Source organism: Haloimpatiens massiliensis (assembly GCF_900184255.1).
Classification (GTDB): Bacteria; Bacillota; Clostridia; order Clostridiales; family Clostridiaceae; genus Haloimpatiens; species Haloimpatiens massiliensis.
On record NZ_LT854638.1, the window covers coordinates 1 to 115,343 of the forward strand.

The 115,343-nt window shown below is 31.0% G+C and carries 106 protein-coding genes, 17 tRNA genes, 4 rRNA genes, 1 other RNA gene, 3 pseudogenes and 2 other annotated features; of the genes and pseudogenes, 107 read left to right on the forward strand and 24 right to left on the reverse strand.

Going from position 1 to position 115,343, the window contains the following annotated elements; all coding sequences use genetic code 11:
* The 16 genes and pseudogenes from C1715_RS04790 to C1715_RS04865 all read left to right on the forward strand — a co-directional run.
* Window positions 1-332, forward strand: a 23S ribosomal RNA gene (locus C1715_RS04790); the annotation flags it as partial.
* 225 nt (window positions 333-557) lie between these two features.
* Window positions 558-674, forward strand: a 5S ribosomal RNA gene (gene rrf, locus C1715_RS04795).
* 4 nt (window positions 675-678) lie between these two features.
* Window positions 679-755, forward strand: a tRNA-Ile gene (locus C1715_RS04800).
* A 3-nt stretch (window positions 756-758) separates the two neighbouring features.
* Window positions 759-834: transfer RNA gene (locus tag C1715_RS04805), tRNA-Ala, on the forward strand.
* 164 nt (window positions 835-998) lie between these two features.
* On the forward strand, window positions 999-1,493 hold the full coding sequence (locus C1715_RS04810) for an HD domain-containing protein (RefSeq protein WP_102399499.1): 495 nt from the start codon (window positions 999-1,001) through the stop codon (window positions 1,491-1,493).
* Window positions 1,494-1,687: 194 nt separating this feature from the next.
* Window positions 1,688-2,854: a DUF362 domain-containing protein gene (locus tag C1715_RS04815; protein ID WP_102399500.1), complete on the forward strand. Its 1,167-nt coding sequence runs from the start codon at window positions 1,688-1,690 to the stop codon at window positions 2,852-2,854.
* A 2-nt stretch (window positions 2,855-2,856) separates the two neighbouring features.
* Window positions 2,857-5,580, forward strand: coding sequence for a UPF0182 family protein (locus C1715_RS04820; protein WP_102399501.1), 2,724 nt, complete (start codon window positions 2,857-2,859; stop codon window positions 5,578-5,580).
* Between the two features lie 97 nt (window positions 5,581-5,677).
* Window positions 5,678-7,075, forward strand: a complete 1,398-nt coding sequence (locus C1715_RS04825) for an NAD(P)/FAD-dependent oxidoreductase (protein ID WP_102399502.1) — start codon at window positions 5,678-5,680, stop codon at window positions 7,073-7,075.
* A 31-nt stretch (window positions 7,076-7,106) separates the two neighbouring features.
* Window positions 7,107-7,334, forward strand: a pseudogene (locus tag C1715_RS04830) (DUF1667 domain-containing protein); the annotation flags it as partial.
* Between the two features lie 105 nt (window positions 7,335-7,439).
* Window positions 7,440-7,645 (forward strand) — a binding site (T-box leader).
* A gap of 108 nt (window positions 7,646-7,753) precedes the next feature.
* The gene (serS, locus tag C1715_RS04835; RefSeq protein ID WP_102399504.1) at window positions 7,754-9,034 is read left to right on the forward strand and encodes a serine--tRNA ligase; all 1,281 of its coding nucleotides are present in this window, start codon (window positions 7,754-7,756) and stop codon (window positions 9,032-9,034) included.
* 480 nt (window positions 9,035-9,514) lie between these two features.
* Window positions 9,515-9,781: pseudogene (locus C1715_RS20275) on the forward strand (IS982 family transposase); the annotation flags it as partial.
* A 232-nt stretch (window positions 9,782-10,013) separates the two neighbouring features.
* Window positions 10,014-10,104 (forward strand) — tRNA-Ser (locus tag C1715_RS04845).
* 73 nt (window positions 10,105-10,177) lie between these two features.
* Window positions 10,178-10,268: transfer RNA gene (locus tag C1715_RS04850), tRNA-Ser, on the forward strand.
* Window positions 10,269-10,295: 27 nt separating this feature from the next.
* A tRNA-Ser gene (locus C1715_RS04855) sits at window positions 10,296-10,386 on the forward strand.
* Between the two features lie 250 nt (window positions 10,387-10,636).
* Window positions 10,637-11,155, forward strand: a complete 519-nt coding sequence (locus C1715_RS04860; protein WP_102399505.1) for a GNAT family N-acetyltransferase — start codon at window positions 10,637-10,639, stop codon at window positions 11,153-11,155.
* Between the two features lie 72 nt (window positions 11,156-11,227).
* A tRNA-Arg gene (locus C1715_RS04865) sits at window positions 11,228-11,304 on the forward strand.
* Between the two features lie 137 nt (window positions 11,305-11,441).
* On the opposite strand, the gene C1715_RS04870 is transcribed toward C1715_RS04865, so the two are convergent.
* The 3 genes from C1715_RS04870 to C1715_RS04880 all read right to left on the reverse strand — a co-directional run bounded on the left by C1715_RS04870 (window position 11,442) and on the right by C1715_RS04880 (window position 13,705).
* Entirely contained in the window at window positions 11,442-12,572 is a 1,131-nt protein-coding gene (locus C1715_RS04870) for a site-specific integrase (RefSeq protein ID WP_180963993.1), read from the reverse strand.
* Between the two features lie 46 nt (window positions 12,573-12,618).
* Window positions 12,619-13,200, reverse strand: a complete 582-nt coding sequence (locus tag C1715_RS04875; protein ID WP_180963994.1) for a Uma2 family endonuclease — start codon at window positions 13,198-13,200, stop codon at window positions 12,619-12,621.
* 79 nt (window positions 13,201-13,279) lie between these two features.
* Window positions 13,280-13,705: a helix-turn-helix domain-containing protein gene (locus C1715_RS04880; protein ID WP_102399507.1), complete on the reverse strand. Its 426-nt coding sequence runs from the start codon at window positions 13,703-13,705 to the stop codon at window positions 13,280-13,282.
* A gap of 138 nt (window positions 13,706-13,843) precedes the next feature.
* Here C1715_RS04880 and C1715_RS04885 point away from each other — a divergent pair, with 138 nt between their 5' ends.
* The 18 genes from C1715_RS04885 to C1715_RS04950 all read left to right on the forward strand — a co-directional run bounded on the left by C1715_RS04885 (window position 13,844) and on the right by C1715_RS04950 (window position 26,535).
* On the forward strand, window positions 13,844-14,038 hold the full coding sequence (locus C1715_RS04885; RefSeq protein ID WP_102399508.1) for a helix-turn-helix transcriptional regulator: 195 nt from the start codon (window positions 13,844-13,846) through the stop codon (window positions 14,036-14,038).
* Between the two features lie 324 nt (window positions 14,039-14,362).
* Window positions 14,363-14,662 carry a hypothetical protein gene (locus C1715_RS04890; protein ID WP_102399509.1) on the forward strand — a complete coding sequence of 100 codons (300 nt, stop codon included), beginning with the start codon at window positions 14,363-14,365 and terminating at the stop codon, window positions 14,660-14,662.
* Window positions 14,663-14,682: 20 nt separating this feature from the next.
* Window positions 14,683-14,877: a helix-turn-helix domain-containing protein gene (locus tag C1715_RS04895; RefSeq protein WP_102399510.1), complete on the forward strand. Its 195-nt coding sequence runs from the start codon at window positions 14,683-14,685 to the stop codon at window positions 14,875-14,877.
* An 8-nt stretch (window positions 14,878-14,885) separates the two neighbouring features.
* Window positions 14,886-15,689, forward strand: a complete 804-nt coding sequence (locus tag C1715_RS19275) for a transcriptional regulator (RefSeq protein WP_180963995.1) — start codon at window positions 14,886-14,888, stop codon at window positions 15,687-15,689.
* A complete protein-coding gene (locus tag C1715_RS04905) occupies window positions 15,682-17,022 on the forward strand; it encodes a replicative DNA helicase (protein ID WP_102399511.1) in 1,341 nt (446 codons plus the stop codon). Before C1715_RS19275 ends, C1715_RS04905 begins: the two co-directional genes overlap by 8 nt.
* 20 nt (window positions 17,023-17,042) lie before the next feature.
* Window positions 17,043-17,237, forward strand: coding sequence for a hypothetical protein (locus tag C1715_RS04910; protein WP_102399512.1), 195 nt, complete (start codon window positions 17,043-17,045; stop codon window positions 17,235-17,237).
* Between the two features lie 18 nt (window positions 17,238-17,255).
* Window positions 17,256-17,402 carry a hypothetical protein gene (locus C1715_RS19280; RefSeq protein WP_180963996.1) on the forward strand — a complete coding sequence of 49 codons (147 nt, stop codon included), beginning with the start codon at window positions 17,256-17,258 and terminating at the stop codon, window positions 17,400-17,402.
* A 56-nt stretch (window positions 17,403-17,458) separates the two neighbouring features.
* Window positions 17,459-17,785, forward strand: a complete 327-nt coding sequence (locus C1715_RS04915) for a hypothetical protein (protein ID WP_102399513.1) — start codon at window positions 17,459-17,461, stop codon at window positions 17,783-17,785.
* A gap of 14 nt (window positions 17,786-17,799) precedes the next feature.
* Window positions 17,800-17,925: a hypothetical protein gene (locus C1715_RS19995; protein ID WP_278320090.1), complete on the forward strand. Its 126-nt coding sequence runs from the start codon at window positions 17,800-17,802 to the stop codon at window positions 17,923-17,925.
* Window positions 17,885-18,037 carry a hypothetical protein gene (locus tag C1715_RS19285; protein WP_180963997.1) on the forward strand — a complete coding sequence of 51 codons (153 nt, stop codon included), beginning with the start codon at window positions 17,885-17,887 and terminating at the stop codon, window positions 18,035-18,037. The genes C1715_RS19995 and C1715_RS19285 overlap by 41 nt, the downstream gene beginning before the upstream one ends.
* A 324-nt stretch (window positions 18,038-18,361) precedes the next feature.
* A complete protein-coding gene (locus C1715_RS04920; protein ID WP_102399514.1) occupies window positions 18,362-19,165 on the forward strand; it encodes a hypothetical protein in 804 nt (267 codons plus the stop codon).
* Between the two features lie 220 nt (window positions 19,166-19,385).
* Window positions 19,386-19,517: a hypothetical protein gene (locus C1715_RS20000; RefSeq protein ID WP_278320091.1), complete on the forward strand. Its 132-nt coding sequence runs from the start codon at window positions 19,386-19,388 to the stop codon at window positions 19,515-19,517.
* Between the two features lie 2 nt (window positions 19,518-19,519).
* Complete coding sequence (locus C1715_RS04925) at window positions 19,520-20,053, forward strand: hypothetical protein (protein ID WP_102399515.1); 534 nt, start codon at window positions 19,520-19,522, stop codon at window positions 20,051-20,053.
* Window positions 20,054-20,664: 611 nt separating this feature from the next.
* Complete coding sequence (locus C1715_RS04930) at window positions 20,665-21,372, forward strand: sigma-70 family RNA polymerase sigma factor (protein ID WP_102399516.1); 708 nt, start codon at window positions 20,665-20,667, stop codon at window positions 21,370-21,372.
* Between the two features lie 501 nt (window positions 21,373-21,873).
* Entirely contained in the window at window positions 21,874-22,290 is a 417-nt protein-coding gene (locus tag C1715_RS04935; RefSeq protein ID WP_102399517.1) for a helix-turn-helix domain-containing protein, read from the forward strand.
* A gap of 8 nt (window positions 22,291-22,298) precedes the next feature.
* The gene (locus tag C1715_RS04940) at window positions 22,299-23,060 is read left to right on the forward strand and encodes an ImmA/IrrE family metallo-endopeptidase (protein WP_102399518.1); all 762 of its coding nucleotides are present in this window, start codon (window positions 22,299-22,301) and stop codon (window positions 23,058-23,060) included.
* Window positions 23,044-23,637 carry a hypothetical protein gene (locus C1715_RS04945; RefSeq protein WP_102399519.1) on the forward strand — a complete coding sequence of 198 codons (594 nt, stop codon included), beginning with the start codon at window positions 23,044-23,046 and terminating at the stop codon, window positions 23,635-23,637. Before C1715_RS04940 ends, C1715_RS04945 begins: the two co-directional genes overlap by 17 nt.
* 639 nt (window positions 23,638-24,276) lie before the next feature.
* Window positions 24,277-26,535, forward strand: a complete 2,259-nt coding sequence (locus C1715_RS04950) for a methyl-accepting chemotaxis protein (protein WP_102399520.1) — start codon at window positions 24,277-24,279, stop codon at window positions 26,533-26,535.
* 99 nt (window positions 26,536-26,634) lie between these two features.
* Here C1715_RS04950 and C1715_RS04955 read toward each other — a convergent pair whose 3' ends face one another.
* Complete coding sequence (locus C1715_RS04955) at window positions 26,635-27,540, reverse strand: phosphatidylserine decarboxylase (RefSeq protein WP_102399521.1); 906 nt, start codon at window positions 27,538-27,540, stop codon at window positions 26,635-26,637.
* A gap of 412 nt (window positions 27,541-27,952) precedes the next feature.
* Between C1715_RS04955 and C1715_RS04960 the strand changes: the two genes are divergently transcribed.
* Complete coding sequence (locus tag C1715_RS04960) at window positions 27,953-28,522, forward strand: TetR/AcrR family transcriptional regulator (protein ID WP_102399522.1); 570 nt, start codon at window positions 27,953-27,955, stop codon at window positions 28,520-28,522.
* A gap of 94 nt (window positions 28,523-28,616) precedes the next feature.
* Here the strand turns inward: C1715_RS04960 and C1715_RS04965 are convergent, their stop codons facing one another.
* The 3 genes from C1715_RS04965 to C1715_RS04975 form a co-directional block, all read right to left on the reverse strand.
* On the reverse strand, window positions 28,617-30,218 hold the full coding sequence (locus tag C1715_RS04965; protein ID WP_102399523.1) for an ABC1 kinase family protein: 1,602 nt from the start codon (window positions 30,216-30,218) through the stop codon (window positions 28,617-28,619).
* Window positions 30,219-30,363: 145 nt separating this feature from the next.
* Window positions 30,364-30,693 carry a phasin family protein gene (locus C1715_RS04970; protein WP_102399524.1) on the reverse strand — a complete coding sequence of 110 codons (330 nt, stop codon included), beginning with the start codon at window positions 30,691-30,693 and terminating at the stop codon, window positions 30,364-30,366.
* Window positions 30,694-30,798: 105 nt separating this feature from the next.
* Entirely contained in the window at window positions 30,799-32,187 is a 1,389-nt protein-coding gene (locus tag C1715_RS04975; protein ID WP_102399525.1) for a pyruvate carboxylase subunit B, read from the reverse strand.
* Window positions 32,188-32,728: 541 nt separating this feature from the next.
* On the opposite strand from C1715_RS04975, the gene glmS reads away from it, so the two are divergent.
* From glmS to C1715_RS05045, 14 genes are all read left to right on the forward strand, one after another.
* A complete protein-coding gene (gene glmS / locus C1715_RS04980) occupies window positions 32,729-34,558 on the forward strand; it encodes a glutamine--fructose-6-phosphate transaminase (isomerizing) (RefSeq protein ID WP_102399526.1) in 1,830 nt (609 codons plus the stop codon).
* Window positions 34,559-35,148: 590 nt separating this feature from the next.
* Entirely contained in the window at window positions 35,149-35,304 is a 156-nt protein-coding gene (locus tag C1715_RS19290) for a hypothetical protein (RefSeq protein ID WP_180963998.1), read from the forward strand.
* Between the two features lie 202 nt (window positions 35,305-35,506).
* On the forward strand, window positions 35,507-35,779 hold the full coding sequence (locus C1715_RS04990) for a hypothetical protein (RefSeq protein ID WP_146005365.1): 273 nt from the start codon (window positions 35,507-35,509) through the stop codon (window positions 35,777-35,779).
* Between the two features lie 160 nt (window positions 35,780-35,939).
* The gene (locus C1715_RS04995) at window positions 35,940-36,416 is read left to right on the forward strand and encodes an NUDIX hydrolase (RefSeq protein ID WP_102399529.1); all 477 of its coding nucleotides are present in this window, start codon (window positions 35,940-35,942) and stop codon (window positions 36,414-36,416) included.
* 32 nt (window positions 36,417-36,448) lie between these two features.
* The gene (locus tag C1715_RS05000) at window positions 36,449-36,844 is read left to right on the forward strand and encodes an NUDIX hydrolase (RefSeq protein ID WP_102399530.1); all 396 of its coding nucleotides are present in this window, start codon (window positions 36,449-36,451) and stop codon (window positions 36,842-36,844) included.
* Between the two features lie 63 nt (window positions 36,845-36,907).
* Window positions 36,908-37,306 carry an NUDIX hydrolase gene (locus tag C1715_RS05005; RefSeq protein WP_102399531.1) on the forward strand — a complete coding sequence of 133 codons (399 nt, stop codon included), beginning with the start codon at window positions 36,908-36,910 and terminating at the stop codon, window positions 37,304-37,306.
* Between the two features lie 34 nt (window positions 37,307-37,340).
* Window positions 37,341-37,754 (forward strand): NUDIX hydrolase, encoded by a 414-nt coding sequence (locus C1715_RS05010; RefSeq protein WP_102399532.1) that lies wholly within the window; start codon window positions 37,341-37,343, stop codon window positions 37,752-37,754.
* 155 nt (window positions 37,755-37,909) lie between these two features.
* Complete coding sequence (locus tag C1715_RS05015) at window positions 37,910-38,515, forward strand: transposase (RefSeq protein ID WP_102399533.1); 606 nt, start codon at window positions 37,910-37,912, stop codon at window positions 38,513-38,515.
* A 59-nt stretch (window positions 38,516-38,574) separates the two neighbouring features.
* Complete coding sequence (locus C1715_RS05020; protein WP_146005366.1) at window positions 38,575-39,135, forward strand: transposase; 561 nt, start codon at window positions 38,575-38,577, stop codon at window positions 39,133-39,135.
* A 520-nt stretch (window positions 39,136-39,655) separates the two neighbouring features.
* Entirely contained in the window at window positions 39,656-39,823 is a 168-nt protein-coding gene (locus C1715_RS19295) for a hypothetical protein (RefSeq protein ID WP_207654962.1), read from the forward strand.
* Between the two features lie 252 nt (window positions 39,824-40,075).
* Window positions 40,076-40,603 carry a hypothetical protein gene (locus tag C1715_RS05030; protein ID WP_102399536.1) on the forward strand — a complete coding sequence of 176 codons (528 nt, stop codon included), beginning with the start codon at window positions 40,076-40,078 and terminating at the stop codon, window positions 40,601-40,603.
* A gap of 125 nt (window positions 40,604-40,728) precedes the next feature.
* Window positions 40,729-42,531, forward strand: coding sequence for an ABC transporter ATP-binding protein (locus C1715_RS05035; RefSeq protein WP_102399537.1), 1,803 nt, complete (start codon window positions 40,729-40,731; stop codon window positions 42,529-42,531).
* Between the two features lie 23 nt (window positions 42,532-42,554).
* Window positions 42,555-44,369, forward strand: coding sequence for an ABC transporter ATP-binding protein (locus C1715_RS05040; RefSeq protein WP_102399538.1), 1,815 nt, complete (start codon window positions 42,555-42,557; stop codon window positions 44,367-44,369).
* Window positions 44,308-44,808, forward strand: coding sequence for a class I SAM-dependent methyltransferase (locus tag C1715_RS05045; protein ID WP_102399539.1), 501 nt, complete (start codon window positions 44,308-44,310; stop codon window positions 44,806-44,808). The genes C1715_RS05040 and C1715_RS05045 overlap by 62 nt, the downstream gene beginning before the upstream one ends.
* Window positions 44,809-44,822: 14 nt before the next feature.
* On the opposite strand, the gene C1715_RS19300 is transcribed toward C1715_RS05045, so the two are convergent.
* Complete coding sequence (locus C1715_RS19300) at window positions 44,823-44,999, reverse strand: hypothetical protein (protein ID WP_180964000.1); 177 nt, start codon at window positions 44,997-44,999, stop codon at window positions 44,823-44,825.
* 197 nt (window positions 45,000-45,196) lie between these two features.
* Window positions 45,197-45,661: a COG2426 family protein gene (locus C1715_RS05050; RefSeq protein ID WP_102399540.1), complete on the reverse strand. Its 465-nt coding sequence runs from the start codon at window positions 45,659-45,661 to the stop codon at window positions 45,197-45,199.
* A 312-nt stretch (window positions 45,662-45,973) separates the two neighbouring features.
* Here C1715_RS05050 and C1715_RS05055 point away from each other — a divergent pair, with 312 nt between their 5' ends.
* From C1715_RS05055 to C1715_RS05080, 6 genes are all read left to right on the forward strand, one after another.
* Window positions 45,974-47,563 carry a PTS transporter subunit EIIC gene (locus tag C1715_RS05055; protein WP_102399541.1) on the forward strand — a complete coding sequence of 530 codons (1,590 nt, stop codon included), beginning with the start codon at window positions 45,974-45,976 and terminating at the stop codon, window positions 47,561-47,563.
* Window positions 47,564-47,682: 119 nt separating this feature from the next.
* The gene (locus C1715_RS05060) at window positions 47,683-49,122 is read left to right on the forward strand and encodes a Sapep family Mn(2+)-dependent dipeptidase (RefSeq protein WP_102399542.1); all 1,440 of its coding nucleotides are present in this window, start codon (window positions 47,683-47,685) and stop codon (window positions 49,120-49,122) included.
* 28 nt (window positions 49,123-49,150) lie between these two features.
* Complete coding sequence (locus C1715_RS05065) at window positions 49,151-50,713, forward strand: BglG family transcription antiterminator (protein WP_102399543.1); 1,563 nt, start codon at window positions 49,151-49,153, stop codon at window positions 50,711-50,713.
* A gap of 93 nt (window positions 50,714-50,806) precedes the next feature.
* Window positions 50,807-51,523, forward strand: a complete 717-nt coding sequence (locus C1715_RS05070; protein ID WP_102399544.1) for a ribulose-phosphate 3-epimerase — start codon at window positions 50,807-50,809, stop codon at window positions 51,521-51,523.
* Window positions 51,524-51,809: 286 nt separating this feature from the next.
* Window positions 51,810-52,640: a Cof-type HAD-IIB family hydrolase gene (locus C1715_RS05075; protein ID WP_102399545.1), complete on the forward strand. Its 831-nt coding sequence runs from the start codon at window positions 51,810-51,812 to the stop codon at window positions 52,638-52,640.
* Window positions 52,641-52,703: 63 nt separating this feature from the next.
* Window positions 52,704-53,189 carry a PTS sugar transporter subunit IIA gene (locus C1715_RS05080; RefSeq protein WP_242971893.1) on the forward strand — a complete coding sequence of 162 codons (486 nt, stop codon included), beginning with the start codon at window positions 52,704-52,706 and terminating at the stop codon, window positions 53,187-53,189.
* Between the two features lie 73 nt (window positions 53,190-53,262).
* Here C1715_RS05080 and C1715_RS05085 read toward each other — a convergent pair whose 3' ends face one another.
* Window positions 53,263-54,417 (reverse strand): iron-containing alcohol dehydrogenase, encoded by a 1,155-nt coding sequence (locus tag C1715_RS05085; RefSeq protein ID WP_102399546.1) that lies wholly within the window; start codon window positions 54,415-54,417, stop codon window positions 53,263-53,265.
* A 234-nt stretch (window positions 54,418-54,651) separates the two neighbouring features.
* Here C1715_RS05085 and C1715_RS05090 point away from each other — a divergent pair, with 234 nt between their 5' ends.
* On the forward strand, window positions 54,652-55,293 hold the full coding sequence (locus C1715_RS05090) for a transaldolase family protein (protein WP_102399547.1): 642 nt from the start codon (window positions 54,652-54,654) through the stop codon (window positions 55,291-55,293).
* A gap of 242 nt (window positions 55,294-55,535) precedes the next feature.
* Here C1715_RS05090 and C1715_RS05095 read toward each other — a convergent pair whose 3' ends face one another.
* Window positions 55,536-57,047 carry a phosphohexomutase domain-containing protein gene (locus C1715_RS05095; RefSeq protein ID WP_102399548.1) on the reverse strand — a complete coding sequence of 504 codons (1,512 nt, stop codon included), beginning with the start codon at window positions 57,045-57,047 and terminating at the stop codon, window positions 55,536-55,538.
* 259 nt (window positions 57,048-57,306) lie between these two features.
* Here C1715_RS05095 and C1715_RS05100 point away from each other — a divergent pair, with 259 nt between their 5' ends.
* Window positions 57,307-57,915, forward strand: a complete 609-nt coding sequence (locus C1715_RS05100; RefSeq protein ID WP_102399549.1) for a YitT family protein — start codon at window positions 57,307-57,309, stop codon at window positions 57,913-57,915.
* A gap of 358 nt (window positions 57,916-58,273) precedes the next feature.
* Here C1715_RS05100 and C1715_RS05105 read toward each other — a convergent pair whose 3' ends face one another.
* Window positions 58,274-58,447 carry a hypothetical protein gene (locus C1715_RS05105; RefSeq protein WP_242971894.1) on the reverse strand — a complete coding sequence of 58 codons (174 nt, stop codon included), beginning with the start codon at window positions 58,445-58,447 and terminating at the stop codon, window positions 58,274-58,276.
* A gap of 297 nt (window positions 58,448-58,744) precedes the next feature.
* Between C1715_RS05105 and C1715_RS05110 the strand changes: the two are divergent.
* The 15 genes and pseudogenes from C1715_RS05110 to C1715_RS05180 all read left to right on the forward strand — a co-directional run bounded on the left by C1715_RS05110 (window position 58,745) and on the right by C1715_RS05180 (window position 76,094).
* Window positions 58,745-59,162 (forward strand): annotated as a pseudogene (locus C1715_RS05110) (arsenate reductase ArsC).
* A 225-nt stretch (window positions 59,163-59,387) separates the two neighbouring features.
* A complete protein-coding gene (locus C1715_RS05115; protein WP_102399550.1) occupies window positions 59,388-60,404 on the forward strand; it encodes a permease in 1,017 nt (338 codons plus the stop codon).
* 27 nt (window positions 60,405-60,431) lie between these two features.
* Complete coding sequence (locus tag C1715_RS05120) at window positions 60,432-60,659, forward strand: thioredoxin family protein (RefSeq protein WP_102399551.1); 228 nt, start codon at window positions 60,432-60,434, stop codon at window positions 60,657-60,659.
* A 150-nt stretch (window positions 60,660-60,809) separates the two neighbouring features.
* Window positions 60,810-61,106, forward strand: coding sequence for an ArsR/SmtB family transcription factor (locus tag C1715_RS05125; RefSeq protein WP_102399552.1), 297 nt, complete (start codon window positions 60,810-60,812; stop codon window positions 61,104-61,106).
* 149 nt (window positions 61,107-61,255) lie between these two features.
* Window positions 61,256-62,653: a 3-phosphoshikimate 1-carboxyvinyltransferase gene (gene aroA / locus C1715_RS05130; RefSeq protein WP_102399553.1), complete on the forward strand. Its 1,398-nt coding sequence runs from the start codon at window positions 61,256-61,258 to the stop codon at window positions 62,651-62,653.
* Window positions 62,631-63,722, forward strand: a complete 1,092-nt coding sequence (gene aroC / locus C1715_RS05135) for a chorismate synthase (RefSeq protein WP_102399554.1) — start codon at window positions 62,631-62,633, stop codon at window positions 63,720-63,722. Before aroA ends, aroC begins: the two co-directional genes overlap by 23 nt.
* A complete protein-coding gene (locus C1715_RS05140) occupies window positions 63,715-64,188 on the forward strand; it encodes an HAD family hydrolase (protein ID WP_102399555.1) in 474 nt (157 codons plus the stop codon). Before aroC ends, C1715_RS05140 begins: the two co-directional genes overlap by 8 nt.
* Window positions 64,189-64,628: 440 nt before the next feature.
* Window positions 64,629-66,161, forward strand: a complete 1,533-nt coding sequence (locus C1715_RS05145; protein WP_102399556.1) for a relA/spoT family protein — start codon at window positions 64,629-64,631, stop codon at window positions 66,159-66,161.
* A 271-nt stretch (window positions 66,162-66,432) separates the two neighbouring features.
* Window positions 66,433-68,319: an anaerobic carbon-monoxide dehydrogenase catalytic subunit gene (cooS, locus tag C1715_RS05150; protein ID WP_102399557.1), complete on the forward strand. Its 1,887-nt coding sequence runs from the start codon at window positions 66,433-66,435 to the stop codon at window positions 68,317-68,319.
* Between the two features lie 35 nt (window positions 68,320-68,354).
* Window positions 68,355-68,801: a 4Fe-4S dicluster domain-containing protein gene (locus C1715_RS05155; RefSeq protein ID WP_102399558.1), complete on the forward strand. Its 447-nt coding sequence runs from the start codon at window positions 68,355-68,357 to the stop codon at window positions 68,799-68,801.
* 1 nt (window position 68,802) lies between these two features.
* Entirely contained in the window at window positions 68,803-70,026 is a 1,224-nt protein-coding gene (locus C1715_RS05160) for an NAD(P)/FAD-dependent oxidoreductase (RefSeq protein WP_102399559.1), read from the forward strand.
* Between the two features lie 240 nt (window positions 70,027-70,266).
* Complete coding sequence (locus C1715_RS05165) at window positions 70,267-72,324, forward strand: methyl-accepting chemotaxis protein (protein WP_102399560.1); 2,058 nt, start codon at window positions 70,267-70,269, stop codon at window positions 72,322-72,324.
* A 351-nt stretch (window positions 72,325-72,675) separates the two neighbouring features.
* On the forward strand, window positions 72,676-73,143 hold the full coding sequence (locus C1715_RS05170; RefSeq protein ID WP_102399561.1) for a C-GCAxxG-C-C family protein: 468 nt from the start codon (window positions 72,676-72,678) through the stop codon (window positions 73,141-73,143).
* A gap of 9 nt (window positions 73,144-73,152) precedes the next feature.
* Window positions 73,153-74,280: a sodium/glutamate symporter gene (locus C1715_RS05175; protein WP_242971897.1), complete on the forward strand. Its 1,128-nt coding sequence runs from the start codon at window positions 73,153-73,155 to the stop codon at window positions 74,278-74,280.
* A 449-nt stretch (window positions 74,281-74,729) separates the two neighbouring features.
* Entirely contained in the window at window positions 74,730-76,094 is a 1,365-nt protein-coding gene (locus tag C1715_RS05180) for a transglutaminase-like domain-containing protein (protein ID WP_102399563.1), read from the forward strand.
* A gap of 1,019 nt (window positions 76,095-77,113) precedes the next feature.
* Here the strand turns inward: C1715_RS05180 and feoB are convergent.
* Together feoB and C1715_RS05190 are read right to left on the reverse strand one after the other, a co-directional pair.
* Window positions 77,114-79,225: a ferrous iron transport protein B gene (feoB, locus tag C1715_RS05185; RefSeq protein WP_102399564.1), complete on the reverse strand. Its 2,112-nt coding sequence runs from the start codon at window positions 79,223-79,225 to the stop codon at window positions 77,114-77,116.
* Window positions 79,226-79,408: 183 nt separating this feature from the next.
* Window positions 79,409-79,630, reverse strand: a complete 222-nt coding sequence (locus C1715_RS05190) for a FeoA family protein (protein ID WP_102399565.1) — start codon at window positions 79,628-79,630, stop codon at window positions 79,409-79,411.
* 441 nt (window positions 79,631-80,071) lie between these two features.
* Here C1715_RS05190 and C1715_RS05195 point away from each other — a divergent pair, with 441 nt between their 5' ends.
* From C1715_RS05195 to C1715_RS05255, 13 genes are all read left to right on the forward strand, one after another.
* Complete coding sequence (locus tag C1715_RS05195; protein ID WP_102399566.1) at window positions 80,072-80,524, forward strand: metal-dependent transcriptional regulator; 453 nt, start codon at window positions 80,072-80,074, stop codon at window positions 80,522-80,524.
* A 524-nt stretch (window positions 80,525-81,048) separates the two neighbouring features.
* Entirely contained in the window at window positions 81,049-83,622 is a 2,574-nt protein-coding gene (locus tag C1715_RS05200; protein WP_102399567.1) for a cation-translocating P-type ATPase, read from the forward strand.
* Window positions 83,623-83,852: 230 nt separating this feature from the next.
* Window positions 83,853-83,929, forward strand: a tRNA-Arg gene (locus C1715_RS05205).
* 184 nt (window positions 83,930-84,113) lie between these two features.
* Entirely contained in the window at window positions 84,114-84,329 is a 216-nt protein-coding gene (locus C1715_RS05210) for a DUF3791 domain-containing protein (protein WP_102399568.1), read from the forward strand.
* A complete protein-coding gene (locus C1715_RS05215) occupies window positions 84,326-84,805 on the forward strand; it encodes a DUF3990 domain-containing protein (protein WP_102399569.1) in 480 nt (159 codons plus the stop codon). Before C1715_RS05210 ends, C1715_RS05215 begins: the two co-directional genes overlap by 4 nt.
* Window positions 84,806-84,808: 3 nt before the next feature.
* Window positions 84,809-85,051, forward strand: a complete 243-nt coding sequence (locus C1715_RS05220) for a hypothetical protein (RefSeq protein ID WP_035293332.1) — start codon at window positions 84,809-84,811, stop codon at window positions 85,049-85,051.
* Window positions 85,052-85,406: 355 nt separating this feature from the next.
* A complete protein-coding gene (locus tag C1715_RS05225) occupies window positions 85,407-86,675 on the forward strand; it encodes an MFS transporter (protein ID WP_102399570.1) in 1,269 nt (422 codons plus the stop codon).
* 63 nt (window positions 86,676-86,738) lie between these two features.
* Window positions 86,739-87,314 (forward strand): ArsR/SmtB family transcription factor, encoded by a 576-nt coding sequence (locus tag C1715_RS05230; RefSeq protein ID WP_102399571.1) that lies wholly within the window; start codon window positions 86,739-86,741, stop codon window positions 87,312-87,314.
* 312 nt (window positions 87,315-87,626) lie between these two features.
* Window positions 87,627-87,785, forward strand: a complete 159-nt coding sequence (locus tag C1715_RS05235) for a Spo0E family sporulation regulatory protein-aspartic acid phosphatase (RefSeq protein ID WP_081897064.1) — start codon at window positions 87,627-87,629, stop codon at window positions 87,783-87,785.
* Between the two features lie 381 nt (window positions 87,786-88,166).
* Complete coding sequence (locus C1715_RS05240) at window positions 88,167-88,616, forward strand: nucleoside deaminase (protein WP_035293336.1); 450 nt, start codon at window positions 88,167-88,169, stop codon at window positions 88,614-88,616.
* Window positions 88,617-88,846: 230 nt separating this feature from the next.
* Window positions 88,847-89,191, forward strand: coding sequence for a cupin domain-containing protein (locus C1715_RS05245; RefSeq protein ID WP_035293337.1), 345 nt, complete (start codon window positions 88,847-88,849; stop codon window positions 89,189-89,191).
* A gap of 234 nt (window positions 89,192-89,425) precedes the next feature.
* The gene (locus tag C1715_RS05250; RefSeq protein WP_102399572.1) at window positions 89,426-90,667 is read left to right on the forward strand and encodes an IS701 family transposase; all 1,242 of its coding nucleotides are present in this window, start codon (window positions 89,426-89,428) and stop codon (window positions 90,665-90,667) included.
* Between the two features lie 272 nt (window positions 90,668-90,939).
* Window positions 90,940-91,030 (forward strand) — tRNA-Ser (locus C1715_RS05255).
* Between the two features lie 259 nt (window positions 91,031-91,289).
* Here C1715_RS05255 and C1715_RS05260 read toward each other — a convergent pair.
* Genes C1715_RS05260 through C1715_RS05280 form a run of 5 tightly spaced genes read right to left on the reverse strand, consistent with a single transcriptional unit; the run spans window position 91,290 to window position 95,546 of the window.
* Window positions 91,290-92,099 (reverse strand): acyl-CoA dehydratase activase, encoded by an 810-nt coding sequence (locus tag C1715_RS05260; protein ID WP_035293338.1) that lies wholly within the window; start codon window positions 92,097-92,099, stop codon window positions 91,290-91,292.
* 4 nt (window positions 92,100-92,103) lie between these two features.
* Entirely contained in the window at window positions 92,104-93,333 is a 1,230-nt protein-coding gene (locus C1715_RS05265; protein WP_102399573.1) for a 2-hydroxyacyl-CoA dehydratase subunit D, read from the reverse strand.
* A gap of 11 nt (window positions 93,334-93,344) precedes the next feature.
* Complete coding sequence (locus C1715_RS05270) at window positions 93,345-94,049, reverse strand: 4Fe-4S binding protein (RefSeq protein ID WP_035293340.1); 705 nt, start codon at window positions 94,047-94,049, stop codon at window positions 93,345-93,347.
* On the reverse strand, window positions 94,046-94,363 hold the full coding sequence (locus C1715_RS05275) for a hypothetical protein (protein WP_035293341.1): 318 nt from the start codon (window positions 94,361-94,363) through the stop codon (window positions 94,046-94,048). The genes C1715_RS05270 and C1715_RS05275 overlap by 4 nt, the downstream gene beginning before the upstream one ends.
* A 25-nt stretch (window positions 94,364-94,388) precedes the next feature.
* Window positions 94,389-95,546, reverse strand: coding sequence for a 2-hydroxyacyl-CoA dehydratase (locus C1715_RS05280; protein WP_035293342.1), 1,158 nt, complete (start codon window positions 95,544-95,546; stop codon window positions 94,389-94,391).
* A gap of 108 nt (window positions 95,547-95,654) precedes the next feature.
* Between C1715_RS05280 and C1715_RS05285 the strand changes: the two genes are divergently transcribed.
* Window positions 95,655-96,344, forward strand: coding sequence for a Crp/Fnr family transcriptional regulator (locus C1715_RS05285; protein WP_035293343.1), 690 nt, complete (start codon window positions 95,655-95,657; stop codon window positions 96,342-96,344).
* A gap of 99 nt (window positions 96,345-96,443) precedes the next feature.
* On the opposite strand, the gene C1715_RS05290 is transcribed toward C1715_RS05285, so the two are convergent.
* Complete coding sequence (locus C1715_RS05290) at window positions 96,444-97,208, reverse strand: ABC transporter permease (RefSeq protein WP_035293344.1); 765 nt, start codon at window positions 97,206-97,208, stop codon at window positions 96,444-96,446.
* Window positions 97,205-97,861, reverse strand: a complete 657-nt coding sequence (locus tag C1715_RS05295; protein WP_035293345.1) for an ABC transporter ATP-binding protein — start codon at window positions 97,859-97,861, stop codon at window positions 97,205-97,207. Before C1715_RS05295 ends, C1715_RS05290 begins: the two co-directional genes overlap by 4 nt.
* Before the next feature lie 366 nt (window positions 97,862-98,227).
* Here C1715_RS05295 and C1715_RS19305 point away from each other — a divergent pair, with 366 nt between their 5' ends.
* Together C1715_RS19305 and C1715_RS05300 are read left to right on the forward strand one after the other, a co-directional pair.
* The gene (locus C1715_RS19305) at window positions 98,228-98,371 is read left to right on the forward strand and encodes a hypothetical protein (protein WP_180964001.1); all 144 of its coding nucleotides are present in this window, start codon (window positions 98,228-98,230) and stop codon (window positions 98,369-98,371) included.
* A gap of 344 nt (window positions 98,372-98,715) precedes the next feature.
* Window positions 98,716-99,402, forward strand: coding sequence for a TIGR00266 family protein (locus tag C1715_RS05300; protein ID WP_035293346.1), 687 nt, complete (start codon window positions 98,716-98,718; stop codon window positions 99,400-99,402).
* Between the two features lie 233 nt (window positions 99,403-99,635).
* Here C1715_RS05300 and C1715_RS05305 read toward each other — a convergent pair whose 3' ends face one another.
* A complete protein-coding gene (locus C1715_RS05305; protein WP_035293347.1) occupies window positions 99,636-100,361 on the reverse strand; it encodes an ATP-binding protein in 726 nt (241 codons plus the stop codon).
* Window positions 100,362-100,670: 309 nt separating this feature from the next.
* Between C1715_RS05305 and C1715_RS05310 the strand changes: the two genes are divergently transcribed.
* The 3 genes from C1715_RS05310 (at window position 100,671) to ffs (ending at window position 101,938) form a co-directional block, all read left to right on the forward strand.
* On the forward strand, window positions 100,671-101,351 hold the full coding sequence (locus C1715_RS05310; protein WP_035293348.1) for a Crp/Fnr family transcriptional regulator: 681 nt from the start codon (window positions 100,671-100,673) through the stop codon (window positions 101,349-101,351).
* Window positions 101,352-101,582: 231 nt separating this feature from the next.
* Window positions 101,583-101,672, forward strand: a tRNA-Ser gene (locus C1715_RS05315).
* A 3-nt stretch (window positions 101,673-101,675) separates the two neighbouring features.
* An RNA gene (ffs, locus tag C1715_RS05320) (signal recognition particle sRNA large type) lies at window positions 101,676-101,938 on the forward strand.
* A gap of 271 nt (window positions 101,939-102,209) precedes the next feature.
* On the opposite strand, the gene C1715_RS05325 is transcribed toward ffs, so the two are convergent.
* Both C1715_RS05325 and C1715_RS05330 read right to left on the reverse strand, forming a co-directional pair.
* Complete coding sequence (locus C1715_RS05325; protein WP_102399574.1) at window positions 102,210-104,648, reverse strand: heavy metal translocating P-type ATPase; 2,439 nt, start codon at window positions 104,646-104,648, stop codon at window positions 102,210-102,212.
* 174 nt (window positions 104,649-104,822) lie between these two features.
* Entirely contained in the window at window positions 104,823-105,086 is a 264-nt protein-coding gene (locus C1715_RS05330; protein WP_035293674.1) for a metal-sensing transcriptional repressor, read from the reverse strand.
* Window positions 105,087-105,315: 229 nt separating this feature from the next.
* Here C1715_RS05330 and dnaX point away from each other — a divergent pair, with 229 nt between their 5' ends.
* The 16 genes from dnaX to C1715_RS05405 all read left to right on the forward strand — a co-directional run bounded on the left by dnaX (window position 105,316) and on the right by C1715_RS05405 (window position 115,057).
* Window positions 105,316-106,959: a DNA polymerase III subunit gamma/tau gene (dnaX, locus tag C1715_RS05335; RefSeq protein ID WP_102399602.1), complete on the forward strand. Its 1,644-nt coding sequence runs from the start codon at window positions 105,316-105,318 to the stop codon at window positions 106,957-106,959.
* Window positions 106,960-107,150: 191 nt separating this feature from the next.
* Complete coding sequence (locus tag C1715_RS05340; protein ID WP_102399575.1) at window positions 107,151-107,492, forward strand: YbaB/EbfC family nucleoid-associated protein; 342 nt, start codon at window positions 107,151-107,153, stop codon at window positions 107,490-107,492.
* A 314-nt stretch (window positions 107,493-107,806) separates the two neighbouring features.
* Complete coding sequence (recR, locus tag C1715_RS05345) at window positions 107,807-108,403, forward strand: recombination mediator RecR (protein ID WP_102399603.1); 597 nt, start codon at window positions 107,807-107,809, stop codon at window positions 108,401-108,403.
* A gap of 185 nt (window positions 108,404-108,588) precedes the next feature.
* Complete coding sequence (locus C1715_RS05350; RefSeq protein ID WP_102399576.1) at window positions 108,589-108,861, forward strand: DUF2508 family protein; 273 nt, start codon at window positions 108,589-108,591, stop codon at window positions 108,859-108,861.
* Window positions 108,862-109,078: 217 nt separating this feature from the next.
* Entirely contained in the window at window positions 109,079-109,339 is a 261-nt protein-coding gene (locus tag C1715_RS05355) for a pro-sigmaK processing inhibitor BofA family protein (protein WP_102399577.1), read from the forward strand.
* 656 nt (window positions 109,340-109,995) lie between these two features.
* Window positions 109,996-111,384 (forward strand): 16S ribosomal RNA (locus C1715_RS05360).
* A 398-nt stretch (window positions 111,385-111,782) separates the two neighbouring features.
* Window positions 111,783-111,905, forward strand: coding sequence for a hypothetical protein (locus tag C1715_RS20005; RefSeq protein ID WP_278320092.1), 123 nt, complete (start codon window positions 111,783-111,785; stop codon window positions 111,903-111,905).
* 79 nt (window positions 111,906-111,984) lie between these two features.
* Window positions 111,985-113,912: a sequence feature (23S ribosomal RNA rRNA prediction is too short), on the forward strand.
* Between the two features lie 94 nt (window positions 113,913-114,006).
* A 5S ribosomal RNA gene (gene rrf / locus C1715_RS05365) occupies window positions 114,007-114,123 on the forward strand.
* Window positions 114,124-114,128: 5 nt separating this feature from the next.
* A tRNA-Glu gene (locus C1715_RS05370) sits at window positions 114,129-114,203 on the forward strand.
* A gap of 12 nt (window positions 114,204-114,215) precedes the next feature.
* Window positions 114,216-114,299, forward strand: a tRNA-Leu gene (locus tag C1715_RS05375).
* A 10-nt stretch (window positions 114,300-114,309) separates the two neighbouring features.
* A tRNA-Gly gene (locus C1715_RS05380) sits at window positions 114,310-114,383 on the forward strand.
* Between the two features lie 15 nt (window positions 114,384-114,398).
* Window positions 114,399-114,475 (forward strand) — tRNA-Arg (locus C1715_RS05385).
* A 5-nt stretch (window positions 114,476-114,480) separates the two neighbouring features.
* A tRNA-Gln gene (locus tag C1715_RS05390) sits at window positions 114,481-114,555 on the forward strand.
* Window positions 114,556-114,607: 52 nt separating this feature from the next.
* Window positions 114,608-114,683: transfer RNA gene (locus C1715_RS05395), tRNA-Gly, on the forward strand.
* Between the two features lie 199 nt (window positions 114,684-114,882).
* Window positions 114,883-114,954: transfer RNA gene (locus tag C1715_RS05400), tRNA-Glu, on the forward strand.
* A gap of 27 nt (window positions 114,955-114,981) precedes the next feature.
* Window positions 114,982-115,057: transfer RNA gene (locus tag C1715_RS05405), tRNA-Gln, on the forward strand.
* Window positions 115,058-115,343 lie beyond the last annotated feature (286 nt).

Below are 115,343 nucleotides of genomic sequence, written 5' to 3' on the forward strand. Positions count from 1 at the left end.
CGGCACGCGAGCTGGGTTCAGAACGTCGTGAGACAGTTCGGTCCCTTTCCGTCGCGGGCGTAGGAAATTTGAGAGGAGCTGTCCTTAGTACGAGAGGACCGGGATGGACCAACCTCTGGTGCACCAGTTGTCACGCCAGTGGCATAGCTGGGTAGCTATGTTGGGAGGGAATAAACGCTGAAAGCATCTAAGCGTGAAGTCCACCTCAAGATTAGATTTCCCATAGCGTAAGCTAGTAAGACTCCTGGAAGACTACCAGGTTGATAGGTCGGAGGTGTAAGCGTGGTAACATGTTCAGCTGACCGATACTAATAAGTCGAGGGCTTGATCAAATTAATTAACTAAAGATTTTCCACACTGTGCAATTTTGAAAGAACAATCTTTCATCTAATTCAATAAATTTTTTAAAAAAAGTTTAAAAAACTTATTGACAAGTAAATAAAAAAAAGATATAATCCTAAATGTACTCAGTTGATGAACTTTTAAGAGGAAATTCATTCAGTAAATCTGATGAGTAATCGACCATTACAAAATCAAAGATATTGAATGTTTGGTTATCTGGTGATTATGGCTTGAAGGTAACACCCCTTCCCATTCCGAACAGGACGGTTAAGCTTCAAAGCGCCGATGGTACTGCAGGGGAAGCCCTGTGGGAGAGTAGGTCGTCGCCAGGTTATTGGATCTTTAGCTCAGTTGGTTAGAGCAACCGGCTCATAACCGGTAGGTCCGGGGTTCGAGTCCCTGAAGGTCCACCATATGGGGGATTAGCTCAGCTGGGAGAGCACCTGCCTTGCACGCAGGGGGTCAAGGGTTCGAATCCCTTATTCTCCACCAAAAGCAACCTAAGAAGGTTGCTTTTTTTATTTTGTATAAAAACATATAACTTTTAATAGAATTTGAAATAAACATGTTATTATTGGTATAATTAAAAATAGAAGATAGATTAAGATTTTATATTAATATTTTCCTATGAATACTCTAATTAAAAGGAGAAAAACATGGCAAATAGAGTAAAGCAGTTTTTTTTATATTTTAATTATAAAGTGGATAAAAATGATAAAGATTTTGTATATAAATATTTAAATAGAGAGCAAATAGAGCTATTTGAAAAACTAAAAGTATATGAACAAAAGCACTGTATAAATGTAGCAAGGGATTTAGTTAAACAATGCAAAGAACTTAATATAAGTTATAGTGAACAATTAATAATTGCAGCTCTATTGCATGATATAGGTAAGATAGAATGTGGTCTTAATTTAATAGACAAATCTGCTTTAGTAATTTTAGATAAGATATCAAGAGGAAAGATAAAGAAATATGAAAAAAATAAAAAAATAGATATATATTATAATCATCCAGAGAAGGGATATAATATTTTAAAAAAATTAGGAGAAAAGAATAGAGTTTTATTTTTAGTAAAAAATCATCATAACAATGATATATCTAATGATTTAGAATTAAATATATTAAAGGAATGTGATGAAAAAAATTAAACTAAAATTAAGGCACATTCAAATAAATAACAAGTCAGTATGTTAGTCTATTTTGCGTCATACTGCGTCAGCAGAACCCGTTGATAGTCCTACCAAAGGCGGAATCTGCTTCCTTGTCTGACACAAAATATACCAGCATCTTTGACTTGTTATTTCTTTTCATGTACCTAAAAGTGTGAATATGGAGGAATCTTATGGAGAAGGTGGCACTTTTAAGATGTGAAGAATACAATGTAGAAATAATAGAAAAAAAACTTAGAGAGGGTTTTGAACTATTAGGTGGAGATAGCTTTTTAAGAGAGCTTATACCCTATAATAGCAAGGTTTTATTTAAGCCTAACCTGTTAAGTGTAGAAAGAAAAGAATCGCCTGTAGTAACTAATTATAAGGTTTTTGAAGCAGCTATAAAAATAATTAGGGATTATTCTTCAAATATAACTTTTGGTGATTCTCCGGGAGTTGGAGATTCCAGAAGAGCAGCAGAACTTTGCGGACTTATGGAAGTAGCTAAAAAGTATGGTGTTGAATTTAATAGCTTTAGAGAAGAAGTACATGTTAGATTGGATAATTCTATATTATGCAAGTCATGGAATGTAGCTAAGAAGGCCTATGAGTCTGATGTATTAATAACCTTACCTAAATTGAAGACTCATGCTATGGCATACTATACAGGGGCTATAAAGAACCAATTTGGATGCATATCAGGCGCTAAGAAGGCACAATGGCATACAAGAATGCCTGATGCACAAAATTTTTGTAAAATGCTTTTGGATTTAAATACATTAGTAGGTACCAACTTTGCTATATTAGATGGAATTATAGCTATGGAAGGAAATGGACCTAAAAATGGAAGTCCTAAAAAAATGAATACATTAATAATGGGAAAAAGCTTAAGTGCTGTAGATTCTGTAGCTGTTAGATTAATAGGATATGAAAATCCTTTAGACACTCCGGTTTTAAAAGAGGTTTATGATAGTAAATGGGGAGCGGTTTTGCCGGAAGAAATAGAAGTTTTAGGTGAGAAAATTCACCATATGAAACAAGAAGATTTTAAGTTATGTAGAAAGGGTGGAGACTTTTATTTTAAGAATCCTATAGTAAATAATTTTTTGAAGAGTTTAATAGCACCTGAGCCTTCTTTAGTTTATGATAAATGTGTGTCATGTTTTAGATGTGCAGAGGTGTGCCCAGAAAAGCCTAAGGTTATAAATTTTATAGAAAAAAAAGGAAAAAAGATTCCTGTGTGGAATATGAATAAGTGTATAAGATGTTTTTGTTGCCAAGAACTATGTCCAGTAGGAGCAATAGTAACTAAAGATAAGTTCTTAGGTAAACTTTTAAAAGGGGAAAGGGGAAAATAAAGTTGAAAAAGAAGTGGAGAGTTATAGTCCCATTATTTATAGTAGTAATAATTCTAGCCTGCTTAAACAGTATAGTTAAGCTTGTAGTAGATATAAAATGGTTTAGAGAAGTAGGATATTTAAGCGTATATTTTACAAAATTATTTGCAGTATTAAAGATAATGCTTCCAGTATTCCTCCTAGTTTATTTTGCCCTTTGGATATATTATAAGAGTTTAAAAAAATCTATATATAAATTAAGAGAAGATAGGGAACTTTTAAATACTAAAAAGTACAATAAAATATTCATAATTATAGATTTAATAGTTTCATTTATAGTATCATTAAATCTATCTAGAAGCTATTGGTATACAATACTTCAATATAAAAACAGTGTTAATTTTAATATAAAAGATCCTATGTTTAATAAAGACTTGTCTTTTTTCGTATTTAAACTTCCATTGATACAATCTATTTATAATTTACTAATGACATTATGTTTTGTACTAGTTATAGTTACTTTTATTGCTTATTTAATCTTAAATACTAAGGATAAGGTTATGAATGGGGGTCATTTAAGAAATGTTAAAACATTTACCTCTGGTTTCAAAAGTGGCATAACAAAATTTGCAGGAAGGCAACTAGCGATAGTATCAGCTTTAATACTTTTATTACTTTCACTTGGATATATGATAAAGGCATGGAATTTAGTATATTCTCCAAGGGGAGTAGTTTTTGGGGCAAGCTATACAGATGTTAAGGTTAGTTTGTATTTTTATAGAGTAATAACTGTTTTATCCATAATAACTGCTGTAGTGGTTTTAGTAAGTTTGCTTGCATCTAAAATAAAACCTATAGTTATATCTATAGTGCTTATATTTGTTTTAATAGTAGGAGAAAATTTAGCAGCTGTATTTGTACAAAATTTTGTGGTTAAATCTAATGAAAAGACATTGGAAAAGAAATATGTAGAATATAATATAGATTATACAAGAAAAGGCTTTAATATAGATAAAATAGATTCAAAAGATTTTCCAATAGAGAATAATTTAGCTGCAAAGGATTTGAAGGATAACAAGGAAACTATAGAAAACATAAAGGTCAATTCAGTTAATCAAGTATTAGAATATTACAACCAAATACAAGTTTTAAAATACTATTATACTTTTAAGGATATGGATGTAGATAGATACAATATTAATGGTAAGAATACTCAAGTATTCATGGCCGCTAGAGAAATAGATGTGGATTCCCTAAAGGATAAAGCTAGCACTTGGCAAAATAGACATCTTACTTATACTCATGGGTATGGAGTAGCTATGAATAAAGTTAATGCAGTTACCAGCTCAGGAAAGCCTGAATTTTTAGTAAAGGATATTCCCGTTGAAAATAATATGAATATAGATTTAAAAGATCCTAGAATATATTTTGGTGAAGAAACCAGCGAGTATGCCGTTGTTAATACTAAAATAGGAGAATTAGATTATCCAGATGGTAATACAAATAAAACCACTAAATATAGTGGAACTGCAGGAATTAAAATGAATGGATTAAATAAAGTTTTATTTTCTATATACGAGAAGAATCCTAAATTTCTACTTTCAAGAGATATAACTAAGGAGAGTAAAATAGTTATAAATAGAAATATAATGGAGAGAGTGAAGAAAATAGCACCATTTATTTTATACGATAAAGACCCATATATAGTTATGAATGAAGGAAAACTATATTGGATAATGGATGGATATAGTGTGTCAGATAGATATCCTTTTTCACAGCCATATAATGGTATAAATTATATAAGAAATTCTGTAAAAGTAGTTATAGATGCAGTAAATGGAGATACAGATTTTTATGTAATAGATGATAAAGATCCAGTTGTACAGAATTTTTCTAAAATATTCCCTAAACTATTTAAAGAATACTCAAAGATGCCAGAAGGTTTAAAGGGACATATTAAATATCCAGAGGATTTATTTAATATACAATGTAATGTCCTTGGTAAATATCATGTAACAGATCCTATGGTATTTTACAGTGGAGATGATTTATGGGATGTATCAAAAAATGAGAAGCAAGTAGAAAATGAAAAGAAGGAAGAAAAAAATCCACCATCATATATAATCATGAAATTACCTGGGGAAAGTAAAGAAGAGATGGTAGTTACCCAATATTTTAATGTAAATAGAAAAAATAATATGGAAGCTTTGCTTTGCGGCAGAATGGATGGAGAAAACTATGGTAAATTAATTTTGTATAATTTTAATAATGAGTCAGTAGAGAGCCCCTACTTATTTAAGCAAAGTATAAAACAAGATGCCAATATATCAAAAGAAATATCACTTTGGAATCAAAAAGGTTCTGGTTCAGGAGTTATTTTTGGTGATACTCAAATAATACCTATAAAAAATTCACTATTATATGTAGAACCTCTTTATATAAGGGCCAGTGGTAAGGAAAGTATCCCTCAGATGAAAAGAGTAATTATATCCTATGGAGATAAGATGGTCATAGAAGAGAATATAGAAAAAGCATTAAATGAAATATTTAATATAAAAAATAAAGAAGAGGAAAAAGCTTCAAAGGATGAACAAAAGGAAAAAACTGAGCAGTTAGATAATAGTGAATTTAAAAAGGCCAAAGAGTTATATGATAAAGCTATGGAAGCACAGAAAAAAGGTGATTGGGCTAATTATGGTGAATATATAAATCAGTTAGGAAAGTTATTAGAAAATGTTATTAAATAAAGTAACTAAGTAGAAGAATAAATAAAGTAATTATTAGAATATACAGTAATAATTTTACAAAACTTAAAATGGTTCTTCTTGTAGGGGGAAAATGAAAATGGATTATGATGTTTTAATATTAGGGGGAGGCTTATCAGGATGCGCTATAGCTTATGAACTATCAAAATATAGTTTAAATATAGCTTTAATAGAAAAAGATTATGATATAGCTGATGACATTTCTTTAGTAAATACTGCTATGATTTATGACGGTATTGAAAATGAATATGATTTAATGGCTAAATTAGAAAAAGCGGGAAATAAAGAGTTTGATAGTTTAACTTCTAAATTTAAAGTTCCATTTAAAAGGATAGGAACTTTAATGCTTGCAAGGGATATAGAGCATCAAGAAATCCTCAAGAATATGTATGAAAGAGCTATAAAAAGAAAAATAGAGGATATAGCCTTTTTAAGCAGTAAGTATATAAAGCAAATTGAGCCAAACTTGAACATAGGTTTTATTGGAGGTATTTATACTAAAAATACAGGAGTGGTATGTCCATATGATTTAGCTATTGCTTATGGAGAAGTGGCTTTTGATAATGGAGTTAAATTTAAATTAGAAGAGGAAGTTATAGATATAGAAAAAATATCTAAAGGTTATAGGGTTATCACAAATAAAAACAAATTTAAATGTAAAATAGTTATAAACACTACTCCAGGAGAAAATTACAGTATAAATGTTCATAAAAAAGTATGCCCTAAAAAATCCATAGTAAATGTTAAGTATCTTCTTTTGGATAAGAACTTTAAAAGAAATCTAGAGCATATTTTATTTTTAATAAATAAAAAAAATGAAAAAATAATGGTAATACCTACTTTACAAGATGGGACAATTATATCTATGTACAGCAAAGAAAATATAAGTTATGAGTATTTTATAAATAGTATAACTGAAGTATTTCCAGACATAGATAATAAAAATATTAGAAATTTTTATCAAGGAGAGTCGTATCAAAGTAGTATAGTTATAGATGATAGTAGTATAGATGAGGGGTATATAAAAGTTAATGGAAAAAATTATAGTGAAGTAACTATGACTCCATTTATAGCTAGAATGATATGTGAAACTGTGGTGAATAATTTAAATTGTAAATTAAATAAAGATTTTAATGATAAGAGAAGAGAGTTTTACAAATTTAGAGATTTATCTGATGAAGAGATAGAGCAAGTTGTAAGTATAAATGAAAAGTATGGTAAGATAATATGCCATTGCCAAAAGGTTACAGAAGGGGAAATAATAGATGCTATAAGAAGACCTTTAGGAGCACGTACATTAGAAGGAATAAAAAGAAGGACTGGAGCAGCATATGGCGGCTGTCAAGGAGCTAATTGTATAAATAAAATAATATCTATATTGGCAAGGGAAACTAATAAAAATTTTACAGATATAGTTAAAGATTCTAAAGACTCAAAAGTGGTTTTAAGTAGAATTAAAGAGTTTGACGAGGTTTAAATACTTAATTAATGGGGGGGTATTTGTGGAAAATTCTATATTTACTAGTTTAGTTAGAATAAAGGGTGCGGATTATAATGTAGTTCCAGTTAAAAGCAGTTCCCCTATAGATAAAAAATTATGGGTGGAATGTTCAAAAGCAATAAGCAGGCTATATGTAGGTGCACCTATAAAACAAGGGGACATAATATGTAGTAATATATTAAATACAGGAGTAGATATAGTGTGTACTAAAAATGTCAATAGAAAAAATGTATAAAAATATGCTTTAGTGAAATATTATAATAATATACAAATAGAGGTTGACAATGCCATATTGAGAATGTAAAATGGTTCTTAACTAAATAGATAATTTAAAATTTATATAAAACCGTTGATGAGAATAGTAGCTTTATGAAAGATTTAAGAGAGTCAGTGGATGGTGCAAACTGATATCTTTTATTTAGTGAATCCGCCTCGGAGGGACTGTGATGAGCAGTACGGTTCAAACCGTTATTAATTTGAGAGAACTAATTTAGAGCTTTAATATTAGTTAAATAGGGTGGCAACGCGGAGCTATTCGTCCCTAAGTGGGATGAAGGCTCTTTTTTTATTATAAAAATATTTTAAAAGTATAGATATTTTATGAGAGTGTTTATGTAAAATTACAAAATCTTAAATATATAGGAGGAATATACTATGTTAGATATTAAAAAGATAAGAAATAATACAGAAGAAATTAAAAATGCTATGAACAATAGAGGTGAGGCTTTTAGCGTTAACTTAATTGATGAAATAGTTAATTTAGATAAGAGAAGAAGAGAAATATTAGTTGAAGTAGAAGAATTAAAGAAAAAAAGAAATGAAGAATCAGCTTCAATAGGAAAAATGATAAAAGAAGGAAAAGATGTAGCTGAACTTAAAGAGCATATGAAAGGTTTATCTGAAAAAATAAAGAATTTAGATGTAGAATTAGGCCAAGTTGATGAAAAAATAAATTACAATATGCTTAGAATACCTAATATTCCGAACCCAGAAGTACCAGAAGGGGATACAGATGATGACAATGTTGAAATAAGAAAATGGGGAGAGCCAAGAAATTTCGATTTTGAAGCTAAAGCCCATTGGGATATAGGAACAGATTTAGATATGCTAGATTTTGAAAGAGCAGGAAAGGTAACTGGTTCAAGATTTACTGTTTATAAAGGTATGGGTGCAAGACTTGAAAGGTCAATAATTAATTATTTCTTAGATTCTCATACTGAAAAAAATGGGTACAAAGAAATACTTCCTCCTTACATGGTAAATAGAGAAAGTATGACAGGAACTGGACAATTACCTAAGTTTGAGGAAGATGCTTTTAAAATTACAAATGATGACTATTTCTTAATACCAACAGCAGAAGTTCCAGTTACAAATCTTCATAGGAATGAGATATTAAAAGGTGAAGATTTACCTGTTAAATATGCTGCATACAGCGCATGCTTTAGATCTGAAGCAGGTTCTGCCGGAAGAGATACAAGAGGCCTTATAAGACAGCATCAATTTAATAAAGTAGAGCTTGTTAAATTTACAAAACCAGAGGACTCTTATGAAGAATTAGAAAAGTTAACTAGAGATGCAGAAAGTGTTTTACAGGGACTAGGACTTCCTTATAGAGTGGTTAAGATATGTAAGGGAGACTTAGGATTTACAGCAGCTTTTAAATATGATATAGAAGTTTGGATGCCAAGCTATGGAAGATATGTTGAAATATCAAGCTGCAGTAATTTTGAAGATTTCCAAGCTAGACGTGCTAATATAAAATATAAAGAAAATGCAAAAGCTAAGCCAGAATTTGTACACACTTTAAATGGATCTGGAGTAGCGGTAGGAAGAACAGTAGCAGCTATACTTGAAAATTACCAAAATGAAGATGGTAGTGTAACTATTCCAGAAGCCCTAAAATGCTACATGGGAGGCAAAGAAATCATAAAATAAGAATATTGTGAAGTAATACATTGAAGAAAAATCTGATTTTAATTCCGTAATAAATGTGTAATTTGGGACTGTTCACAATACGCCAAGAACTTCTAAATGTCTCACAGTTTAATCCCCTAAAGCTTTCAAACTCACTCGTTCCTCGTTCAAACATGAAAGCTTCTTAACGGTTCTTTAACTGTGAGACATAAGAAGTTCTAAGGCTAGTTCAATAGTCCCCAATTCCACATTTATTACTACATTAAAATCAGATTTTTAGTTTAATATGTTTATGTTTGGATAGGAGAAGCCTACTAAAGGATGATTTTCCTCCGCTTCGCTATGGAAAATTTTTAATTTAACTCGTTGTGCTAGTTAAATTACTAGCATTATTTACAAATAGAAAAACTCTAGCATAATATGCTAACCTATCATTAAAAAGCACGACCAATTTAATGAAGGAGGTACACATATATGCTATAGCTTTACAAACAAGATTCTATCACAGTTATAGAAAATTTAAAAGATTTTATAACTGTCGTTTTTGTTATAATTGATGATGTTTACTAAGATATAACTCCAGCACATATTAAAAATCGTAGAAACGGTAAGACCGCTATTATGAGTGATAGTGAAATAATTTCCATATCACTAGTTGGTGAACTTATGTCCATTGATTCTGAAAAATCTTGGGTTAGTTATTGCAAGAATAATTTTAAAGATTTATTCCCTAGATTTTGCAATAGAAGTCGTTTTAACCGATTAAGAAGCTTTCATGTTTGAGCGCTGTTAGAAGCGAGTTTGAAAGCTTTAGGGGATTAAAATTTGAAAACATAAGAATTTCTTGGCGTATTGCGAACAGTCTAAAAAAATATATTTATTGTGGACTTAAAGACAGATTTTTCTTATGGCACTTGCGCCACAAATATATTCTTATTAATGAAAAAATGTGTTGACAATATGGAGAATATTTATTATAATAGTCATTGTCGTGAGACTCGGAGAGATGGTCGAGTTGGTTTAAGGCACCGGTCTTGAAAACCGGCGTGCGTGGAAGCGCACCTAGGGTTCGAATCCCTATCTCTCCGCCATATTTAATAATATAATTAAAAAAATCATTGACAATTCAATGTATATTTATTATAATATTCATTGTCACAACTTGGAGAGATGGTCGAGTTGGTTTAAGGCACCGGTCTTGAAAACCGGCGTGCGTGGAAGCGCACCTAGGGTTCGAATCCCTATCTCTCCGCCATAATTTAATAATAAATTTTGAGGGCATGGAGAAATACTCAAGTGGCTGAAGAGGCGCCCCTGCTAAGGGCGTAGGTCGGGTAACTGGCGCCCGGGTTCAAATCCCGGTTTCTCCGCCAAAACATCTAACTAAAAGTTAGATGTTTTTTATTTTTTTGTTCCTTTACACATAAAGTTCTTTTAAAAACTTATAAGCTTACATAATTCAAGGTATTTTTAACCTTATTATACGTTGAACAATTTTTCTTAAAGAGGTATAATTAACTTAGAAAATGATAAACTTAAAAGATAATAAACAAATTTCTTAGTTTCAGGTGGAGTATTACAGTATATATCCATCAGATAAATATAATATAAGAAGGGGATAGTGTGTTAAAGGGTAAAAAGGTGATTTTAAAGTCAATGGAAAGAAAAGAAGTATCTAATATATACAATATATTATGTGATAAAGAAGTTAGGGAATTCGATGGTGCATATATTATATTGCCAAGCAAAGAGTACATATTAGAAAAATTCCATGAAATTACGTCAGGAAATACCAAATATTTAACAATAGTAAATGAAAAGGGACTTACTATAGGATACATAACCTATAAAGAATGTAAAGATGGCGTAAATGTATATTCTTTGGGCATAACAATAGGTAAAAATTTTTGGGGAAAAGGATATGGTCAAGATTCAATAAATACTTTGTTAAGCTATTTATTTCTAGATAAAGGAGCTACTAGAGTAGAGCTAGAAGTGGTAGACTTAAATTTAAAAGCTATAAATTGTTATAAAAAGTGTGGATTTAAAGAAGAGGGCCAGAAGCGAAATAGATATTTTGTTAAAGGTAAATACACTAATATAGTTATTATGGGTATATTAAAGGAAGAATTTGTATTATAAAGTTTTTAATTAAAATATTTGATTTTTTCTTCGTAATGTGATAATATTATAATGTTTCAAATTGCATATTTTGCGTCAGTAGCTCAGTTGGATAGAGTAGCTGGCTACGAACCAGTTGGCCGGGGGTTCGAATCCTCTCTGACGCACCATATAAAACCCTGTAATATCAATAGTTACAGGGTTTTATTATTTTTTTAAGTTGTCGTTACAATGCGTTTTGTCGTTAATTTGTCGTTAATTTATTTTTTTGAATATAAAAGGCCCTTCCAAAAGGAATGGCCTAAAGCTATTTACATATAATATTATTTAATTTATTAACCGCTTCTTTTTGCATATCTGGGAGTACATGAGAATAAGTATTTAATGTTAGGTTTACAGAGCTATGCCCTAGGCGTTCAGCTACTATCTTAGGGTTAATATTAGCCTTTAACATTAAGGTGGCGTGTGTGTGTCTTAAGTCGTGAAATCTTATATATGGGATAGTTAGCTCTTCACATATACCATATTCTTTCATAACCCTATTATAATTTCTTGATATATACTGTGGTTCATAAGGCAAACCAGTTTTCTTTTGACATACGACGAAATTCGTTTCTTGATAATATTCACCGTATTTTAATTTATTTTCTTTTTGTTCTTTATTTAATTGCTTCAGTTCTTTTATGGTATAATCTAATAAGATAATTTTACGTTTTGAACTTTCAGTTTTTAATGGGAGCAGCTCCAGGAAATCGTCAACCTTTTGGAGTTGCTTTTCTACGTATATGATACCTTCATCTAAATTAACTTTATCCCATGTAAGGCCAGCAATTTCTCCTAATCGCATCCCTGTAGTTGCTGCTAACATTACAGGAATATAACATGTCATATTCTTTAAGCGTTCTAATAACTTATTTAATTGAACTTCATCATATACATTTAATTCAGCTTTTGCCCTTTTAGGTTTATCAACTGCTATACAAGGGTTTATATTAACTATTTGCCATTTAATAGCCTGGTTAAAGGCTTTATTTAATAAATTATGAAAGTGCCTAACAGTGGTACTGGACACCTCTTTTAAGCTTTCAGTATAGAACTCCTGGACATGAATAGCTTTTATTTTAGATAGTTCCATTTTACCAAAGTAAGGTATCAAGTGCTTAGTGGCAATATATTTATAGGTATTAAATGTTTTATTAGTTAGTTGTGGTTTTATTGAGGTTAGAAATTTTTCCATGTAAATATCAAAAGTTGTTTTTTCAACTTTAAAATAAGTTCCCTTCTCAATTTCAGTTATTAACAAAGCGGCAGCATTTTCAGCTGCTTTTTTAGTTTTAAAGCCGCCCTTATAGATCCGTTCTCTTTTTCCGTTGGCATCTCTATCACCAGTATACATTGTAAATTCCCATTTATTATTACGTTTTCTGAATGTGGCCATGGTATCACCTCGCTTTGTGGGGTTCGTCATTATAACGATACCTTAATTATAAATTAAATGAATTAAAATCTATGTCTAAGTTATTAAATGTATTTACCTTAATCTTATGGGTGAAATTATACATTTCCGGAGAGCCATATTCCTTATTTTCATCAAGGTTATACACAAGTATTGTTTTATTTATAGGGTTTACTATCCAGTATTCACTAACACCATACTTTTCATATAAGTAAGCCTTTTTTATATAGTCGTTACTAGGGTTATAAGGTGATACTATTTCAATTATCATATTAGGTGCACCAGTGCAGCCTTTATCAGTTAATTTATTTTTATCACATATAACTGATATGTCTGGTTGCACAACATTCTTACAACTGTCTAAGGGTTCATTATTATTCTTTAGTAGTACATCAAATGGAGCCGTATATAATTCACATGGACCATTATTAGATTTTATATAGTGGTTTATAACATAAGATAGTTCATTAATTAGTTTTTGATGTATCCTTGAAGGTGCTGGAGCCATGTTGTAAATTTCCCCCTCTATAATTTCTATTGGTTCATTCTCCGGAAAGGTTTTGTAATCAGCATAGGTGTAAATTTTATTTTGAATAGTATTGTTAATCATTAATTTTACCTCCTATCGATTTATTTGTGGTTACTTTGAATTGTGGGGTAGTAACTACATTTTGTTAGATGTTGCGAAACTATTTGTTGTCTTTATTTTTTAATTTGTAGCAATAAAATTCAATAAATTCAATAGTTGCATTATATAAGTTTTCTAATTCTTGGTCATATTCTTCTTTAGATTTATACTTCTTTATATCTAATAAATATCTTTTATCAGATATAAATTGTGAAAAAGAATCTTTAAAAGTTTTATTAATTCCAACTTCTATTGTATTATCTATTTCTTTAAAACCTTTGCTTATATTGCCATCAATATCAATTAAATTGATTATAGATACACCAAGAGCCTCAGAAATTTTTTTTAATATCTCAGTACTGGGATTTTCTTTTTTCCCATATTCTAATTGTTGAATATATGATATTGAAATTCCAGAGTCATCAGATAATTGCTTTTGAGTAAGACCTTTTTTCTCTCTGATTTGTTTAATTGCTTTTCCTAGCATAACACACCTCCAGTATGTATTTATATTAATTATACCACAAATTTTTTAAAAAATACACAAAATAGTGTTGACATTATATAGTGTGTGGTATATATTAAATATAACGATTAAACACACTATAATAAGTGAGGAGGAAATATGGGCTTAAAATTAAAACTTAAAAGAATAGAAAAAGGCTTTAAACAAGGTGAGTTAGCTGAAAAAGTAGGTATTTCAAGATATTATTTATCAGCTTTAGAGAATGGCAGAGCTAAGAATCCAAGTATTCTAGTAATGAAAAAAATATCTGAAATACTTGAAACATCAGTGGAAGAATTATTCTTCAATGAATAGGACGCAAAAATTTTGGTGACACCGCAATGGCGAACGTAGGATAAGCTAACCCGTAAAATTGACGGGGCAGATCAAAAATGAGTAATTTGGAAAATCCCAAAATACTTAAAAAACAGTAGAATAATTATTTTTCTAAAAATTTTTAAATTACAGTTATATTTTTTAAAAATAATGTGTAATTAGGTATATCATTAACAATTTATTAGCTAAGTTCTAGCAGAAAATCATACTTCGCTAGTCCTAAGAAGATGTATAGGTTAAGCTCCAGGTAAAACCCACTGGAGGCTAAGGGGTTCAACATAATGTTGAAGGGGGGTGTTAGCAATGAAAACTAAGCAGTTATTGAAATATGCTGATATAAAGTCAGACGTGTTGGAAAGTTATAATGTTGGATCAACAGCAAGTATAACACTTAACGGAGTTATGTTTGATGAGGGGTTAATTTCCAAAATAGACTTTATAAAACATACTTTTAAAGATGGCACTGATAATTTATTTATAAAGCTTTACATGGGTCATATCAATGTAGCTACGGTAGTTACAACTGATGATTATGTAATAGAGCAAGATGATGATAAATATCCGTCATATTGGATAAGAGAAGCGGAAGAATATGATTATTGATTGAGGAGGGGAGAACAGGCATGCAAGTTAAAGCAAAATTAGATAATGTGTATACACCCAAGGAAGTTGCTCCAATGCTTAGATTACACATAAACAGTGTTTATGAATTAGTTGCAACAGGAGAATTGAGAGCTATAAGAGTAGGTAGAAAAATATTAATAAGTGAAACTGCTATAGGTGAATTTATAAATGGTGATAGTGGTTGTAATAAGTAGGTGGTGGCGTGCAAGGATGGATAAAACTTTACAGAGAATTACTTCAAAGCGACGTGTTCTATAATGAAAAGCTATTAAAAGTGTTTATTTGGTGTTTATGCAAAGCAAGTCATACTAATCATATGCAAATGGTAGGTAGACAATCTGTACCATTAGAACCTGGGCAATTTGTTACAGGTAGACTAAAAGCCGGAATAGAATTAAATATGCCACCATCTACTGCATGGGATTATTTAAAACTTTTAGAACGTAGTGGCACTATGAATATAAAGTCCAACAACAAATTTTCTATTGTAACCATTGAAAACTGGGGAAAATATCAAAATGATATTAAAAATCCGACAACAAATGAACAACAAATGGACAACAAGCCGACAACAAATGAACAACAAATGAACACAAACAAGAATGGTAAGAATGATAAGAATGTAAAGAAAAATATATATAGTGATATTTTTAATCTGTATTTAGAACAGGAAATAATTAAACATAAAGAATTAACTGACACTATGAAAAAAGCAATAGATAAAGCAACTAAGAAATTTTCTATAGATGAAATTAAATTAGCGATAACTAGATATGGGGTTATGTACAGAGATAAAGAAAATACCTATGCTAAAGACTATTGTAAATATAAATGGACATTACAGGAACTATTAACAAGAGAAAAGGGAATATCAGAGTTTTTAAATGAAGGGGGTAAATGGATTAGATACACAGATAAGCAGCAAGGCAATAATTTTGAAGATAAGAAAACACAAGAAGCATATGCAGCACTAGAGCACTTAAAAGGAGGGATAGAGTTTGATTAACTTAATAGACACCAGGGCAAATGAGGTTGAAATACTTAGCCTCATGCTTAAGGATAAAGATTCTAGAATTGAGGTAATCAATAAATTAAAGGCTGATTATTTTAGCACAGATTTATATAAAAGGTTATTCAAAACTATAGAAAATATGGAGCGTAATCAAGAAAATATTGATTTAACTCTAGTAATTCAAAAGATGGATATGTTGAGCTTGAGAAAAGATGGGGACATAGTAGAAGTATCAGAGATTTACAACAACTTTTCAACTCCTATCACATTAAATCAGCACATTGAAAAATTAATTGAAGGCTATAGATCCAATGAGTTTAAAAAGAAAATGTATAACCTTAGTTTAACAGATAAACCTCTAGATACTGATGGGGTTATAAATGAACTTAGTAAAATAATAGAAGATAGGCAAATAGAAGAATCAAGCACTATAACACTACAAGAATGGTTATTAAATGAAGTTAGTGAGCGTATAGAACTTGATAAGCCTAAGCCAATGGGTTTATTAACTGGATATAGGGATTTAGATAAAATATTAAAGGGAATAGTACCAGGCAGTTTAGTTACTTTACTGGCCAGAAGTGGTATTGGAAAGACTACTTTTTCAACAGAATTAACTAAAAAGATAGCTTGCAAAGGTGAAGCAGTGACGTATTTTTCTTTAGAAATGCCACCGGAACAAATGTATTTAAAAATGGTTTTATCCCAGGCTAAATTAAGAGTAGATGATTATATATCCATTACTAGAAATAGCGGAAAGATAGTTGAGAGCTTATCAATAGCAAGTAATAAGATATCCGCCTTAAATATTAATTTTTTACAAGAGAGAAACATTGATAAAATAATAAACTTAATAAATTACTATGTAAGAAAAAAGAATACTAAAGTGTTTTTTATAGACTACTTAAACATACTAGGCAGCAACATGAACACAAGCAATACAGATATTTTATATAACGAAATTACCGCAGAACTTAAGCAAGTGGCATTAAAGACAGGATCCATTATATTCTTAATAGCACAATCTAATAGAGCAGTGGATAAACAACAGGATAAAAGGCCTAATGTTAAGGATATAAAGGATTCATCTTCAATAGAACAAAACAGTGACTATATAATAGCACTTTATAGAAATTTGGATTTTAATAATCCTACTAAAAGACAGGAACTTAATGACCAGGGAAAGATAAATTATAGAAAGCCTAACGCAGATGTGAATCCGGAATGCTTTGAATTGATAGTTTTGAAAAATAGGCATACCGGAGAATGTGGAACGGTATATTTCAAGTATTTATCTAACTTAGGATATTTGGATTGGCCATATTAAAAAAGAGGAGGAGTTATATCATGTATTGGGATTATTTATATTCAATTTTAAAAATGACTAGAGAAGGCAAAGACACAATGCCTATACAAGATGAAAGGTACAGAAAAGCTATTGTAAATAGTATAAGTATAAAAGACATTGAAGAAATGGAAGCGAAAGAAATCAAAGAGGCAGTAATTAATTATCTTCAAGTAGTAGCTCCGGAATTTAAATAGAATTAAAGAGAGGTATATATGAAAGAGGATTTACAAGCCACAATCAAAAAAGTGGGAGATAAATATAAAACCGCCCCTAAGCAATTAAAAATAACTATAGGAGAAATACTGGCAGGTAAAATAAAACTCAAAATACAGGAGGAAAGCAATGGAAGAAATAATTAGATTAGAAGAAGAGGCATTGAAAAAGCTGCAGGAATTGATTAATAGGGAGGTAAATCATGAATAAAACAGTAAAAAAATTAATTAACAAGACTATCGAACTTGAATGTAATCATGTAGATGACAAGGGAATTGAATCTATTATAAAAAATACTGATTATGAAGAATGGAGCCAAAAGTATGATGTAACGAGAGAAAGATTGTTTGATATTGTACCAAAGGAACTTCATGAACAATTTGATGAAGTGCTAAATGAATTAGAAACGGCATCGAATGTTATGTTATCCATTGAAAAAGGTTATATGTTTAAGCAGGGAGTAATTAAGGGGTTAACTGACTTAAAGTATCTAAACGAGGACATAGGTATTGAGATTGGATTAATTTAAAGGAGCTGATTTAATTGACCATAAAAGAGCTAGTTGAAAGACAAAATGAATTAATAAAAGCAATAGATAAATTAGCAAGCAAAATAGGGGTGCATTTAAATGATAAAGATAAAAGCTATGTATTCAACGGAAGACGATAAGAATAAACTATTGCAAACTCTTAGAGAGAGTTTTAAGGTAATTAAGGTTAGTAAGGAATATATAAAAGAAGGCCCATGTAAAAGGATTTACATAAACCTTCAAGAAGAATAAAAAAATATCCATTCCAAAAGGAATAGACTAAAACCCGCAATTTTAGTTTAACCTTTGGAGATGGAGAAATCAAGGGGGATATTATGTCAGTACCAATATTTTTAGCTTATATGGATTATTGCAAGGAGAATAACACAGAGCCTAATACAAAAGATTTAAGGCTATGGAAAAAGCTTTATAACAATAGATAAAACTCTGTAGTACGAAATTCGTACATCTAAAAGTAATATTAGTGGTTACTATGTAAATTTATGTAGTAACCACATTATTTTAATTAAGGGTGTAACAAAACGGAACCCCCTTACTGCAAAAGGAAGTGAATAAATGTATTGTGTAATTCAAGAAATAGAAAATAAAAGGTTTAATGAATTTGGAGCATATAAGCAGTTAGAAGTCGATTGTATGTCATTCTGTATAGATGGTCAAGCTAGGACAAAATACTTATATAAATACACAGGAGAAAGGTTTAAAAGGCCTATAAGGAAAGCTTATAAGATAAGTATTCATAAAAGTTACAGGAAAGATGGTAAAGTTAAAAAGAAACAATGGGTTATTTGCACAATAGGTTATTATAATATTATTGATTATGGGACATGGATAGGGGATTATACTATAGGGTTAAATAACAAGCTCCAGGATATTGGGATTACAGAAGAAAAATTATGTGAGTTGGTTTATAAGAAGTTAGATCCTATAATTGAAAAAGTAAAAATTGAATTTCAAAAAACAGAAGAATATAAAACTCATAAGAAACACAGAGAAATTATTGATAAATACCTTAAGGCTAAGAATGAATTTGAAAGTCTGTACGGTAGTGATACCTATGACTATTGTTATGATATATTTGGTGTTTTAAGAAATGAGGAATATTTAAAAGATTTAAAAGCAACATATGAGGCACAAAAGACTTACAGGGATAATTATAGTAGTTACCACAGTAATGATTATAGTAACTATGATTTTAGCGGTTACTTTAAAACTAATACAAGTAATTACACAAAAGAAGAAAAGACATATTTAAAAACAATATATAAAGCTGCAGCTATGAAACTTCACCCAGATATTAAAAAAGATAATGGGGAAGGTATGAAATTTTTAAATAAATTAAAAGAAGAATGGGGAATATAAATTAATGTAGTTACCGCATAATAATATGAAGTAACTACATTAATATACAAGAGTTTTATGGTATAATAAATATAAAGATAAAAATAAATATTTTAGTACCCCACAAGCCCAAAATTGGAATGTGGAAGCCTATGAATATATGGCACGGGAAATTAACTGATTCTGAAATTCGGAATTGGTTATTCTCGTGCTTTTTATTTTGTTTAAAAGGAGGTACAACATGAATGCTAAAGCAAAAGAGCAGAGAAACGCCTACATGAGAGAGTGGCGTGCTAAAAATAAGGACAAGGTTAAAGCAGCACAGGAGCGGTATTGGGAAAAGAAATCTAAAAATAATAGGAAAGAGGGATAAAAGTGTTAAGAGATAAAATAAGAAAAATAATTGATGATGGAAATACAAGAATTTCAGAACTACAAAAGAAAATAGTAAAAATAAAAGAAAGTGCTATGTATTCAAATAATTACAAGCTACAGGCAAACGCAGATTATAGACAGGAATGTGTAAAAATAAGAAATGAAGTCCATGACAAAGTTATTAAATTGTTTGATGAAGAGATCCAAAAGGTAAATGAAGAAAATTATTATAAGGACAATAATAGTCTAGAAACTTCTAATTTACTAAAGATGATAGAGCTAACTAAAGATACTATGACAGAGCAGGAAATAACCTATTTATTGGAGATAAACAAAGAAAATAACATAATAAAAAGAGTATTAGCTGCAGTTGCTGATAGCAGAGGAATTTATATTGACAATATTAAGTATTTACCTAATTCTATAGAGCTGCAGGGATGGAAAGAAAAATTAAGTGGAGCAATATTACAATCGACAGATGAAGGTATTGAAGGCTTGAAAATAGAGTTGTTATTAAGAAATATGAATATTTAGTGTAGGGAGCTAAGGAGCATTAAGCTCCAAGGCTCTTATTTATTAAATGCTAACATTTGCTAACATGCTGAGAAATGTCAAGGTGTTAAGGTTTGTTAAGGTACAAAGGTGTTTATATTTCCGACATTTCAGAGGCACTAAAAAGGTATCCGGCCTTTCTGGCTACCCTAAAAAGTATATTATAAAGGAGTTCCTAAAGTGGAAATACCTATAAATATATAAGGTATTCGGCACTTTCGGCGGCCTTAAAAAGGGAATTTATCCGGAGATTCTGGACCCCCTAAGGGGATTTAATATAAAAACCCAACAAAACCTAACATACACGTGTATATATAGGTATTAACGAGAAATATTAAATAAACTATAACTAAAATATATAAAATAGATATGGGATTTTTCTCCCGCAACTAGATAAAACTAGATATTTTAATAAAGATATAGAATAAAATCATTGCTAAGAAATGTTAAGGTCAGAAAAAATAGAGCCTTACAAAACCTTACTTTATTTTTATATAGAAAAGTAAAATAGCATGTTAACTAATGTTAACGTAAATTATTTAATAAATTGCTAAAAGAATCCCTAGAATTACTTGTAAAAGAGGTGACAGAGCGTGACTAATGAAGAACTAGTATATTTATATCAAAAGGGTGATAAAAAGGCACTGGATAAGCTTATAGAGAGAAATAAGGGCATAGTGTATAAGTTAGCTAATAAGTTTTATGTAGAAAAAACTAATAGTATAGATAGAGAGGATCTAGAGCAAGAGGGGTTTATTGGTTTAATGGCTGCAGCTAAAAAATATAAAAAAGATATAGAAAATCCAGCTAAATTTACGACTTATGCAGTGTATTGGGTATATTCTAAAATAAGCAGATATGTTAATCAAAGGAGTACCAACGAAGAAACTAGCCTTAATATTCCTATAGGTGAAGATGGTGAGAATGAACTTTTAGATACTATAGAAGGCGTTGATTATGGCTTTGAAAATGTGGAAGAAAGGTTATATATTCAAAAGCTTCATGAAGAACTTGAGGAAGCGATGCTGAAATATAACACCCTACAAGAAAGGGAGATATTAAAGCTTCGCTATGGTTGGAATAATGTTAAACCTATGAAATTACGTGAAATAGGAGAAGTGTTTAATATATCACATGGATGTGTAAGGCGAGTAGAAGCTAAAGCTAGAAGAAAAATAAGAAACACTCCCTGGGGCCAAGAAATGCGACGGGAGATGTATATTAAAAAAGCATATGCTGCTAAATATAATATACAAAGTAATTTAGAATTTATGGAGTGGAAAAATAAATATATAACATAGTAGAGCATAGAGGATTAGCTTCTCTATGCTTATTTTTTAGCTTTTTTTGTTGAAATATACTACAACTAGCATATAAACGCTAATGGCACTTAAAAATAACTGTGGTGCTAAGCTTTTTCTAATAAGCGTATGTTTTTAATGGTGTTAAATTAAGGTACTGCAAAGGTTTGCACTAAAAATTAGCGTATACGCTTATTCTAGTTAACCTTTGAGAGTTAAAATGGCGTAGGTATATTTTAAAAAATAGCGATACAATAAGGTGCTAAGGGGAGTGAATCTTTTTTATTTAACATTTTTTACAAGTAAACCATATATATTTAGTAAGGAAGTATAAATTTTATTAAATAAGGGAATGAATCAAATGAATATAAAAGGTAAGTGAAATGTTAAATTAATGAAAATAAATTGAAGTTAAATATAAAAATGGTATAATAAAGGTATAAAGTATCACTAATTACGATATTTTACGTGATTATACCATTAATGAAGGGTGGTGTAATTATGGATAAAGTTATTTTTATGGGGGAAAGAGTTATGAATACAATGTTGGAACAAGTTAACTTAAATCCATATGAAAGACCTAGATATACTAAATATGAAATAAGTAATATGGTAAAAAGTAAAAGAAAAATAGAAAATTTAAGTACTACGGAATTTGCTATAAAATATGGAATAAGTGAAATAACTTTAACACAAATAGAAGAAGCTAGAAGAAGTTTTAATGTTAGCATTTATAAAGCATGTAGTAAAATATTAAATATGCCCATTATAGAACTATTAGCTTTTGATAAAGATAAAGAAATATGTTATAGAAAAGAAGATGTATGTTCTCAGCAGAAAGTAAAATCTACAATAGACTTAGCTAATACTATATTTAATGAAATGGTAATGCAACGAAAGATGAATGTTAGAGAGTAGGTGTAGAATTGGCTAAAATAAATATAAATAAACAACTTCAATTATATAGAGATTATGTATTACCAATTGCTACGACAGAAAGGAACAAAATTATTCCTAAGGATTCAATAGTAAAGGATACCTTTGGTTTGTTAGAGCAATTGGGTTTTTTTATTTTAAAGTTTCCGAGTTTTGATGATAATTTATCTGGATTTTATATTAATAAAAGTGGATTTAAATGTGTATATGTAAATTCAAAGCATACGTTAGGAAGACAATTTTTTTCAGCATGGCATGAATATTATCATGTTGTAACCGGAGAAGGCGGAGGAGTAAGTTTATTTGATCAGATGAAAGAAGATATTGTAGAATGTAAGGCAGAACTTTTTGCTGGATATATACTTATGCCTGAAAACTTAGTCTTTAATTATATAAAAAAAAATCAGTTAAATTTAAAGTATTTAAGTCATAACCAGATAATAAGAATGCAAAATTATTTTAAAGTTAGTTATACAGCAATGATAAAAAGGTTAACAATTTTATTTCCTGAATATAATAATTTAGGAGTATTATATGGATTAGGTAATAAGAACCGTCATGAAGAGCTATGTAAGAAAACAATTAAATTAGGTGGAGATATTACTTTAATTAAGCCAACAAATAATTTTTATGTATCACAACAATTTAAGACTGATGTATTAGAGAACTTAAAAATGGATAGGATAGATGAAGGAAGAGCAGAAGTATTATTAAATTTGAATAAGGATAATATAAGTGAGCTTAATAAATAAGGACGAAATTAAAAAATATCCTATATGTGATACAGATATTTGGGTGAAATTATGTTTGGCGGGCATTGAGAATAAAGTATTTAAAAAGTATGGTAAGTTAATAGTAGCCGATGTTGTGGCTCAAGAGATATCAGCATGGAACAATGAAAGCAGGTTTAATTATATATATACTAGATTTAAGCAAAAGAGTATGAGCGGTGATATTATAGTAATACATCATCAAAATATAGAGCCAGAAGAAGATAGAATGATATTAGAAATGCAGCTATATCAATATAAATTTAAGACAGGCTTTAAAAACATACCTAAGGAAAAACATAAGGGAGAATTTGTATCTGCTATTTATGCAGATTATTTTAATATTCCATTTCTTAAAAGTAATGATAGTACATTTAAGCCAGGAGAAAGAGGGAGAAAGGAGTTTCCAGATTTAAAGGTGAAAAATTGGTATGATACAACGAATGAATTAATATCTGAAGTTAGAGAAAAAATAAAATTAAGAGCAAAAGTGGAAACTCTTGAAAAAGTAATGGAAGAAGAAAACGAGATATATAAAAAACATGGATCATTATACTAAATATTTAGTATAAATACTTTTAAGTTTATATCCTTGTCGTTAATTTGTCGTTAAAAACTAAAAATTAACGACAAAAACAAGCAATTTAAAAATGAATATAAATGGTTAATGCCTTGAAATAACTGGGTTCGTGTAAAACTAATAAATTATAAATTAGTTAAGGAACTAACTACGAACCAGTTGGTCGGGAGTTCGAATCTTCTCTGACGCACCAAAAAACCTTGTAAGCATTAAGCTTACAAGGTTTTTTTATTTCCAATAGCTATTTGATATAGTTGGCAGATTCCATAGTGTTAATGGATGTACTTTTAACTTGATATGTATTAAAATAATTAGTTTTGTAATTTAAAGTTAATAATACCAATAGAAGTATTGGTAAAACCAATATGCTTTATGCAATATATAATTAAACAAATTAAATATTAAACCGATAATATATTTAATGGGAAATAAATTTAATACTGGAACTTATTTAATAATTATAGTATAAATTTTCATTTGTAACTATTAATTTAATATATATGGCAAATATTAGGGAGAATATTGAGAATAATTACAATATTGTGTTAAAATATATTAAATTGATACTATAAATATAATTAGTGTTTATTTTTTTATAAGAGGGGTGAGATAAGAAGAATGGGGAATAAATTAAAAGATATACTTTCAGGTAAGAAAAGTGTATTAAAGAAAAGTAAAACTTTAAAAGGGGAAAAGGTTAAAAAAAGAAAACTTCAGCATGAAGCAAATACTAAAGATAAAGCAAAACTTCAAAATGAATTAAATATTCAAAAGAAAGATAAACAAAAGAATAAAATAAAACAAGGTAAAATAAAAGGTTTAAAGAGTTTAAAAGGCAGAATCTCTATAAAAAAACAGATACCTATACTTATATCATTAATCGTCATTATATCAATTTTTATTACATATGGAGTGGTATATTATGAAGGTTCTAAAGTACTGCTAAAACAAAGTGAAAATGAAATGATGTCCATAAACAAAAGATGTATAGAGACAATAAATGTGATGCTAGAAAAAAATACAGTAGAAGTAGGAAGCTTAGCAAATTCACAAGAATTATTTAATATACTACAGCTAAAATTTCAAAAGAAGGATAATTATAAGGATTTAATAAAGAATGGTAATGAACAGTTTTTAAATTATAAAGATAAAAGGAGTTATATTGAGGATATATTTTTAGTAGGAGCAGATGGAAAAGTAATAGGTGCTAGTGAACAATCTTTAATAGGACAAGATTTATCTAAAGATGAATTTAACACTAATACTGTAGGTGGAAATAGTTCGGTAAGTGGTACTATTAAGTCAAATAAATCTGGAAAGCCTATAGTTATATTTACTTCGCCTATAATTGACCACAAAAATTATGATCAGGTTATAGGATATGTGGGCATGTCTGTGTATGCACAAAGTTTTTCAGAAAATCTAAAAAACATAAGTGTGGGAGAAACTAAAAATAGCTATGCTTATTTATTAGATGAAAAAGGTCTTATAATTTACCATCCAGACAGTAAAAAAATGGGTAAGAGTTCCGATGTAGATATATTTAATAACGTAGTAAGTGACATAAAAAAAGGTAAAAAGATAGAAGATGCTACAGAAAGATATAAATATAAAGGTTCTAAAAAAATAGGAGCATATAGTGTAGTACCAAAGACATCTTGGCTTTTAATATTAAGTTCAGAGCAAAATGAAATAAATAAGCCATTGTATACAATAACTAGAAACTTAAGTATTATATGTTTAATCATTATAGGCATATCTATTCTTATAGGTACGATGGCTTCTAAAAAAATTACAGATCCTATTAGTAAGATGACAAATGCCATTAATAAAATATCTAACTTAGATTTAACTGAAAGTGATGAGCACAATGAATTAGCAAATAGAAAAGATGAGGTTGGTTTAATAGTAAGGTCTGTATTCCAAATGAGAAAGATTTTAAGACAGGTTGTTGGTGAACTTATAAAAGCTAGCGATAGTATAAGTCAAAATGCTTATTTGGTAGATGAGTTAACAGAGAAATTAAAAGTTGAAGCTGAAAAAACTTCAAATCACACAGAGGAAATGTCTGCATCTATAGAAGAAATGGCGGCTACATTTGAGGAAATATCGGCGTCTTCAGGTAATATGGGTGAATCTGTCAAGGGTATTTCTGATAAGTCACAAGAAGGATTTAACAAAACTCAAGGTATAGTTGAATCATCACAGGAAATTGTACAAAGTTCTTATAAATCTATAGAGAATTCTAATGAAGTTTATAGCAAGGTTAAAGTGGAACTAGAAAGTGCTATAGAAAAATCTAAGGTTGTAAAACGTATAGAGGGTTTAGTAAATGGAATCATTGAAATAACAAATCAAACCAATTTATTAGCTTTAAATGCCAGTATAGAAGCAGCAAGAGCAGGGGAAGCTGGAAGAGGTTTTTCAGTGGTAGCAGATGAGGTTAGAAAGTTGGCTGAACAATCTGCAAAAATTGCTTCAGATATTCAGGAAATAGTAAAAGTTGTAATTTCATCAGTGGACAATCTAACACTTAGTTCTGATAAAATATTAAAATTTGTAGATGGAGAAATTAAAGTAGACTACGAAAAAATTATAGGCATGGGAAAACAATATAAAGAAGATGCAAATACCTTTGAAGTATTTATGAAACATTTTGCTAATGAAGCAGAAAGAATTAATACTACTATAAACAGTATAGTAAATGCTATAGAAGAGGTTAATGAAAATATCAATTCAGAAGCTCAAGATGTTGAAAATATATCTAATAGGGTTGCAGGTATTAGTCAGGAGCTATCAAATATAAAAGATAATTCTCTAAAGAATAAATACAGTGCAGAAAAACTTAAAGAAATTACAGCTAAGTTTAAAATATAAAAACTAAATATAGAAAATTAAATAAAAATATTAAAGAAAAAACTAAATATAAAATAAAGTATAAAACAAAAAATAATTATAAAAAGTGCAGGAACAAAATTACTCCTGCACTTTAATTTTGCAAATTGCAGTTCCTATGGGCTCACCTAGAATTACAGAGCACTCATAGCCTAGTTTAGTTTGGTTTAATATGTCATCATGAATTTTTACGGAATCATTTTGGAAGAATAAAATTACTGTAGAACCACCGAATTTAAAGAATCCTTTTTCTTCACCTTTTTTTACATTTTTGTTTGGGGTATAAGTTTGTATTATTGAGCCTACACAAGTGGCACCTACCTCTACATAAAGTACTTCTTTAAAGTTTTTAGAGCTTAAAATACTCCACTCTCTTTTATTTTGGCAGAATAACTTATTTATGTTTTTAAGAGCTATAGGATTTACAGAATAATAGTTTCCATGTATTTTTCGTGAGTCAGAACATTTACCATCATCTATGAAGTGAAATCTATGATAATCTGTGGGACAAAGTCTAAATATAAGACAACACCCATTTTGGTATTGCTTGGCTAGGTTTATATCACCTATAAGCTCAGCAAGTGAATAAGTAATACCCTTAACTTGGACTAAGCTATTTATATCTATATTTTCATAGGCTAAAATTTTACCATCACAAGGAGAAGTAAGAATATCTTTTTCCGAGGAAATAACTCTAGCCTCGGGAGTTAACTCTCTAATAAAAAATTCATTAAAATTGCTAAAACTATTTTTTTTACATTGGGACATATCAATATTAAAGTTTTTAATAAAAGAATTTATCTTACTTTTACTTAGAGAAGAATCACAGTAGCTTCCGTAAAGCCTTGAGAATATCTTCTTTTTTAATAATGCTTCTAAAAACTTCATACCAATAGGTGATGAATATGTCCAGTTTAAATACTTTTCGCCTGCTACCTTTTCAGTATTATAGCAGTTATTTTTTCTATCATAAAACTTGATTTTCATATTTATACCTCTCATTTAGTTTAAATGGCTTACTTTATTTAACATATTCCATAGTAATTTATTATATTTACTATAACTCTAGTTTAATTAGAATTTAGCATTCATTTAATATAATTAGTATTATAGCATACATAACTCTGGCTGAAACACAATTTATAATAATTAAATTTATTATAAGGGACTCTATATTATTGATTATATTGAATTGCTCAATGCTTAAAAGTGATAAGTAATTAATTGTGCCAAGTATAATTAGTAGCCTAAGCATAATTCGAGAGGAATATGCAGAAAATTTCGGGAAATTATAAAATAAAGATATTTTAGCCTTTTTTATGATAAGACTAAATAGTATAATATATCTTAGGCAAATTAAAGGTAAAGGCATATGGATAATTTAAATGGAGTGATATAAGTGAATAAAACTAAAAAGGCAATTTTTGAATCATCAGTAAAAGTGTTTTCTAAATATGGATATGAAAGGGCTACTATGGATGAAATTGCAGCTAATGCTAATGTAGCTAAGGGAACTTTATACTATCATTTTAAAAGCAAACAAGAGATATTTGAGTATATAATAACTAAAGGTATAAATATGATAAGAGAAGAGGTATCAGAAGTTGTTAATGCAGAGAAAACATATATATCTAGATTAAGAGAGTTATGCAGAGTACAACTAAGTATTATATATAAAAATGGTGATTTTTTTAAAGTGATAATGAGTCAGTTGTGGGGACAACATATAACAAATTTAAAATTAAGAGATGCTATAGGAAAGTATATAGAATTTATAGAGGAAAATTTGAGAGATGCTATGAAAAATGGTGAAGTAAGAAAGGGAGAGCCTAAATTTATGGCTTACACGTTTTTTGGAGTTTTATGTTCCGCAGCAGTTTATGAACTTATTAATAAGGATATAAAAGATGTAAATGAAGTAATAGATAATCTTATAACTTATACTATTGAAGGTATAGGAGTTAAGTAGAATATAGTGTTATAAAAGGGCGCGGCTAACTTTGTATTCTAATTTGTTAGAATATAAAGTTAGCCGCGTCTTAAATAAATTTAAGCAAATATAACTACATTTTGCCAGAGCGCATAATAGATATTAAAAGCCAAAAACCCATTATGGCTGCTATGAAAAAGCCGAATACCCCTATAATAGACATATCGTATATTTTAGGACCAGTATTTGAACTAAGAATAAAGGATGATCCTATTATCATTGAAGATATTACTAGGGCAAAGGTGATTCTATTAGCCATTTTATTTAATTCATTTATGGAGCTTTCTAAATTTTTTACTTCCAGCTTAACTTTAGCTCTTCCAGTTAACACACTATCTATAAGCTCAATGCTTTTAGAGGGCAATTTTTTAATACTTTTTAGAAATTTATAAGATCCTATAACTAATTCATCAAAATTTAGATCTTTTAAAAAGTTGAATTTATTATTAGATTTTACAAATGGAATAACTACATCAACTATTTTAATTTCCGGGGCAATTTCAGCTACTACACCCTCTATTATAACCATACCTCTTATTAATAAAGTTAAATCCTTTGGAAGTTGAATATTATTTCTTTTACAAGTATCAAATATTTCCTGAAGCAGAATAGATATTTTTATATTTTGTAAAGATGTATTTAAATAACTGGCAAAAATATAATCAATGTCTTCATAAAGTTTATTTCTATCTATAAACCCCTTCTTTATTCCTATAGAAAAAACTACAGATATCATTTTATTTATGTCATTGTAGGCTACAGCCAATATCATGTCATTCAAACTTTCCTTTAAAGAAGGTTGGATATGCCCCATTATTCCAAAGTCAATAAAACATATTTTCCCTTCTCTTATTATCAAATTACCAGGATGGGGATCGCCATGAAAAAATCCATCATTAAATACTTGGTTAAAGTAGCATAAGGCTAATTTTCTACCTATGTCATTTAAATTGTATCCCTTAGAGAGTAAAAGCTCACGGTTATTTATCTTAAAACCCTCTATTTTCTCCATAGTAAGAACTCTTTTGCCACACAATTCATCTACCACATAGGGAGCATATGCACATTTAACCTCTTCATTAAGTTCTCTAAACTTTTTTATATTCTCCCTTTCAAAATCAAAATCTAGTTCTATTTTTGTGGAATTTATTAATTCATCCACCGCTTCCTTTGGATCTATTAAAGCATCAGAAAACCTAGCTTTTGTTAGAGAAAAAATTTTAGAGAGTATAGAAAGGTCTAAATGCATTTTTTCATATATATCAGGTCTTTGAATTTTAACTATAACTTCTTCCCCAGTGGTTAATGTAGCTTCATGAACTTGAGCTATGGAAGCAGAAGCCAAAGGTTTTCTATTGAATTTTAAAAATATTTCATCTATGTTTTTATTAAATTCTTTATAAAAGACCCTATTTATATCAACAAAAGATTCTTCTAGTACGTTGTCCTGAAGTTTTGTAAGTTCTTCTACATAATTTGCAGGAAGAATATCAGGTCTTGTACTCAGAATTTGACCTATTTTTATAAATGTGGGTCCCAGTTCTTCAAAAGCGGTTCTTAAATTTATTGGAGCCTTAGCGGATTTATTTATTTTAGAATCTATTAAAAAACCAAAGCCATGCTTTGTTAATACTCTTATGATTTCTCTAAACCTGCGTACGGATTTTTTTACCATAATAATACCTCTGTTTTGAATAATTTTTTATCCTGTGAAAAACAATAAACTTTATAATAAATTAGTAAGTTCAGGAAAGTACATTATTTCAATATATATAAAAAGAAAAGCCCGTAAGATTTTAGGCTTAGGGCTTTAAAATGCACTATTGATTATTTGTTAAGGAATCTAATTTTTCTTGAAGTTTAGATATTTCCTGTTTTAAATTATCTACTTCATCCTTAGAAACAAAATTCATTTCTTTTAATAAACTAGCCATATCTTCTTTTGTTAATGGCTTATTTTCAATTTTTTCTTTTACAGTTTCCGTAGTAGTGCTAATATTTCTTTTTAATTCTTCAGATAATTCTTTACCCTCTTCTACAGTTAATTTACCCTTTTCAACTAAATCACTAACCATTTTAGAGGCTTTTTCATAAGTATATGCTGCGGAACCTATACCTGCAAGAAATATGTTTTTTATTTCATTTTTCATAATTATAACCTCCTCAAGTATATTATTTAAAACCCTATGAATATATTATACTTCAACAGATTTTAAAATAATATAGTATAAAAGTTAATTAACTATTAAATTGCCTTAAATAGCCTGGGAGTTTGTTTCTTTCCTAGTATATTCTACGTCAGGATTACTTTTTTTATACTCTAAAAATTCTTTTGTAACTTGAGGGAATGATAGATAAGACAATATGTCTTCTTCTCTAGTGGAAAGATCTTTTATTTCCTCTTTAGCTTTATCAAAAGCAGGTTCTAGAGTATCTGCAAATCTTCCTTCGATAGGTTTTTCATCTCCAAGAGCTTTTTTCATAACCTCAGGGTTTATTTTTCCTGGAGCCTTTCCATATTCACCTTTGCAATAAGCTTTCACTTCTTTTAGTATCATTTTATATCTTTCACCAGTTAACACGTTAACTGTAGCTTGTGTACCTACCATTTGGCTCATAGGAGTTACAAGTGGTGGATAACCTAAATCCTTTCTAACTGTTGGAACCTCCGCTAAAACAGCATCCAGCTTATCAAGGGAATTTTGAGCTTTTAATTGAGAAATCATATTTGAAAGCATTCCACCAGGAATTTGATTAACTAATCCTTCTGGTCTTGGAGTTAACACTTTAGGATCCAGTGTGCCTTTATTTATAAATTCTTCTCTTACAGGTTTGAAGAAATTATTTATCTTAGTCAATTTATCATTATCTAAAGCAGTTTCAAAGCCAGCAGATTGTAAAGCATAGTGTAGTGACTCTGTAGGTGGCTGAGCTGTTCCTCCAGCTAATGATGATATAGCACAGTCTATGCCATCTACTCCAGCCTCAGCAGCCTTATAATAAGCCATTTCAGCAATACCATTAGTGCAATGAGAGTGTAGGAATACTGGTATTTTAACAGTTTCCTTAATGCTCTTAACTAAATCATAAGCTATGTTAGGCATTATAAGTCCTGCCATATCTTTTATACAAATAGAGTCAGCACCCATATTTTCAAGGCTCTTAGCTAGATTTGTGTAATTTTCTATGTCATGAATAGGGCTTACAGTGTAAACTATAGTACCCTGTGCATGTGCTCCTTGTTTTTTAGTTTCATCCATGGCAACTGCTATGTTTCTATAATCATTAAGTGCATCGAAAATTCTTATAATATCCATGCCATTATAAACAGCTATTTTTATAAATCTTCTAACTACATCATCAGGATAGTGTTTGTATCCTAATATATTTTGCCCTCTTAAAAGCATTTGAAGAGGAGTTTTTGTTGCTACTGATTTTATCTTTTTTAGTCTTTCCCAAGGATCTTCTTTTAAATATCTTAAACAGGAATCAAAAGTTGCTCCACCCCAGCACTCTAATGAATAATATCCTGCATCATCTAGATCTCTTAAAATAGGTGCAAATTGATCAAATGACATTCTTGTAGCTATCAAAGACTGGTTTGCATCCCTTAAGACAGTTTCTGTTATGTTTATCCTTTTCAATTATAATCACCCCTAACCAAAAATTAACCTAATTTTATTTTAGCATAAAAAAGGTAAAAAATCATTCATGCTATGCAATAAAAAAATTATTTTTCAGAAAGATTTGCAAATTGTCATTCTAAGAAAATGCTTTTCAAAATAAAGGATATTTAAACGTTTACTTTATTAATGTGCAAATTTTTTGTAAAAAAACATAAATTCTAATTGAACATTTACATATAAATTAATATAATGATAAGGAAAACATAAGGCTTTTAAATATTGAAATAGGAGGATAGAAAGTTAAAGCGCCAGAACTTAAGTTTAAAGGAAACTCGGACTAACGTCCGAGTAAGTTCCACTAACCAAATTAAAATTTGGAGTGTCACTTAAGTTGACGAGGACAGGGAGTATCGAGATTTCGGCGGATGCCCTGCGGTACACACTACCGAGAGCTATTTATAGAACTAGAAAGTGATTTCTAGCACAAGATAAATGGCAGTGTAAAGGCCTTATTCTATTTTTAAAAATATAAATGGAATAAGAAAGGCGGAATTTAATAATGTGTGGAATAGTAGGATATTTAGGTAAAAAACAAGCAACTACTGTATTAGTGGATGGATTAAGTAAATTGGAGTACAGAGGATATGACTCTGCAGGGGTTGCAGTAATAACTGAGGATGGAAATATAGATGTAACTAAGTGTAAAGGAAGACTTGCAAATTTAGAAGGGAAATTAGAAGCAACTCCAGTACATGGAAATATAGGTATAGGACATACAAGATGGGCAACTCATGGAGAGCCATCTGATATAAATTCACACCCACACTGTAATGAAAAGGAAACTATAAGCGTTGTTCACAACGGTATAATAGAAAACTACATTCAGTTAAGAGAATGGTTAATAAAAGAAGGATATACTTTTAAATCAGAAACAGATACAGAAGTTATACCAAACCTTATAGATTACTACTACAATGGAGATTTAGTAGAAGCTGTAATGAATGCTGTTAAAAAATTAGAAGGAAGCTATGCTTTAGGTGTAGTTACTTCTAATGAGCCAGGGAAACTAGTGGCAGTAAGAAAAGACAGCCCACTTATAGTAGGACTTGGAGATGGGGAATATTTTATAGCATCAGACATACCAGCAGTATTAAATTATACAAGAGATGTTTATCTTTTAAATGACAAAGAATTTGTAGTAATGAATGAAAACGGAATTGAATTATTAGATTTAGAAGGAAACAAGGTAGAAAAGGAAGTATATCATGTAACTTGGGATGCAAGTGCTGCTGAAAAAGGTGGATATGAACACTTCATGGCTAAAGAAATACATGAACAGCCAAAGGTTATAAAGGATACGATGACATCAAGAGTCATGAAAAATGAAAAAATAAGACTTGATGATATAAATATAACAAAAGAGCAAATAAAAAACATAGATAAAATATATATAGTAGCTTGTGGTACAGCTTATCATGCTGGATTAATAGGAAAAAGTGCTATAGAAAAATTAGCTAGAATACCAGTAGAGGTAGATGTAGCTTCAGAATTTAGATATAGAGATCCTATTATAAATGAAAGAACTTTAATGATAGTTGTAAGCCAATCAGGAGAAACAGCAGATACTCTTGCAGTTTTAAGAGAGGCTAAGAGACAAAATGCTAGGGTAATAGCCATTACAAATGTAGTAGGAAGCTCAATTTCAAGGGAAGCAGATGATGTTTTATACACATGGGCAGGACCAGAGATTGCTGTAGCATCTACTAAAGCATATGTAACACAGCTTATAGCAATATATATAATAGCTTTATTCTTCGCAGAAAATAAAGAAACCATGTCAAAAGAAGAAATAGAATGTATAAAAGAAGAAATGCTTCTTTTACCAGAGAAAGTAGAAAAACTTCTACAAAATGAAGATGATATTAAAGCTTTTGCAGAAGCAAATTATATGCACAAAGACATGTTCTTTATCGGAAGAGGTATTGATTATGCAGTGGCTATGGAAGGGTCCTTGAAGTTAAAAGAAATGTCTTACATTCATTCAGAGGCTTATGCAGCTGGCGAGCTTAAACATGGACCTATAGCTCTTATAGAAGACGGTACAATAGTCATAGCTCTAGCAACTCAAGAAAGCTTGTTTGAAAAGACTGTAAGTAATATAAAAGAAGTGAAAACAAGAGGTGCTAATGTTTTAGCCTTTGCTATGGAAGGTCATACTGAAATAGCAAAAACTGTAGATACAGTAAAATACATCCCAAGAACTATAGAACTTTTATCACCAGTGCTTTCAGTTATACCACTACAGCTTCTTTCATACTACACTGCTATAGCTAAGGGCTGCGATGTAGATAAACCAAGGAATTTGGCTAAGTCAGTAACGGTGGAATAGGAAAATTTTACAGAGAATAAAGTGTTGTACACCACTAAAAAACTCGTATCAATCATAAAAAACACGTGTTAATAATAAAAAAGTCATAATGAAAGTCAGGGAGAAAATAGGGAAGAAATCCTTATTGAACCCTGGCTTTTTGCGTTTTGCCAAGGGCAAAAGGGGAAAGGTTCAAGGATCATGGTTCAAGGGAACGTACTGGCGTAGCACTTTTAAAATAGGCTTTTGAATAGATTTTTATTTAGAATTTTATATAGAACACACCCGCCTTAACCCTCATAGAATAAGGCTTTAGAAGAAAATAGAAAAGAGAATAGAAGATTAAATAGAAGTAAAAATAGAACCCTTAATAGATATAGGATTTTATAAAAGGAAATAGAATAAGGACAATAGAAACTGAAATCCTTAGCCATTAATCCTTGAACCATGCTACTTGCGTAGCATGACTTTTTTATGAAAATGACATGAGTTTATTATGAAAAAATGAATATAAAATTGGAAGAATGATGGGAAAAATATAGCCGTTTTTAACACGACTTTACGGTAAATGGGTAAATGTGGAAAAGGTTCAAGGCTCATGGAAGCAAGGTTTGTATAGGATGGAGGGACCACACGAGTTTGTTATGAATTATCATCTTGCAGTATTCAAAAATGTTTATTATATAGAAGAGAGAGTTTTAATTAAACCAGTTAAAAGGTCTACTAATGTAATGATATATTTAGGATGTGTTAAAGAATACTGGTGATGATGTATTGTAAAATCTTTTCTTTCTTCTCTTGTAAAGTCTTTTTCAATTAATTTACTGCTTGCACTACCAAAGTAATTAATACTGTCAGTTAAATTTATGTAAACAAACAGCAGATCATATAAGACAGTATAAAGAACAAATTTCAAAGCAAAATAATTTAAGGGCTAGGAAAGATGCTGTAAGAGATTGTTTATCTGCTATGGAGTCTTTATTGAAAAAAGTTACAAATACTAATTCGGTTGCTAATGCTAATAATTATCTTATGCAAAACAAGGATGTTTGGGGAGATAAAATGGTTTTGACAGATGGACATAAGATGTGGAAACATATTCAAGACACATATCCAGATGTAAGGCATGGGGATGAAGGTATAACAGATATGAGTGAAGAAGAGGCTACTTATTATGCAGATAGAATATTGATATATGTTAATTACATAACATTAATGTCAAAAAAATTAGAGAACAAATAGAATATAAATCCTTTTTTAGTCATGGAATATTAATTTTTATTAACTCCATGACTTTTATATTTATATAATAAGGTGTGATAAAAATGTAAAGCAGAGAGGAACTGGTAAATATTTATAGAATAAATATAAGGTCATAAATAAAAAATGAGGGGGCAATATTTTGTGTTTAGCAGAAAATAAATGGGGATATGTTTTGTTAGATTTTATTAAAATTACTGAAAAAGAAATGTTAGTAAATGATTTATATAGACCAATTACGGGTTCATTAATATTAGTTAAATGTAATGATAAATATCTTGTTGCATTTAATAAGTGGAGAAATCAATGGGAGATACCTGCTGGTGGGTTAGAACAGGGGGAGACACCAAGAGAGTGTGTGGAAAGAGAATTATTAGAAGAAACAAATCAAAAGGTAGAAAACATAGAATTTAAAGGTATGTTTAAATTATATGACAAGCATAGAAATGTAATAAAATACCAAGCGATGTATAGTGCTTGTATTAATAAACTTGAAGAGTTTGTTGAGAATAATGAAATGGATAAGATTATGCTGTGGGATTTACAAACTCCTATTGGGGATTTTGATGAAGTAGATAAAAAAATGATTGAATTATGTTTATTAGATAACACTTTATAGTATGGTTAAAATTTTTGTTTTATGGGGGTATTATGGAAACGATTATTGGCTGTTCATTAATAATACATGATGATAACAAAAAAGTTCTAATTGCACAAAGAAGCAAAATTAAACATAAATTTCCTATGTTGTGGGAAACAGTGGGTGGAACTTTAGAAAATGAAGAAACTCCTGAAGAATGCATTAGAAGAGAAGTTAAGGAAGAACTAAATTGCGAAGTTAGTGAATTAAAACTGTTTAAAGTCTATGTTATAAATTCAGATAATCGCTATGTATTAATTGTATACGTAGGTAAAATAATTGGAGAAGTAAAACCAAATATAGAGATAGAGAAAGTTGAATGGATAACTAGAAATGATATAAATAAATATGAGTTTATGGGGAATTGTAAAGAAAAGATTATAGATTTTTACAATGAAGTTCAATAAATATATTATCAATATGTTTATTGTTGCTTTGATTTATTCAAAAACAAAAGGAAGGTGATTTTGATGACTAAAGTAGGTGTATTTGCCGCTATTTTTGATGATAAAAATAAAATATTACTTGTTAAAATAACTTACGGTTCTGGTAATTGGACTTTCCCAGGAGGACATCTTGAAGAAAATGAGTCGCCAATTGATGGAGTCAAAAGGGAGGTATTAGAGGAAACAGGTTATGTTGTTGATGCAGAACATTTAATATCTGTGTATTCAGCACCAATCAAGAATGATTTAGTGCTTTTATTTAAGTGCAAGATTGTTGGGCAAACGGGTGTGCATGATAATGAAGTAGAACAAGTTGAATTTTTTGAGAAAGATAAATTACCTGCACAAATACATCCATGGAATATTAAAAGAATTGATGATGCCTATGAAAACAAGGTAAGCAATATTTGGGTTTTTAAATAGTAATACAAAATTAAAGGAAGTAGTGGTGGTTTTAATGGATAATGGGAAAATTGAATTTGCTGCAAAGGCACTTATATTAAATGACGGAAAATATTTAGCATTACATAAGAGTATAGCGAAACATAATCTTTATGAATTGCCAGGCGGTAGAATGGAGTTTGGAGAAACAGCCGAAGAAACGTTGATAAGGGAAGTAAAGGAAGAAACTAATTTAATTGTTGAGCCAATAAAATTGTTAGACACATGGAATTTTGTTACAAAGGATTATCAGGTAACTGGAATTGTATATTTATGTAAAATAAAAGAGGGAAGTTTAACATTATCAGATGAACATGATAAATATGAATGGTTGGAATTCAATAAGCAAAGTATTTGTATGATGCATGATGTTTATAAAGAAAGAATGGTAAGTTGGAACATGAAAGATATAGAGGGTGGTAAAAAATAAAATGATAGATAAAATTGAAAAATTAATTACTAACTTTAATTCTGCAAAATAAAAAGCTCAATTGGTAATAATAGCAAAAAATAAATATGGCACACTGATGCTTTACGTGATATATAAAAGTTACCACACAATTAAAAGCACGGGAGGTTATCAGTATGCCAAATAAAATTACTAATCATATTGTATCCATTGATGATAAAATTTACAACTACTTAAATGATGTAAACTATGGAATGAATAAACCACAAGTTCATCATCTAACCACCATTATAAATGGATTAATAAATTTATCTGGCACAAAATCTTTATATAAAATTTCAAAAAATATATTGACCGCTAAAAGTAGCAGCTCTATATATAGATTTTTAAGTCGCTCAAAATGGGACGATAGTCTCATCGATAGAAACCGAATTAATTATTTAAAGCTACATTTTGATAAGCTTGTAAAACCTAAATCCGTAGGATTTTTAGTTATAGATGATACTGTAAATCCTAAAGTACAAGCAAAGAAAATGCAGGGGTTAAGCTATAATCACTCCCATACGGAAGGTAAGAATCTTTGGTCTCACTGTGTGGTTACTTCTAATTTTGTTGTAGGAGATATATCTATCCCCTTAAACTATAAACCTTACTTTAGTAAAGAAAATTGCTTGGAATATAACAAATCCTTCATGGGTAAATATAATATAGCTGTGGATTTTATAGCTTCTTTTGAAAAACCATTTAATCGTGATAAGATATATTGCCTCGTTGATAGTTGATATACTAGCCAAAAACTTGTAGATAGCAGTCTAATGCGAGGATTTCATCTAATTGGTGCTTGAAATACAATAGAAAGATATCTCTGTTGGGAATTGCAATGCAGCTTGAAGAATTTGTAAAATATATTAATCCCTCTACCTTAGATGTAGTTACCGTCAAAGGTAAAGAGTATAGAGTATATAAATACGAAGGTAAAATTTCAAAAGTTGAAAATTCATTAGTTTTAATCTGCTATGAAGCTGATGGTGAAAGCTTTAAATCCCCTGTGTACTTGATGTCAACGGACATAGACCTTGATGTTCAAACTATAATAGAATACTATCAAAATAGATGGTGTATTGAAACTAACTATAAATATCTTAAAAGTCATTTAGGCTTTGATAAATATAAGGTTCAAAGTATACTCTCTATCGAGAGATATTTCTTACTTGTATTTTTAGCAATCAACTTTTTAGAGTTGTATAGGTTATATCATCTTAATGAAGTACAAACGTTAGATGATACTATTGAAGTAATGCAAAGCCTATCGACTAAAGAATTAGTGTACCTCGTATATAAAAAAGCTAAAGACAATATTCCTATAAAGATAATACTAGGTGAGCTAAAGCTAGCTTCTTAAAAAATTAATTGCATTAATGTAGGATAAGTCTAAGCTAAGTTGTTGAATTAAAATTCATAAAGATGAATTTATAACTATAATTGGTAATTAGACTTTTGAAATTACAGAACATAAGTTAATAAATGAAAAGAGTAATATTAGCTTAGAATATATATCTATGTATAATTTAAGTTATAAAAATCTTGATTTAGCCCATATGTTTTTTAATTTTTCAGATGTAATTAAATAAGAATGTATTTATAACTTATCTTTATAATAAATAATGAAGCAATGATATTGTTTTGATATAAATTAGAATATATAATAATCAAACTTTTTTCAAAATTTAGTTCTTATGATTACACAAGAATAAGGCTGATAAGGTGCGTTTTGCTTAAACTTTATTACAAACCCACAAAAGTATTTTCCCTTACAAAAAAACTCATTCAAATAAAAAAAGTTGTTCAAAAAAAGGAGAGAAAAACAGGAATCAAGGTCTGTCTTTCTCTCCTTTTTAATGAGAAGAAATTGAGAAAAAATATTGAAGAAAGTTTGGATCAACTTGAAAAAAGATAGGGAGATACTTGAGCTAAATGAAAGATACACCAAGATATACAGAGAAAAATCATTGGAAAAAAGATTTAAATATATATCAGAAATAAGGAGTAAGAAACCTAAAACCCCAACTCCCAAAACACTTAAATCCTAGTAACTATTTTTGCATGACTTTATTTTGAATTTTTACTTTGAGAAAGGAATAAAAGGTGTAAGAAAAAAGAGTTTTTCAACGACTTTATTTGCAGAGAGAAAATTGGAGGGAGGAATATCAAGGGGTTAAGGGGGAGGGTTTTGAACAAGTTTATTTTTAGGGGACATATATGTATAGGGGAGCCTTATAAAAGAAATGGATGATAGATGCATACTTTCAAGGGTGAAATAGTAGAAAAGTTGTATATCTAGATTGGCATATATACATTTCTTAGTTAAGGATAAAGTTTATACAGAGGGAGACTTAAATAATGTGGAATATGAGAATAATGGCATCATAGAAAATATAAATATAGGCAGAAACACAGTGAAAAATGGAGAGATGTATTGGAAAATATGGGTAAAAGGTGTAAAATGTAATATGAGGATAAAAAGTTTTAAATTTTTAAAAAATGGAAAACTATACATTCTACTTATATATGATGTTGTAAGGAGCGTACTTGCTCCTAATAGATTCTTGTTAAACAGAATAGTTGAAATGGATAACTTAGAAAATTATTTCACCTATGATATTGAAGAGGAAAGAATAAATATCCATTTCACTTTCTTATATAGTAATAAACTTCGTGCTAGTGACAAGATTAATCAGTTATCCTGGATAATAAGCAATAGTGCGATTTTTACTATGTTTAGTAGAATAGGATATGAATTAAGAATAAATCAGGAAGTCAAATTTGATTTCCTGTTTAAAGATTTAAATTTAAAGGCAAATGTTAATTAAATTGAGGATATAGACCATAAATCCATAATGTTATTTATTAATATGATTTATTAAAATTGGAGAACTAGAAATATAGATATAAATTAATATGTATTACGATGTGTTAACATCGGAATGGAGGAAAAATGAATTCAAAACATTTAAAATATAGTTTTTTTAGTAATTTACGATATATATTTATTAATGTATGGAAATATGATAAACTTTTATTCATATTTTTTACTATTAATTCAATGTTAAATGCATTATATCCACTTGTCATTGCTTTTTTCCCAAAGTTAATTATAGATGAACTGTTGACAAATAGAAGGATAAAGTACTTAATATCCATACTGATACTATTTTTAATTACAACTGCTATTACTGAATTTTTTACCTCTTTATTACAAAGTAAATGTACATTAAAGATAATTATGATCAGAGCTAAATTTCTAAAAAGACATAGCATGAAATGTATGACAACGGACTTTGTAAACACTGAAGATAAAGAATTCTTAAACAATTCAAACAAAGCCCTTAAAGCAATTGAGAAATTTAATTATGGGCTTGAGGGAATGCTTCGTGAATTGTTTAGATTTGGAAGTATTCTTTTAGCCTTTGCAGGATACTCAGTTGTTATACTTACCTTTAATCCATGGGTTTTAATATATTTAGTTATAAGTGTTGTTATTATGTATATTTTTAATTTAAGAGTAAAAAATTATGAATATAGTAAACGTGATGAAGTATCAAATCTTGATAGACATATAAACTATTTAAATAATACAATGTGCGATTTTTTATATGGTAAGGATATTAGAATATACAATATTTCAAAGTGGATAAGTAATAAATTTATAAAATTTACAGATGAAAAGATGACTATCAATAAATCAATTTACAATAAGTATTATAAGAGTAATCTTTTAAATGTGGTGTTTTCTTTTATACGAGAAGGAATTGTTTACTTTTATTTAATCTATTTAATGCTTAATAATAAAATCACCATAGGTAGCTTTGTTATGTATGTTTCAGTTATTGAAAGTTTTTCAGGATGGTTACTAAATGTTATTAGTAGCGCTACAAATTTACATAGTCAAAATATGTATATATGTGATTTGAGAGAATTTTTGGAGGAAAATAACTATAATAAGAAAAATCAAGAACATAATGAATATGATTGTAACAATTTAACTGTCGATGAAGTAGAATTTAGAAATGTATCTTTTAAATATCCTAATAGTGAAAAATATGTGCTAAAAAATTTCTCCTTAAAGATAAATCGTGATGAGAAATTGGCTATTGTTGGTAGGAATGGAGCTGGTAAGACTACAATAATAAAATTATTGTGCAGATTATATTCTCCAACGGAAGGTGAAATTCTTATAAATGGAATAAATATTGAAAGATTTTCCACTGATGAATATAACAAGTTGTTGTCTGTAGTCTTCCAGGAAGTTAAGATATTTGCTTTTTCAGTTGCTGAAAATGTAGCCTTATGTAAAGAGAAAGATATTAACTTTGAAAGGGTATATAAAGTACTTAAGAAGGTAGGATTAAGCTCAAAGATTAAAGGATTAAGTAATGGAACAAGTACTAGTATGTTAAAGTTTTTAGATGAAGATGGAGTTGAATTTTCAGGGGGAGAAAATCAAAGACTAGCTATTTCAAGAGCTATATATAAAAATGGGGACATTGTTATATTAGATGAACCTACCTCAGCCTTAGATGCATTAGCAGAATATGAAATTTATAATAACTTTAATAATATAATGAACGGTAATATAGGAATTTATATCTCCCATAGGCTTTCAAGTACCAGGTTTTGCTCCAATATTATTTTACTTGAAGATGGACAAGTTGTAGAGAAGGGAACGCATAATGAGCTTCTTAATCTCAATGGGAAATATGCAGAACTTTTCAATATCCAAGCAAAATATTATAGATAAGTTTAGTTAGAGGAGAGTTAATTATGGAAGTTAAAAGTAGTATTAGCTTTAAAGAAAAGCTTAGAATAAGTATGAAGTTTATGAAAATAGTTCATTCACTATCTAATAAGTATATTTTGTTATCCTGCATATCAGCTGTATTAAAATCTATTCTAGTATTATTAAATGTAATAATTCCTAAATATCTTATAGATGAATTGTTAGGACAAAAGGAAATTAATGTTTTAACTTTTTATGTTTTAGCTTTGATATTGTCCAATCTTTTACTAAATGCTCTTAATGCATATTTAGAGAATAAAATTAAAATATTGAATGAAAAATTAATAAGAGATCTAGAATTGGATATGGCAAATCATATTATGAATATGAAGTTTGAAAATCTTGAAAGCACTAAGGTTTTGAATTTAAAGGAAGAGGTTTTAAACTCAATTAAAAATCAAAGAGTTATTAATAGAATGCTTAATAGTATATTCAATATTTTTCAAGCAGTAATTTCACTTCTTGGATTGACGGTGATTTTAATAACTTATAATTTTATAATTATTTTAGTAATATTATTAATTGTGTATTTAAATACTAAGTTATATAAAAGGGTACAGAAAAATGAGTATGAATTTCATAAGACCTTTGCACCTTTTAGGAGAAGGTTACAATATTATATGAATTTTTCAAGTGATTTTTCCATGGGAAAAGATATTAGAATTTATAACATGGTACCAATGGTTTCGGAAAAAATCGATAAGTACCATAAAGAATCTACAAAAAGCTTAAAGATACTTCATGATACCTTTGGTCTATTTACAGGATTATCTAATATAAATACCCAAATTGAAATGACATTAATTTATGCATATATAATATATAAGGTTTTAATTAATGCCATAACCATAGGAGATTTTACTATGTACACATCTGCTGCAAGTAAGTTTTCGGAATCAGTGACTAATATATTAAACTCAAGTGTTGAATTCTTTCAAATGTGTGAATATATTAATTCCTACCTAGAATTTAAAGAAATACCTTTAGTTAATGATCAGGGGAGGCTAGATGTTAAAGATAAAGATAATATTACAATTGAATTTAAAAATGTATTTTTTAAGTACCCTAATAATAATGACTATACTTTAAAGGATATTTCAGTAAAAATCTCAAATAAAGAAAAGCTATCTATCGTAGGTAAAAACGGAGCGGGTAAGACCACATTTATAAAGCTAATATGCAAGCTATATAAACCTCAAAGAGGACAAATCCTTTTAAATGGAGTTAATATTAACGATATTAACCATGATGAATATTTAAAACTAATATCTGTAATCTTTCAGGATTTTAAATTATTTTCTTTTAGTGTAAAAGAAAATATTGCCTTTGATGATGCAAATGTAGATTCTAAAGAAGTGGATGATAAAGTAACTGATACATTAAAAAAGTCAGGGGTATGGGATAAAATCAATTCTTTAAATAAAAAGGCTGACACATCTGTATATAAGTTGTTTGATAAGGAAGGAGTAGAATTTTCTGGTGGTGAAAGTCAAAAAATAGCCATTTCAAGAGCTTGTTATAAGGATTCTTCAATTATTATATTAGATGAACCTACTTCTGCACTGGATCCCTATTCGGAAATGGAAATTTTTACAAAGATTAATGAGCTTGTTAAAAATAAGTCTGCTATCTTTATATCTCATAGATTATCTTCCTGTAGATTTTGCGATAGAATAATTGTATTTGATGATGGTAAAATAATGGAAGATGGAACCCATGAAGAATTACTAAAGCAAAATGGAAGGTACTGTGAGATGTGGAATAAGCAATCTAATTATTATAAGGAGCAAGAAGCATAATATAAATAAACTATTTTTAAAGGAACTACAAGGCAAAAATGTATTAGATATTGGAGCGGGAAGTGGATATTATACAAAATATTGTATAGATGCTGGAGCAAATGTTACACTTGTTGATTATAGTCAAAAAATATTAGATTTATTACTAAATAAAATAGAAAGTAATAGGTTAAAAGTTCTTAGGGCAGACATATCACACAAGGTTCCAGACTCTAAGGATTATATAATATGTAGTTTTGTTTTACATTATATTAAAGATTTAAGCATTCCGTTGAAGGAATTCTATAGAATTTTAAAAAAGGGTGGTTTGCTACTTATTTCGGTACATCATCCATTTTATGATTTTAGAAAATTAAATAAGCCAGATTATTTTTATAGCAGGTTTGTTGAAGACATATGGAATATTAATAACGTATGTTCTGCAATTTCAAAAATCTAATTACCAATTTATAGTTATAAATTTATCTTTAGGAATTTTAATCCAACAACTAAGTTTAGACTTATCCTACATTTTATGATGGTGGTTAGATGATGAAATTGTGGTTTATTTATTCCATAGTTTACATCATTTAAGTAGTTGTAAATTCTATCATCAATGGATATAATATGATTAGTAATTTTATTTGGCATACTGATGACTTCCTGTGTTTTAATTGAGTAGTAACTTTTATATATCACGGAAAGCATCAGTGTGCCATATTTATTTTTTGGTAGTATTACCAATTGAGCTTTTTATTTTGCAGAATTAAAGTTATTTAATTAAAGTTTGAATTTTGCTATTTTAAAATGATATATGTTTTGAGATAGGTTTGTCTAGAAATTCTAAATTAAAATATACTAAACACACCTACACTAGCAGCGCCCATTATAATGCCTGCTAATAATACTCCAGCCATAACAGCTACAATACTAGTTTTAAAATCCATATCTAGAAAACTAGCAGCTAAAGTACCTGTCCAAGCTCCAGTTCCAGGAAGTGGCACTCCTACAAATAGCAATAGACCGATAAATAAGCCTTTATTACCTGCTGTTTCTTTTAATTTTTTTCCTGCTTTTTCACCCTTTGCTAGGCACCATGTAAAAAAATTACCAATAACGGGTTTATCGGCTCCCCATACAAGCACCTTTCTTGCAAATAGATATATAAAAGGCACTGGTAACATATTGCCAATAATTGCAATGATATAAGATTGAAGTAAGGGTAACTGATAAAGTTGAGAATATGGTATAGCTCCACGTAATTCCACGATTGGAACCATTGACATAAAAAATACTATTGCATATTTGGTCATTATCAAAACTCCACCTTTTCTTTAAGTATAATTAGATAATCAATTTTAAAAATAATATATCATAAATAGCAAATAATCACAAATTGTTAAATTTTAATATCAAGCATTTATATTTAGTTTTAGCTTTTTTTACAATATTTCATCATAATATTTTAAATTATTCCTTAATAAATTACAAGTTACCACAATCAATGTATTATTTTTTATACTATAGTTAAAAAATTCCCATAATATTGTGGAATTTTTTATAATTATTATTAGAGATAAATGATTTAAAATAGAATTATACAAATTTGATTGGAGGTTATAATTATGAAGGGGAAAATTCAAAAATTTTCTGGCGCAATGATGATACCGGTAATTTTATTCGTAATTGTTGGTTTTTATGTTGGAATTGCTAGTGCATTTACCAACTACATTTTAACTCCTAATACATTTCTTCATACGATATTTTCAATGTTTGAAGGCATAGGATTTATGGTAATGAGGTATTTACCTTTCTGGTTTGCAGTAGGCATTGCCTTTGGATTATCTAAAAAGGAAAAAGGTTGGGCAGCCTTTGGTGGACTTGTAATGTTCTTTGCATTTAACACTTGCATTAAAACGTTTGCAGGGGCAGAGGGTTGGAATGCTGGTACAACAACTGTAGACTATTTAACTAAAAGCTTAGGATATTCACTTCAAAAGGCACAAAATTTTAGTGCATTATGGACAAATATTGCTGGAATATTTACATTTGATATGGGTATATTTAGCGGAATTATAACAGGTATAACAACTTCATTTATACATAATAAGTGGTGTGAAAAGGAATTCAAAGGTGCATTTTCATTTTTTAGCGGCCCAAGATTTGTAATAATATTAATAACAGTATTTGCAATTCCATTATCAATTGTAACTTACTATGTATGGCCATTTATTGCATCAGGATTACAGGCCTTAACAAATCTTATAACAACTTCAGGAATTTTTGGTACATTCCTATTTGGTGCAATGGATAAAGCGCTTCTTCCATTTGGTATACATCACTTAATAGCATTCCCAATAGAGTATACACGTGTTGGTGGGGTAATGACTATTGATGGTGTTGTTTATGAGGGAGTTAGAAATATAATGAACGGTCAAGCTGCATCAGCAAGTGCAATTGGATATATTACTAGAAACTTTACAACAGGTAGAATATTATTCCAACTAGGAGGACTTCCAGGAGCAGCTTATGCAATATATAAAACAGCAAAGCCTGAAAACAAAAAGAAGGTTGCATCTTTAGTGCTTCCAGCGGCTTTAACATTAATCTTTGTTGGTATATCTGAGCCAATTGAATATACATTCTTGTTTATAAGTCCACTACTTTATTTCCTTGTTCATGCACCGTTAGCAGGAATTGCATATGCTTTAACTGAATTAACAAAGGTATCAATAAATGGACATGCATTGTTCTTTATGATTCCAAATTTATTCCAAATGCAAAAGGTACATGCTTGGTCATTGTTAATACTTGTTCCTGTATACTTTGCACTATACTATTTTATATTCAAAACATTAATATTGAAATTTAACATAAAGACACCAGGTCGTGGAGATGATGAGAACGAAATAAAACTTTACAAGAAGAGTGACTATAAAGAAAAAGTAGCTGAGAAAAAGGAAAATAAGGGAAAACTTTCTGAAAGAATAGTTGAGGCTCTTGGTGGAGCGGATAATATTGATGATGTTACAAACTGTGCAACAAGACTAAGAGTAATAGTTAAAGATGGATCACTTGTTGCAAGTAATGATGAGTGGACATCAAATCTTGAGGCTCATGGTGTAGTTAGAAATAAAACAAGCTTCCAGATTATTTATGGACCAAGAGTAATAACTGTTGCATCTCAAGTAAAGGATGTACTTGGTTTAAATTAAGATATACGGTTTATTAAAATTTAATTCAAATAATTTAGACTACATAAGAAGGTGTTAGTGGTATTACCGCTAACACCGTATTGTGTTTAAAAAAGGATTAGTATAAGGGGGTGGATTATATGGTAGAAAAAAACAATAATTATGAAGTGAATAGGGATTATGGAAGTTCCTTTGACAAGAACTTTATAGAAAAGCTCTACAGCTATAGGAATCAAATGAAGAGTGATCTTGCCTCATTGATTAGTATTAATTCTGTTAGAGATCTTCATACTAGTTATAAAGGGGCTCCATTTGGTAAGGGAATTAGAAAATGTTTTGATAAAGTGATGGAACTTGCTGTTAGGGAAGGCTTTAAAGTTGAAGATTTTGATGGATATGCAATGCATATTGAATATGGTGATGGAGAAGAGACACTTGGAATATTAGGGCATCTAGATACGGTTGATGCAAAGCATATTGAAGGATGGAATACAAATCCTTTTGAACTGGTAGAAAAAGATGAATTTTGGTATGGTAGAGGAGTAAATGACGATAAGGGACCAGTTCTAGGATGTTTTTATATTTTAAAGGTTTTAAAAGAGCTTAATTATAAACCAAATAAAAAAATAAGATTAATATTGGGTGGAGCAGAGGAAACTACTTGGGAGTGTATGCAATATTATGCTAAACACAATAAAATGCCTGATATGGGATTCTCACCGGACTGCGATTTCCCTATTGTTAACTGTGAAAAGGGTATAATCAAGTGTCAATATGAAAAAGAATTAAAAGCACAGTTAGATGGAATTAATAATATTATAGAGATTAAGTCGGAATTAAACATTGATGCTGTGTGTTCAAATATTAAAATATATGTTGAGTCAAGAGATGTAGAGGGATTGATAAGTTGTCTTAAAAAGGCTTCTAGTATTACAAAAAAAGATAAACTTATAGAAATAGAGTATCAGGGGAAATTTGCCCTAAGCAGGAATCCCCATAAAGGCGAAAATGCTATTTTTAAATTTGTAGATGACTTTGTTAATGTAAAGGAATTAAATCTAGAGGGTAAGGTTATTATTGATATACTTAATAGATATTTTAATAATGATATATATGGCAAGAAACTAGGGCTATTCCATGAAGATGCAGAAACTGGAACAACAACAAGTAACCTAGCATATGTAGAATTTCTAAACAAAAAGCTTTTAATTGGATTTGATTTTAGATATCCTATGGGTATAGATAAAAAATATATATTAAACAGATTATCCTGTATTGCTGGAGAAATTGGAATGAGTTTTAATGTGCTTAAAGATTTAGATTTGTTATATGTTTCAGGGGATAGCCAGTTGATTGATAAGTTAAGTAAAAGCTATGAAAAAATAACGAATAAGAGGGCTCTTCTTTTTACAAAGGGGGCAGCAAGCTACGCAAGAACCATGAAGAACTGTGTAGGTTTTGGACCATCCTTTGAGGAGGATAAACCAAACTCCCATAAGGCAAATGAATGTATAAACATTAAGAATTTCTATAAAGCTCTCGAAATTTATTATGAAGCGATAAAGGGGTTAACCAAGTAATTAAACCTTAGAAAGGAGATTGACGCCAATGTTGCATACTAGAACCTTACAAATAGCAAAAATATTACTTCAATGTCAGGATAACATAACAATTGCTGATATTGCAGAAAGATTAAACGTTTCATACAAGACCATAAGGAATGATTTTGACGATGTTGATAAATTTCTTTCTGAAAGGAATCTTGAATTAAACAGAAAATCAGGAGTAGGAGTCTCGGTAATTGGTGATGAATCCTTAAAGCTTAAAGTAATAACAGAAATTAATGGGTTAAAGCTTCTAAATAATAATTATGGTTCTAAGGATAGACAACTTTATATAATTTATTTGCTTTTAAACAAGAGAAGGATAAAGATAAGCTCTTTAGAGTATCAGTTTTATATAAGTAGACCTTCTGTTTATAAAGACCTTGATGAGGTAAGAAAATGGTTTAATGAAAGAGAAATTGAGGTTTTAAGAAGTAGACAGAAGGGATATGTTATAGAAGGCGGAGAAAAAAGGATAAGAAAAGCTATTTTTGATTGGATACTATTAAAGGAAAGGCAAGAGGAAAGATTTTATATAGAGGAAAATGATTCACCTGGTAAATCTTTTGATTGTGAATTTACAAAACATTTATTTTCTAGAAGTAGTGATTTTTTTGAAGGTGTCAGTGAGCATAAGATAAGCCAAATTGTTTGTTTGATAGAACATGAATTTGGGGTTAAATTTGTACCACAAGATCTTAAACGATTAAGAATAAAGTTTTCAATAAATATTATGCGAATTAAAAAGGGGTATTATTGCACCATGAAGGAAAATACCCTTGATGATTTAAAAAATATGGATAATTACAAAATAATGTCAAAAATTGCAGAAGCAATAGAAAAGCTCTTTCAGATTACGCTTACAGAAGATGAGGCAGGATATCTCTTTGGAATAATAGTTGCATCTAAAACTCATAAGGAAAATAAAAAATGGAATATAGCAGATGACTTTTTAGAAATTAACAAAGAAATAACAGAAGAAATTACTAAACTTGTTTATGAGCATTACAACATAAGGGATAAGGAAAACTTCTACAATGGCATATTCCATCACTTAAAATCTGTTGCAAATAAGATTAATTATGGTTTAGATTTTTATAATCCATTAGAAGAGGAAGTTGAAAGGAATTTTCCAGAGATATTTAAGCTTGCCAGTAAAGTTGTGCCTATTATAAAAAAATTTTATGATTATGATATATCAAAAGGTGAAATTGCATATATAGCTCTTCATATAGCTGCAGCTATAGAGAGAAGCAAACTTCCATTAAGAACTTATGTGATTTACAATAACAGCTATGCTGAAGTTAAGTTAATAATGGAAATACTTAAAAATAATGTATCACAAATAAATATAATGGAGGTTTTTCCAATATCTCTAATTAATGATATGGATTTTCAAGAGGTTGATTTGATTATTACTAATAGTAATTTAAAACTAAATAAAGGCATTGAGACTATTGTACTTCCATCATTACCTGCAGAAGAGGATATACAAAATTTTGCTAATCTCATAAGAAGTACTTTTGAAAATATGAATTTGAAGATGATAAAAAAATACCACAACTAAAGGTAATTTTATTATAAATTACAGGTATTACATCATGCTAAAATTGAAATATAGGATAGATTATAGCTTTAATTATGAAAGGAGATATAATAAATGAAACATATTAAAATAGCAGCAGGACTTGCGCATGTTAATTATGGTAATATAGCAGGAGTTGTAAAGGAAGCAGTTGATGCAGGAGTTGATTATATACATTCCGATGCAGCTGATATGCATAACCTTAAAAACATGCAGTTAATGGGAGGTCACCAAATAATTGAAGGCATTAGACCAGTTACTGACAAACCTATAGAATGTCATATTTATACTGAAAGCTGTGACAGACTTTTTATAGAGAAACTTGCAGCTGTGAAGACAGATATGTTAATATTACCTGCAGAGAATTTTATAGGAGCACCTTTAGCATACATCATAAATTACTGTAGAGAGTTTGGAATAAAAGTAGGATTAACAGTAGGATGTTATACACCATTATCCTTTGTTGAAGAATCTATATACGATATAGATCGTCTACATATTGTTATGCATGGAGTTGATGAAACTGATGGTAAGGATAACTGGGGTTGGAGAATGTCTGCAATTGACCTTTTAAAAAGAGCAAGAAAAATGATAGACGAAAAGAATCCAAAATGTGAGCTTGCAGTTGATGGAGGATTACGATACAATAACATGGATCCTGTTGTAGAATGCAATCCTGATGTAATTATATTATCATCTGCAATATTTAAAGATCCAGATGGCATTACAGCAGGTGTTAAAAAATGTAGACAGGCTATCGACAGTGCTGCTGAAAAGTACAATATTGAATAAGTACATGAAAAGAAATAACAAGTCAAATATACTAGCATACTGACTTATTATTTATTTGAATGTGCCTAATTAGAAATATACAGTGATTTTATAATATAGGCCTGTTGTTGGATATTTTAAGCAACAGGCTATGTTTTTAGTAGTTAAATATACAATCCTAAGATATTAGAACATTTTGTTTTTTTATACATCCTAGGGGTAGACTAATTTGGTAGCGATGTTATTAAGTAAGAATAGAATAGATTTATTAGATTCTATAGATGCCTGAGAGAGTGAGGAGATATATATGAAATACAAATTATTTGTTACAGATATGGATGGAACACTTCTTAATTCAAGTAAGGAAATAACCAAAGAAAATAAAGCAGCAGTTAATAGGTTAATTGAAAATGGAATTGAGGTGGTACTTGCTTCTGGAAGGCATCCAGTTTTACTTAAGGGATATCCTAAAAAATTAGGCATTGATACACCTGTTATTGGCTGTAACGGTGGAATGATAAAGGATTTAATGTCAGAAGAAGTTCTTTATATGAGTGAAATGAATATGGATTCTGTTAAAAAAGCCATTGAAATCGCTAATAAGTTTAATGTGGATTTTTGGATTTATGAAAAGGAAAATATATTCTATAACAGGGAAAATGATAGGGTGCGTAAGCATCTTGAAAATAATAAAAATGCTTCTAGGGATGAATTTGTACCTATAAAGAAGTTTAATAGTATTTCAGATTTCACTGAAAACGCTGCAAAAATAACAAAGGTACTATTTATACTTATTGGACGTGAGGATATGAAAGAAAAATTATTTTATGAGCTTGAAAAAATTTCTGATATTGAGCTTTGTCAATCAGACAGAGTATTGATAGATGTAATGAACAAGGGCATAACAAAGGGCAGAGCAGTGAAGCTGTATGCTGAGAAAAAAGGAATTAAAAAAGAGGAGATTATTGCAATAGGAGATAATCATAATGATATTTCTATGATAGAATATGCAGGATTAGGAATTGCAATGGGAAATGCTGAAGAGGATGTAAAGAAGGTTTCAAAATATGTTACTGAGGATTGTGACAGCAATGGTCTTGCTGAAGCTGTGGACAAGATTCTCAAAGGACAACTATAAATGTATTTAATTTTTAAAAATAAGTACTATGCAGTTTATTAAATTTATTACGGGGTGAGCATTGTGTTTAAAAATTTATTTAAAAAGAATAAAGAGAAATATGAATTTGTTGCACCTATGAAGGGTAGATTATTAAGCATTACAGAGGTACCAGATCCAGCCTTTTCAGGTAAAATGATGGGAGATGGATTTGCCATTGACCCTGCTAACGGAAGTGTTGTTTCACCAGTTGATGGAAAAGTACAAATGATTTTTCCAACCAAGCATGCAATTGGAATAATAGCAGATAATGGATTGGAGATACTAATACATTTTGGTTTAGATACAGTGTCATTAAAGGGTGAGGGTTTTGAAGTACTTGTGGCTGAAAATCAGACTATAAAAAAAGGAGATCCAATACTTAGTATAGATATTGATAGTGTAAAAGATAAGGTCCCTTCAATAGTTTGTCCTGTGGTTATAACAAATTTAAATGGAAAAGAAATTGAATTGACCCAAAAAGGAAATGTTGAAATGGGTGATATAATCACTCTAGAAGTCAATAATTAAGCATAAGTGCCGTGCAGTGGAGAAAGGAGAAAAACTCTGTTAATCCATTGCACGGCATTTTAAATATTAATTATTAAAATGATTCTTTAATTATATTTTGTAGGTCTTCTTTTGAACCAAAAGGTAAATATCCAAGAACAGGACAATTTAAAATTGTGTTTAATTGTTCATCTGTCACTTTAAAATCTCTTAGTGTAACATGAAGATTAATAGTTTCAAGAAATTTAATCATTTCATCGTAAAGTTTTTCAGCAGCTGTTTCGTCAGATGATTCCTTTAGACTTGGGCTGAATATACGGGCAACCTTTGCAAACTTTTCTATATTATTTTTCCATTGTTGTTTTATAAATGCAGGGAATACAATTGCCAAGGTTTCTCCGTGTGGTATATGTGCTACCCCTCCTATTATCTCTCCAAGTGGATGAGGTGCTGCTGCTCCTGAATTAGCAAGACTTGTACCAGCTAATGTATCTGCCATTGCAAGGTTACTTCTATATTCCATGTTTTTACCCTCTAACAGAACTTTTGGAAGGTTATTACAAACAAGCTCCATGGCTTCAAGAGCTATTATTTCTGTAAATCTTGAGGCTCTAGGGTTTATATAGCTTTCAAAGGCATGGCTAAAAGCATCAAAACCAGTTGAAGCTGTAATTCTTGAAGGGAGTGTTACCATAAGCTCTGGGTCTATTATACACTCTTTAGTAAAGTTATCTGGGTGAAATACTGTATTTTTTGCATCACCTTGAGATATAACTGCGGCTTGAGTTACTTGACTTCCTGTACCTGATGTTGTTGAAACAGCTACTATTGGTAGTCCTTTAGGTGATAGAGGAGCATAGTGTTCAAAAGGACTTGTATAAGTTTTAAATACATACTTCCAATCTATGGTTTCAAGGCCATTTGTTAAAGCAATCATTTTTGCAGTGTCTATAGAAGAACCGCCACCAACAGCTACAACAACTTCAACATTATTTTCATTTGCAAGTTTAAATCCCTTTTCTATAACCTCAACTGAAGGGTTTGGAACTACTTCATCAAAATGTGTTACTTCTATATCAGATTTTGACAATATATCAATTACTCTATTGAAAAGTCCGTCTAGAGGTGGTTCCATTGGCGTTGTAACTAGAAGACACCTGTTACCGTATTTTTTTACTGTGGAGCCAAGTTCATTAATTCTTCCTTCTCCAAAGTGAATTTTGCTTGGTTGATAAAAATTAAAATTCATACTGAATTACCTCCATTGCATTATATACTTTATCTTATAAATCTATAATACATTAATTTTAATGGGGTATATAAAATAAAAATTTACACATATATGTGGTAAAAAATAAAAGGAGTTCTTTATTAATTACCGTTTTAATAAGGAAATAAAACTATAAGAAAAGCATATGTAAGGCGTTAATATATATTTAGGGACATATTGTATATTTTGAAAATATTCTAGGAGGTGATATGAATGAAATTTTTAATTGATTCAGCAAATATAAGTAATATAGATAAGGCAATTAAAATGGGAGTAGCTGGGGTTACAGCAAATCCTTCTATGTATGCTAAAGAAAAGGTCAATTTTTACTCTTTTATACAGCATATAAGAAAATGTACTGCTGGAATTGTAACTGCTGAGGTTATGGAAGACAGTATAGATAAAATGCTTAAGGATGCAGAAAAAATAATTGGAATATCTAAGGATATAGTTATCAAAGTTAATTTTTCTCCAAGGGGATTAGAATTTGTTAAAAAGCTTAATAAAATGGGCATAAAAACTGCTATGACACTTGTATTTTCAGTAAGCCAGGCAATGTTAGCAATTGAAGCAGGAGTTGACTATATATTCTTTTTTATTGGTAGAAATGAGAATATAGGAGTAAATGGATTAGAAACTCTTAAATGTATTTGCAGCATAACAAAGGAAAATGAATATAAGACTAAAATTGTAGCAGCAAGCATTAAAAATCCTTATCATGTAGAAGAAGCTGCTAAGTTTGGGGCTGATTATGCAGCAATTCCATATGACATGCTAAATAAGGTATGTTATAACAGCTTAACTGAAGAGGGAGCAGCAGACTTTACTAAAGCTTGGGAAAAGCTAGAAGTGTAAGGAAGTTCTATAATTTTGTAAGCATAAGAAGTTATATATTTGAATATTACTATGTTACCATTGCACAAAACGCTTAAAATAAAAACCCATAAGAAATTATATGTAAAGACGGAGCTGTGGCACTAAAAATAAATACTACAATATATTGTACTAGATTTAAATTTTTAAGACAGTATATTGTATGTAAATTATTTAATGCGGCAGCCCCGTTTTTATACGTTTATGGTTTACAGTTTATATATTTATAAGTTTAATTTAAGTTTATTAAATCTAATTAAAAATATCTGGATTTTTTCAAATATTTTATCTGAGCCAGTTTCAAGCTTAGATTCAATATTAATTGGAAGTACAGGATCATGAAGGGACATTCTTATAAGGCACCATCCGGATTCATCACTGTTGCTGCAATTTACACGAACTCCCTCATAACTGTTTGGGGCAATACTCCAGCCTGGGGTATTAGATACAAACTCTTTAAAGGCATCAAGCACTTTTGTACCATATTCAACAAAATTATTTTCCTCTATTTTAATTCTTATTTCCTTTGAAGAGAGTGGTTCTTCTAGGGAGTTTATAAGACTGTGAAGAGATTTATTTTCTTTTATAAGTTTAGCCATAGTGATTAGAATTTTCACTATTAAATATGCCCCATCATCAAGAAAATAATTTTCCTTTAGTGCAGCATGACCACTTGTTTCAATTGCAAGATGAGATTCCTCACCGGTCTTATTTAATCTTATTGACTCATTTATAACATTCTTGTATCCTCTTTTGAATCTATGATGGATTCCGCCAATGGATTCAATATATAGAGATAACTCATCTGAGGTAACTGAGTCTGTAACTATTGTTGTTCCGGGATATTCTTTAAGTACTATGTTAGATATAAGTGCTATAAGCCTGTTCCTATTTATTATTTCTCCATTTGAATCAACAATGGCAGCTCTGTCCACGTCAGTATCGAATATTATACCAAGATCAGCTTTATTATGAAGAACACATTTTTTAATTGATAGCATTGCATCTCTATCCTCTGGGTTTGGGATATGGTTTGGAAATGTTCCATCTGGATTTAAAAATTGGCTTCCAGTTACATCAGCTCCAAGAGGTACAAGTACCTTTTCAACGAAGAAACCTCCTGAGCCATTTCCGGCATCAACCACAATCTTTGTATTAAGTAAAGGCTTCTCCTCTTCTGTTGCCAGTTTTATTTTTTCTACAAGTATTTTAGAGTAGGCATCCATAAGGTTAACTTTACCTATAAGTGTATCACAATTTATTATTTCCCTTGATGCATATTCTGAATCTGCATATTCCTCTGCAAGTGTCAGTATTTCTTTTACATCTTCTTTTTCAAGAGCGCCATTCTTTGTGAAAAATTTAAGTCCGTTTCTATTATATGGAAGATGTGAAGCGGTAATCATTATAGCACCATCAGCTTTGATTTCATCTATTATGGTACTCATGAACATAGCAGGTGTTGAAGCAAGTCCACAATCTAATATTGATGAGTTAGTTAAGCATATACCATCGATAATACCTTTTTTTAATGAATATGCAGACAATCTACTGTCGTTTCCAATAGCTATATTTAACAAAGTCTTACCTGTTTTCTCTTTAAGCCAAGTTACAAAGCTTAATCCTATTAGTGTTGTATGATAGGAGGTTAAATTAACCTTTTCTCCTTCCATTCCTTCAAGAGCGATGCCTCTTACATCGTTACCGTTTTGTAGTGATAAAAAATCGCCTTTCATCAAATCACCTCTTATAATTAAATATTTGGTATGACATTCTTAAATTATAATATTCATTTACGTGTGCAGTTATAATAATATTTCCCTATTGAAATGGTAACCTGTAACTATGGGGCTAAACTCAGTGTACTCAACGGGTTTAGGTTGTTAAAAAACTACCACAATATAAGGGTAATTTATATACAACGTACAGCCTTGTAAAGGATAGTGTTAGTTATTATAATAAAAACTATGAAAGATGCAGAAAAGGAGAATGACCATGGAAAATCATATATCAAAAGACAAATCAGAAATCCTTAAGGATTATTTTTTAATAACTATAGGAGGGTTTTTAATGGCCCTTTCAGTAAATATGTTTTTAAAAAGATATACATTGGCTCCAGGAGGAATAACAGGATTTTCAGTAGTAATGAATAAGCTTCTTGGAATTCCAATAGATTTTGTTTATTTTGGAGTAAGCATACCACTTCTTATTTTAGGAATAAAGGTTTTGGGTAAGTCATTTGGTATAAAGACATTATATGTTACTGTTATAAGTCCATTGTTTATTAGGATAATTCCAGAGATAAATTTATTTGATAATATAATTCTATCAGCAATATTAGGAGGAATTCTTGTAGGTGCGGGAATTGGAATTGCATTGATTAGAAACTGTACAACAGGTGGAACTGATTTAGCAGCGGCCTTATTAAATAAAATGATTCCAAAAATAAAGATACCTATTTTTTTATTTATGCTGGATGGACTTGTAGTAATAAGCTCAGGAGTTGTAAGTCATGATTTTAAAAATGCTATTTACTCAATGCTATCTCTATTAGTAATAATAAAGATTATTGATTTTATGTTAAAGAAGTTTTCAAGAAAGTAGTTTTTTGGCATTAACGCACTTTATGGTAGAGGTGCGTTTTTATTTTTTTGACTTTTGTTTTTAGGCTTAGGAGTGAGAAATTTTTCTGTTATTACTAATTTGTTAAAGATATTTCTTCTATTTACATTATTAAAAAAATACATTAATGTTATAATTATACTAATAATTATTTTAGGGGGAATTTCAATGAGTAGTGCATTTATGTGGCTAATAATATTATTGTTAAGTACAATACTATATGTATTGGTAAATAAGGGGAAAAAGCTTAAAATCATTTTTTTTACTGATTGTATAACTATATTTGCCTTATTAGCTTTATTTATCACCCTTTGGTTTAATTTAAATAATGTTAATGAACCTAGATTTGTGACATTTTGGTCATGTACTTTTCAAGTAAAAGTGCAAGAGATTCTGTAGTAAAGGTACTTCCTTCTATTTTATTTGAATGATATAAGAACTCATGTCTAAGTTTATAGTAAATTGAGTTTTTTACATCCTTGGCTACTTTTATATTCTTTATAAATTTATCCAATTTAATCCACTCCCTATATTTATTATATATATTATATATCACTACACATAATACTTCCAACATTATTCAATAGTTATTCTTTACCATATTGTCTTATTAATTCAATGAATATTATTTTAGCATTACACTAAAATGTTATGTCAGTTTAACTTAAATAATAAAGTTGTGATATATAAAAAATATGGTATAGTATAGATGAAAAAAAACAAAAAATAGCATATGACCATAAGTGGATAAATCATATTTATGTAATAACATTAGAATTGATACAAATAATATAAGGGGAGATGATTTATTATGAAACCAAAAGTAGCTTTTATATGTGTTCACAATTCTTGCAGGTCTCAAATGGCAGAGGCATTAGGAAAGTTATTTGCTTCTGATGTTTTTGAGTCTTATTCTGCAGGTACAGAAACAAAGCCACAAATTAATCAAGACGCTGTAAGAATAATAAAAAAACTATATGATAATAGATATGAATGAAACTCAATTTTCAAAATTACTTGCGGACATACCATCAGTGGATATTGCTATAAAGATGGGATGTAATGTTGTTTGTCCATTTTTGCCAGCAAAGCATACAGAGGATTGGGGATTAGAAGATCCAACAGGTAAGAGTGATGAAGAGTTCATTAAAACGGCAAAAATTATTGAAGAAAAAATTAAAGATTTAGCAAATAGAATTAAAAATGATGAAATAAATCAGTGGCTATAGCATTGTTTGGATTAAATAAAAATATTATTATTAAAAATCAATAAAGTATTGACAGAAAACTAACTTAGAAGTATTATAACTATATAAGTATTTCGTTATATAGTTATGTAATTATATATTTATATAAATGGAATTTACGATTCAAATCAGAATTAAGAATTCTATATGAGTAGGTCTAAAAATATTATAAGGAGCATGTTTTTATGCTAAAAAGGAGGTTTTTTTATGGGAATAATAGGTCAAATATTTAGTTTTCTTAACGCTCAACTTTTGAAAATGACTTGGCTTTATGAACTTGTAAGATTGCTTGTGGAAAAAGTATTTGGATTGTCCATAAAAGAAAGATTAGGTGGCAGTGTACACTTTTTCATATATGATACTATAAAGATTTTCATATTGCTTTCAGTTTTAATATTTATTATATCCTATATCCAAAGTTATTTCCCACCAGAAAGAACAAAGAAAATATTGGGTAATATCAAAGGGATTAAAGGAAATATATTTGGAGCACTTTTGGGAACCATAACTCCATTTTGTAGCTGTTCAAGTATACCTATATTTATAGGCTTTACATCAGCAGGGCTTCCACTTGGAATAACTTTTTCATTTTTAATATCTTCACCATTAGTTGATTTAGGCTCACTTATGATACTTATGTCATTCTTTGGAGCTAAAATAGCCATAGCATACGTAGTGGTGGGGCTTGTACTGGCAGTTGTAGGTGGAACAATTATCGATAAATTAGGTATGGAAAAGTATATAGAAGGTTATGTAAGAGAAATAGAAAACGTAGATGCAGAAATAGTTGAACTAAGCAGAATGGAAAGAATATCTTATGCTAAAGGGCAAGTTTCAGATATAATTCATAAAGTTTGGCTATATGTTTTTATTGGAGTAGGTATTGGGGCTGCAATTCACAACTGGATACCACAATCTGTAATAGAAAATGTAATTGGAAGTAAGAATCCATTTGCAGTAATACTTGCTACAGTTGTTGGAATTCCAATGTATGCGGATATATTTGGAACCATTCCAATAGCAGAAGCGTTATTTGCTAAAGGTGTAGGCATAGGAACTATATTGTCATTCATGATGGCGGTAACAGCACTTTCACTACCATCAATGGTTATGCTTAGCAAAGTTGTAAAGCGTAAATTATTGTATGTGTTTGTAACAATAGTAGCTATAGGAATAATACTAATAGGATATTCATTTAATTTATACTCATATATTTTTATGTAAATAAATTATAATAAAGGTGGAAAGAATATGATAATTAAGGTTTTAGGTTCAGGATGTTGTAATTGCAAAAATTTAGAAGAGAATACAAGAAAGGCAGTGGAACAGTTAGGAATTGAAGCAACTATTGAAAAAGTAAAAGATATTAAGGAAATAATGTCTTATGGAGTAATGAAAACTCCTGCTCTTGTAGTGGATGGAAAGGTAAAAATAATGGGAAGAGTTCCATCAGCAGAGGAGATAAAAAAATATTTATAATTACAAAAGGGCCTATAAGGGCCCTTTTGGTTAATATTTATTTGTAACAAAATCTATATTGAAATGACATAGTAAGTGTCCTATACTGAATACAAAATAGAAAACTTAGTTTTATGTTTGTTTTTAAGGAGTTTAAAGGAGGAAATAGATTTGAATTTTGATGATTTTACAATAAATGTGCTTAAAGCTATGGCACATCCAGTTAGATATAAAATAATAAAATTTCTTTATGAAGGACCTAAATGTGTTTGCAAATTAAATGAAGAGTTTGAGTTTAGTCAAGCAAATCTTTCACAACACCTTAGAATTTTAAAGGACGCGGGAATACTAAAAAGTGAAAAGGTTGGGTTGGAGACACATTATAGTTTGTATAATGAGGATATAAAGGATATATTACAAAGTGTGGAAAAATACGTTCAAAAACTTTTAGATAGTGTAAAGAAGTAATAAATGATTAATTGAACTTTTGTAATTATAAAATCACGTTTTGAAATTTAAAAATATATTTGTATTTCCTTTATTCATCTGAAGTAGAGGTTGAAAATTATATGCCAAAGTTTAGGGAGTAAATAATGAGTTGGTAAAGGATGGATGCTATGTCTAGTGTTAAAATTATACCTAAGAAGTTAAAAGGAACTATAGAAATTCCACCTTCTAAAAGTATAGCTCATAGAGTTATAATAGCTGCAGGGCTGGCAGAAGGTGAAAGCATTATAGAAAATATAGAGTATTCCAAAGACATACTGGCTACCATAGATGGAATGAAAAGTTTTGGAGTTAAAATAGAAGATATAAGTAATGAAGTTGAAATAGAAGATATAAATAGTAGTGGGAAAAGAACCTTAAGGATAAATGGAATTAAAAATATAAAAATACAAAAGGAAATTATAGACTGCATAGAGTCTGGTTCCACTCTTAGATTTTTAATCCCCATAGCTTTGCTTCAAGGGGAGAAAAAAATTACTTTTATTGGAGAAGGAAAACTCCCAGAAAGACCTTTAGATGAGTACTACAGCATTTTTAATAAGCAAAATATATTTTACAAAAATGTTCAGGGAAAGCTTCCCTTAAAGGTAAAAGGAAGTCTAAGACCTGGAGTGTTTTACGTTAAAGGAAATATAAGTTCTCAGTTTATTACAGGGTTAATGTTTGCACTTCCATTGTTAAAGGAAGATTCAAAAATAATCATAACATCTAAGCTAGAATCCAAGTCTTATGTAGACTTGACCATAGATGTGTTAAAAAAGTTTGGTGTAGAAATAGAGAATAATAGGTACAAAGAATTTTATATAAAGGGAAATCAGAAATATAAAAGAAGAGAATATAAAGTTGAAGGTGACTTTTCCCAAGCTGCCTTTTGGCTTATAGGCGGCTTAATTGGTGAGGGCATTAAATGCAAAAATTTAGATATAAATTCTCTTCAAGGAGATAAAGAAATATTGAATATTATAAGAAAAATAGGTGGGAATTTAAATATAAATGAAGGCTCTATAGAGGTAATCTCAAAATTAATTAGGAAAAGAACGAAAGAAGCTAATAATGAAACTTCAAATGGAGAATGTCTAAAAGACGAAGAATTAATTAAAGATGAAGAATTGATTATAGATGTTTCACAAATTCCAGATTTAGTTCCTATTCTTGCAGTAGCTAGCACCTTCAGATATGGAGTTACCAAAATTATAAATGCTCACAGGGTTAGAATAAAAGAATGTGACAGATTGCATGCTATAGCTTGTGAATTAAATAAAATTGGAGGAAACATTCAGGAGCTTCAGGATGGCTTAGTTATAAATGGAGGCAGTAAATTAAAAGGCGGAGAAGTTGAAAGCTGGGACGATCATAGAATAGCTATGGCTTTAGGCATAGCATCTATCCTGTGTCAGGAGCCTTTGGTAATAAAAAATAGTGAAGTTGTGCGAAAATCCTATCCAGGTTTCTGGGAGGATTTTAAAAAATTAGGTGGTGATGTACTTGAGTGGAGTATGGGGGAATAAAATAAAGTATTCTATATTTGGAGAATCCCATGGAGAGGGAATTGGCATGGTTATAGATGGATTGAAGTCGGGTATAGAACTGGATTTGGACTTTATAAAAGGTGAAATGGCAAGAAGAGCTCCAGGAAAAGATAATCTGTCTACCACAAGAAAAGAAGGAGATAATTTTAAAATATTAAGTGGATTTTTTAATGGGAAAACCACAGGCACTCCTTTATGTGTATTTATAGAAAATACCAATAAAAGAAGCAATGACTATGATAAAATCAAAGAAATTATAAGGCCTTCTCATGCTGATTATACAGGGAAAATGAGATATAATGGTTTTAATGATTACAGAGGTGGAGGACATTTTTCTGGAAGACTTACAGCACCGCTTATGTTTGCTGGAGCTATAGCAAAGCAAATTCTCAAAAGGAAAAATATAATAATAGGAAGTCATATAAAAAGTATAAAACATATTGAAGATGATTATTTTAATGATGATAATTTAAATGAATCAACCATAGAATCTCTTTTAAATCAACAATTTCCTTTAATAAATATAAATAAAAAAGAAATTATGGAAGAAGAAATATTAAAGGCTAGAGAAGAAAAAGATTCTGTAGGTGGAGTAATAGAATGTGCTATTTTAAATGTTAAGCCTGGAGTTGGAAGTCCCTTTTTTAACTCTGTAGAAAGTACTATTTCACAGCTTTTATTTTCAGTTCCAGGGGTAAAGGGAGTTGAATTTGGATTAGGCTTTGAAATTACTAAGCTAAATGGATCGGAGGCTAATGACGAACTTTATATAGAAGAAGATATTATTAAGACTTATAGCAATAACAATGGGGGTATACTTGGGGGTATAACAAACGGTATGCCAATTGTATTTAGAGTAGCAATAAAACCAACTCCGTCCATAGGTAGGCCTCAAAGGACGGTAGATATATCTAAAATGGAAAATACCATTTTACAGATAGAAGGAAGACATGACCCATGTATTGTTAAAAGGGCTGTGCCAGTGATAGAGGCGGTGTCTGCCATGGCTATACTTGAGTTGATAGAAGAGGGGTATAATTATGATTAAATTAGACATACCAGGATATAAGAAATTAGAAATTAAAAATATAGTATTTGATTTTAATGGAACCATAGCAGAAGATGGAGTTTTGGTAGAGGGAATAAAAGAAAGAATTTGCAAATTAAAAGATTTGGGACTAGATATATATGTATTGACTGCAGATACTAATGGTTCTGTAGCACAACAATGCAGAAATCTTCCAGTTAATATAGAGATTTTTGCAAAGGGAGATGCACTAGAGGAAAAAAGGAATATAGTGGAGAGACTTGGAAAGGATAACACCATAGCTGTAGGCAATGGGAGAAATGATGCTGATATGTTTAAAAGCAGCATATTATCTATTGCAATAATAGGTAGCGAGGGATGTTATTCAAAAACATTACTAGAGGCAGACATAGTTGTAAATAGTCCATTAGATGCAGCGGAGCTTTTATTAAAGCCTAATAGAGTTAAAGCTACGTTGAGAATATAAAGCAACATATAAAACTAGGAAAATGAAATACTATGATTAACCCACAATAAGGTACAATGTAATGGAATTATGAAATTTCTCCTCCATGACTTGCATAAGAGCTTGGAACAATAAATTTAAATAGTTCCTTCGCTTCTTATGCAACTCATTCCAGAGAAATTTCATAATTCAAGCAATGTAATACTTATTGTGGGATAATCATAGATTAACTTGAAAATATAGATTTACAGGTGAAAGAGTAGTCCTATGGGATTACTCTTTTTACTATGCGTTTTCTGTGCATTCATAAATTATTAAAAAATATTTGTTATAATTAGATGAAATTTGGTTAGAAATTAGTAAATCTATATGTTGAATTTTAAAGTTATAATAATTCCATAAAAAATATTAAATTAGAATGTACTACCATATATACTATAGATATTTTAAGGAGTGATAAAATGGCGTTGCAGATGTTTGAATTTATAGATGAAGTTGTAGAGATTTTAGATACATGGAGAGATGATTTAGAAAATGTAGCAAATTATATAGAAAAATACTTAGAACAGATGATAGTAGATGATAGTGATGGATATTTAAATATAAGTTCAAGGGTGAAATCTTCATCAAGTTTAAAAGAAAAGATACTTAGAAACAATTATTATAAAAAATATAGCCATCCGGAAGAATTATTTGATAATCTATCAGATTTAATAGGAGTTAGAATTGAATGCAGGTTTATAGAAGATGAAAATAAAATGTATAAGCTCATAAAGAAAAGCTTTAATATGGTTCATGCGGATGGACTTTATTACAATGTTTCAAATCCTAATATAAGATTAGATTTAAGAGGAAAGCAACCTCAAACACAAAAAAATGGCTGTGAAATATATAGAATAGATGGTATATATGAAATTGGAAATAAAAAGATTAACTTTGAGCTTCAAATAAAATCATTGGTAGATATATTTTGGGGTGAAATAGAACATAAAATTATATATAAAAATTATAATTATATGTTAGCAGATAAGTTTATGAAAGAAATTATGGATTCTATAAGAAAAAATCTTTCAATGATAGATAATCAGCTTCTTATACTATATAATCAGTTTAATAAAGCAAATTCTGTAGATGCTGCTGTTCGGAAACATCAAATGGAAATGATGCTTTCTAAAATAATTTATGATATTTTCTCATCTAAAATAAAAAATGATATTGGTTTTATAATGGATTTTAGAAAATCCTGCGATATAATAATGGAATATATATTTAGAACAAATAATGCTGAACATTTAGATGATTACAATAAAACATTACTAAAAACACTAAATAGGTTAAATGATATTAGCAAAGATGAAACAGAGTTTGATAGCAAAATTACTTTTGAGAGGGATATAGAATTTAGAGATGAATTTTCAAGTATACTAGGAGAGGCTATATTAAGTAATATAAATTCTGATTTTAACTGGAATTTATTTTTTAGAATGTTATTCCAAATTGAATTAGGAAACAATGCAGAAGATTTTGAGACCTTTATAAATTTCCTCAAAGATAGGTTTGGAAATAAGAAGATGTTTATGAAGTTATACAATTCTTTTAAAGAAGAAGAGGCTGATAATATAAGACAAAGAGTGATTATGGAAATAGCAAGTAGTTTTAAAGAAATAAATTCTATAGAATTTATATATGAAGAAAAAATAGAGAACGTAAATAAAATAACAACGTATATGGTAAAAGTAATATGTAAAAATATAAACTCCTATGAGCAATGGGAAAAAACAGAAGAAGTATTTATGAAACTTTTAAGATTGAAGATATTTGGTGAATTTGGTTATGAAATAGAAATAAAAGATATTTGGAGATTAATCGATAAATTTAAAGAATGCTGCAATAATATAAAAGCAAGTAAAGAACTTTTAAGTTATGTAAATGAATTGGAAAAGTCTAGTGAAATAAAAAAAGAAGAAGTTCTAAATGTTATTCAATCATTATAAAATGTATATTGTAAAGCTTAAATAAGAATTAATAAAATTTATAGTCAACAATAATAATTATTATTTTATAATTATTATTGTTGACATTTTTATTGTAAAGTAGTATATTAAAACTGTACTAAATAAGTATACATTAAAATTACTTAATAAGATTAATAAAATTAAAAACGAATCTAATGAGAAGGTAAATATAAATTATTGTATGACTAATAAAACTTTTAATTAAAACAATATTATACCAAAAAGGTTTAAATTATAAGGAGGGTATGTTATGTCATCATGTGGAAATTGTAAAACTTGTGCATCAGCAGATAAGGTATTGGAAGGATTTATATCAAAAATGGATTTGGAGACTTCACACCACAGGGTAGAAACTCAAAAAATTAAGTGTGGATTTGGACAACAAGGAGTTTGCTGTAGATTATGTGCTAATGGACCTTGTAGGGTTACACCGAAAGCACCAAGAGGAGTGTGTGGAGCCAATGCAGACACTATAGTAGCTAGAAACTTTTTAAGAGCAGTGGCAGCTGGAGCTGGATGTTATCTTCATATAGTAGAAAACACTGCAAGAAATTTAAAAGCTTTAGGTGAATCTAAAGGAAAAATAAAAGGAGAAGCAGCCTTAAATAGATTAGCTGAAATGTTCCAGATAAATGAAAATGACATGCATAAAAAAGCTATTTTGGTTGGAGAAGCAGTTTTAAGAGATTTATACAAGCCAAGATATGAAAAAATGGAGATAGTAGAAAAGATGGCTTATAAACCAAGGTTTCAAAACTGGAAGAAGCTTAACATACTTCCTGGAGGAGCAAAATCAGAGGTATTCGATGCAGTAGTAAAGACTTCTACAAACTTAAACAGCGACCCAGTAGAAATGCTTTTACATTGTTTAAACTTAGGCATATCTACTGGACTTTATGGGCTTACACTTACTAATCTTTTAAATGATGTTATGCTTGGAGAGCCAGTTATAAGACCGGCCAAGGTTGGATTTAAGGTGATAGATAAGGATTATATAAATATAATGATAACAGGTCATCAACACTCAATAATATCTCATCTTCAAGATAGATTAATAGAAGAAGATGTGGTGGAGATGGCTAAAAAAGTAGGAGCTAAGGGCTTTAGATTAGTAGGATGTACTTGTGTAGGACAGGATTTACAGTTAAGAGGAGAACATTACAAAGAAGTATTCTCAGGTCATGCAGGAAATAATTTTACTAGTGAAGCATTAATAGCTACTGGTGCCATAGATGTTGTAGTGTCAGAGTTTAATTGTACACTTCCAGGTATTGAGCCTATATGTGAAGAGCTAAAGGTTAAAAATATTTGTTTGGATGATGTAGCTAAGAAAGCTAATGCAGAATATGTAGAGTATTCCTTTGAAGAAAGAGAGAAAATCAGCGAATATATCATAGAAGAATCTATGAAAAGTTATAAAGAAAGATGTGGAAAAGTTAAAATAAATATACCAATGAATCATGGATGCGATGATGTTATAACAGGGGTAAGTGAGATTTCTCTTAAAAATTTCTTAGGTGGAACATGGAAGCCACTACTAGACTTAATAGCCTCTGGCAAAATCAAGGGGGTAGCTGGAGTAGTTGGATGTTCTAACTTAACAGCCATGGGGCATGATGTGTTTACAGTAGAGCTAACTAAGGAACTTATAAAGAGAGATATTATAGTGCTTTCAGCAGGATGTTCTAGCGGAGGACTTGAAAATGTAGGACTTATGTCACCATCAGCTTCAAAACTTGCTGGAGATAATTTGAGAGAAGTATGTGAAAGTTTAGGAATTCCACCAGTTTTGAATTTTGGGCCATGTCTTGCTATAGGAAGACTTGAAATTGTAGCTACAGAGCTTGCTAAGGAATTAAGAATAGACATTCCACAGCTTCCATTAGTATTATCAGCACCACAGTGGTTAGAAGAACAAGCTTTAGCAGATGGAGCTTTTGGTTTAGCACTTGGCTTGCCACTACATCTTGCTATATCACCATTTATAGGAGGAAGTAAGGTAGTAACTAAGGTATTAACAGAAGATCTTAAAGAATTAACAGGAGGACAATTAATCATAGAGGATGATGTTAAAGCAGCTGCAGATAAATTAGAAGCTATAGTTATTGATAGAAGAAAAAAATTAGGGCTTAAATAAATTACTGTATTTATATAGGTCAGGGGGAAGTATTTATGAGAAGGATAATGATAAATAAGGATTTGTGTGAAGGGTGTCTAAATTGTGTTCTTGCTTGTATGGCAGAACATAATTTAGAAGATAAATCCATAGTAAAATTAGATCTTGAAAATACAGAAAGTGAAAGCAGAAATCATATAGAAATAGATATGTATGGTAAAAAAGCTCCAATATTTTGTAGACATTGTGATAACCCAGAGTGTGTAAATACATGTACTACTGGAGCAATGACAAAAGACCCTGAAACAGGAATAGTTTCTTACAATGAGGATAAATGTGCATCTTGCTTTATGTGTGTTATGAGTTGTCCTTATGGAGTTCTAAAGCCAAGTAATAATGATAAAAAACTTATAATAAAATGTGATTTATGTAGTGAAAGGGAAACACCTAGATGTGTTGAAAATTGTCCTACTGGAGCTATTTATATAGAGGAGGTTCAGTAGTATGAAGTATGTAATAATAGGAGCTAGTGCAGCTGCACTTTCTGCAGCTAAAACTTTGAGGGAACTGGATAAATATAGTCAAATAGTTATACTATCTAAAGATCAAAATATTTATTCCAGATGTTTACTTCATCATTATATAGGTGGAGAGCGAAGTTTAGAAGAGTTATCTTTTGTAGATAAAGATTTTATGGAAAGATATAACATAAGATGGATGAAAGGAATTAATGCTAAAAATATAGATATAAAGAACAAGTGTGTAGAATTACAAGGATGGTATAAAGAGTTTTATGACAAACTTTTGATAGCTTCAGGCTCTTATGCAGCTATTCCTCCTATTAAAAACTTAAAGGAAGGAAAAGGCGTTTATACCTTAAGAGATATAGAAGATGCAAAAGCTATAAAGGAGCAGTCAAAAAATATAAGAAAAGCCTTAGTAATAGGGGCAGGACTTGTGGGAATAGATGCCACCATGGGTTTAATAGAAAATGGTGTAGAGGTAGAACTAGTGGAAATGGGCGAGAGGATTCTTCCTTTGCAGTTAGATAAAAGAGCAGCTAAAACTTATGAAGATTTATTAAGGAGCCATAATGTTAGAATTTCAACAGGTATAGGGGTTGGAGAAGCAATACTAAATAGAGAGGGTAGTATAAAGGGAGCTAAACTTACTAATGGAGAGGAAATAGAATGTGACATAATAGTTGTAGCAGCAGGAGTAAGACCTAATGTAGACTTTATAAATAGTGAGGAAATAAAGATAGAAAGAGGTATAGTTATAAATAACAGATGTGAAACATCAGTAAAAGATATATATTCAGCTGGAGATGTTACTTTTACAGCACCTATTTGGCCAATAGCTGTTAAACAGGGAAAGGTTGCAGCTTATAATATGGCAGGTGAAGAAAAATATTTAGAAGATAATTTTGGATTAAAGAATTCTATGAGCTTTTTCAGTGTGCCTACAGTATCTTTAGGAATGGTAGAACCAGAAGATAGTAGTTATATGGTAGAGGTAGTTGATAAAAATCATTTATACAAAAAAATCATACACAAAGACGGGATAATATATGGTGCAATATTTCAAGGTGATATTTCATATTGTGGAGTATTTACAGAGCTAATAAAAAATAAGATAAATATTAGTAGCATAAAAAAGGATATATTTGAACTAAATTTTTCGGATTTTTTCCATATTAAGGATAATGGTGAATTTACCTATAATTAATAATTGTGATAAATAATGTACAACAAATAGTAAATAATCAATAAAAAATAATATAATCCATGATAGTAGGCTATCTCAAAGTAGTAATATTTGAGATAGCTTTTTTTATATAAATTTAAATAAACTAGATAAAAAGTAATAAAATTTGGAATTTACGCTAATGAAAAAGGTCAAATTTACGATATTATTAGAGATTAATAAAAATTAATAGAATATATAATCTAATTTTAGGAGGAAAAGATGAATAAACAGGGTATATTAGGAAAAGTATTAGCTATTATTTTACCATTAGTTGTGGTATCTATGGCTACAATAACTGCTGTTAGTTACATAAGTAGTAAGAAAATAATAAATGCACAAATAAAAGAAAGCATGACAAATAATTTAAATAGTAAGGTGGAGAGTACTGAAAAAATACTATTGAAACATGCTAAAATTCCTGAAATGTTGGCAAAAAGTGTAGAAACATCACATAAAATATATAAAAAAGGTGAATATGAAGAAATATTAAAAAAGGTTGCTGGCTCAAATAAGGAAACTTATGGTAGCGGAATATGGTTTGAACCTTATAAGTTTGATGCTAAAATAAAAAGCTTTGGACCTTATGCATATAAGGAAAGTGAACAAACAGTATATACTGATGATTACAATAATGACCAATATGATTATTTTAATCAAGAATGGTATAAAAACGCGTTAAATACTTCAGAAAAAATAGTCTGGTCACCAGCATATTATGATGAGGTAAGTAAAGTTGCAATGGTGACAACATCAGCTCCTTTTTTAGATAAAGATAAAAAGCCTTTAGGAGTAACTACTGCGGATATAGATATAAGTGTTATACAGAACATGATTGGAAATATAAAAATAGGTAAGACTGGAAGAGCACTTCTTATAGAGAGCAGTGGAACATATATTGCAGGTGTAGATGAGAGCAAAATACTAAAAACTAAGATTCAAGAAGAAAAAAATAGCAGTTTGGCTAAAGTCAGTAAGAATATATTATCCTCTAAAAATGGTGAAGAATATTTTGAAAAAGATGGTGAAAAGTATAGAATATACTATAAATCAATTCCAACTACTAACTGGATAATAGGAATATATATGGCGGAAAGCGAACTTTACGCTCCTGTAAAGAGCCTTCTTATTAGATCTATAATAATAATGATAATTGCAGGAATAGTGACATTACTATGTATATATTTAGTTATAAACAAAATAGTAAATTCTATAAAAAAAGCAGTAAATCATTTAGATGTAATTTCTAATGGTAATTTAACTATGGATGTGCCAGAAGAATTTTTAAATCTTAAAGATGAAATAGGACAAATAGCTAATGCTCTTTCTAAAATGCAAACATCTTTGAGGGAATTGATTTTGGGTGTGAAAAATGTAGCAGAAAACATAAGTAATGAATCAGAAAGCTTATCAAATATATCAGAGGGCATGTCATCAGCATCAACTAATGTTTCTGTAGCTATACAGGATGTGGCTAAGGGAACAGGCAACCAAGCGGAGGATTTAATAAAGATAACAGGTAATCTTAGTGACTTTGATCACTTACTTAGTAAAACTATTGAAGCTATAAAAGATATAAATAATATTTCAAAGAAAATAAACTTTTTAGCAAAAGATAGTAATGATGCAATGGAAGAATATGTTGCTATAACCGAGAAGTTTGAAAAGTCTTTTGAAGAGTTAGCAGAGTATATAGAAGGATTTTCTAAGAGCGTAAAGGACATAAATGAAATAACAAATCTTATAAATAATATATCTGATCAAACTAATCTTTTAGCGCTAAATGCTGCTATAGAAGCTGCAAGAGCAGGAGAAAAAGGTCAAGGGTTTGCAGTGGTAGCAGAAGAAATAAGAAAACTTGCTGAACAAAGCAAAAATTCAGCAGGAGAAATAAATGTTAGAATAGATGATATACTTAAAAAGACAGATACAGTTTCAGAAATGACATCTACTATGGATAAAGACATAGAAACTCAAATAGGTATATTGAGTAAAACATTAAGCGCCTTTAAAAATATAATGAATGGAATAGAAGAAGTTATGCCTAAAATACAAGGTGTAAATGATATGACTGGTGAAGTAAATAGTAAAAAAGATGATATACTGCAAAAGGTAGAAGGAGTATCATCTGTAGCGGAAGAGGTTTCTGCATCCTCAGAGGAGATAGCTGCTGCGGCAGAGGAAATGAACGCATCTTCAGAAGAGGTATCCGCGACAGCTAATGTATTAAATAATATGACAAAAGATATGGTTAATTCTGTGAATAAATTTAAACTATAGATAAAAGTCATTAAATCAGTGTAATATACTTGCCCTTTTGTTTATATAAATAAAACTAGTGTAGATATAAGTACCAATTCAATGTAATGTACCTCAAAGGTTAGTTTTGTTTAATCTTTGAGGCATTGTATTGTTGGTATTTTTTTATGAATTTTTGCACATGAAATCCTAATTTTAACTCCAATAATTAGATATAAGGTTAGCTGAAAATGGTAAAGGGTATAAAACAATAGGTATAGAGGTATAGAAATTTAAAATAGAAAATTTAATATATATTTAAATTTTCTATTTGTATAAGGGATGAGATTTCAGTAAAATAAGCATAAATGATATACATAGGAGGGGTATTTTATGGATAACAAGGAATTTTTAGAAAAGGTAAGAAAAACAGCAGAAGGATATTTTGACAGAGGAGAGTTTTTCTGCTCAGAGGCAGTAGTTAAAACTATTAATGATCTATTAGACAAGCCTTATGAAGAAACCGTTACAAAATTAGCTTCAGGTTTTCCAGTAGGCGTTGGAAAATCAGGATGTCTTTGTGGAGCTGTCAGTGGTGGTGTAATGGCATTAGGAATGGTTTATGGTAGAGTGCATGGGGATAAAATGAATGAAAGAATGTTTCCAGTAGCAGCTTCATTACATGACCATATAAAAAAACTATATGGAAGTACTTGTTGTAGAGTTATGACTAGAAATTTTGAATTTGCTTCACCAGATAGAAAATGTCACTGTGTAAAAATAACTGGAGAAGTTGCAGCTTTTGTAGCAGAGAAATTTTTAGAAGATGAAGAAATAGCTAAAACTATAAAGAAGGACTAGGTGATTAAAATGGAATTTAACTGGATTCAGACTTTAACTTTTCTTGTAGCTTTTTTAATCATAGGGTATGGAATTAAGAAAAGGGTGCCTGTATTTAGTAAGTATTATATTCCAGCTCCTTTAATAGGGGGATTAGTATTTGCTTTAATTATTATGCTTATAAGTAAATCTTATACTATTAAATTTACATACAGTTTTTTACCTGTTTTTGTGGCAGGGTTCTTTGCTTCTATTGGAATGAGGTTTGATTTAACCACTATATTAAAAAAGGGAATAAAGTCTCAAATGTTATACTTTGTAATAACCATCATTATAGCATTTTTTCAAAATATTGTAGCAGTGCTTATTGGAAAAGTATTTGGAAGATCTTTTGCAGAAAGTTTAGTGGTGGGCTCTATTAGTTTAATGGGGGATCACACTTTAGTAAAGACAGCTCCAAATTATTTAAAAGCAGGCAAAGCATATTTACCTCAAATACAGGGTATATCAATACTTACATTGTATATAGCTACTATTGTAGGAGTAGTTCTATTTTATAAAATGAAGTCAAAGGTAGATATGTCTAAGACAGTAAAAATACCTGCTCCTAGCTTAAGCCCCATGGAATTTTTAAAATATATGTTTTTATTTTTAATATGTATAACTTTGGGTTTATTACCAACTCAATTAGGAATAGGTAACTACATAAATCCTGCAGGAGGCGGGTTTCTTGCAGGCGTTTTTGTTAGACAATTTATAGATGGCACTAAGATTTCAAAAGTAGAGGTGCCGCCGGTAAATATTTTAGGAAACTTCTGCCTTTCAATGTTATTGGTGACTAATTTTGCCATATTTAATTTAACTTTAATAAAGAATGTTTCAGTATTTAGTTTAGTGGTGCTTTTGAGTCAATTTATAATTTTAATTTTATTTGTTTATTACGTAGTTTTTCGTATGTATAAAAAAGATGTACTAGCACTTTATGCTTCTGTAGGCTTAATAGGATTTAGTTTGGGTATGCCAGCTAGCACTATGTCTTCAATTCAAGTTTTCACTGAAAAGGATGGGGCAGTTCCATTGGCATTATTTACAGTTCCGCCAGTAGGAGCATGGCTTATTACAGTAGTTAATCCATTTATAATAAATTTATTTTTATAGGAATTTTCAACTGTTGGTATAAAAAATAAACAAAGAAATTATATATAAAAAATATGATATTATTATTCTAAGTAAAACATTAAGAAAACGTATATAAAACGAAAAAATATACAAATACGTATATAGTGATATATAGATTATAGTACTAAAAATAGAAGCTGTGTATGAAATAAATTTTCACATACATGGCTTCTTTTTTGTATTATTTATGATATAAAATTTTTATAACTATTTTCAAGTTTGTTAAAGGAAATCGCTTATATATATAGAAGATTTAATGATATAAGGCACATTCAAATAAATAATAAGTCACAATAAGTCAATTGAGTATGCTAGTCTATTTTGGGTCATACTGAGTCAGCGGAACTAGCTTCCTTATACTAACATTTTTGACTTGTTATTTCCTTTCATGTACCTAAATTAAAATATAGGGATAAAGGGTGGTAAATATGGATATTTTAAAATCTTTAGTTGTAGATTTGCCAGAGGATGTTAAGAAATATGTAATGTACGGGGATTTTACTAGAGCAAATAAGTTAATAGATATATACGAAAAAAGAAATATATCCGATTTGTTAAAGCAAAGATTAAATTACCAAAGGCACGTTATGAATATTATAAAAGAAGAGTATATATATTCTTCTGAAGAAGCTCTAAAAATGTGCTGTGAAAAAATAAAAGATTTTTCTATGGAAGAGCTAGAAAACTTAAAAGATGAGAGATTTGCTGATTGGGTATATATAGATGGCAAGGTTATGTTTCACAAAAGATTTTTAAATACAATTTTAGGCGTTTGTCCTGAAATTGCTAATAGAACATTAAAGAAGGACAAAAAAGACCAAAATGATGAAAAAAAGCAACAGTTACTAGACAAAGTTGTAAATGAAATAATAGAAAAGGGACATAAAAGTTATTTTATACATATCAAAACAGGTATAAAGCTCAATAAAGAGGCTGTAAGAAAAGGTGAAAAAATAAGAGTTCATTTGCCTATTCCTAAGCCTTGTAAACAGATAAAAAATATTAATATAATATCCACTAATCCAAATGGTGGTTTTATAGCTCCGGAAGATTGTCAACAAAGAACAGTATATTTTGAAAAAAACGTTCAAGGGGAAGAAGAATTTACTGTAGAATACTCCTATGAAAATTCTATGGAATACAATAATTTAGATGCTTCTAGAGTTTTTAAAAATCAGCCAGATTTTTATACAGGTGAATTATCTCCTCATATAGTTTTTACACCTTTTTTAAAGGATTTAGCAAAGAAGATAGTTGGAGAAGAGGTAAATCCTTTAATAAAAGCTAGGAAAATATATGATTATATAACTACCAATGTTCAATATTCTTATGTAAGACCTTATGCAGGCATTATTAATATACCAGAATATGCTGCTTATAATTTAAAAGGCGATTGTGGAGTGCAGGCACTTTTATTTATAACTTTATGTAGAATATCCGGAATTCCTGCAAGATGGCAATCAGGCCTTTATGTAAATCCACATTTTATTGGCTGTCATGATTGGGCTCAATTTTACATACAACCTTATGGATGGATTTTTGCGGATTTGTCCTTTGGAGGCAGTGCCCATAGGAAAGGAAACACAAAAAGGTGGAATTTCTATTTCGGAAATTTAGATCCTTTCAGAATGGTTGCCAATTCAGATTTTCAAGGTGAATTTGTGCCAAGTAAGAATTTTTTTAGAATAGATCCTTACGACAATCAAGTTGGGGAAGCAGAGTATTTGGATAGGGGACTCTCTTCTAAAGACTTTAGTAGCATAATGGAAATAATAGATGTACACGAAATATAAAAATATCGTGAAGCAATACATTGAAGAAAAATCTGATTTTAATTCCGTAATAAATGTGTAATTTGGGACTGTTCACAATACGCCAAGAACTTCTAAATGTCCCACAGTTAAAGCCCCTAAAGCTTTCAAACTCACTCGTTCCTCGTTCAAACATGAAAGCTTCTTAACGGGCCTTTAACTGTGAGACATAAGAAGTTCTAGGGCTAGTTCAATAGTCCCCAATTCCACATTTATTACTACATTAAAATCAGATTTTTAGTTTAATATGTTTATGGTTGGAGAAGAGAAGCCTACTAAAGGATGATTTTCCTCCACTACGTTACGGAAAATCTTTAATTTATAAAACAAATAAAAAGGCTCCCATAATCTTTTTAGGCGTAGCCTTTCGTTTAGAACTTAAATGCCGGTTATTAATAATATTTTGACTAATTGGAAGATACAATTAGTCACTTTAATTAGGTACTAGTAAATACATAATTATTAAAATAAAATATTGGATAAAATTTAATATATTTTACCATAATGCATTGGCTTGTATAAATCTTAGCTTTAATATTTAGACTGGCTGCCGCCAATAAAAGCTTGTAAAGGCTTAAAAGAAAAAGCTATAATTATTCGATTAATAGTGTAATTATAGTTTTTATTATCAAATTATTGTATTTATATATTTTTTATTTAATTAAAGATTTTCTGTAGCATAGCGGAGGAAAATCATCCTTTAGTAGGCTGTCTCCCCCATAAGTAATGTACGTATGAACCGAAAAATCTGTCTTTAAGGTAACAATAAATATATTTTTTTAGACTATTGAGCTAGCCTTAGAAATTCTTTGTTTTCAAATTTCAATACCCGTTAAGAAGCTTTCATGTTTGAGCGCCGTTAGAAGCGAGTTTGAAAGCTTTAGGGTATTAAAATTTGAAAACATTAGAATTTCTTGGCGTATTGCGAACAGTCTAATAAAATATATTTATTGTGGACTTAAAGACAGATTTTTCTTATGACATTTGCTTCACAATATATTCTAAGTGAATAATTTATAAATTCCCGTAGTGATCATACACACTACCATAGCAATTCCCGTAGGAATTAAAGCAGAAGCCCAGGTCCACTTTGAGCTGCCAGTTTCTTTTTTGATGGTCATTAAAGTGGTAGCACATGGCCAGTGTAAAAGACTAAATAGCATCACATTTATAGCCGTAAGATAGTTCCAGCCGTTGTTTAATAGAATTTGTCTTAAAGATTCGATACTTTCAAAATCTATCATGGAACCAGTAGAAAGATAACACATAAGAAGTATAGGCAATACTATTTCATTAGCAGGGAGACCTAATATAAAGGCCATAAGTATAAATCCATCTAGCCCCATAAGTTTTGCAAAGGGGTCAAAGAAGGAAGCCAAATGGTTTATAATACTTAAGTCACCTATATATATATTTCCTAGTATCCACGTAAATGCTCCAGCAGGAGCAGCAATTAAAATAGCTCTCATTAAAACAAATATAGTTCTGTCTATTAAGGATGTATATAATATTCTTCCTACTTGAGGTTTTCTGTAAGGAGGAAGTTCAAGTGTAAAACTGGAGGGAACTCCTTTTAATAAGGTTTTTGAAAGAATATAGGATACAAGCAAAGTAACCATAACACCAACTATAACCATGAGAGTTATAAAAATAGCAGGAATTATTTTTCCAGAGGATTTCATGGTTGCGGCGAAGAAAACAGAAGAAATAGCTATTAATGTTGGAAATCTTCCATTGCATGGCACAAAGTTATTAGTTATTATAGCTACTAATCTTTCACGTGGAGACTCTATAATTCTACAGCCTATAACTCCAGCAGCGTTGCAACCTAACCCCATGCACATAGTTAAGCATTGCTTACCATGAGCGCATGCTTTTTTAAATAGATGATCTAGATTAAAGGCCACCCTTGGTAAATAGCCCAAGTCTTCAAGTAATGTAAATAAAGGGAAAAATATAGCCATAGGGGGAAGCATTACAGACACTACCCAAGCTAATGTCCTGTAGAGGCCTAATACTAGAACACCATGGAGCCATACAGGAGCATTAATTTTAGTAAACCACTTTGTTAGCATATGTTCAAAGCCAAAAAGAGCTTTAGCAAGAAGTTGTGATGGCACATTGGCGCCTTCAATGGTAATCCAAAAAATCAATGCTAAAACTAATAGCATAATTGGAATTCCAAATTTCTTGGAAGTTATGATATCATCGATCTTTGCATCTCTAGAGAATTTCTTATGGTCCTGCTTTACATATTTATTTTTTATATATTCAGCTGATTTATAGTTTTCTTCTGTTATATATTCTCTAATTTTTTCCTTGTCTATATTTGAAATGATTTTTTTAGATTCTATAGTAAGCTTTTCTAAAGAATTCTTATCTATATATTGGCTCATGGAGTTAAAAAAGCTTTTATCTCCATCTATAAGTCTGAGTGATAACCATCTGGAATTGATAAAGGGTACATTTTCTTGGCATATAGGCTCTAAGGTTTCCACTAAATTTTCTATAGAATCCACGTAGCTAATCTTTTTTTTATTAGAGTTTATACTTTTTTCTGGTAAATTGTATAAAGTCTCTTTTAAATCTTCTATACCTACATTATTTCTAGCTGCAGTTAGAACTACAGGTATTCCCAGTTCATTTTCTATTTCATTAGCATCTATTTTTATGTTTTTCTTTTTTGCCTCGTCTATTAAATTTATGCACAAAACTACATTATCTGTCAGCTCCATCACCTGAAATACTAAATTTAAGTTTCTTTCAAGGCAGGTAGCATCCACAACTACAACTACTGCATCAGGTTCTCCAAAGCATATAAAATCTCTAGCCACTGTTTCTTCAACAGAGGACGCAAATAATGAGTAGGTGCCAGGTAAATCCACAAGTATAAACTCTTTTTCCTTATATGAAAATTCTCCTCTGGCATTGGTCACGGTCTTTCCTGGCCAGTTACCTGTATGTTGATGGAGTCCTGTTAAAGAGTTAAAAACAGTGCTTTTTCCTGTGTTTGGGTTGCCAGCTAGGGCAATTATATATTTGTTTTTCTCTCTTTCAACTTTAAACATATCTTTCATAGAATTTTTACCGGTAGATTGAAAAGTAAGACCCATATAAAAACTCCTTTTTACATTAATAATAAATAGAAGATTTTTTATTGCGAAAATCAACTTAGTATTAATTTTAAAAAATAGCATTGATTTGGTAAAGTCAGCATTAATTTAGCAAACACAGTATTGATTTGACAAATTTAGCATATAAATTTTATTTTGTTATAAATCTAAATAATGCTTAAATTACTTTACATATATAAGCGAAGCCTCTTCTTTTCTTAAAGCTATCATAGCCCCTCTTATATCATATACAGTAAGATTGTCTGCAGGACCTTTTCGTATGACTTTTACCAATGCCCCATTAGTTAAACCAAGGGCTAACATTCTTTCTCTTATAAGTCCTTTAGAACATAAAGATTTTACTTCGGCTACACATCCTTCTGAAACATTACAAAGTACGTTCATTGATTATTACCTCCATTTATATAAAGTTTAAGAAACCGCTCCGATAGTGGTTAATTTAATCAAGTCTAATTAAGTTAACCTAAACTAACTTTCACAATATATATTATGGAATGGCCTTTAAAGGTGTTACTAATATAGTATATAAATAAAATGATATCATTAAGGGATTATTTTCATAGTAGATTGTTTAAAGTTAGGATTTATAAGTGGTCAGTTATAAATAATTATTAATGAGTGACAAGCGATAAGTTATAAATAATAAATTGAAAATTTTAGGCAATTAGTTGAAATTGGCAAGTGGTAGGTTTCAGATAATAAGTTAAGGGTTACCATAGGCCACATTAATATTTGATATTTGAACTTTTATATTTTTTACATGTAGTTATATGTTTAGGAATTTTGTCATAGGATTAAGTGATATCTTTAAAGGGAAGTGATTAAATGGCTAAAGAGGAATTTTTCACTTTTAGGCAGTATATGCAAAAGGAAGGCAATGCATTAACAGCTTCGGCTGAGGACTACTTAGAGATGGTGTATAGATTATCCTTTGGAAATGGGTATACGAGAATTGGAGATTTAGCAGAAGCATTAAATGTTCAGCCACCATCTGTCACAAAAATGATTCAAAAGCTTGCGGAAATTGATTTAGTTAAATATGAAAAGTATGGGATAGTTATTTTAAGTGATAAGGGCAAAACCATAGGAAAGTTTTTATTAGATAGACATAATACTATTGAGAGATTTTTAAATTTACTACAGGTTTCAGAAGTTTTAGATGAAACGGAAAAAATAGAACATACTATAGATGATGAAACTCTTTTAGGTATAAAAAAGTTAGTTAAATTTTTTGAAGACAATGAGGATATAAAAATAAAATTCATATCCAAATTTTAAATTACGAATTGGATATAAGATCATATAATTAATCAATAAAGCATTTTATTAAAATGTTATAAATGCTTGTTATTAATTATTATTTGGAAAGTTATGATTTAAGAGGTATTTTTAATATGAATATATAAGATATTTTTCAGAATTTATAATATGAGTAATAAGAGTAAGCTAGGTATTGATAATTATACAGTATCTCTTACTCTATTTTTATGTGATTGCAAAAGAAATTAGTTTTATAGAAAATTTGTGAAAACTTCCGTTGCTTGTGTCGGTAGTAGTTAACTTAATAGTAAAATCCAGCTGTTATGAATGTAGATATATAAATTATCATTGCGAATGGTAACAAATAACATTTAATATGGAATTTCGTTATCAATTGAGAATAATTATAAGTGAATTAAAGCTTGAAATGCCAGTACAACAGTGATATATTAAAAATAATGTTATTATCAATTGAAACAAAAATGATAAACATGCATACAATATTATATAGGATCTATATAACTAAAAGTGAGGTATAAAAGATGGAAAGGAATATTATTGGGGGTTTAAATTCTAGTGAAGTAAAGAATCTTCAAGAAAGGTATGGATTAAATGAGTTTGTAAAAGAAAAAAAAGCTAGTGCCATAAAAAAATTCTTTGGGGTATTTAAAGAGCCTATGTTTTTATTATTAGTGGGTACAGCCATATTGTATTTATTATTAGGAGATGCTCAAGAAGCTTGTATAATGTTAGTGTTTGTAGTGTTTGTAGCTTCCATAACCTTTATACAGGAATGGAAAACAGAAAAAACTTTAAATGCACTAAAGGAATTAACAACTCCAGAAGTTATAGTACTTCGTGATGAAGAGAAAAAGACTATAAAGAGCTTTGAACTTGTACCAGGTGACATAGTATATTTAAAAGAAGGAGAAAGGATACCTGCTGACTGTGAAGTTTTAGAAGTATCTAATTTTTCTGTAGATGAATCTGTTTTAACTGGTGAAGCAGAACCAGTTTTTAAAGTTGTTAAAGAGGAAGAATTAGAAAATAATTCTTGTGAATATTGGAGAAAAGATAGAGTTTATGCAGGTACTTTAAGTATATTTGGTACATGTACTGCTAGGGTTGTAAATACAGGATTTAATTCTGAATACGGAAAGATAAGTAAGGCAGTCAGTGAGGCCAAAGAAGAATTATCTCCACTTCAAAAGAAAACACAGTATTTAGTAAAGTCACTTGCTATAGCTGGATTTTGCTTATGCTTATTGGTTATAGGACTAACGTATTTATATAATCACAATATTATACAAAGCATTCTTTCAGGTATAACTTTAGCTATGGCAATAATCCCTGAAGAATTTCCTGTAGTTTTAACTGTATTTTTATCCTTAGGAGCCTTTAGATTGGCTAAAAATAATACTCTCATGAGAAAAATTTCTGCAGTGGAGACCTTGGGAGCTGCTACAGTTTTAGCTGTAGATAAAACTGGAACCATAACTAAAAACTCCATGGAAGTTAAAAAAGTGCTTTATAAGAACAATATAATTAATATAGAAGATCTAAATGATAAGGAACTTAGCAATTTAATGATAAGATCTTGCCAGCAGGATCCATATGACCCTATGGAAAAAGCTATAGTAAATAGTGCAAAAAAGTGTATAAATAGTATGAAAGAATTGGGGGAAAATACAAAAGATTATATTGATAATATGGCAAAATCTAAAGATAGTAAGGATTTTGGTTGTCATATAGAAATAGTTAACAAAATACCATTTGATCCCAAAACAAAAAGAATGGCTAATATATATAAAGAAGATGAAGATAACTTCTATGTAGCGGCTAAGGGCTCACCAGGGACAATATTACCTTTGTGCAATCTTAGTAGGGAAGAAGAAAAAAAAGTAGAGAAACATGTAGATAAAATGGCTGAAAAAGGCTTAAGGGTACTAGCTTTTGCAGATGGACATAGTAGAGAAGTTAAAGACGATTTAGAAGAATACACTTTAGAGTTTAAGGGTTTAGTAGGACTTCAAGATCCTCCAAAAGAAGGGGTAAAAGAGGCCATAAATTTATGTAGAGAAGCTGGCATTAGAGTAATAATGATAACAGGAGATTATAGTAAAACTGCTATGGCTATAGGAAATGAAATAGGGCTTTCATTCAATAATTGTGCTATAACTGGAGAAGCAATGGATTGCATGACAGATGATGAACTATGTGAAGCTGTAAAGGGATGCGATGTATTTTCACGTGTGGTTCCAGAGCATAAAATGAGAATAATAAAGGCTTTAAAGAAAAATGGAGATATTGTAGCTATGACAGGAGATGGCGTAAATGACGCACCAGCCCTTAAGAGTGCGGACATTGGAGTTGCTATGGGTAAAAGAGGAACGGATGTAGCTAAGGAAGCTGCACATATGGTATTAATGGATGACAATTTTACTACTATAGTTAAGTCAGTTAAAGATGGAAGAAGAATTTATGATAATATAAGAAAAGCTATGGTTTATATAATGATAATTCACATTCCAATTGTTGCATTAGCATTATTTTCACCTATTTTTAATTTACCTCAAGTGCTTTTGCCTGTGCACATAGTACTTTTAGAGCTTATAATTGATCCTACTTGTTCATTGGTATTTGAAGGAGAAGAGGCAGAACGAGATATAATGCAAAAACCGCCAAGATCTCCAAAGGAACCTTTAGTTACAGCAGGTATGTTATCTAAAGTTTTATCTCAAGGGATAATAATGTTTTTAGCGTCATTTCTTCCATTTCACTACTTAGTAGATAATGGAGTTCATGTAGATGCAGCTAGAAGTTTCTCGCTAATTACATTAGTTATGTCCAATGTAATCATGGTTTTGGTAAATAGATCTAACACTGAATATTTGATTCACATATTTAAGGAAAAACAAAATACTGCCAGATTAGTCGTGAATGCTCTTGCTTTAGTGATGGTTTTAGTTATAGTGTATGTTCCGATATTTCATACTATATTTAATACTAGAAGTTTAAATTTTAATATGTTTTTGTTATCTTCCTTAACAGGAATATTAGCAGGCATATGGTGGGAAGCAGTAAAATTTATAAAAAATAAAAAGACAGAAAAATAAATTTAAATAAAATTTGGAGCTCCTTTTTGTGTTAGGATAGGTTATTAAAACTTAAAACCTTATACTGAAAGGAGCTTTTCAGGTTATTTAGATGTTTCTATGAATGTATAAATAAAATTATGATATTTCCAATATAAGTATTTTATTCTATAAATTAGGTGTAATTGAATAATTGACAAAAAATATAAAGTGTAATAGAATAATAAAGTGATGACGTAACAATTATATATGTGCTCGTAGCTCAGTAGGATAGAGCAGCGGTTTCCTAAACCGCGTGCCGGAGGTTCGACTCCTCTCGGGCACACCACGATAAAGCCTGTAACATTAATGTGTTACAGGCTTTAAAATTACTTTTAGTATAAACGATAAGTGTAAAACATTTACTAGGATTATTTTCAAAATTAATATGAATATATTTTAAAGTAGATAAATAAAGGTTATAATATATATAATAGAAAGAATAAAAATCAGTATTTTCGGAGGTGTATGGAGTGAATGAAAGGAAATTAGAGTTTACTATTTTTTGTGTTGAAAGCCTGGCAGAAAGCTTGGGAATAAATGCTAAAAAAGTATATAAACTAATTAAAGATACAAATGTCTTAGATGACTATATCATACCATGCTACGAATCATTACACTCTCAAAGTAAACACTATATAGTACAGGATTTAATTGAGGTATTGAAGGAAAGGGGAGCATTGAGTTGATAGTATATCATGGTTCTTACTGTATTGTAGACAATCCTCATGTATCTTTTTCAAGGGATGCTTTAGATTTTGGTAAAGGTTTTTACGTAACGAGAATTAAAGAACAGGCAATTAATTGGACAAATAAATTTAAAAGAAGAGGAAAGAATGGATACTTAAATATATATAAATTAGATATAGATAAAGTTAAAGAAATATATAAGGTTAGAGAGTTTTTAAGTTATGATATAGAATGGCTAGATTTTATATTAGGATGTAGAGCAGGAAGTAATATTTATTTACAATACCACATGGTAGTAGGTGGGATAGCTGATGATCGAGTATATAATACAATAGAACTTTATCAGGATAATTTAATAGAAAAAGATGAAGCGTTGAAGAGACTACAATATTATAAACCTAATCAACAAATTTGTATTATTAATCAAGAAATTATTGATAGGTATTTAAAGTATGAAGAAAGTAAGGAAGTGTAGAATATGTTAGCAAACAAAACATTACTGCAATCTTTATATAAGAATATAATTTTAGAATTCTCCAAGAAAACAGGTAAGGATTTAGAGGAAAGTATGGATTATTTCTATAAATCACAAACTTATGAATTAATAAGTGAGGGAGTGGGAGATTTGCATTGTAAAGGCGTTAAATACCTAACAGATGAATTAATGCTAGAGTATGGTATTAAAAGTCATAAAAGCTATCCTAATGACTTAATTCACTAACACTAATCGAAAAAATTAATGTTGTATTATATGTTAAATATAGAGAATTGGTTTCCTAAACCGCGTGCCGGAGGTTCGATTCCTCTCGGGCACACCAGTTTACTGTAAATATAAGAGTAATGCTTGCAAGGATTAAAAGAGTTAGTAAGTTTTTTACTAGCTCTTTTTATTTTTTTGAATGCTTAATATGTTGATATTATAGTCCGTAATACTATAAGGAAATATAATTGAAATAATAAATGAAATATTTTACAAGTAAGTCTTTACAGAGTAAAAAAACGATGTTAAAATAATCTTAACGTTAAAATGTTTTTGACGTTAAGATTATTTTAATGATAAGTAGGGGGAATTTATCATGGAGACAAGTACTATAAAAGACAAAAAACTTATTAGTCAGCTATTTTTATGTAAAAACTACACGGTTCTATTAATAGCTAATTTTGTTTCGAGATTTGGAGATTCTGTAGATAGTATAGCTTACGGATGGATGGTTTACATGCTTACAGGGTCAAAGATTTTACTAGGAAGTATCTTTGCAGTAAATGCCATACCCAACATAGTTTTTGGGCCTTTTGCAGGTGTATTGGCAGACAGATTGGACAAAAGAAAATTAGTAATAATGAGCTATATAGGAAGAGGGTTAATTGTATCTGTAACGGCACTGTTATTTTTAATGGGAAAACTTCATGTATGGCATTTATTTTTATTTACCACATTAAATTCTACATTGGAAACTCTTATGTCTCCAGCCGTAATGTCTATAATGCCATTGATATTACAGAAGGACCAATTTCTTTCAGCAAATTCTTTTGCTACTTCTGCATATAAATTTGCAGAACTTATAGGTACTGCTTTAGCTGGAGCAATTATTGCCTTATTTGGCATATCAGGAGCAATTTTTATAGATGCAGGAACATTTTTCTTTGCAGGTTTTTTAATGATTTTTATGAATTTGCCTAAGGATGAAGTGAAAGCAGAGAAAATGAATATTAAAAATTATGTTGAAGACTTAAAAGTTGGCTTTATATATGTTAAAGAAAATAAACTGATAAGAAATGTATTAATTTTATTTGCCATAATTAATTTTGGTTTGTCACCTATTTCAGTATTGCTACCGGTGTTTACAAAAGACATACTAAAAGGTGGCGCGGAAACATTAAGTTATATTGGTGTGGCTATTTCCTTAGGAACCATATTAGGTGGATTAATTATAGGGAAGTTTGGTTCCAAGGTTAAAATGACTTTATTAATAATAATAGGATTTTTCGTAATGGGTATAACTTACGCATTGATGTACTTACCTGGTAATATAGTGGGAATTGGGCAGTCAGTTACCATATTAACTATATCATGCTTTTTCGTATTTGGATTTGTAATGCCGGTAGTATCAGCTCCTATTCAATCATACTTTATGATGAATACTGAAAAACAGATAATAGGCCGCGTAAGCTCTTTTATGGTAATGATAACTTATGCTACAATTCCTTTAGGTAATGCATTAACGGGAGTAGTAACTGAATATGTATCTATGTCGTTGTTATTTCTGATTATGGGGATCTTTATATGTTTAGTATCAATATCCTTAAAGGTTTTTAAAATTTTGGAAACTGACAAAGCTGTTTAATGATTGTACAATATAGATATAATTAATTAAATTAATGTATAATAGGGTAAGAGGTGATAGTAAATGTCTGATAAAAAGGTTCGTACCCTAACTACTATGGAAGAAATAAAGGCTATTTCAGATCCATATAGATATAGAATTTTAAAATGTTTTTCAGATATAAAAAATCCAGCTACAGTAAAGCAAGTAGCAGATACATTAGGCGAAGTTCCAGCTAAGGTATATTATCATGTAAAAAAACTAGAGAAGGTGGGAATATTAAGACTTTCTCATACTGAGGAGATAAATGGAATTATAGCTAAGTATTATGAGTTGGTAGCTGATAGTTTTGATATAAAGAGTACTAAAGAGGTGGAGGAACCTATAAAGAAACTTATGTTATCTGAGAGCCAAAAAATAATAGCGGAAGTCTTTGATAATGCTAAGGCAGAATTTTTAAATCAAATAGATAAATACTCCAATGTAACTACTAAGGGTGAGGGAGACGTTAGGGCTGCTAGTATATATTGCAGTGATGATGAACTTTTAGAGTTCAATAATTATATAAATAAATTTATTGATAAACACCAAAAGGCGGGGGAAGATAAGGAAATTAAAAAATATAATGTATTTTTTAATTTATACAGAACAGTGGACTAAGTAAAGAAAAAATAATTAAAAAGGACTATGTAGTTGAAGTAAATTATATATTCAATTACATAGTCTTTTATTTTGCAATTAATCCTCTAAAAATGTATTTAAAAATACTTTTAGAGGGTTCTTTTTTATAACAAAATTTACTTAAATACATCTTACATGTCGACTTTTGATATAATATTACATATATGATAATATTTTGAAAAAATAGAATAATTTACAAAAAGGCGAAAAGATGCTATAATTATGTTAAAAGATATGATAAAAGAATAGAAAATATGATAAGGATTTAAATTTGTTTTAGGGGGAGAGCCAATGTTAGAAGATGGCAGAAAGAATTTAACAAAACAAATAGAGGAGGTGAGAGGTTTATTAAATAATTTAGTATGTAAAAGAGATAAAATAGGACTTGATGAACAAATACTTAGGGTAAGTAGGCAGTTAGATGATTTAATTGCCACCTATATGGGTTAGTTAATTTAATATAAGTTTTTCTAAGAATGGCGTTACTATTAAGAAAATTTTTGTTGAGTTTGAGAGTAAATTAATAAATATTTTTATTAAAATTAGTAGCAAAATATGATAAGATTCAGAATAACTTAATAAGTTTATGACTATAAATTATAAAAAGTGTAATATTAAACTATTAAGGCACATTCAAATAAATAACAAGTCAGTATGCTAGTCTATTTTGCGTCATACTGCGTTAGCAGAACCTGGTGATAGTCCTACCAAAGGTGGAACCTGCTTCCTTGTCTTATACAAAATATACTAGCATCTTTGACTTGTTATTTCTTTTCATGTACCTAATATATATAAATAATAATTAATACATACTTTAAGGAGAAAAATTCTATGCAAAATTATTTTATGTATGAAGCATTGATGGAAGCAAAGAAAGCATTAGAACTAGATGAGGTTCCTGTTGGAGCCATAATAGTTAAAGATAAGAATATAATAGCCAGAGCACATAATTTGAGGGAAACATTAAATGACCCCACTGCCCATGCAGAGATTTTAGCCATAAGGAAGGCTAGTGAAATTTTAAAGTCTTGGAGATTAAATGGATGTGAAATGTATGTAACTCTAGAACCATGTCCTATGTGTGCAGGAGCCATAACTGCTAGTAGAATCAAAAGAATACATATAGGTACTTTTGATCCTACTTTAGGGGCTTGCGGTTCTGTTATAAATATAGTTCAAAATCCACACTTGCATACCATGATAGATGTAAGTTGGATATATAGTGAAGAATGTAGTGATTTACTTAAGGATTTTTTTAAGAAAAAGAGAAATTGTATATAATTCCACCGCATTGTACCTTTTTGAGGTTTAATCATATTAACCTCATATTTTATTTTGTAAATGCTAGCTTTAAAGTTAGCATTTATATTTTTGATAGAACAGGGAAGAATATTTACGAACAACAGAAATATTTAACAGTTGGTAACAGGTGTTACGGATTAAATCAGTGTTAAATAGTAAAATAAAGTTGAGTTAAATACTCGGAATTTTATTTGTGGGAGGTAAATATTATGAACAAACATTTTATAAAAAACATAGATTTTGCAAAACCGTTAGAAATGGAAGCACTTGTGGATTATCAAGAAGGAAGAGTTATAAGTAGAACTTTAGCACAGGGAAGACCTTTAAGTGTTACATTATTTGCTTTTGATAAAGGCGAGGAAATAAGTTCCCATTCAGCTGGTGGAGATGCTATGGTTTACATATTAGATGGTGAAGCTGAAATAACTATAGGAGAAGAAAAGTTCAATGTTAAAAAGGGAGAAACTATAGTCATGCCTGCTCAAGTACCACATGCATTGTTAGCCACAGAAAGATTTAAGATGCTTTTGACTGTGGTATTTAGCTTAGAGTAAATAATTAATATTTTAGTATAATTAAATTTAATATTAACACTTTACTGTCAGATTATAAAAATTTGAAAGTAAGGTGTTTTTTATTTTATAAGACCATAGGAAATATGTATACATTTTGATAATTTAACTTTAAATGAGCAAATTTCATAACAAATTATGGAATAAAAATAGACATTCATAATATCCTAGTGTATTATATTTCTGTCAGAAAACATAAACAAAGGATGAATATAAATGTCTACAGAAAATAATATACCATATAATAAAGAGATTAACAATTTCATAATTAAACTTGGATTATCATTATATTTAACACTGCCTCAATTAAAACATGTTTGTGAATTTATCTTTGCAGCCGTAGGTCGTGGGTATGATGGCAAAGTTATTCATATAGCTGAAAGTTGCTATCAGAGTACTTATAGAACATCCATAGGTCAATTTTTATCCAAAAGCCCATGGAATGAAGATTATATTTTGAGAGCATTACAAAAGTTCGCAGTTAATAAAATTTGGCAGTTATCTCGTGATACAGGAAAGCCTATTTATGTGATTATTGATGATACTATCTGTAAGAAGACAAAGCCTTCGTCACGGGCTAAAAATCCTATAGAAAAGTGTCAATTTCATCAATCACATTTAGAAAATAAAAAAGTCTATGGACACCAAGTTGTAGGTGCTTTACTACAATGTGGCGATGTTACAATTCCTTATCAGCTAACGCTTTATGATAAGACTAAAGTCGATAAAGACAATAAAAAATTTACTAAGATTAATATTGCTGTAAATATAATATCTTCATTACCCGAACCACCTATTCAAGGTTTCGTCTTAGGGGATAGTTGGTATAGTGCTGAAATAATTATAAAAACAGCAAAGGCAAAAGGCTTTGAATATATAGGAGCGTTAAAAACTAATAGAATTATATACCCAAAATGCTCGCGCATGAATCATAAAATTAATGGTTTTGCCAAAACTATAAACAAGGAAGACTTTCACCTCGTAACAGTGAATAAGCACTCTTACTATGTTTATAGATATGAGGGCAAAATCAATGGTTTTAAAAATGTTGTAATTCTTATTAGTTATCCTAAAGAAGCTCTCTATAATGAAAAAGCATTAAAATCTTTTATATCAACAGATATAAATCTCACAACAGAAGAAATACTTTTTCAATACCGTGAACGTTGGACAATTGAAGTATTTTTCCGTCAAAATAAGATGGAATTAGGTTTTGATAATTATCAAGTTCGTGGTGAAAAAGCCATAAAGAGATTTTGGATTTTAACTCAATTGACTTATCTTTATTGTACTTGTTGCATAAGCACAGATTGTTCTAAATTTGGAGAAGGTTTAAAAATAGCTCGTAAACAATCCCAACAAGAAGTAATTGCTTGGGTATATTCTCAATATAAAAAAGGAGTTAGTTTAAATGCTATTTTTGATACTCTTAAATTATCACACAATAAGTGTGCTTAAGTAATGTAAAATAATGTAAGTGTTTTTGCTCATTTAAAGAATTTAATATATTGATGGAAATTAAGGTAATAAAGAACTGTTAACCTTCCATTTGAAAATTAAGTTAAAAATTAAAGTGGCTAGATAAAGGCAAACTTTTGTGATAAAATTAAACTGAATATTAGAGTAATAATTTTGGAGAGTTGTCCGAGAGGTCGAAGGTGCATCACTTGAAATCCACTCGGTCACTTGCTTTAACTTCTACGCTGGCTTGGTGCATTAAAATAAAATATGGAGGCGTATCGAAGTGGCCATAACGAGCCTGACTCGAAATCAGGTTGTCGAGCAATCGGCACGTGAGTTCGAATCTCACCGCCTCTGCCATGAGCCTGTTTGCGGTTAATGTCTGCAACAGGTTTTTCCTTTTTTTCAGCCTTCTACGCTCTCTTTGGAGGGCGTTAATGTCGCTGCAACAATACACAGCGGTGTGAACTGTATAGACGAACACATAAGAAAACCCTCCAAACTTCACGGGTTTGGAGGGTTTCTTCAAATAGTTTAGGCATAGGGAAAGAACCGCTAAAGTGTCGTTTTTTCTTTGGCAGGTGAGTTTTACCGCAATCACTGATTGACATCGAAAACACTAATCATTTAGGGTTTTATTTTTTTCATAATTTTGCTTTCCGATCAAAGCGGCACCTATAGCTCCATTAAATTGAGGATAATTTGCTTCATGGATATCACACAATAATTCATCCTCCAAAGCTAAACGCAGGGCTTCATTTTTAGCACCGCCCCCGGTCATCAAAATATCTCCGTTGGATTTATATTTTCTGGCAAGTTTAGCTATACGGTTTGCCATGGAGCGATGCATTCCTGCCAAAATGTCGTTACGACTTTTTTTCTGTGCTAAAAGAGAAATGACTTCTGTTTGTGCAAAAACTGCACAGGTACTATTGATTTGACAGGGGTTTTCACTTTTTTTAGCTAGAGAAGCAATTTGATCAATTGAGGTTTCCAACAAATCAGCAACCACTTCTAAAAATTTTCCGGTACCGGCAGCACATTTATCATTCATTGTAAAATTGATAATTTGTCCGTCAGCATTAAGGCTTATAATTTTGCTGTCCTGCCCCCCAATATCGATTAAAAGACGAGGACATATTCCAGAAGGGGATGTTAGTTTCACCCCCTTGGCATGGGCGGTTATTTCAGAAATTGTACTATCGGCGACTTCAATATTTCGTCGGCTGTAGCCAGTAGCAGTAATTGCTTTAATTTGATTTTGATTAATACCGGCTTCTGTATAGATGTTATTCATGAGTGTTTCAGCGGTTTTTTCACAGTCTATCCCAGTGGGCAGTACGGCTGTGGAGATTATTTCTTCGTCCTTTATCAGTGCCGCCTTTAAGTAAGTTGATCCTGCATCCATTCCCAAAAAATAGTAATTCATTCTATTACCTCCTTTGTTCAAGCATTTCTATAAATGCTTCCAATCTTATTTTGACCTGCTCCAAATCCTCTATAGAAAAATCTGTTTCTATCCTTAAAACTGGTATATTATACTTTTGTGCTAGTTTTTCAACTTTTGACAATTCAAAATCATAAGGTGTGCACCCGCGAAGAACATGGTAGATAATTCCCTCTGCCTTAGTTTGTTTCACTCGTTCCCCTAATTTCAACATAGCATCGTCCATTTGCTCAAAGACAGGACAAGTGCATGCTGAAATATACCGTGCTGCTAACGCTCTTAAAATACCATCTGTGCTGTAATTATCCGGCACAACTGGATCATAAAGCATTCTTCCCGACATACAGGTTTCATCACCTACAATATGAGCTCCAAGTTTTTCAAGCAAAAACGGTATTTTAAAGTTAGGAAACATAATCGGTGAGCCGGCTAAAAAAACTCTGACCTTTTTACGCTTTGCTATGGGTATTGATTCTTTTTTACGAATCAGTATCTGGTTCAGTTTTTTGAGTTGCATCGTCCATTCTTCAATGTTGGCATAATTGTAACTGTTAACAATCGCAAAAAATTGACTACCTTTTAGCAGAGGATGATCAGCGGCAAGCAATTGAGTCAGTAGATAAACCTCATCTTGTGCTTCCCGAATCATTTTATAAGCTTTTATTAACTTTTTATTGGACAGTTTTCTGCCTGTAAGACTGGACAAGGATTTGGTGAGAGCAATTAGATTTTTATAATCATCATCAAACCCTTTCACAGATTTATTTGTAGAAATCGGCAGAGGAATAACTGGCAATTTTTTTGCCAAAATATCAGCACTCTTTTTTTTCCCGTCACAGGTGAGTGGCAAAATCACAGCTTTACATTGCTTGTAGATAGGCAGAATATTCATAAATTGAAATCCTACTGATGCCTTTATAACTGGACAGGCATCTCTTGGTACCAATTCATCTCCAAGCATTGCTGCTACATTGTGTCCGGAGCATAATCGCATGGGTGTATAGCCAAAGGCATATATCAATTCATCCGGCACCATTACGCAATAGCTTCCTATATAGGTGTTTGGATTTTCAGAGAAGTCTGTAAAAGTGTTTTTAAGTATATTTGTAAAATAAGTCATCTCCTGCAAGTCGTTCGCATTATCCAGTTGATTCAATGTACCACTGGAAATACGCACTACGTTTCGCTTAAATCTTTCTAATGCTTTTTCATTCATATTGGCACCTCCTATTTAATCTTTCTCTTTGATGATAAGAGCTTTTTACCGGCTACGGTATAGGAAAGCACATCCGGTTCAGGACAGGCTTCAATACATTTCATGCAGTAGATACAATCGGCATGAACAAAATTTGTTTTGCTTCTGTCATCAAAAATTTCCTTAATATCCATAGGACAATTCTCGTAACAAGCTCGACAATGGGTGCATGCTGATCCTTTCTTTTTAATTTTACCCATGCTGATTTTATTTGCGAACCCTCTTAAGGTACCCAGCGGGCAGATTTTACAAAAAAAGCGTTCATTGAAAAAGCAAAATCCTGTGATAATTCCCATAAGAACAATATCCCATATTTTGAGGTTTGGGCTGGCTATCGCAAGGTCAGGTCGAAGATAAATAATAGGCCTGACTCCCAATACAACGGCATTGGCAATAAATCCTGCCAGTACTAGGTATTTTATCGGTTTTAAAATACCTTTTGTTTTTGGAGAAAGGTGTATGGACGGCAAACGAAATCTCTTTCTGATACGGGATAAAAGTTCTTGATAAAAACCTAACGGGCAGATATAGCCGCACCATAAACGCCCGAACAGCAAGGTGAAAGCAAGGCTTACCAAGAGAAGAACTATGCTAAATCCCTTAATCCAAAATATGAAAAAGAGGGCGGCAATCAGCAAGCATAGGAAGCGAGATAAGGTAATTTTGTTATTTTTCATTTTTTTACCTCCTGTCCTAATATAGGCAGTTCTCGGATTACTTTTCTTTTTCTTTGGTATGAAATATAGACAGTAAAAGCGGTCAGCGCGGCAATTGCTATAACGCTTAGCATTGAAAAAAGCGAATACCCTGTCTTTGCTCGCAGGGACATAACATTTTTGTTTCTAAACCCCTGCTTTAATTTAAAAACAATCAAAGACAATAGGGCAATTACTACAGCAGCAGTCCGCAAGCGCTTTATTGCATTGGGCGGTAGATGCTTCTTTGCGTAAATATTTAAGCGTAAATTAGCTTGTTTTAATTGATGATACATATAAACACTCCCTTTCTATTTCGTGCTACTTTGCAGATGGCTGCCTAAGCAGTTCCGCAAAAGCCTCAAGTCTTATTCTTATTTGTTCGGTGTCGGTATCCGTGTAATCTGTTTCTATTAAAACAAAGGGAATACCATTATCAATACATATTTTTTCTACTTGTTCCGCTTCATAAGCATAGAATAACTGCCCTTTTAATAAATGATAAATAACCCCGTTACTATGTTTTATTTCTGCTGCGCTAACAGAAAAGGTATGGCTAATATCCTGTTTAACCGCTTGATAATGGATTTCATGTAATTGGTTGTACAATAAATTTACAGGCAAACCTTTTGAATTTAATAAAGTATCATAATTACAGGGCTTTGGAATAGCACAATGGTTTTGATATTTTTTAAGGCTCAAACTTTGAAGAATAGAAAGCAGCTTCGTATTTGGAAACAAAATTGGTGAGCCAGTAAGAAGCAACAATGAGCTTTTAAGATTTTTAGGATACCTTTCTGCCAGATGCTCAACCTCTATACTCCATTTCTCCAAATCAGACACCATATAATAAGTCTGACGAATGAAGGATGTAATAAATGTAGGGCAGCTTGATTCCTCCAGTTTTACTAACGCATGGTATGCATAGGTTATTGCTTCGGCATATTGCAGCAATTCTTTTGCAGGAACAGCTTTTTGAACAGCCTGTTGCAATGTGTACCATACTTCGTTCTGTTCATCAATAAATTGATCAGAAATTTCTTTTGAAAGAAATATGTTTTGCTCTGTAGAAAGGACGTTAAACTTGGCCTCCGACAGAAACGGCAAAGCTTTACGGGCGGTAATATTGTGCACAGGCATCACCACCGTTAACTGCTGTTCCTGAGGGTTATATTCCGAAACTAGTAAGCTAAATGCTGATTTAATAATAGGATCGGAAATTTGAGGAAATACTTCCTGCACAGCAGAATTACCCTGATATACCCCCCCAAAAATGTAATGTGTGTTTATGTTTAAGGCACGTATATAAATATCTGGTATACCCGTATCTATAACAACAATATTAGGAATATCTGAATTGATTTTTTTATTCCAATACTCTTTCCATACATTCAAAAAATAAGACATAGACATATCAGAAAATTCTTTACTTAGTATAGAATTTACTGATTCAATTTGCTTATGTTGTATGTCGTTCATTCTAATAATCCCCCTTCTTATATCTCGTGTATTTGCTTTATCTTATTTTTTATATTATAATAAAGCTCAGAAAAAAAGAGTAACCACGGTTACTTTTTGGAGGGAAAAATGATAAAATTTGAGCATATCATAAAATTGTTGATTACTACGCAGCTTTTTAATGGATTAACTTACGAGGAATTAAGTGAAATATTCAAAAAATATCCTGCTAATGTAACTGCATATTCTTCTAATGCCGTCGTTTACTTTCAGGGAGAATGCTGTACAGGTGTTGACATTGTCTTAAATGGACAGATTCAAATTCAAAAAATTGACACAAATGGGGATATGTCTGTTATATGCAATTTTACAGTTGGGGATTCTGTCGGAGAAAATTTATTATTTTCACGTAATAATACTTATCCATTGACGATTATCACGAAATACGATACTGAAATTCTACATTTAAGCAAGCAGCTGATTCTATATTTATGCCATAATGATAGGTTTTTGCAAAATTTCCTTGAATCACTTTCCGATAAAACATTAATTCTTAGTGGTAAGATCAAGACGCTGTCAACAAAGTCCATTAGGAGATGCATTATTGAATTTTTGCTATATGAGTATAGAATTCAAAAAAGTACAACTATTTTTTTGAACCTATCTAAAAAAGAGTTGTCTGAAAAATTTGGAATCCAGCGTCCATCACTGTCACGTGAGCTAAATAAAATGCGGTCAAAAGGGTTAATTGAATATAACGCAAAAAGCATTACAATAACAGATGTTGAGGAATTAAAGCGTATTTATTCAGAGTCATAGACTTACGCGGAACAGGTCGGGGTAACTCCAAGATACATATTAAATTTTGTTTTGGATTTATAAATAAATGTATTTCCTGTTTGGCTTTATTTGATAATATTAGAGTATTAACTGCTTTCTTTCATTGAAGAATTTGGAGTAAGCTAAATAACATGCTACAAAAGAAGAAATAGCTGTGGTGGAAAGCATCATAAATGTAACCATAAGCTGAAATTTAATAGCCTCAATAGGAGGAGTGCCGGCTAATATAAGTCCTGTCATCATGCCTGGCAAAGCTACTATACCTAAGGTTTTAGTTGAATCTATTGTTGGTATCATTCCTGTTTTAATAGAAGATCTAATTATATCCTTTGAAGAGGTTAATATGTCAGCGCCCAATGCTAATTTTGTTTCTACTTCCTCTCTTCTGTTTTTAAATCCGGAGGTTAGCTCTTTAAAACATAATCCCAAGCATATCATGGCATTACTTATTATCATTCCACCTACAGGTATGATTTGATAAGGTTGATATTTAATAGCTCCGGCCATTAAAAGTACTGCAAGGGTAAATAAAGAGCCTACAGATATAGATATAAATGATATAGACATTGCACTTTTTATTCCTTTACCTCTTTTAGCTGCATTGTAGGAGGCGTTAAATACCATGAATAAGAGAAGTAAAGTAGTGAAAATAGGATTTTTAAGACCAAATATAATTTTAAGCAAATAACCTACTATTGTCAGCTGTATAATGGCTCTAATTACGCCTATAATTGTTTCCTTTTCTAGATTAAGTTTTTGAGAATAAGATAAAAAAAGCGATACTAATATTAATGAAGATGCTATAAGTAACGAGGAGATATTTAAGTTTGCTATAGAATTCATTTTATCACCTCCAAGGATTTAATTTGCCCACCTTCTATAGTCAATACTTTGTTGGCAAATTTTCTACTTTGTTCTAAGTTGTGAGTTACCCAAAGTATGGTGGTGCCCCCTTCATTTATTTTCTTTATTGCCTTTTCTACAATAAGAGTATTATCTGCATCTAGTGCTGAGGTAACTTCATCTAAAAGAAGTACATCAGGAGTAAATAGCAGGGTTCTTATTAAAGATATACGTTGTTTTTCTCCTCCAGAAAGTTTCTCTACTTGTCTGTTAAAAATATTTTTATCTAAGTTAAATAGTAGCAATAAATATTCAATTCTTTCGAAGTCGACATCTAAATCCCTTATGTTATATGGAAATGCTAAGTTTTCTTTCACATCTTTCCCAAAAAGATAAGGTGTTTGAAAGCAGTAGCATATATTTTGTCGTAATTTCATGGGATTGTACTCTAATAAGTCTTTTCCTTTGTATAGAATAGTGCCACTAGAGGGACTTATCAGATGGCTACTAAGTTTTAATAATGTACTTTTGCCACCGCCAGAAGGCCCAACTATTGATATAAAATCATCTTTTCCCACATTAAAAGATATATTTTTTAATATTAATTTTTCATCAGAATTATAATAGACATTTTTAAATTGTAAAAGGTTCATTTTTATCTCCTCAGCATACATTTTTAAATTTATTATTAAAGCATAGATATATTAATAATCATACAGAAAATCGTTATTTTAATTATAGTATTATATAAACGTTGTTACAAACTATTTGGCGTTAAAATAATGTTAAATAAAATATTGAGATTTTTAAAAATGCGTAAAAGGTTTTATTAATAAATACTGAGTTGTGAATTATGATTTACATATGAATAAAATTATCATATATGAGAAAAATAACATTGGTATTATTTTATAGAAAAATGCTCCAAAAACTCCATTGTTCATCTCGGATGATGAAAGGGCATTAATTTAAGGATAAAAATACACTGTTTAAGAAAAAAATTTAAAGGAGTGGACAATATGAAAGATACACATACACCTACTATGGAAAGAGCAAGGCAAATGCTTATAGACGGAGAGGATGTGGATGAAATAATGAAAGAAACGAGGCTTAGATTAAAAGATATAAGGAAATTAGAGAGAGAAATATCTAAGAATTTTTAAAATAAAACCGCCAAGGGATGTAATTTTCATGGCGGTTTTATTGTCACAGAGTATGGGAAAGATGGATATATTATAGTGTTAATAAGTAAACAAATGTTATATAATAGTATAAAAGCGTAAGGTACATGAAAATAAATAACAAGTCAAAGATGCTGGTATATTTTGTGTCAGACAAGGAAGCAGGTTCCGCCGCTAGTAGGACTATACGTGGGTTCTGCTGACGCAGTATGACGCAAAATAGACTAGCATACTGACTTATTATTTATTTGAATGTGCATAAGGTTAGATTCTTTAGAAATACCATTGGAGGGAGGTAGCGAGATTAAAAAATTTCGCAAATAATTATGAGATATGAAATAAAAGGTAGTAATTTGCCAGTAGTTATATGTGAACTTAATCCCGGTGAAAAAGTAGTTTCGGAGTCTGGGGCCATGGGGTGGATGAGTGACAATATAGATATGGATACAAATATGAAGGGTGGACTTTTTGGAGGAATAGGGAGAGCTTTTTCTGGCGAGTCTATATTCTTAAATACATTTACATGTACTAGCGGTCTTGGTAAAATAGCGTTTCCATCTTCATTTCCTGGAAAAATAGTAGCAAAGCACTTGCAAGCAGGAGAAAGTTTAATATGTCAAAAATCTGCATTTTTAGCAGGGGAGAGCACAGTAACACTAGCTACTCATTTTAGAAAAAAATTATCTTCAGGTTTGTTTGGAGGAGAAGGTTTTATACTTCAGAAAGTAACAGGACCTGGAATAGTATTTTTAGAATTTGATGGACATGTAGAGGAGTATTCCCTAGTACAAGGGGAAACATTGAAAGTAGATACAGGTAATATTGCTATGTTTGAACCTTCTGTACATTTTGACGTAACTATGGTAAAGGGATTCAAAAACATGTTTTTTGGAGGAGAAGGATTATTCCTTTCTACTTTAACAGGACCAGGAAAGGTATATCTTCAAACTATGCCTATAAATAATTTGGCAGGTCAATTATCTTCATATTTTGCTACAGGACATAGAGAATAAAAAAATAATGATCAATGTTCAATGATTAATTATCAATAAAGGTTGAAATCCCACTGGAATTTTCTTAATTGATTACTGATCATTTATACATTGATCATTGTTTAAACTGTCCCACATTATTTCCAAACAACCACAACTTATTAAAAAGCTGGTGACTGGAAATTATGGCTTAGGGGTTAATCGAATACTAGTGACTAATCCAGTATTGGGAATTAGGGATTGGTGAATAGGAATTAAATTATTCTTCCGTCAGTTCCTATAATAACTTCTCTATATGGAACTATAACTTTAGACTCTAGCATTGCAGATTTAACGGAACTTACAATGCCGCTGCAGCAAGGTACTTCCATTCTAACAACAGTAATACTTTTTATATTGTTGTTTGATAATATCTCTGATAATTTTTCTTTATAGTATTGATTGTCGTCTAGCTTTGGACATCCTATTACAGTTATATGGTCTTTTATGAAATCTCTGTGGAAGTTTCCATAAGCATAAGCAGTACAATCAGCAGCTATTAAAAGATTTGCACCTTCTAGATAAGGAGCCTTAGTATTTATTAATCTTAATTGAACTGGCCATTGAGTTAATTGAGATACTGGTGTTTCTTCAGCAGAGGTATTTTTAATTATGGAATTTAACTTTACAGAGTTAGTAGCTGATCTTTTTATACTTTTAGCTGCGGTACCTGGACATCCACAAGGTAATGGTTCCTTATGAGATTCTTTTTGTCTGGCTTTTACGGCTTTTTCATCATAAGCTTCGGATTCTCTTTCTACTATTTCTATAGCCCCGGTTGGGCAATGTGGAAGGCAATCGCCAAGGCCATCACAATATATATCACTTACAAGCTTTGCTTTACCATTTACTAATTCTATAGCTTTTTCATGGCATGCAGTTACGCATAAACCACAACCATTACATTTTTTTTCATCTATATTAACAATTTTTCTCTTCAATACTGTTTCCTCCTTATAATAACTCTTTTGTTTCTCTAATGTTAGTATATTAAAATTTAATAATAAAATCTGTAACATCCGTTACTAATTGAACTTTCATAGTTATAAGCAAAAGGTATGAGTGATGATCAATGTACAAATGATCAATGCACAATTAAGAAAAAAACTCCCTTGGGAGCTAGTTAGAGTTGAGAATTGAGAGGCGTAAGTGATTGAAAAAATTTCATGGAAATTTTAACCTTCATTGATAATTGAACATTAAAATTTTATGGGCAGAAGTTAAGGTACTAAATAAAAGAGGTGAAACATTTGGATAAACATTTGGGTACATTAAAGTCATGTTACTTATTTAGGGACATAAATGAAGATAAAATAAGCAAAGTACTTCATGATGTAGAATGTAAAGTTAATGGTTACTCTAAAGGAGAAGTAATAGCTACAGAAGGGGAACTGTGCTCTAAGATAGGTATAGTTATAGAAGGTGCTGTAGAGGCACAAAAGATATATGCCTCTGGAAAAATAGTAACAATAGATAGACTTAACATAGGAAATACTTTTGGGGAGGCTATTATTTTTTCAAATACCAATAAGTATCCTGCAACTATAATGTCATCAAATAGTTCGAAGGTATTATTTATAAGTAAAGAAGATATAATAAGATTATGCTCTATGGAAGAAAAAATATTAAATAATTTTATGAGCATTTTATCTAATAAAATATTAATGTTGAATAGAAAGATTAAAAATATGTCTTATAAGACTTTAAGACAAAAAATAGCTGGGGTTATATTTGATGAGTATAAAAAGCAAGGAAGTAATATTATTAATTTGCCTTATTCTAGAAAAGAAACTGCGGAGCATTTGGGAATTCCAAGACCATCCCTTTCTAGAGAGCTTATAAAAATGAAAGAAGAAGGAATACTAGATTTCTATAAAAACTCTATAAAAATACTTAATATAGCCTTATTAGAAGATATATTCTTAGAATAACTTTTATGCCTTAGATAATACTGTATTGTTCACATCTTTTAATAAAGTAAGATATATTATAAATGTATTCATGTATAATAAGTTTCAAACTTTTTATGCATTAAAAGAACCACATATCAAGGTTAAAAATGCTTATGTAAAAATATACCATAATATATACACTTGAAAAGGCATATGAATTATAGTATAATCATTAATGTTACAATTGAATATAAATAAATTTATAAGCATGGAGAGATGTCCGAGTGGTTTAAGGAGCACGCCTGGAAAGCGTGTATAGGGGAAACTCTATCGGGGGTTCGAATCCCCCTTTCTCCGCCATAGTCGTGCTAGACGGGGAGTTAGCGGTGCCCTGTACCTGCAATCCGCTACAGCAGGGTCGAATGCTTGCCGAGGCTTTATTTTGTGAGGCCTGGCCTATATAAGTGGCGTTGAGAGCTGGGTCCCACGCAACGAGAACTTATGAACCCCGTCAGATCCGGAAGGAAGCAGCGGTAAGTAAGACCTCTCGTGTGCCGTGGAACAACCTGGCTTGAGTTAACTGTATAGGTAACGCTCATAAAATACTGTCGAAGCAAGCTGCACGACTTTCTAATTTTTTGATAAAATATGAGATAAAATATAAATTGGAGAAATTCTCTGAGAATTTCAACCTTTATTTTACATTGTAAATTTTAAATTAAAACTTTTATTCATTTAATATAGAGTTTTGATAGAGCTTGAATTTTATGTGCGAAAGCTAAGTTAATAATAAATTAAGATTAAAAGGCTATACAAAACAGGAATTTCTATTTTGTATAGCCTTTATAAATTTTACTAACATGAATATGGAGCCTAAGTTCACGGTCATATTGGATGTTATTTAAAGTTTTTAAGTCTTAATGCATTTAATAGAACTGACACAGAGCTAAAACTCATAGCTGCAGCGGCTATCATAGGATTTAATTGTGGTCCACCAAACAATGTTAATAAGCCAGCTGCTACAGGAATGCCCAGAGTATTATATCCAAAGGCCCAAAAAAGATTTTCTTTTATGTTTTTAATGGTGGATTTACTTAGTCTAATAGCAGTGACTACATCCATTATGTCATCTTTCATAAGTACTATATCTGCAGACTCTATGGCTACATCGGTACCGGAGCCTATAGCTATACCTACATCAGATTGAGCAAGGGCTGGAGCATCATTTATTCCATCGCCTACCATAGCTACTTTTTTACCTTCCTTTTGAATATCTTGCACTTGCTGTGCTTTACCTTCAGGTAAAACTTCAGCTAAAACTCTATTTATTCCTAACTGTTTTCCTATGGCGTTAGCTGTTTTTTTATTATCGCCTGTTATCATTACCACTTCTATGCCCATATCTTGAAGCTTTTTCACTGCATATTTGCTGTTTTCTTTAATGACATCTGCTACAGCTATAATTCCTTTAGCTTTTCCATCTATAGAAAGTATCATAGGGGTTTTGCCTTCTGTTGCTAAAGTGTCTAATTTATTTTTTAAAGTTTCAATATTTATATTATTATCATTCATTAATTTTTCGTTACCTAAAAGTATGGATTTGCTATTTATAGTAGCTTTTAATCCGTGACCAGGTATAGCTGAGAAGTTATTTGCATCCATAAGAGGTATGTTTTTTTCTATGGTAGCATTTACTATAGCTTCACCTAAGGGATGTTCTGAATTTTTTTCGCAAGATGCCGCATATAGAAGTAAATCTTCATTTTTTATATCCACTGAATAAATATCTGTAACTTTAGGTTTTCCTTCTGTTATAGTACCTGTTTTATCGAAGACAATGGTATTTATTTTATGAGCAGTCTCTAAGGATTCACCAGATTTTATAAGAATTCCAAGTTCTGCTCCTTTTCCTGAAGCCACCATTATGGCAGTAGGGGTAGCTAGGCCTAGGGCGCAAGGACAAGCAATTACTAGAACTGCTATAAATATAGTTAGGGAAAATATTAAGTCTTTACCAGATATAAACCAAACCACACCGGATATTAAAGCTATAGCCATAACTATAGGTACAAAGTACCCTGATATTATATCGGCCATTCTTGCAATGGGTGCTTTAGAACCTTGAGCAGTTTCTACGAATTTAATTATTTGTGCAAGAGCAGTATCTTTACCTACCTTGGAAGCTTTGAATTTTATAGTCCCATTTTTATTTATACTTGCAGCAAAGACTTTATGACCTTTGTTCTTTTCTACCGGTATACTTTCCCCCGTAAGCATAGATTCATCTATAGAAGTAAATCCATCAACCACTTCACCATCCACAGGTATCTTTTCTCCAGGTTTTACTAAGATTATATCCCCTACTTCTACTTCGTCTACAGATATCTCCAATTCTTTTCCATCTTGTATTATAATAGCCTTTTTAGGAGCAAGGCCTATTAATTTTTTAATGGCTTCGGAAGTTTTCCCTTTAGATTTGGCTTCAAAGTATTTACCTAAGGTTATTAAAGTGATTATAGTAGCTGCAGATTCAAAATAAAGATCCATTGCGTATTCCATGTGGCCTATATTGATTTGATACATGGCAAAGAATCCATAAACTATAGCAGCAGAAGTTCCTATAGCAATTAAAGAGTCCATATTTGGACTACCTCTGAATAAAGATTTAAAGCCCACAATGTAGAATTTTTTGCCTCTTATTACTACAGGAATTACAAGAAGTAGTTGTATGAGGGCGAAGTTCATAGGATTATGCATAGGGTCTATAATGTGAGGTAAGGGCATTCCTAGCATGTGCCCCATGCTTATTACAAGTAAAGGTACTGTGAATATAATTGAAATTATAAAATTGTTTTTTAATCTTAAAATTTCTTTTTCTTTTCTCTCTTTATCCTTATCTACTGATGCATCCTTTTCCTCTATAGGGGAATAACCAGCTTTTATTATAGTTTGTTTTATGGTAGATAACCTTACTTTTTTGGGATTATACTGCAAATTCAATTTTTCTGTAGCTAAATTAACTTCCGCAAGAGACACACCATCTATTTTATTCACAGCTCTTTCTACAGCTTTAGCACAGCTGGCACAGGTCATGCCAGATATCCCTATAATTATTTTTTTATCTGTAATTTCTTCTTCTGCTCCATAACCAGCTTTTTCTACGGCAGAAATTATATCTTCTTTAGATAATTTATTTTCATCAAAGTCCACATAGAGTTTTTCAGAAGCTAGGTTTACAGAAGCCTCATTAATGCCTTCTAATTTTCCTACTTTTCGCTCTACAGCCCTAGAACAAGCAGCACAGGACATACCTGTAATTTTAAAAACTTTATTCAATTGGTATCCCTTCCTTTCTATAATTCCATCGCATATTTTCCTACGCCATTTAAATAAATTTTCGCATATCCATAAAGCTATGCATTCTTATTGATAATAGTATTGGAAAACTATTTGTCTAATATATTAAGTATTTGCAATAATGGTTTTAAAAATAAATCGCTTGAAAATAAATCATTTAGTAATTTTTTCTAACACCTTAATTATTTCATCAACCTTTTCTTCACCACTATTATTTAAGAATGCATCTTTAACACAATGGTTTAAGTGTTGTTTTAATATTAAATTGTTTGATTTCTTAAGAAGAGAAGATGCTGCTACTAGTTGATTAGATATATCTATGCAGTATCGTCCCTCCTCTATCATTTTTATAATGCCATCTATCTGACCTCTAGCGGTTTTTAAGAGCTGCATTGCCTGTTTTCTTTCTATATTCATTTTTATATTATCCATAAAAATTCTCCTTTCAGACCCCCTATATGGGGAGGGGGTATATTTGTATTTTACACCTTTAGAATTAACTAGTCAACTAAAGTATAAGAAGTTATTGCTTTATTCATACTGAAAGAATTACTTAAAATAAATTTTACTAGAGACTATTGTTTTAGTATAATAAAATACATATAAGTAAAAACTTATTAGTAAATTTAGAAGAAGGTGAATGGGATTGGCTTATACTGCATTGTACAGAGAGTGGAGGCCTAGAACTTTTGAAGAAGTGGTAGGACAACATCATGTTACTATTACATTAAGAAATCAAATTAAAAATAATAGGATAGCACATGCATATCTTTTATGTGGTACAAGAGGAACAGGTAAAACTTCTACTGCTAAAATAATGGCAAAGGCAGTGAATTGTTTAAATCCTGTGGATGGGGAACCTTGTAATCAGTGTGATATGTGCAATAAAATAAATGCTGGTATAGCTATAGATGTGACAGAATTAGATGCGGCTTCACATAATGGGGTAGATAAAATAAGGGATATAATTGATGATGTTCAGTATCCCCCTCAAGAGGCTAAATATAAGGTTTATATAATAGATGAAGTTCACATGCTTTCTATGGGAGCGGTAAATGCATTTTTAAAGACATTAGAGGAACCACCTAGTAATGTAATATTTATACTGGCAACTACAGATCCTCAAAAACTTCCGATTACCATATTGTCTAGGTGTCAAAGATATGATTTTAGGAGAATAAAAAGTGAAGATATATTTACAAGATTAAAAAAAATAGTAGATGAACAAGGTGTATTTGCAGAAGACAAAAGTCTTTCATTGGTGTCTAGAATATCAGATGGAGCTATGAGAGATGCATTGAGCATATTAGATCAAGCCATATCCATGGGGGATGGTAAGGTAGAGTATGAAAGTTTAATCAATATGCTAGGACTTGTTACTAATGATAATTTATTTAAATTGGTAGATGAAATAATAGATAAAAAAGTAGAAGAATGTATAAGGATTATAGATGATATAGTATTTAGTGGTAAAGAAATACATATGTTTACGAGAGATTTAATAAAGCATATGAGAAATTTAATAATGGTTAAGGTAACGGAAAATCCAGAAGAGGTATTGGATATGTCTAGTGAAAATATCCAAATGCTTAGAGTACAATCGGAAAAGCTTAGAACAGAAGAAATTATGAGGTATATAAGAATTCTTCAAGAGGCAGAAGAACAGACTAAATGGAGTAAGCAGAGCAGAATTTATTTAGAAATGGCAGTAATAAAGATGTGCAAAATGCAATATGATACTTCTAAAGAGATATTGTTAGCACGAATAAATAAGCTTGAGAATATTATAAATCATGGAAATATAAAAGTAGTAGAAGAAAGTTCTAATGATAATGTAGACGATAAAGTAAAAAGAATAGAGGAAAAAGTAAAAGGAAGAGTAAAAAAGGAAGATAGAAGTGTAAATGAACCTAGAAGTATATATGTGGAAGAAATAAATAAAGATTCCTCTTTAACTTTAGAAACAGTAAAAAAATCATGGAAAGATATATTAGAAGTATTTAAAGCTAAGAGAAAAATGGTGGTTTATGCCTCTCTAATGACAGGAAGAGTTATTGGTTGCAGTGGTGGAATAATACAGATAAAATATGATAAGGAATTTGCTTTTAATAAAAAAAGATTAGAAAAGGATGATAACAGGAAAATAGTAGATGAGATCTTTTCAGATGTACTTGGGGAAAAAGTCAAAGTTATATATGTAGTAGATGAACAAGTTAAAATTAAGAAAACTCCAGAAGAAATATTAACTGAAAATTTTCCCAAAGAAATGATAGAGATAATAGATGAGTAATCTTCGAATATGGTTATTGTTTAAAAATTTTGATATAATAAATGAAAATATTAAAAGAAAATATTAAAAGGAAGGCAGGTGAAGTGCCTGATTTGTGGTTAAATAATGTAATACCACCATGCTATTTGTTTTAATAGCATGAAAATATTGTACTATAAACTTGTACAGTATTTAGAAATCGGGTAATGATTATGGCAAGAGGCGGATTCCCAGGAATGGGTGGAGGAAATATGAATAATTTAATAAAACAAGCTCAAAAGATGCAGAAGCAAATGGAAGAAATGCAAAAAGACCTTGAGGAAAAGGAATTTAAGGTTACTGTAGGTGGTGGAGCAGTTACAGTAGTAGCTAATGGAAGAAAGCAGATAGTAGAAATGAAAATAAAACCAGAAGTAGTAGATCCTGATGATGTAGAAATGCTACAAGATTTAATTCTTTCAGCATGTAATGAGGCTTTAAGACAAGCGGAAGAATCTACAGCTAATGCTATGGGCAAAATAACTGGAGGAATGAACTTACCAGGAATGTTCTAAAGTTTATTACTAGTAAAGATATAAATATATCTAGAATAGATACAATACACATGAAAATTGCATAATGATAAAAATAATGAAGAAAGGAGACCGCTGGCTTACGGTATAGCATTAGAAGAGTGTTATTATGTACACTAATTATTGATATAATTTTATCCTTGGATAAATTAAATAATAAGTTTAAAGCTTATTATTCATTACTATAAGTCTATGGTTAGATAAATAATTTAGTGTATGAATAAAATCTATAGAATATGAACCTATAAAGAATGCACATAAATACAAACTATATAGATTTTATAAAGCTGAATGAAGTGGATTTTTATCCTATAGCAATAGAAAAACTAATAGAAGAATTTGCAAAGCTACCTGGAATAGGACATAAGACTGCTCAAAGACTTACATTGCATGTTTTAAATTTACCTAAGGAAGAAGTAGAGGGATTTGCTAGAGCTTTAGTAAAGGCAAGAGGAACTATAAAGTATTGCTCTGTTTGTGGAAATTTTACAGACACGGATCCTTGTGCTATATGTTCAAATCCTAGTAGAAATAAAACTATTATTTGTGCAGTTGAACAACCTAAAGACATAATGACCATGGAAAAGGTCAAAGAGTACAATGGCGTTTACCATGTACTTCACGGAACTATTTCACCTATGGCAGGTAGAGGACCAGATGATATAAGACTAAAAGAGCTTATACGAAGAATAAATGGAGATATAAAAGAGGTTATTGTAGCTACTAACCCTAATGTGGAAGGTGAAGCTACAGCTATGTATATATCGAAAATATTAAAACCTTTAGGGGTGAAAGTAACTAGAATAGCTCATGGAGTCCCTGTAGGGGGAGACTTAGAGTATGCTGATGAAGTTACTTTATCAAAAGCTCTAGAAGGAAGAAAAGAAATATAGTGAAGTAGAGTTATAAACTTCCCATTTAGTGTCTATAATTTAAATAGATACTAAATGGGAAGTTTTTTATTAATAGAGTTATGAAGAACATGTATTAATCAGCTATGTAATTAAGTATGGAATTGTAAAGTTGCATTAGAACTTTTTCATTTATAGTAAGTATTAAATTAAAAGGAAGTGCTTTTATGAATAAAAAGAAATTTGGAGAAGATATATTTAGTAGAATTAAATATACTAAGGAGCAAAGAGAAATACTAAAGGGTTTAGAATCTGCTATGCAGGAATTAAAAGATGCTAGAGAGTTTTTTCAGATAGCACACAATCCTGATTTGATTGATTATGCTATATATAGAGAAGCTGCGGCACAAGCTAAGTATATATATCTTTTAAATGAAGCTAAAAATAAAAATATAAAGGTAAATTCTTATTTATTAGTAGAGAATAATGAAGTGGTATAAAATTTTAGATCCCTTTATATAGCTAATAATAGACATGAAAATTATCTTCCTGATTTTATTATAATTTAGAATGACATTATGTATGGTTAATGATAGGATACAAAAGTTTATATGAAATAATTATAGTAATATATTAAGTACAAGATGTATAATAATTATTATAAGGTAAATATAAGTAGGAACGCTTTCTAATATAAATGTACAGGGGGGATAAGCTATGCAGTTAGAATACATAGGATATTTTTTAATAGGAATAGTACTGATGGTTATATTGGTAAAATTACTAGCATGGCCACTTAAAATTTTGTTAAAGTTAATAGTTAATGGTGTATTGGGAGCAGTGCTGCTAATTTTAGTAAATTTAGTGGGCGGGGCTTTCGGACTAAGTATAGGAGTAAATGCTATTACTGCATTGATAGCAGGTTTCTTTGGAGTTCCAGGAGTAATATTTTTAATTATATTTCAAAATCTACTATAATATGTGTTTATAATTTAAACGTTATTTTATGTTTATTAACACAAAAACTCAATCTCATACAAGGTTAACATAAAGATTGTATGGCATTATGTAAGTTTTTTATGGTTTTAGGGGCAAAAATATAGTAATTAAAAATAAAGGTTTACTGAAGTAATAATTAATCAATACTATAATTGGTAAGACAATATTCTCTTTCACAGAAGTGAGAGGGAATTTTATTTTTATGATATATTTACTAAGTGCAATGTTGTCATCTTATATAAAAATGAAAATAATATTATTTACAGATAGTAAGTTATAAAATCTAAAAGGAATAAAAACTTTTCCTAGTGTATCAATATGTATAAAACAAAGTAAAATAGAGTAGAATAGAGCAATTTAAAAATAATACAATCAAATGGAGGAAAAAAGAATGAAAACATACTAAAATACATGATATTATAAAACACGTCGTTGAAACACGACAAAGCAGTTCAGCACAAAATAAGCTTTTAAGTTAAATGTAAAGTTTAAAAATGTGTTGACAAGTATTAAAAAAAAATGATACAATATAAAAGTCGCTTGAGGCGACAGAGAAAAACTGGTCTTTGAAAATTAAACAGAGATGATGATGATAAATCATAAAGTCAGTGAATTTGAGTTTGAGATTGAACTTTTAAATTGAGAGTTTGATCCTGGCTCAGGACGAACGCTGGCGGCGTGCCTAACACATGCAAGTCGAGCGATGAAGTTCCCTTCGGGGAACGGATTAGCGGCGGACGGGTGAGTAACACGTGGGCAACCTGCCTCAAAGAGGGGAATAGCCTCCCGAAAGGGAGATTAATACCGCATAAAATTACGAAATCGCATGATTTTGTAATCAAAGGAGTAATCCGCTTTGAGATGGGCCCGCGGCGCATTAGCTAGTTGGTAAGGTAAAGGCTTACCAAGGCGACGATGCGTAGCCGACCTGAGAGGGTGATCGGCCACATTGGAACTGAGACACGGTCCAGACTCCTACGGGAGGCAGCAGTGGGGAATATTGCGCAATGGGGGAAACCCTGACGCAGCAACGCCGCGTGAGTGATGAAGGCCTTAGGGTTGTAAAGCTCTGTTATCTGGGACGATAATGACGGTACCAGAGGAGGAAGCCACGGCTAACTACGTGCCAGCAGCCGCGGTAATACGTAGGTGGCGAGCGTTGTCCGGATTTACTGGGCGTAAAGAGTGCGTAGGCGGATGTTTAAGTGAGATGTGAAATACCCGAGCTCAACTTGGGTGCTGCATTTCAAACTGGGCATCTAGAGTGCAGGAGAGGAAAGCGGAATTCCTAGTGTAGCGGTGAAATGCGTAGAGATTAGGAAGAACACCAGTGGCGAAGGCGGCTTTCTGGACTGTAACTGACGCTGAGGCACGAAAGCGTGGGGAGCAAACAGGATTAGATACCCTGGTAGTCCACGCCGTAAACGATGGGTACTAGGTGTCGGGGGTCCAACCTCGGTGCCGCAGTAAACACATTAAGTACCCCGCCTGGGGAGTACGGTCGCAAGATTAAAACTCAAAGGAATTGACGGGGGCCCGCACAAGCAGCGGAGCATGTGGTTTAATTCGAAGCAACGCGAAGAACCTTACCTAGACTTGACATCCCAAGAATACTGTGGAAACACGGTAGTGCCCTTCGGGGAACTTGGTGACAGGTGGTGCATGGTTGTCGTCAGCTCGTGTCGTGAGATGTTGGGTTAAGTCCCGCAACGAGCGCAACCCCTATTGTTAGTTGCTACCATTAAGTTGAGCACTCTAGCAAGACTGCCTGGGTTAACCAGGAGGAAGGTGGGGATGACGTCAAATCATCATGCCCCTTATGTCTAGGGCTACACACGTGCTACAATGGTCGGTACAACGAGACGCAAGACCGTGAGGTGGAGCAAATCTCAAAAACCGATCTCAGTTCGGATTGTAGGCTGCAACTCGCCTACATGAAGCTGGAGTTGCTAGTAATCGCGAATCAGAATGTCGCGGTGAATACGTTCCCGGGCCTTGTACACNTATGTGTGACGGCGTGCTTTTTGTAGAACGAGCCAGCGAGTTATGGTATGTAGCAAGGTTAAGCACTTAAGGTGCGGAGCCGCAGGGAAACCGAGTCTGAATAGGGCGATTAGTTGCATGCTGTAGACCCGAAACCGGGTGACCTATCCATGACCAGGTTGAAGCGGAAGTAAAATTCCGTGGAGGACCGAACCACGTTGGTGTTGAAAAACCATGGGATGAGCTGTGGATAGCGGAGAAATTCCAATCGAACTCGGAGATAGCTGGTTCTCCCCGAAATAGCTTTAGGGCTAGCGTCAGGTAATTGAGTAATGGAGGTAGAGCACTGANCTCTCAAATGAAGTTAAACACTAAGGTGTTTAACTAAGCGACTGTACCAAATCGTAGATTTGGAACATCTGCTTATGTTCTTTGAAAATTGCACAGTGAAGAAAGTAGAAATTATTACAATTGTGATGATTTCACTGGAGAATCAATTATAGAAACAAACTTATTAGATAATCTAATAAGTGCTAATTTGCAGCAAAATCAAAGATTTTAAGATGAGTTAAGGAAACTCAATCAGCAGAGCTGATGAGTGTTAATTTGTTACAAAATCAGAGATTTTGACAAATTATACAGGTCAAGCTACAAAGGGCGCATGGCGGATGCCTTGGCACTAGGAGCCGACGAAGGACGTGATAAGCTGCGATAAGCTGTGGGTAGGCGCAAATAGCCTGTGAACCACAGATTTCCGAATGGGGCAACCTGCTCAGCTACGCTGAGTACTGTATGCTGAATTCATAGGTATACAGAGGCAAACCCGGGGAACTGAAACATCTAAGTACCCGGAGGAAGAGAAAGAAAAATCGATTTCCTAAGTAGCGGCGAGCGAACGGGAAAGAGCCCAAACCTAAGTCTTCGGATTTAGGGGTTGCGGATAGATCATAACGTCTTAGATTTTCTAATCGAAGAGAGCTGGAACGCTCCACCACAGAAGGTAATAGTCCTGTAGGTAAAAGAAATATAAGATAGATCTACTCCAGAGTACCACGAGACACGTGAAACCTTGTGGGAAGCTGGGAGGACCACCTCCCAAGGCTAAATACTACCTAGTGACCGATAGTGAAGAAGTACCGTGAGGGAAAGGTGAAAAGAACCCCGGGAGGGGAGTGAAATAGAACCTGAAACCGTGTGCCTACAAACTGTCGAAGCACTTTACATGTGTGACGGCGTGCTTTTTGTAGAACGAGCCAGCGAGTTATGGTATGTAGCAAGGTTAAGCACTTAAGGTGCGGAGCCGCAGGGAAACCGAGTCTGAATAGGGCGATTAGTTGCATGCTGTAGACCCGAAACCGGGTGACCTATCCATGGCCAGGTTGAAGCGGAAGTAAAATTCCGTGGAGGACCGAACCACGTTGGTGTTGAAAAACCATGGGATGAGCTGTGGATAGCGGAGAAATTCCAATCGAACTCGGAGATAGCTGGTTCTCCCCGAAATAGCTTTAGGGCTAGCGTCAGGTAATTGAGTAATGGAGGTAGAGCACTGAATAGGCTAGGGGGCATATCGCTTACCGAACCTTATCAAACTCCGAATGCCATTTACTTTTATCCTGGCAGTCAGACTACGAATGATAAGATCCGTGGTCAAGAGGGAAACAGCCCAGACCATCAGCTAAGGTCCCAAAGTGTAAGTTAAGTGGTAAAGGATGTGGGATTTCTAAGACAACTAGGATGTTGGCTTAGAAGCAGCCACTCATTTAAAGAGTGCGTAATAGCTCACTAGTCAAGAGATCCTGCGCCGAAGATGTCCGGGGCTCAAACTTACCACCGAAGCTATGGATATACTATGTATATGGTAGGGGAGCTTTCTGTACGGGTTGAAGTCGTACCGTAAGGAGCGGTGGACTGTACAGAAGTGAGAATGCTGGCATAAGTAGCGAGAAATGAGTGAGAATCTCATTGGCCGAAAATCTAAGGTTTCCTGAGGAAGGCTCGTCCGCTCAGGGTTAGTCGGGACCTAAGCCGAGGCCGAAAGGCGTAGGTGATGGACAATCGGTTGATATTCCGATACCACCATGATCCGTTTGAGAAATGGGGTGACGCAGTAGGATAGGATGTGCGCACTGATGGATGTGCGTCTAAGCACTTAGGATGATTGAACAGGCAAATCCGTTCAATCTTAAGTCTGAGGTGTGATGGGGAGTGAAATTTTAGTAGCGAAGTATCCAATTCCACACTGCCAAGAAAAGCCTCTATCGAGGAAAATGGTGCCCGTACCGCAAACCGACACAGGTAGATGAGGAGAGAATCCTAAGGCCAGCGGAAGAATTGTTGTCAAGGAACTCGGCAAATTAACCCCGTAACTTCGGGAGAAGGGGTGCCTACGAGAGTAGGCCGCAGTGAATAGGCCCAAGCAACTGTTTAGCAAAAACACAGGTCTCTGCTAAAGCGAAAGCTGATGTATAGGGGNACTCTAGTATTTACATACTAGAAACTTAGTAACTAGTTAATCTAGTCCACTAGAAACCTAGCTGCGCAGCAGCTACTTACTAGCAAACTAGACGCTAGCCAACTAGCAAACTAATAAGTGGCAGTGATAGAAATTTAGAGCAGGCAAAACTAGCCCTCTAGTCATCTAGCACACTACCCAACTAAAAGTATCTGGTGATTATGGCTTGAAGGTAACACCCCTTTCCATTCCGAACAGGACGGTTAAGCTTCAAAGCGCCGATGGTACTGCAGGGGAAGCCCTGTGGGAGAGTAGGTCGTCGCCAGGTTATTTGGCTCCTTGGTCAAGCGGTTAAGACACCACCCTTTCACGGTGGTAACAGGGGTTCGATTCCCCTAGGAGTCACCATTTTAATATTGTGCAGGTGTGGCGGAATTGGCAGACGCACTAGACTTAGGATCTAGCGCCTACGGCGTGGGGGTTCGACTCCCTTCACCTGCACCAATTATATTAAGCGGGTGTTGCTCAATGGTAGAGCGCCAGCCTTCCAAGCTGGACACGAGGGTTCGATTCCCTTCACCCGCTCCATTTATTATTTTTTATGCGTCTTTAGCTCAGCTGGATAGAGCAACGGCCTTCTAAGCCGTGTGCCAGGGGTTCGACTCCCTTAAGACGCACCATTTATTGGGATGTCGCCAAGTGGTAAGGCACTAGACTTTGACTCTAGCATTCGTAGGTTCGAATCCTGCCACCCCAGCCAATAATAAGAGTTTCTTGTATGAAACTCTTATTAAATTTTAATACTTTTTTCTGCGGAAGTGGCTCAGTTGGTAGAGCGCCACCTTGCCAAGGTGGATGTCGCGGGTTCGAGTCCCGTCTTCCGCTCCACATAGATTAGCCTGACATTGATGTCAGGTTTTTTTATTATATATAAATTTATAGTAATTTTAGATTCATCTAACGTAATATTTATCGTTTTATAAAAAATTTGAATAGAATATATATGTACTATTATATTTTTCTATAAATTGAAGTGTTGACTATTACTTTATACTATAGTATAATTTGTAAATGTCGGATGAAATATGGCTCCTTGGTCAAGTGGTCAAGACTCCACCCTCTCACGGTGGCATCAGGGGTTCGAATCCCCTAGGAGTCATTTTAACTTTTTTTGAAATAATAATATTGGGGTGTCGCCAAGCGGTAAGGCACGGGACTCTGACTCCCGCATTCCGCAGGTTCGAATCCTGCCACCTCAGCCAAAAAACTCTTGTTTTTAAAACAAGAGTTTTTTTGTTATATAGAGTTTATTTCATATGAAGATGTTCTAATAATTATCTTCTATGAAATAAAATTATAAAATGTGTAATGCTAAATATTTTTTAATCTTGGAATAAAGTAACGTAGGCTTGTTAAGTAAAACTATTTTTTAAGTTAAGAGTTAATTCATAAAGTTAGTTTTATAGAAGTGTTAGTCTATATCTGATACAATTAGACATATAAGAAATAATATAAAATTATTATTTTATGTGAATAAAATATATAAGT

Bases quoted from the DNA above. Each gene is read 5' to 3' on its own strand.
- C1715_RS04810 (WP_102399499.1), top strand. From the start codon at position 999: ATGGCAAATAGAGTAAAGCAGTTTTTTTTATATTTTAATTATAAAGTG.
- C1715_RS04815 (WP_102399500.1), top strand. From the start codon at position 1,688: ATGGAGAAGGTGGCACTTTTAAGATGTGAAGAATACAATGTAGAAATA.
- C1715_RS04825 (WP_102399502.1), top strand. From the start codon at position 5,678: ATGGATTATGATGTTTTAATATTAGGGGGAGGCTTATCAGGATGCGCT.
- serS (WP_102399504.1), top strand. From the start codon at position 7,754: ATGTTAGATATTAAAAAGATAAGAAATAATACAGAAGAAATTAAAAAT.
- C1715_RS04870 (WP_180963993.1), bottom strand. From the start codon at position 12,572: ATGGCCACATTCAGAAAACGTAATAATAAATGGGAATTTACAATGTAT.
- C1715_RS04875 (WP_180963994.1), bottom strand. From the start codon at position 13,200: ATGATTAACAATACTATTCAAAATAAAATTTACACCTATGCTGATTAC.
- C1715_RS04880 (WP_102399507.1), bottom strand. From the start codon at position 13,705: ATGCTAGGAAAAGCAATTAAACAAATCAGAGAGAAAAAAGGTCTTACT.
- C1715_RS04885 (WP_102399508.1), top strand. From the start codon at position 13,844: ATGGGCTTAAAATTAAAACTTAAAAGAATAGAAAAAGGCTTTAAACAA.
- C1715_RS04890 (WP_102399509.1), top strand. From the start codon at position 14,363: ATGAAAACTAAGCAGTTATTGAAATATGCTGATATAAAGTCAGACGTG.
- C1715_RS04895 (WP_102399510.1), top strand. From the start codon at position 14,683: ATGCAAGTTAAAGCAAAATTAGATAATGTGTATACACCCAAGGAAGTT.
- C1715_RS04910 (WP_102399512.1), top strand. From the start codon at position 17,043: ATGTATTGGGATTATTTATATTCAATTTTAAAAATGACTAGAGAAGGC.
- C1715_RS19280 (WP_180963996.1), top strand. From the start codon at position 17,256: ATGAAAGAGGATTTACAAGCCACAATCAAAAAAGTGGGAGATAAATAT.
- C1715_RS04915 (WP_102399513.1), top strand. From the start codon at position 17,459: ATGAATAAAACAGTAAAAAAATTAATTAACAAGACTATCGAACTTGAA.
- C1715_RS19285 (WP_180963997.1), top strand. From the start codon at position 17,885: ATGATAAAGATAAAAGCTATGTATTCAACGGAAGACGATAAGAATAAA.
- C1715_RS04920 (WP_102399514.1), top strand. From the start codon at position 18,362: ATGTATTGTGTAATTCAAGAAATAGAAAATAAAAGGTTTAATGAATTT.
- C1715_RS20000 (WP_278320091.1), top strand. From the start codon at position 19,386: ATGAATGCTAAAGCAAAAGAGCAGAGAAACGCCTACATGAGAGAGTGG.
- C1715_RS04935 (WP_102399517.1), top strand. From the start codon at position 21,874: ATGGATAAAGTTATTTTTATGGGGGAAAGAGTTATGAATACAATGTTG.
- C1715_RS04950 (WP_102399520.1), top strand. From the start codon at position 24,277: ATGGGGAATAAATTAAAAGATATACTTTCAGGTAAGAAAAGTGTATTA.
- C1715_RS04955 (WP_102399521.1), bottom strand. From the start codon at position 27,540: ATGAAAATCAAGTTTTATGATAGAAAAAATAACTGCTATAATACTGAA.
- C1715_RS04965 (WP_102399523.1), bottom strand. From the start codon at position 30,218: ATGGTAAAAAAATCCGTACGCAGGTTTAGAGAAATCATAAGAGTATTA.
- C1715_RS04970 (WP_102399524.1), bottom strand. From the start codon at position 30,693: ATGAAAAATGAAATAAAAAACATATTTCTTGCAGGTATAGGTTCCGCA.
- glmS (WP_102399526.1), top strand. From the start codon at position 32,729: ATGTGTGGAATAGTAGGATATTTAGGTAAAAAACAAGCAACTACTGTA.
- C1715_RS04990 (WP_146005365.1), top strand. From the start codon at position 35,507: ATGGAGTCTTTATTGAAAAAAGTTACAAATACTAATTCGGTTGCTAAT.
- C1715_RS05000 (WP_102399530.1), top strand. From the start codon at position 36,449: ATGGAAACGATTATTGGCTGTTCATTAATAATACATGATGATAACAAA.
- C1715_RS05005 (WP_102399531.1), top strand. From the start codon at position 36,908: ATGACTAAAGTAGGTGTATTTGCCGCTATTTTTGATGATAAAAATAAA.
- C1715_RS05010 (WP_102399532.1), top strand. From the start codon at position 37,341: ATGGATAATGGGAAAATTGAATTTGCTGCAAAGGCACTTATATTAAAT.
- C1715_RS05015 (WP_102399533.1), top strand. From the start codon at position 37,910: ATGCCAAATAAAATTACTAATCATATTGTATCCATTGATGATAAAATT.
- C1715_RS05035 (WP_102399537.1), top strand. From the start codon at position 40,729: ATGAATTCAAAACATTTAAAATATAGTTTTTTTAGTAATTTACGATAT.
- C1715_RS05040 (WP_102399538.1), top strand. From the start codon at position 42,555: ATGGAAGTTAAAAGTAGTATTAGCTTTAAAGAAAAGCTTAGAATAAGT.
- C1715_RS05045 (WP_102399539.1), top strand. From the start codon at position 44,308: ATGGAAGGTACTGTGAGATGTGGAATAAGCAATCTAATTATTATAAGG.
- C1715_RS19300 (WP_180964000.1), bottom strand. From the start codon at position 44,999: ATGCCAAATAAAATTACTAATCATATTATATCCATTGATGATAGAATT.
- C1715_RS05050 (WP_102399540.1), bottom strand. From the start codon at position 45,661: ATGACCAAATATGCAATAGTATTTTTTATGTCAATGGTTCCAATCGTG.
- C1715_RS05055 (WP_102399541.1), top strand. From the start codon at position 45,974: ATGAAGGGGAAAATTCAAAAATTTTCTGGCGCAATGATGATACCGGTA.
- C1715_RS05060 (WP_102399542.1), top strand. From the start codon at position 47,683: ATGGTAGAAAAAAACAATAATTATGAAGTGAATAGGGATTATGGAAGT.
- C1715_RS05065 (WP_102399543.1), top strand. From the start codon at position 49,151: ATGTTGCATACTAGAACCTTACAAATAGCAAAAATATTACTTCAATGT.
- C1715_RS05070 (WP_102399544.1), top strand. From the start codon at position 50,807: ATGAAACATATTAAAATAGCAGCAGGACTTGCGCATGTTAATTATGGT.
- C1715_RS05075 (WP_102399545.1), top strand. From the start codon at position 51,810: ATGAAATACAAATTATTTGTTACAGATATGGATGGAACACTTCTTAAT.
- C1715_RS05085 (WP_102399546.1), bottom strand. From the start codon at position 54,417: ATGAATTTTAATTTTTATCAACCAAGCAAAATTCACTTTGGAGAAGGA.
- C1715_RS05090 (WP_102399547.1), top strand. From the start codon at position 54,652: ATGAAATTTTTAATTGATTCAGCAAATATAAGTAATATAGATAAGGCA.
- C1715_RS05095 (WP_102399548.1), bottom strand. From the start codon at position 57,047: ATGAAAGGCGATTTTTTATCACTACAAAACGGTAACGATGTAAGAGGC.
- C1715_RS05100 (WP_102399549.1), top strand. From the start codon at position 57,307: ATGGAAAATCATATATCAAAAGACAAATCAGAAATCCTTAAGGATTAT.
- C1715_RS05115 (WP_102399550.1), top strand. From the start codon at position 59,388: ATGGGAATAATAGGTCAAATATTTAGTTTTCTTAACGCTCAACTTTTG.
- C1715_RS05120 (WP_102399551.1), top strand. From the start codon at position 60,432: ATGATAATTAAGGTTTTAGGTTCAGGATGTTGTAATTGCAAAAATTTA.
- aroA (WP_102399553.1), top strand. From the start codon at position 61,256: ATGTCTAGTGTTAAAATTATACCTAAGAAGTTAAAAGGAACTATAGAA.
- C1715_RS05140 (WP_102399555.1), top strand. From the start codon at position 63,715: ATGATTAAATTAGACATACCAGGATATAAGAAATTAGAAATTAAAAAT.
- C1715_RS05145 (WP_102399556.1), top strand. From the start codon at position 64,629: ATGGCGTTGCAGATGTTTGAATTTATAGATGAAGTTGTAGAGATTTTA.
- cooS (WP_102399557.1), top strand. From the start codon at position 66,433: ATGTCATCATGTGGAAATTGTAAAACTTGTGCATCAGCAGATAAGGTA.
- C1715_RS05155 (WP_102399558.1), top strand. From the start codon at position 68,355: ATGAGAAGGATAATGATAAATAAGGATTTGTGTGAAGGGTGTCTAAAT.
- C1715_RS05160 (WP_102399559.1), top strand. From the start codon at position 68,803: ATGAAGTATGTAATAATAGGAGCTAGTGCAGCTGCACTTTCTGCAGCT.
- C1715_RS05165 (WP_102399560.1), top strand. From the start codon at position 70,267: ATGAATAAACAGGGTATATTAGGAAAAGTATTAGCTATTATTTTACCA.
- C1715_RS05170 (WP_102399561.1), top strand. From the start codon at position 72,676: ATGGATAACAAGGAATTTTTAGAAAAGGTAAGAAAAACAGCAGAAGGA.
- C1715_RS05175 (WP_242971897.1), top strand. From the start codon at position 73,153: ATGGAATTTAACTGGATTCAGACTTTAACTTTTCTTGTAGCTTTTTTA.
- C1715_RS05180 (WP_102399563.1), top strand. From the start codon at position 74,730: ATGGATATTTTAAAATCTTTAGTTGTAGATTTGCCAGAGGATGTTAAG.
- feoB (WP_102399564.1), bottom strand. From the start codon at position 79,225: ATGGGTCTTACTTTTCAATCTACCGGTAAAAATTCTATGAAAGATATG.
- C1715_RS05190 (WP_102399565.1), bottom strand. From the start codon at position 79,630: ATGAACGTACTTTGTAATGTTTCAGAAGGATGTGTAGCCGAAGTAAAA.
- C1715_RS05195 (WP_102399566.1), top strand. From the start codon at position 80,072: ATGGCTAAAGAGGAATTTTTCACTTTTAGGCAGTATATGCAAAAGGAA.
- C1715_RS05200 (WP_102399567.1), top strand. From the start codon at position 81,049: ATGGAAAGGAATATTATTGGGGGTTTAAATTCTAGTGAAGTAAAGAAT.
- C1715_RS05220 (WP_035293332.1), top strand. From the start codon at position 84,809: ATGTTAGCAAACAAAACATTACTGCAATCTTTATATAAGAATATAATT.
- C1715_RS05225 (WP_102399570.1), top strand. From the start codon at position 85,407: ATGGAGACAAGTACTATAAAAGACAAAAAACTTATTAGTCAGCTATTT.
- C1715_RS05230 (WP_102399571.1), top strand. From the start codon at position 86,739: ATGTCTGATAAAAAGGTTCGTACCCTAACTACTATGGAAGAAATAAAG.
- C1715_RS05235 (WP_081897064.1), top strand. From the start codon at position 87,627: ATGTTAGAAGATGGCAGAAAGAATTTAACAAAACAAATAGAGGAGGTG.
- C1715_RS05240 (WP_035293336.1), top strand. From the start codon at position 88,167: ATGCAAAATTATTTTATGTATGAAGCATTGATGGAAGCAAAGAAAGCA.
- C1715_RS05245 (WP_035293337.1), top strand. From the start codon at position 88,847: ATGAACAAACATTTTATAAAAAACATAGATTTTGCAAAACCGTTAGAA.
- C1715_RS05250 (WP_102399572.1), top strand. From the start codon at position 89,426: ATGTCTACAGAAAATAATATACCATATAATAAAGAGATTAACAATTTC.
- C1715_RS05260 (WP_035293338.1), bottom strand. From the start codon at position 92,099: ATGAATTACTATTTTTTGGGAATGGATGCAGGATCAACTTACTTAAAG.
- C1715_RS05265 (WP_102399573.1), bottom strand. From the start codon at position 93,333: ATGAATGAAAAAGCATTAGAAAGATTTAAGCGAAACGTAGTGCGTATT.
- C1715_RS05270 (WP_035293340.1), bottom strand. From the start codon at position 94,049: ATGAAAAATAACAAAATTACCTTATCTCGCTTCCTATGCTTGCTGATT.
- C1715_RS05275 (WP_035293341.1), bottom strand. From the start codon at position 94,363: ATGTATCATCAATTAAAACAAGCTAATTTACGCTTAAATATTTACGCA.
- C1715_RS05280 (WP_035293342.1), bottom strand. From the start codon at position 95,546: ATGAACGACATACAACATAAGCAAATTGAATCAGTAAATTCTATACTA.
- C1715_RS05285 (WP_035293343.1), top strand. From the start codon at position 95,655: ATGATAAAATTTGAGCATATCATAAAATTGTTGATTACTACGCAGCTT.
- C1715_RS05290 (WP_035293344.1), bottom strand. From the start codon at position 97,208: ATGAATTCTATAGCAAACTTAAATATCTCCTCGTTACTTATAGCATCT.
- C1715_RS05295 (WP_035293345.1), bottom strand. From the start codon at position 97,861: ATGAACCTTTTACAATTTAAAAATGTCTATTATAATTCTGATGAAAAA.
- C1715_RS19305 (WP_180964001.1), top strand. From the start codon at position 98,228: ATGAAAGATACACATACACCTACTATGGAAAGAGCAAGGCAAATGCTT.
- C1715_RS05300 (WP_035293346.1), top strand. From the start codon at position 98,716: ATGAGATATGAAATAAAAGGTAGTAATTTGCCAGTAGTTATATGTGAA.
- C1715_RS05330 (WP_035293674.1), bottom strand. From the start codon at position 105,086: ATGAATATAGAAAGAAAACAGGCAATGCAGCTCTTAAAAACCGCTAGA.
- C1715_RS05340 (WP_102399575.1), top strand. From the start codon at position 107,151: ATGGCAAGAGGCGGATTCCCAGGAATGGGTGGAGGAAATATGAATAAT.
- C1715_RS05350 (WP_102399576.1), top strand. From the start codon at position 108,589: ATGAATAAAAAGAAATTTGGAGAAGATATATTTAGTAGAATTAAATAT.
- C1715_RS05355 (WP_102399577.1), top strand. From the start codon at position 109,079: ATGCAGTTAGAATACATAGGATATTTTTTAATAGGAATAGTACTGATG.